Below are 115,343 nucleotides of genomic sequence, written 5' to 3' on the forward strand. Positions count from 1 at the left end.
CGTTGTTGCTGACCGCCACTCAGTTGCAGGACATTTTTCCTTGCATGAGCTTCATCGATCCCGACTTGTTCAAGTAATTCGAGCGCCCGTTTCTTTTTTCCGTTTATCCGTTGCCCACTCAGTTCGAGCGCGACGACCACATTATCTAATCCATTCATATACGTCAACAAATTAAACGATTGAAAAACCGTCGCTGCGTGACGCGAACGATAGGTCGTCAGTCCGATTTTCCGGAGGTCACGCCCTTCATATTGAATGCGTCCTTCCGTCGGTGAATCCAGTCCACTCAGCAAACTCAGTGCCGTTGTTTTCCCGGAACCCGATTCTCCGAGAATCGCATAAAATCGTCCTGCTTCGAACTGCATCGAAACCTCGTTCAAGATTCGTTGTTGTTTCCCTGCCGAAGTATAGGCATAAGAGACGTTTGTCATTTCTAAAGTCGTCATCGGATTAGTCCTCCCGTAATAGAATTTCTTTTGGATTCATGCGCAACAATGCGAGTGAGGGCAGTAAGACGGATAAAAAGACAATCAGACTGCCGATCTCGATGACTTGAATCAAGGCCGCTCCGTCAATCTTGGTCGTCATTTCCGTGATTTGGGGAATGCTGTCGAGCACTTGTTGTCCGCGTCCGCCGGGACCACCAAAACCGGTCGTCGCAACGGAACTTGCGGCTTCTGTCACCTCACGGTTTAGGAGTTGATCCGTCATGAATTGTGAGGTCATCCCGCCGGTTGCATACGTAACGAGAAAAGCAACCGCTGCAATCGCAAACGTTTCAACCAGTAATTGTCCCATCAGTTTCGGGCGTTTTTCCCCCATTGCCAACAGGATCCCCATTTCTTTCCGGCGTTCCCGGACCGATAATAAGATTAACAGCGCTAAAATCAGACCACCTGCGATGCTGACAAGATAGACGACTGATTTCGAGAACGCGGCCACTTGTTCAATCGGTCCGACCATTTTCTGATACGCTGCATCATTCGCATCCAGCGTGAATGTCTCCCAGTCGAGTGACGAGACCGTCGTTGCTTCTTTTTTAAAGGCTTCGATTTCAGATGGATCCTTCAACGAATAGACGACGCTTGACGCGCTTACTGTACCGTCTTCTGTCGCGAAGCTCGCAAGTGTATCATTTGCAATGTACATCTGGTTCATCGGGTCCAGGAAGCCTGCCGCTCGGAAATTCGCATCGGATGTCGCTTCCGTCGATGCCGATAAACCAATGATCGTCAATGTTTTTGACTTCTCGGTCGTCGTCGACTTCAGTTTGAACGTATCGCCCAGTTTGAGATCATTTTCGGTTGCCAGATTTTCATCGATGACAACACTGTTGTTTTTCGAGTCCGCAGTCAATGCTTCTCCGTCTACGATGTTTAATGTCCCATCCGTAAATGAATCAAGTAGTTCCATATTCGTCACACCGTTCAATGAAAAGTCCGGTACTGTCATTCCTTCCGGCATCTCACCGCCTCGCCCGCCGCCCGAGTCTGTTGATTCACTTTCAATCGGTTCGATATCACTCGCCGTCGCCGTCGCTTGCGAAAGATAATTGACGGTTTTCACTTCATCCAACTGTTCGATCGCTTCGGCTTCTTTGATGTCAATGGTGACGTCTTCCGGTCTCCCGCGTTCTCCGGACGCTTGCCGCTCCTGCATCTGTTTTTGCCGGTCGACTTGCAGCGTCACGGTTGCTCCGAGTTCTTTTCTCGCCTCTTCCCCCGCCGCTTTCGCAGCGTTTTGGATGGCGAATCCTGATAGTACGAGGGATCCGATTACTGTCAGAATAATCAACATGATCAGCGTCTTCCCCTTACGCGCGACAATACTTTTACCTGCCCGTTTCAAAAAATTCATTTTCTGTGTTCCTCCCTTAACCTTCTACATTCATCTTAGGAAACGTATCTGTAGCCTGGCTGTAGTTGAACTGTATCTTGAACGAAGAAACCGGCTAAACACAAAAAAACGAGAATGACAGTAACGTCATCCTCGTTTTAGCACTTTCATTCGATTGACCTGTTATGCACGAAGTTCTGCATCGAACGCTTTTGTTAAAGCCGTTACGACATGTTCGTGTGCTGCTGTGACTTCTTCATCGACCAATGTCCGTTCCTTATTTTGATAACGGAGCGAGAAGGCAAATGATTTTTTATCTTCCCCGACATTATCGCCCGTGTAAACATCAAATAACGTGACCTGTTGGAGAAGTGGACCGGCTGCCTCTACGATTACTTGCTCGACTTCGCTTGCTGTGACTGATTGATTGAGGACAATCGCGATATCACGCGTCATCGATGGGAAACGGGACATCTCTTGATAGACGACCCGCTCTTTCGAGTGCAGTTTCATCGCATCAAGTTCAAAGACGTAAACTTCTTTTAAGCCATACTGCTCTTTCGAGAGTGCCGGATGAACTTGGCCGACGAACCCAATCATTTCACCGTCCAGTAAGACACGAGCCGTCCGCCCCGGATGCATCGAATCGATAACAGATGCTTCATACGTTAACGTAACATTGAGTGCCTCTGCTAACGTTTCAACGATTCCTTTGACGACGAAGAAATCCGTTTTGACCATGGTGCCATGCGCACGGTGTTGTTCCGCTAATCCGACAGCGACTCCGGCGACCAGTTCTTGTTCGATCGGTAACGTCTCAAGTGACGCATCACGTTGCAGGTAAACACTTCCGAGTTCATAGAAGGCAAGGTCCGCATGTTGACGCGCGACATTGTGTTGGGCGACTTCGAGTAACCCTGGAATCAATGATGTCCGGAGTGTCGAACGTGCTTCGCTGATCGGCATCGCTAGTTTAACCGGATGAAGATCGGTTTGTTCATTAAATTGCATCGCTCGTTGTTCACTCGTCAGTGAGTACGTGATGGCTTGTGATAAACCGGCCCCTTGAAGGAGACGACGGATTTGGCGGCGATGCTGGTTTCGTTTTGGTAAAAACCCGCGGCTCGCCTCTTGCGGTAAGCTTGATGTCAAGGCATCGTATCCATAGAGTCGCGCGACTTCTTCCGAGATGTCAGCCGGAATCATCAAATCTTGGCGGCGTGTCGGGACGCTGACTGTCAATGCGTCTCCTGATAACTCGACTTCGAGTCCAAGACGTTCCAATAATTCTTTCATGACCGTTCCTTCGATTTCCATTCCGAGACGATGATTGATATACGAGACACTCGCTTCGATTAAATGATCATCGAGTTGAAGTGTACCCGATTGGACTGTTCCGGCAAGTACCGTCCCACCAGCAAGCTCAGCAATCAATGCCGCTGCCCGGTCGAGTGCTAACAAGACACGGCGTGGATCGACCCCTTTTTCAAACCGTGAACTGGAGTCCGACCGTAGTCCGAGAACGCGACTCGTCTTCCGGACAGATGTCGGTGCGAAATAAGCCGATTCGAGGATGATGGACGTCGTTGTTGCGTCAACTTCTGTATTTGCACCACCCATGACACCCGCAAGTGCGACCGGCTTTTCACCATCTGTGATGACGAGCATTGACGGATCGAGTGCCCGTTCGACTTCGTCAAGTGTTTGGAAGGCTTCGCCTGCTTTCGCTTGACGAACGACAATCTGCTGCCCCAGCTTTTCAGCATCAAACGAATGGAGCGGTTGTCCTGTTTCAAGTAAAACGAAGTTCGTCACATCGACGACATTGTTGATTGGACGAATCCCGTTTGCAATCAAGCGGTTTTTGAGCCACAATGGCGACTCACCGATGACGACATGTTTAATCTCACGCGCTGCGTAAAATGGGCATTCTTCCGACTCAAGCGTGACCGCAAGTTTCGTTTTTTCTTCATCTTCCGTCACTTCGATTGCCGGGAAAGTAGCCGTCGTATTTAAAATACCTGCTACTTCATGCGCCACACCGTACATGCTTAGGCAATCAGAACGGTTCGGTGTCAAACCGAGTTCTAAGACTTCGTCATGCAGACCAAGTAGTTCTAAGACATCTTGTCCCGGTATGACCGGCTCACGGAATGTATGAATGCCAGCCTGTTCATCTTCACGAATATACTTTTTCTCGAATCCGAGTTCCTCGAGTGAACAAATCATGCCTTCCGAAACGACTCCACGCAGTTTAGCCCGCTTAATTTTAATCCCTGGAAGACGGGCACCGACACGGGCAACGATGACATCTTGTCCTGCTTCAATATTCGGTGCACCACACACGATTTGTACCGGTTCTTCTTGTCCGATATCAACCGTCGTGACGTTTAATTTATCCGCTTCCGGATGCTTTTCTTTTGTTAACACATGACCGACGACGATATTGTTCAACTCGGCGTCACGGACTTCGACACCTTCGACTTCGATCCCGCTCTTCGTAATTAAGTCCGCCAGTTCTTCACCTGTTTTCTGACTGACGTCAACGAACTGCTGTAACCATTGTTTTGAGACTAACATCTGTTTTCCCCCTTAAAACTGTTCGCTGAAGCGAACGTCATTCGTATAGAAGTGGCGAATATCATCGACCCCATATTTCAACATGGCGATTCGTTCAATCCCCATCCCGAAGGCGAATCCAGACATTTTCGTGCTATCGTATTCTGCCATCTCAAGGACGCGCGGATGAACCATACCGGCACCTAAAATTTCAATCCAGCCTGTTTGTTTACAGATATTGCACCCTTTTCCACCACATTTAAAACACGAGACGTCGACTTCGACGGATGGTTCTGTGAACGGGAAGAAGCTAGGGCGTAACCGGATTTCACGTGCTTCACCAAACATTTGTTTCACGAAGGCCTCCAGTGTCCCCTTTAAATCTGCCATTGAAATCGACTCCCCAACAACGAGTCCCTCGACTTGCATGAATTGGTGTGAGTGCGTCGCATCGTCTTCATCGCGACGATAGACTTTACCCGGGCACAGAATTCGAATCGGTTCACCTTTTGAAGCGAGCATCGTCCGCGCTTGTACAGGTGACGTGTGTGTCCGCATCAGAATTTCATCCGTGATATAAAATGAATCTTGCATATCACGTGCCGGATGATCTTTCGGCAGATTCAACATCTCGAAGTTGAACAAATCCTGTTCGACTTCCGGGCCTTCGGCAATCGTATAACCGAGTCCAACAAAGATGTCCTCGATTTCGTCCGTGACTTGTTGCAATAAATGCGCTTGTCCGACTTTTTTTGGTCGACCCGGAAGTGTCACGTCAATCGCTTCAAGCGCTAGTTTTGCGTCCATCTCTTGTTGCTTGACGTCGACTAAACGTTGCTCGAGTTCTGTTTGGATGACACCACGAACCGCATTTGCAATTTCACCGACGACCGGACGTTCTTCTGCTGATAATTTTCCCATTCCACGTAATACTTCTGTGATCGGACCTTTTTTTCCGAGATATTTGACACGGACATCATTTAATTCCTTTTGTGTACTGGCTTGATTCACGAGTTGTAGCGCTTCGTCGCGAAGTGCCTCTAATTGTTCCCGCATGCTCGTCACTCCTTTTTTTCAAATAAAAAACGCCCCTTCAGCAACTGCCGAAGGGACGATTTAATTCAATCGTGGTACCACCCTTGTTCGACTTGAATCCATCAAGTCCTCAAGTAGCGCGATAACGGGCGCTTCCCGTCACGATCTCTCGTGCGACTCCGGAGTGAATTCAGCTAGCGGATTCGTAAAGAAGCTTGCAGTCTAAGGCTTCCTCTCCCTAATCGAATCGTTCTCTAACCTACTCTGTTCCATCAACGTCTAATTAAATGTTCTACTGTATCTCACTTTAGCATGAACGCTTCAGTGATTCAATCGACCGGAGCAAAATGATACAGTAAAATTCCTGCCGCAACTGCTGCGTTCAATGATTCTGCTTTTCCGCGAATCGGAATGTAAGCACGTCCATCACATTGGTCGAGCAATTCCGGTGCCACGCCTTGCGCTTCATTCCCGATGATGAGTCCGATTGCACCAAGGTTTTCGACTTCTGTATACGGATTGGCATTGCGCAGTGCCGTCCCGAGAACAAATACACCTAGTTCATGCAAATCTTGAATCGCTTCATCAAGCGACATCATGATGACCGGCAAGTGGAAAATCGAACCTTGTGTTGCCCGGAGAACTTTGCTGTTATAGACATCAACTGTTCCGTGACCAATGATGACGCCATCGAATCCGGCCGCGTCGGCTGTCCGAATCATCGTTCCGACATTACCCGGATCCTGCAGGCGATCGAGTAACAGGTAACGTCCACGTTCTAAACGTTCTGTTTGCTCTTTCATCTCACAGACGGCGAAGATCCCTTGTGTCGTTTCCGTTTCTGACAAGACTTTCGCAACAGATTCATCAATCGTGATTAAGTCAGCCGCATTTTTCTTCCAAGAACCAGGAACCTGAACATCCTCACGGACGATTAACTCTTTGATGATTCCAGCACGGACAGCCTCTTCAACGAGATGCTCTCCTTCAATGAGGAAACGTTTTGTCTGAAGACGTCCTTTTTTTGTTAAAAGTTTTTTCCATTGTTTGACGATTTCATTCTTTGTAGAAGAAATATGTTTCATGGTTTACCCCTCGTAAATCGCTTGGACGGCTTGCGCATCAAGTCGTTTCGTAACGGCAACGATCAACTCGACCGCTGCTTCGAAATCTGCTTTATGCATAATGGAAACGTTTGTGTGCAAGTAACGGATTGGGACTGTCAATGCGAGCGAAGGAACTCCCGTGTTCGATAAATGGAATTTCGCAGCATCCGTCCCACCACCCGGTGTTAGGTCCAATTGATATTTAATGTTTTCTTCTTTTGCGACACCCGTGACAAAATCAATTAAGCCGCGGTGCGCAATCATCGTCGCATCAAACATGATGACTTGGACACCTTCTCCAAGTTTCGACAATGCTTCGCGGTCCGTCATGCCTGGTGTATCACCAGGGATTCCCGTATCAACAGCAAACGCAATCGACGGATGAATCAAGTTTGCAGCGGTTTGCGCACCACGAAGACCAACTTCCTCTTGAACCGTTGCTCCTGCGAAAATCGTGTTCGGGTGTCCTTCTGCTTTCAAGCGTTTGATGGCTTCAATCGCAATCGCACAACCGATACGGTTATCCCAAGCTTTCGCCATCAAGAAATTCTCATTTTTCATCACAGTAAATTCGCAATGCGGAACGACCGTATCTCCAGGTCGAATGCCCCACCCTTCGACTTCTTCTTTCGAAGTAGCACCGATATCAATGAACATTTCTTTAATATCGACAGGTTTATTGCGCGCTTCCGGTGGTAAAACATGAGGTGGTTTCGCACCGATTACGCCTGGAATGACTTCTCCAGATGATGTGACAATGTTCATACGCTGTGCAAGAAGTACTTGTCCCCACCAACCACCGAGCGGTTGGAAGCGAAGAAACCCTTTTTCATCGATCTTCGTTACCATGAATCCAACTTCATCCATGTGACCGGCAATCAAAATACGAGGCGCATCGTCCCCTGCCCCTTTGTGTTCCGCGAATAAGCTACCTAATCCATCTTGATGGAACGCTTCAGCGTGAGGTTCTAAATACTCCCGCATGAGCTGGCGTACTTCTTTCTCGTTCCCAGGTACTCCCGTTGCGTCCGTGAGACGCTTCAACATATGTAATTGTTCATTCATCTGATTTCCTCCTCAGTAACCGTTATCTTGGCGAACGTGATTCGCTTCGTTTTTTGCAACATAAGCCTTGAAAATCATTTCCTGTGTAAAACCAAGTGTAGCACCTAATGCTAGGTATGCACCAATTAAAACATCGTAACTTTGTTCGGTTCTTGAAATCGCGAAGACGTTTGTTTTATTGTAGACATCCAAAAATCCGTCCGTTGCCGTCAAATAATAGTCGCCTTCAACAAATCGTTCTTTCTTATAGTCGAGGGAAAGACCAAGCGAGAGGAGGAAATGAACGCCATCGACGTATTCCTCAAGAATCGTGACTTGCGCTGATGGTCCCTTTGTCGACCAGAATTTGAAGCAACGTGTTTCATTCGCAAGTTCACCTAACTCTACTAATAGAGCGAGTAAACGCTCATCAAATTGATTTCCCGTCAAGTTATGTTCCGATTGGATTCGTTTATCCAACTGTTCCTGCATCTCAAAAAGTGTCAACCAGTCCATCGTAATTCTCCTTCTATCTCAAAAAATAAAACATAGGCATGAAAATCGATTTATCAATTTTAGCAGTCCTCGAAAAAAAACGCCGGAGAATTAAATTCCCCGACGAATTGTAGAACTTAAGCGTTCAATTTTGCTTTTGCTGTGTCAGCAAGTGAAGCAAATGCAGTTGCATCTGTAACTGCGAGGTCAGCGAGCATCTTACGGTTAACGTCGATACCTGCAAGTTTGAGACCATGCATCATACGGCTATAAGAAAGACCGTTGATACGTGCAGCCGCATTGATCCGAGTGATCCAGAGGCGACGGAAGTCACGTTTCTTTTGACGACGGTCACGGTAAGCATACATGAGTGATTTCATGACTTGCTGTTTCGCAACCTTGAAGAGTGTATGTTTCGAGCCGTAATAGCCCTTAGCTAATTTGAGTTGTTTTTTACGACGTTGACGAGTCGTATATCCGCCTTTTACGCGTGGCATATAAATTCCCTCCTAAATCTGTGTACGATTGAATAAATTACTTCGCGATCATGTGACGGATACGTTTGAAGTCACCCGTTGATACCATGCTAGCTTTACGCAATTTACGTTTCGCTTTAGTTGATTTGTTACCGAATAAGTGGCTTGTGTAAGCACGACCACGTTTCAATTTGCCAGAAGCAGTACGTTTGAAACGCTTAGAAGCACCGCGGTGCGATTTCATTTTAGGCATGAGAGATTCCCTCCTACTTCGATTCGATTAGTCTTCTTTCTTCGGAGCAAGCACTAAGAACATGCTGCGTCCTTCCATCTTCGGTCTCTGTTCAACTACACCGAACTCGCTTAAATCCGTAGCGAGACGTTCAAGGACACGTCTACCGATTTCTGAGTGAGTGATGGCACGTCCGCGGAAACGAATACTCGCTTTCACTTTGTTACCATTCTCTAAGAATTTCTTCGCATTACGGAATTTCGTTTGGAAGTCATTCTCCTCGATTGTTGGGCTGAGTCGGACTTCTTTCATCTGAATCACTTTTTGATTCTTCCGAGTTTCTTTGTCCTTCTTTTGCAACTCGAAACGGTATTTACCGTAGTCCATGATTTTACATACAGGCGGCGTTGCTTGTGGTGCGACCATGACGAGGTCAAGGTCAGCTTCCTCAGCGAGACGCAATGCCTCAGTGCGCGATTGGACTCCAAGTTGTGCACCATCCGCTCCGATAAGACGAACTTCTCGAGCGCGGATGCCTTCATTGATTAACAGATCTTTGCTAATGGTTAGCACCTCCATCGTGCAGAGCACGAAAAATGAATGATATAAAACGCTATAAAAAAAGCGTCGGCAGTTTTTCCCGCCCACACTCATAAAGAATACAATAGTCAGAGAACACTCTACTATCACATATCATCATGATGGACCAGCACAGATTGTCTGTACATGGTGAGAAGCGGGATGCTTCTGCTTTGTTGTCATTTCACTTTGCTATCATAGCACTTACTTTCCCGTGATGTCAAGCCGCTTTATCAGTTCAGTTAGAACATTGCTCACACACTTGATTATAATAGCAATCCTACGTTCGTTTAGCAAGAAGTTTCTAAGTAGTTTTTAGGGGGTACTTATATCTTGTAGTTAAATAATCATCAAGAACCGACGCTTTTTTCTTTATTTAGAATGATTATTGTTTTATAATTATTTTAATCTTACATAAGGGGGAGTTAAATAATGAATGAAAACGAAAAGAAGCTAACGACGAATCAAGGCGTACCGATTGGTGATAACCAAAACTCACGTACGGCAGGTCGTCGCGGACCTACTTTATTAGAAGATTATCAATTAATCGAAAAAATTGCCCACTTCGACCGTGAACGTGTTCCAGAGCGTGTTGTACATGCACGCGGCTTCGGTGCTCATGGTGTGTTCAAAGTCAAAAAATCGATGAAAAAATATACAAAAGCTGCTTTCCTTCAGGAAGAAGGAACAGAAGTACCTGTCTTCGCTCGTTTCTCAACCGTCATCCATGGTACACACTCTCCTGAAACATTACGTGACCCACGTGGTTTCTCTGTTAAGTTTTATACAGAAGAAGGAAACTGGGATTTCGTCGGGAACAACTTACCGGTCTTCTTCATCCGTGATGCGATGAAGTTCCCGGATATGGTTCATTCATTAAAACCGGATCCACGTACAAACATTCAAGATCCTGACCGCTACTGGGACTTTATGACGCTTCGTCCTGAATCAACAAATATGCTGATGCACCTCTTTACAGATGAAGGCATTCCAGCAAGCTACCGAAAAATGCGTGGTTCTTCCGTCCACTCATTCAAATGGGTCAATGCACACGGCAATACGGTCTACATTAAATTACGTTGGGTGCCGAAAGAAGGCATTCATAACCTGTCTGCTGACGAAGCAACAGAAGTTCAAGGAAAAGATTTTAATCACGCATCAAACGATACATTCCAGGCCATCGAAAATGGAGACTTCCCGGAGTGGGACCTTTTCGTTCAAGTACTCGACCCTGCTGATGTTGAAAACTTCGACTTTGATCCGCTCGATGCAACAAAAGATTGGTTCGAAGACATCATTCCGTTCCAACACGTCGGTACGATGACATTAAATAAAAATGTCGACAATTACTTTGCTGAAACGGAATCAGTTGGATTCAACCCAGGTGTTCTTGTACCAGGGATGTTACCGTCTGAAGATAAATTGCTCCAAGGTCGTTTGTTCTCTTACTCTGATACACAACGTCACCGGATTGGACCGAACTACCAACAGCTTCCAATCAACTGCCCGTTCGCTCAAGTGAATAACTACCAACGTGACGGTGCAATGCCGTTCAAGCAACAAACAAGTTCAGTCAACTATGAACCAAACCGTTACCAAGAGGAACCAAAACAAACACCGGCGTACACGGAAGACACACAACCACTTCATGATGACATTCATGGCCGTCTCGAAATCGAGAAAACGAATAACTTCGGACAAGCTGGTGAAGTCTACCGCCGTATGACGGAAGAAGAACAAATGGCACTTCTCAACAACCTCGTCGATGATCTCAAACAAGTTCGTCACGAAAACACGGTCTTACTCGCAATCTGTAACTTCTACCGTGCCGATGCTTCACTCGGTGAAAAGTTATCGGAAGCGTTAAACGTCGACATCAAACCATTCTTGCAACAAATGCAAAACTGATCAACAATAAACGAACAGCCTATTCCCATATCGGGAGTAGGCTGTTTTAGATGATAGAAATATTACTAACAGAAGACTTTTGCATAGAATGACCCGTTCTTCTTTGCAGTACTCACTTGTCACGCTTCGCTTCAATCCGGAATCATATGCTTCACGGGACAAAGTTGAACCGTTCTGACGTCTCTACGGAAAAATCATTTAATTTCGAATAGAGTACGACTTGCCCGACATTGACTTGTTTCATTTTATTTTTACGGAAATTCAACTTTTCAACATCCGTAAATCGATTGTAGATCGGTTTAAATCCGTTACTTTGGTGCGGTTGCATTTGGATCGCACGATCGGAATATTCAATTCGATTACTTTTAATGACCCCACCAACGACACCTCTCCCGAGAATTGCAATGGCCTTGCCATCCGCCCGGTGGACATTTCGAATCTTATTTAGTTGGACGATTGGTTTTTCCCAATTCATCATCGAAATCGCATGGTCTTTCGTCCCATCAATCGTATTCGATTCAATCCGAATATTTTGATGCGGACGATCTTGCGAATACTGATGTGTACCGACTGCGACATTAATGTTTTTAAACGTATTGTTTCGAATCACGATGTTTTGATTTGGTGTCCGGTCCTGCGCAGACCACTTCCACCGAAATCCTTGTGTCACCGGGTCAGGTGTATCGAGATTAATCGATTCGTTCGGTCCGGTATTTTTAATCATCTTCGCATTGATGAAGGCCATATGTTCAATTACAGCATGATTCGTTGCGTCTAACTCAATTGCATGTGAACCGTTTTGATTCCGAATCGTCAGTCCGCCGATGTAAAGATTTGCGTTATGGGCAATTGCAAACGCCGCGCCTCTTGCGCGATGATCTAAGTCAATTTGTGCATTACCCTGCCCTTCGATCGTCACATGATGTGAACCGTTGTATTTTCCAACAGTTGTTTTCAGGCGCAAAACAGATGGTGGAACGAGGTCGAAGACACTTGTTGTTGCCGCGATTTTCGTCGTCCCGGTGTCGAATGTCTTTTTGATGATGACACCGTCCTCTAAACGGATCGTTGTATTCGACGGAACACCAACACGAATCGGCGACAGATACGTTCCTTTCGCTAAGACAAGCGTCCCGCCGCCTTCTGCCTCGATTTTTTCTAAATAAGACCGCAACGTATAATAGTTTTTTGTTTGTTTATTATATGTCGAGTACTTCCGCAAAACAGGATCAATCGGCTCTGTCCGAGGTGTAATCCGGTATGTTTTCATACTTTCGACTTGTTCGACACCCGGCGCAATGAATGTAAACGACATGGCACAAAGACACACTACAATTAATTTCTTCAATCGTTCCACCCCTCTCTTCCTTTTATCGGCCGCGCTTCAAAAACTATGTAGATACAAAATGGTTCGACTCGAAATTTCTCCAAAACCCATCGGATTAAGCTACGTTTCATCCCGGATGCAAGAAAAAGCCAGCTTTCCCGTGCCCTTAACGGACAGGAAAGCTGGCTTATGTCTTGCCTAAGGAAAGTATGTGAAAAAAGTGTTGAGCTAACCGATTCAGACTATTATTGATTACTTCGAACGGTTGGCGATCTCTACTTCTAAATCAGCAACGAATTGCTCAAGCGAGGCATTGCTCGAATCTTTTGACCCATAACGACGGATATTGACTTCACGTGCTTCTACTTCTTTATCTCCAAGTACGAGCATGACAGGGATTTTATTCATCTGTGCTTCACGGATACGGTAACCGAGCTTCTCATCGCGGAAGTCTGTTTCAATCCGGATTCCTTTTTTCAAGAGCATCGCTTTAATTTCACGTGCGTAATCTTCTTGCGCTCGTGAGACCGGAATCAATTTGACTTGGACCGGTGCGAGCCATGTTGGGAATGCCCCTTTATATTCTTCGATCAAGTACGCGACGAACCGTTCCATCGTCGAAACAACGCCACGGTGCAGGACGACCGGACGATGGTCTTGTCCATCATTTCCTTTATACGTCAATTCGAACCGCTCCGGTAACAAGAAGTCGAGCTGAACTGTCGACAGTGTCTCATCCTTACCGAGTGCTGTCCGGACTTGAACATCGAGTTTCGGACCATAAAACGCGGCTTCACCTTCTGCTTCGAAATATTCCAGTTCAAGTTCATCCATCGTTTCTTTCAACTCACGTTGCGCCATTTCCCAAATCGCATCGTTGTCGAAGTACTTTTCTTTATCAGCCGGGTCACGGTAAGACAGACGGAATTTATAATCGGTAATTCCGAAGTCCGCGTACACCTCTTGAATCAAGTGAACGATGGCTTTGAACTCATCTTTCATTTGATCCGGACGGACGAATGTATGCCCGTCGTTTAGGACCATGTAACGGACGCGTTGTAGCCCCGTCAGTGCACCTGACATTTCGTAACGGTGCATGCCACCAAGTTCTGCGACACGGAGTGGTAAGTCACGGTATGACCGTGGTTCGTTTTTATAAATCATCATGTGGTGCGGACAGTTCATCGGACGGAGAACCAACTCTTCATTGTCCATTTCCATTTTCGGGAACATATCATCTTGATAGTGATCCCAGTGTCCTGACGTCTTATACAACTCAACAGAACCGAGGACTGGTGTGTAGACATGTTCATAACCGAGTTCAAGCTCTTTGTCGACGATGTAACGTTCGACCGTCCGACGAATGGCCGCTCCTTTTGGTAACCACATTGGTAATCCTTGACCGACGTCTTGCGATGTGAAGAACAAATCGAGTTCTTTTCCGAGTTTGCGGTGATCACGCTCTTTTGCTTCAGCTAAGAAGTGTAAGTGTTGTTTCAATTGGTCTTTTGTCGCCCAGGCTGTCCCGTAAATCCGTTGTAACATTTTATTTTTCGAGTCACCGCGCCAATATGCGCCTGCGATGCTCATCAATTTGAAGACTTGCAGTTTTGCTGTCGCCGGCACGTGTGGACCACGGCATAAGTCGAAGAACTCACCTTGACGATACAGTGTTAAATCTTGATCCGCTGGAATCGATTCAATCAATTCGATTTTAAGCGGGTCATTCAACTCTTGATAGATGGCTAAGGCTTCGTCACGCGAAACGACTTCCCGTTCGATTGATAAGTTTTCACCCGCAATTTTATTCATCATCTTTTCGATGACCGGAAGATCTTCTTCTGTTAAACGACGTTCCATGTCGATGTCATAATAAAAGCCGTTTTCAATCGTCGGTCCGATTCCAAGGTGAATCGTTTCATCCGGGAAAAGACGTTTGATTGCTTGCGCCATCAAATGAGCAGACGAGTGACGAATCAAATCGAGTCCTTCTTCTGAATCGGGCATGACGAGTTCGATGACACCGTCTTTTTCAATCGGACGTCGGTAGTCGATGACCTCACCGTCTAGTTTTGCGGCAAACGCCTTTTTCCGGAGTCCCGGACTGATTGAAGCCGCGACTTCTTCAGCAGTTGTACCGGCTGCGAATTCTTTGACCGCGCCGTCTGGAAATGTAAGAGCAATAGTTGACATGACTGTTTCCCCCTTAAGTTAAATAAAAAAAGACCCATCCCTCTAAAAAGGGACGAGTCTTTGTCTCGTGGTACCACCCTCGTTCCCGAACATGTTTCCATGTACCGGCTCGAACACGCGATAACGGGCGTGAGACGCAAACGGATTAGCCCCGCCTGTGCTATGAGGGAGTAAAGCAAACGACTAGCGTCCATGAGAAGCTTCCACCATCCTTCTCTCGCTTGTTTGGTCCAGTTCGTCCTTCGTATCCTCAATCTTTGCAAGTCACTATACTGATTGTGCACTAAGTATAGCGAAAGATGAAGTTCTTTGACAAGGAAAATTAATAACGCCGGCGATTTTCACCTAAAAATTCGACTGGATTCGTCGTTGTTCGGATTCGTTCCATCAACCGCATCGCTTTCAATTTATCCCCTTGATCATTCGTAATTCCGAAATGAAGCTCAAGTTCATCATACGATAAGTTCGAACTGAACAATGTCGGCAAGCGATGCATCATACGGTACTGTAAGATGATCCCGAACAGTTCATCTCGGACCCATGGGCTGATTGACTCCGCTCCGATGTCGTCAATCAACAGAACGGGTACCGTCTGAAAACTCTCGAGGAACGTATCAAAACTATCAGACCGGATTCGTCGTTTCGCTTCCGAAACAAACCCCGGCGCATGGACAAGAATTGTCGCGACGCGTTCTTTTTTTAGCGCATTCCCGATTGCTGCGAGCAAATATGTTTTCCCGACGCCAAAGCTCCCGTGTAGATAAAGTCCCTTGACCTGCTCGTTCGAACGGACGGTATTCAAAAACTGTGACGCTGCCCGTAAGGCAAGTTTTCGGTCGGTTGTCGTCAAATCAAAATCACTGAAGTTTGCGTCGCGTACTTCATCCGGTAAAAATAAGCTTTTGAATTTTTTCTCAAGCGCCCGTTCACTTTCACGGTCTTTGAGTGCTTGTGTTTTTTCATAGGCGACCATGATTTGACCTTTTTCTAAATGTAACACGGGCTGATATCCTTCGATGACGGCCTTTTTTTCAATCACTTGATGTCCGTCCATCTGCTCGGCATATTCGTTGAGCTTTAACATCCCCCGCTCAATCGTCCGTTGATCGATTTCAGGATGTGTCCTTAAAAAGACGATGACACCCGGGTGTGATAAAACACGCTCATGAATGGCCCGCACGGACTCTGCGACGCCTGGACGATTTAAGATTTTTTCAATCGATGATTGGATATGTTCCATCTCACTACTCCTTTACTTCCCCTTTAGTTCACGCAGAATCCGTTCCATCTCTGCATCATCTGGTACTTCTGCCTCAAAACTCGCTTTTTTAGTCGCTTCATACTTTTGTTGTTTCTCTTTTTCTTCTTGCAGCCATTTCGGATTAGGTCCAGCCGAACTCGGCCGTCCTCTTCTGCCGCCGACGGTTTGGCGTGACCGTTCTTGCTTTTGGTCTTGTTTCTTCGCAATCAATTCGTCTTGGTCTTTTGTTTTCGCCAAGGCCTCTGCAGCGGTCGCATATCCTTTTTGTTTCCAATCATCGACGATTGAAAGCAGGAAGTTTTTACTGAATCGGTTATCTTTTTTGACGACAAGCGCATAGTAATAGGCCGCATTGACGATGCCCGACGACATTTCATAATCGATGATCAATTGCTGAATCAATTCTTCATCCCGTTCAGATAAGGCCTTCACTTTACGTAACTTCGCGACATATTGTTTCGGATGGGTCCCTTCCATCGTCTCCGTTTCACTTAACTCACCGACCTCGACTTCTTCAAGCACCGCAACCTTCGCTTTTTTATCCCGGCTGAGTTTTTGTTTCGCCGATAACATCATCTGTTTACAACGCTCTTGCTTCTCACTATCCGTCATCGGTAAATAGGCTTCATGCCGGAAGCGGGCGTTTAAGAGTTCCGCCATCAAGGCTTCATTTGATTGTGTGACGTAAGCCAGTTTCAACAACAACTGATCAATTGATTTCGTATAAAAGTTCCGCGGCAGGAAACGATCGGTCTGTCGCTTCATTTCTTCTAAATCAAACGAGTAATCAAACTCATACGCAGCACGTTCTTGTTTCGCATACGCTTTTGGTTGATGGGCAGAAGCAAGTCCTGCTTTGACATCAAAGACTTGATCGAAACGAACCGTTCGGTCGACGACATTCTTCGGCAACGGCTCCGTCCGAAAACGATTTTGAAGCGCTCGAAATCGAATTTCTCCGACGCGGTAAAATAAGAGACTCGACAGGACACCATCGTTTAGGAATGTATTCGGCGCTAACGGGACACGTATTTGATAGACGTACCGGTACGCTGCTTGTTTCGCTTCGAATGTCCGAATCAATCCAATGCCTTCGAGCTTAAACAACTCTTCTTTGAATTCGTCGACTGTAAAACCAAGGAGTGTACCGAGTTCTGCATGTGAGATAAACTGCGATTTCGTTTTCCCAGGAATCATCTCACTCCAAAAGGTTTGGTACAGTCCAAGCGCTTTGACGCCAATGATTGGCTGATACAAATAATAGAGAGACTGATACGCTTCACGGTCGACGACACCGTTACTCATGATTAAGCATAAGTCTGTTCCCGATACTTCACGTTCCACCATCTGCTTCGTCCCTTCTTTCGTGAGAAAAAGAGAGGTGCGTTCTGATCCTACAGACGACCTCTCCATTACGTTTAATTGTTCTGTTCATTTTCTTGGTGACGTTCCATCAATTCAGATAACTCTTGGAAAAAGACGTTAATGTCTTTGAACTGTTTATAGACACTGGCGAAGCGGACATAGGCCACTTCATCAACGGAAGCAAGTTCATTCAACACGAGCCGACCGACTTGTTCGCTCGGAATTTCATGTTGCGCCGTCGCGCGTAAGGCTTTCTCGACACGGCTGACGACCGTTTCCAGTTGCTCGATCGAAATCGGACGTTTTTCGCATGCCCGGACGAGACCACGTAAAATCTTATCCCGATTGAACTCGTCACGCGTCCCATCCTTTTTCACGATGATAAGTGGTGTTTGTTCAATCATCTCAAATGTCGTAAAACGATACCCACACGATTCACATTCACGTCGGCGTCGAATCGATCCGAAATCTTGAACGGGTCTTGAATCGAGGACTTTCGTTCCATTATAGTTACAGGCTGGACAACGCATGCCGCACCTCCGTTCACGTAATTTCTCTTGTTCCAATCATTTTCAAACGATACGTCGCATCTAACTCTTGATAAATCGTTTCAATCCACTTTTCGAGATCCGGTCCTAGCAGTCCCTCACGGTGTAAAAATAAATCGACCGCCGTCCGGCCCGAACCAATCATGATGACCGTCGCTAAGCCATCTAATCCTGGAGCCGCAAAAGCCAATTCGCCACGTTCAGCGTCGATCCGTTTCACCGTTCCCGCTTGTGTTGTAATCGTCGCTTCTAGACCTTTAAACAACATATCGGGTGTCGCCGCATAATAATGTGTCCGTAATTTTTCATTTTTATGTGCATCAGACGTTTCAAGCTGCTTTTGCAAACGTTCTTTAAATCCCATCCGCCATCACCTTTTCTGTTTTCTTCTACTATTAAGAATAACAGACGTCAGACATATTAAAAAGCCCTCGCCATAAAGACGAGGGCTGGTAGTTCGTGTTTTTGTCAGTTAACGTGCTGAATCGTAGCTGCTGGAACTTTAACAGGTCCCATGCCACGCGGAATTTCGACATTTTCACGGATTTTTGCATCAAGCGCGTCAGCGATATAATTCGCTGCGATGGCTGGATCGATGCGATCCCCACACGTAAAGACATCAACTGATGCGTATCCGTGTTCTGGGAAACTGTGAATCGTTAAATGCGATTCAGAAATGATGACGACACCGCTTACTCCGTGTGGAGCAAACTTGTGGAATGCGACTTCGCGTACTTCTGCACCTGCTTGAAGTGCTGCGTCAACGAAGAGTCGTTCGACAAATTCCATGTCGTTTAATTTTTCAGGATTACAATCCCAAAGTTCTGCAATAATGTGTCTTCCCATAGTATCCATTAGTGGATCCCCCCTACATTCAATGGTCTTCAAAGTATAGTCATGATCACTTACTTTGCGCCTGAGTCGTTCGCACCCACGGGGGAAAGTTAGTCCAGAGAGGTCCTAACCCTTTAAGCTGCGATTGCCAGACCGATTGAAGTTCACGATTTGAATTATAGCGAGTATCAAAAAGATACACAAGGATAAATTTTTAATTTTAGCGTCTAAATCTAAAAAAACCGCTCTACCTGTTGGTATAGAGCGGTTTTAAAAGTCTACTTTATTTTAATTCTAATTCCTTTTCAACGGTTGTTGCCTCGATATGGGCTCCAATCATCTGAACGAGATCGACGACACGGCATGAATATCCCCATTCATTGTCGTACCAAGCGAGCACCTTCACTTGGCGCCCTCCCATGACCATTGTCGATAAACCATCGACGACCGTCGAACGGACTTCCCCGTTGAAATCAATCGAAACGAGTGGTTCCATCGTCAATCCTAGAATCCCCTCCAACGCGCCGTCAGCTGCTTTCACGAACGCTTCGTTTACTTCTGCGACCGTCGTATCCCGACTCACTTCGACGACGAGATCCACGAGCGACACGTTCGGTGTCGGAACACGGAGTGCAAGTCCGTTCAACTTTCCTTCGAGATGTGGTAAAACGAGTGAAATGGCGCGTGCTGCACCGGTTGATGTCGGAATAATCGATGACCCGCAAGCTCGCGCGCGACGTAAATCCTTATGAGGATTATCGATATTATTTTGATCATTCGTAAAGGCATGGATCGTCGTGACGAGTCCCGTCTCGATTCCGAATGCCCGGTCGATGACTTGGACGACGGGCGCAAGGCAATTCGTCGTACAGGATGCATTCGAGACGACGTGATCACTCTCATGATCGTACATCGCATCATTGACCCCCATTACAATGGTACGAATATCACCTTTCGCTGGTGCCGTGATGACGACTTTTTTAGCACCTGCCAACAGATGTTTGCTTGCGCCATCTTTCGAATTAAACTTCCCCGTCGCTTCGACAACGACATCAATCTCAAGTTCCCCCCACGGTAATAACTCAGGATTGCGTTCGCTGACGATTTTCACGAGTTGTTCGTTAATCATCAAACCACCCTCGACAATCTCGACCGGGTACTCAAACTTTCCATGGACCGTATCGTACTTGATTAAGTGTGCTAATGTTTCCGGTGGATAACTTGCATTGATTGCGACGACCTGACTTTTCCCCTCAGCGATTAATCGACGGAACACCATTCGACCAATACGCCCAAACCCGTTAACTGCCACCTTGACTCCCATGTGCGGATCCCCCTTCAATGTGACGGATAATGCTCCGTTTACAGATAGAACTATATCACGAAATGTAAGCGATTTCATTATGTAAACAAAAAAAAGTTGAGAGAAGTCGTGAACTCCTCTCAAAATAAAGATTTCATTCATTTAATTTTAATTTAGACTTCTCCCGTCAACGGATGACAGGCAATTTTTTTAACCATTGATCAATTTGTTGATATAACGCTTCGACCGTTCCTTCGTTGACCAACACATAGTCGGCGAGAAGACGTTTCTGTTCGATATCGAGTTGGGATTGCACACGCGACTCTGCTTCGTCACGTGATAATTGATTGCGTTCCATCAATCGCTCCAATTGTAGAGAAGCGTTACAATAGACCACTACGACTTGATCGACAAGCTGTTTCCAATCGCCTTCCAACAAAAGCGGGATATCAAAAACAACTAAAGATTTTTCTTGCTGTTCCAATTCGTCTGCCCGAGCGAGCATCTGTTGTCGAATCTTCGGATGCATCAACTCGTTCAGTAAATTTCGTTTTTCACTATCGCGAAAAATAATTTCACCAAGCTTGGCTCGGATTAATATCCCATCTTCAAATGCTTCCGGAAAGGCAGCTTTCACATCTTGATAAGCGAGTCCATCCGGTTCCATGACTTCCCGTGCGATCAAATCAGCATCGATGACCGGAATCCCATTCGTTTGTAGATACGTCGCGACGGTACTCTTTCCCGTCGCGATTCCTCCCGTCAAACCGATTCTCATAACGCGACCTGCTGACAGTTCGGACAGAAGTGTGTCCCACGTCCACCGACCTTGATTTTTTCAATCGCCGTCCCGCAGCGCGGACACGGTGCACCCGTCTGTCCATACACAGCGAGCTGCAATTGAAACTCACCTTGTCCGGACGGTGAGACATAACTTCGGATCGTACTGCCGCCGCTGTCGACCGCCTTCCGCAAGACATCGACACCCGCGACGTGAATCCGTGAAATATCGTCAAGCGTCAAGGCCCCAGCTTTCGTTAACGGATGAACCCGTGCCGCGAACAACGTCTCATCGACATAGATGTTCCCAAGTCCTAAAAAGATCGATTGATCGAGCAGTGCCGTTTTGATCGGACTGCGCTTTTTGCGAATTAGATTTTCAGCTAAGACTTCTGCCGTGAACGTCGGATCAAACGGTTCCCGCTCGAGTTGGGCAAGTGGCGGGACCTGCATCACAGTCGCTTTTTCCCGCAACTCCATCGTCCCGAACTTTCGGACGTCATTATAATGCAGCTCTGAGCCGTCTGTGAACCGGAAGACGACATGAGTGTGCTTATCTTTCTCAATCGCTTGCGGATACGGAAAATACTTCCCTTCCATTCGTAAATGACTGACGAGATAAAACTGATCGAATGCAAACAAAAGAAATTTCCCACGCCGTTCGACGCGTTCGATTCGCCCTTGTTTTAAGGCGTCGACAAACGGTGCGACTTCCATTCCTCGAATCATCTTCGGATGGAAGACCTTAACAGAAGAAATCGTTTTTCCAGAGACCGTCCGCTCTAGACTGCGTCTGACGGTCTCGACTTCAGGTAATTCAGGCAAACTAGTTCCTCCTCTAACAGATTATTTCGTTTCGTACCATGAATGCCCCGCATCCCCGTCAACACGTAACGGTACCGACAATTCGACCGTCTGCTCCATTGCTTGTTTGACAAGTGCTTTTAAAGCGTCCAGCTCTTCGTCCGGTGCCTCAAAAATCAATTCATCGTGTACTTGAAGCAATAGGCGCGCCTTGAGTGGTGACGCTTCAAGCGCAGCATGGACATCGAGCATCGCTTTTTTGATGATGTCTGCCGCCGAGCCTTGAATCGGTGTATTGATTGCTGTCCGTTCTGCAAAACCACGTAAGTTAAAGTTCTTCGAATTGATATCGGGGATGTTACGACGCCGGTTCATCAACGTCTCGACGAAACCATTCACCCGTGCTTTTTCGATTGCAGCATCCATGAATAACTTAATTTGCGGGAACAACTCAAAATAACGATCGATGAAGTCTTGTGCTTCTTTCCGACTGATATTCAAGTTTTGCGACAAACCATAATCACTGATGCCGTAGATGATTCCGAAGTTGACGGCCTTCGCTTGGCGACGCATGTTTCCTGTCACGTCGCCCGGATCGACCGAAAAGACACTACTCGCTGTTTGCGTATGAATGTCAGCGTCGTGTAAGAATGCATCGACCAGCGTTTTATCTTCCGACATATGCGCCATGACACGCAACTCGATTTGTGAGTAGTCGGCAGCATACAAGGACCATTCTGCTTGACTCGGAACAAATGCTTTACGAATCTTCCTACCCTCTTCAATCCGGACGGGAATGTTTTGTAAGTTCGGGTTAACGGAGCTGAGTCGTCCCGTTTGTGCGATCGTCTGCGCGAATCGTGTATGAATTTTCCCATCCTCTTTAATGACTTTTTGTAACCCTTCGACATACGTCGATTGGAGTTTTTGTAGTTCACGGTATAACATGATGTGGTCGATGACCGGATGGAGTGGTCTTAACTTCTCTAAGACGTCTGCTGCCGTTGAATAACCCGTCTTCGTTTTCTTAAAGGCAGGAAGTTCGAGTTTTTCGAACAGGATGACACCAAGTTGTTTTGGTGAGTTGATATTGAAGGCCTCACCCGCTTGACCATAAATCAATTCTTCAAGATCTGTTAAGCGTCCTGCAAGATCATGTTGCATCTCTTGTAGCGTTGCGACATCGACACGGATGCCGGTCCACTCCATTTCAGCAAGCACGCCTGACAAGGGACGTTCGAGCGTTTCATACAAGTCGAATTGTTGGTTTGCTTTGAGTTCTTCTTGTACTTTCGGGAACAATCGCTCAATCATCCGTGCTTTTTCTGCTAAATAAGGATGCAACAGTTCGTCTGTTGGCACGCTACGTTTTGCGCCTTTTCCAAGGACTGCTTCTTCACTCGGTGCCATCATCGCATAATGTCCGGCAATCGACGCAAGTGTCGTACCGCCACTCAAGTTCAATAAGTAACCGGCAAGTAACAAATCATCGAAGGCTTGCAGTTTTAAACCGTGTTTCCGCAACGCGAAGGCAGCTTGTTTCGCATCGAGACAGATTTTTTGATAGTCTGATTCAATCCATTCCCGAAAAGCAGGATCCTCGACCAATGCTTGCGAGGCGACATAAATTTGATCGGGTGTCGCGATACTAAAACCGATGATATCTTCTTCCATGTAGTCTTCCCGCAACTGTTCGACGACGAGGACGGCATCTTTCACATCTGAAGGAAGTGTCGTAATCGTCTCGACGTTCAATTGTTCCTTGTCCTCTTCCTTGATGACAGGAGCAAAACGATTCGTTAACGATTTAAACCCGAGTGATTGGAATAACGAATACGGTACTTGTGTATCGACATCACTGATCTGTAAATCAGGTAACGTGACGTCAAGCGGAACATCGAGTTTGATTGTCGCAAGTTCTTTTGACAGTCGGGCAAGATCTTCGTTCGCGATGACTTTCTCTTTTTGTTTTCCTTTTAAGTCTTCGACATGCTCATACAGTCCTTCAACTGAACCGTAGGCAGAGATTAATTTAATCGCTGTTTTTTCACCGATGCCAGGAATTCCCGGAATGTTATCCGATTTATCGCCCATTAGCCCTTTTAAATCAATCATTTGAATCGGCTTCAGTCCACCGTATGTCTCGGCAAACAATTCTTCCGTCATACACTGGACATCGGTAATGCCGCGCTTCGTGATCAATACTTCGACTTGATCGGTGACGAGTTGAAGTAAATCTTTATCTCCCGTGACGATTCGTGTCCGGTCTGCCGGCATCGTCCGTGCTAACGTCCCAATCAAATCATCGGCTTCATAACGATGGAGTTCCATCATTTTGATACCGAGCGCTTCACAGATATCACGTACGATTGGGAACTGTTCGCGTAGTTCAGACGGTGTCTTTTCCCGACTTCCTTTGTATTCTTGATATACATCGTGGCGGAATGTCTCACTCGAGGCGTCAAAAGCAACCAACATATGCGTCGGTTGTTCCTCTTCGAGTAGTTTAAGTAACATCATCGTAAAGCCATAAGCCGCATTCGTGTTACGCCCTTGTGCATCCGTCATCGGGGGCAAGGCAAAAAAGGCACGATACGTCAGTGAATTTCCATCAATCAGTAAAAGTTTGTTTTCCATCGTCTCCGCTCCTTTTAAAGAATTTCTGTCCTCATTGTATCACTCTACACACATTTGTTCGCTAAAAACGCCATAAAAAAATGACGACTGGCTAGAAAGCCAATCGTCATGATGTGTACGACATGGGAGCTGAACCAGTCGTTCCACAGATGATGAAGAAGGTATCTTTAGCATACGACAACTCTGTAAAGAGAATGTGAACTCACGGTGAAGTTCAGCCCTTTTTCGGTAAACGTATCGTAAAGGTCGTCCCTTGTTGTTCTTCCGACTCGACATCAATCGTCCCATGATGTAAGTCGACGATGTGTTTAACAATCGCAAGACCTAAGCCCGTGCCACCTGAATTACGGCTTCTTGCTTTATCAACACGGTAGAAACGTTCAAAAATCCGTTGCATCTCTTTCGGATGAATCCCGATCCCATCATCTTTAATCCGGAGGGTGACGGTTTCTTCCCCATCCTCTAGATTTACCCAGACGTTTCCACCATTCGGTGTATAGTTCAAGGCATTGGCTACTAAATTGACGACGACTTGCTTCAAGCGATTCAGGTCCGCCCGGATGAAGACTTCCTCTTCCGTCTCGATGTGGATCGTCATGTCTTTCTCCTCTGCTTTTCGACGCAGGAGCGTTTCGGTTTCCTTGACCAGACTCGTCACATCGACAATCGTCGTCTCAAGTTGATAGTTATCTTGTTCAAGTCTAGATAACTCAAGCAAGTCTTCCACTAACGTCTGCATCCGCTCAGACTCATCATGAATGATAGTTAAAAATTGTTCGCGGATTTCAGGCACATCCTGTGCACCGTCAAGCAACGTTTCAGCGAACCCTTTGATTGATGTCAACGGTGTTTTCAGCTCGTGGCTGACATTCGCGACGAAGTCTTTACGCATCTGCTCTAACTTTTTGATTTCCGTGATGTCATTGAAGACGACGGTCGTCCCCTGGACACGACCATTCTTTCCGAAAATCGGCGCCGCACTGACCATGAACGTCCGACTGTTAATCCCGAAGCGGACACTCGATTGTTTCCGGTTCGGTTTTTCCGTCAAGTAGACATCTTCGATGACTTGACTCATTTTTTCATTTGGTAAGACACGGTAATAGAGCTGTCCATTCGACTTACCATGGATATTGAACATCTCACGATACGTCCGGTTGACGAGTAACACATACCCTTTCTCATCAATCAACATCAGACCGGCTCCCATGTATTCAATCAATGACTCGAGCCGCGCGCGTTGCATCGCTTCACCGGACGAAGCATTTTCTAGATTTCGTGCGAGTAAATTGATGGATTTCCCAAGGTCTCGTGATTCGTCGGGGGAAGTCAATTCATACACCCGTGATTTATAGTTCCCATGTGATAGCTCACGCAACACTTCCGTTGCTTCTGCCACCGGTCGCAAAAACCGTTTTGTTGAGCTATAGACAGTGAAGAAAATCATAAACAAGGACACGATGAGCGAAATGATGATGACTGTCCAAATCCGGGAGTAAATCAAATCTAAATCCTTTGTATAACGAATCAGACTGAGATAGACTTCACTCCCGCTTGCTGTTTGGACAGGCTTCGTGAACTGGATACTCGTGTCATCTGCTTTCGATTCAAATGTCCCATCGTTCGGAATGGCTGAAAAATTGATGGCACGAACATTTAATTTCGTCACGTCAACAGGCGTCCCGGCAATGATTTCTCCACGCGAGTTGAATAAAATCATATCGAAATGGGATTCTGCATACAACCGATCGACGTAGGCTGCCATGTCCGCTAACGAACGCTCTTGTAAAATCGTTTCGACGAGCGCTGTCTCGTCCATCAATTTTTCTTTTTCATTGTTGACATAAAACTCTTTAAACGACTGTCCTAATAAAAAACCAAGTGCGATGAGCACGAGACTAATGAATGACAGCATCTTTAAAATAAATCGTTTGCGGTATTTACTCATTCCGCTTTCGGCTCCTCCATCTTGTAACCAAGTCCACGAATCGTTTTGATATAAATCGGCTTTTTCGTGTTCGGTTCAATCTTTTCACGGACATGACTGATGTGTACGTCGACGATTCGTGTATCCCCAACAAAATCATAATTCCAAATCGCTGACAACAATTGATCACGTGTTAAGACACGTCCTTTATTTTTAGCCAGATAGACAAGTAGTTCAAATTCTTTTGGTGTCAGTTCCAATCGTTCTTCCGCTTTGAATGCTTCGTAGTTATCAGGAACGATTTTGACATCCCCGATTACAATCGTGCCGTCGGTCGTCTCTTCCGCCGCGACTTGCTGATTCATTCGGCGCAGGATGGCTTTGACACGCGCCACGACTTCACGTGGACTAAATGGTTTCGTCAAATAGTCATCTGCCCCCAATTCAAGTCCTAATACTTTATCAAATTCATCATCTTTTGCTGTCAACATTAAAATCGGTGTGTTGATTTTTTGTTGGCGGAGCCGTTTGCAGACTTCGAGACCATCGAGTTCAGGCAACATCAAATCGAGTACGATCAATGCCGCATCTTGTTTTTCCGCTAACTTCAACCCTGCCATACCATCATGAGCAGTTTCGACGATAAAGCCAGCTTGCTCTAAATTAAATTTCAAAAGCGTAGCGATTGAGAGTTCATCATCAACAACGATTATTTTATCTTTCAAGACAGTCGGCCTCCCCGGCAAATTTCATCTATGAATGAGGAATTCCTTGGAATCCACTTCTTCTGTCTTCATCTTAACGACTTTTCCTACTGAATCACAAATCTTTCTTGCCTTTCTTTACACAATCTTTAAGGTCAAGCTACGTCGAAAGACAGATTTCTGTGTAAAAGCTGATCAATTCGGGAAACAATACTGTATCGTCAATGAATCTGGAGGAATCGACATGGAATGGAATAATCCCTTACTCGCCGCGTTTACCGCTTGGTTTATCGCCCAAGCCGCAAAACTTGTTACGAGTGTCATTAAAAACAAATCGTTTGATCTTGAGGTCATGTTCGCTTCAGGCGGCATGCCGAGTTCACATAGTTCGACGGTCGTTGCACTGGCCGTCGTGATTGGATTTCAAGAAGGCTTCAGTTCGTCACTTTTTGCGCTTGCGACAATCTTCGCCGTCATCATCATGTATGATGCGACGGGTGTTCGCCAAGCGGTCGGTCTGCAGGCAAAATTATTGAATGACTATTTCAAAGGGATTCGCCACGATACCCCGTTGTTAAACGAATTAGTCGGTCATACGGAATTCCAGGTTTTCGTCGGGATGTTGCTCGGACTGACAATCGGATTCTTATGGCCAGTATTGTTCCCTTAACCAGAAACCCCCTAACGGCCATCTTTGAGCACTCAGATGTCGGTTAGGGGTTTTTTGAGACCTTTTGCAAACGATTGACGTATAGAACAAAAAAGAGTGAGTTCCATGGCACGTTGTACGTATTGTCGACATACCTGGACAGCAAAAGAAGTCCGAAACCTAATCTTTTCAACAGATGGAAAAGACTGTTCTTCTTGTGAAAATCGCCAGTATTTTTTAATCAAACATCAAGGATACTTACTGAGCATCGGATATTTAAATGAATTCCTGACCTTCCTGCTCGTGATCACCCTCCCCTGGTACACAAGGCTTTCACAAACGAAAGAACATACCCTTTTTTAACAGAAAAACCACGCCTTCCTGAAACAGTCAATGCTGTTTCGAAAGGCGTGGTTTTGTCACTTCATTTCAGATTCATAAAATTGTCAGGACCGATCGAACGGTCTCCGCCGAACGGTCAAGCGACTGTCGTTCGTCTTCCGTCAATTCCAGCTCGATGATTTGTTCGAGCCCGTTACCTCCGATAATCGTCGGAACTCCAAAGTATAGATCTTGATAACCATACTCCCCTTCAAGATACGCGATGGCTGGTAAAATCCGCCGCTGATCCTTCAGAATCGCTTCCACCATCTCGACGATGGCAGCTGCTGGCGCATAGTAGGCAGAGCCGTTTCCAAGTAACTGGACGATTTCTCCGCCCCCTTTACGTGTCCGTTCAACGATTGCCGCGAGGCGATCGGCAGAAATGAGTTTCTCGACCGGAATACCACCGGCTTGTGAATAGCGAAGTAAAGGCACCATGTCATCTCCGTGTCCGCCGAGGACAAATCCTGAGACGTCCTTAACAGAGACATTCAATTCCATGGCGATGAACGTCCGGAAGCGTGCCGTATCGAGTACACCCGATTGACCGATGACCCGCTCTTTCGGAAATCCTGACTCCTGAAAGACCGTATACGTCATCGCATCAACCGGATTCGTCAACACGATGATGATCGATTCCGGTGCATGACGAACGATTTCTTTTGTCACCGATTTCATGACAGTTGCATTCGTGCTGACTAAATCTTCACGACTCATTCCGGGTTTCCGGGCGATACCTGCCGTAATGACGACGATATCCGAATCACTGATGTCCTTGTAGTCAGACGTTCCTTGAATCCATGAATCAAATCCTTGAATCGGAGCCGTTTCTTGTAAATCAAGTGCTTTGCCTTTCGTCGGATCTTCGAGTTGCGGCATGTCGACGAGTACGATATCCCCTAGCTCTTTTTGAGCCAGATAAAGTGCTGTCGTCGCTCCCGTAAATCCGCTACCGATGACCGAAATCTTTTTCCGCTTGTTCATCTTCCCATACCCCCTCTAGTCCGAGATTACATGTTTTTGATGAGTTCGTCCGCGAATTCAGAACATTTGACTTCTGTCGCGCCATCCATGAGACGTGCGAAGTCATATGTGACGACTTTGCCTTCGATTGATTTTTCCATCGATTGGATGATTAAGTCAGCGACTTCATTCCATCCTAGGTGACGGAACATCATTTCTCCTGAAAGGATGACAGAAGACGGGTTCACTTTATCAAGTCCTGCATACTTCGGTGCTGTACCGTGTGTCGCTTCAAAGATTGCATGACCTGTGATGTAGTTGATGTTTGCGCCTGGAGCGATTCCGATTCCACCGACTTGCGCTGCAAGTGCATCTGAAATGTAATCTCCGTTTAAGTTCATTGTCGCAACGACATCAAACTCTTTTGGACGCGTCAAGATTTGTTGAAGGAAGATATCAGCAATTGAATCCTTAACGATCAATTTGCCAGCAGCTTCAGCTTCAGATTGCGCTTTGTTTGCTGCGTCAACGCCTTCTTCTTCTTTGATGCGGTCATACTGGTTCCATGTGAAGACATGCTCTGCGTATTCACGCTCAGCAAGCTCGTATCCCCAGTTTTTGAAAGCACCTTCTGTGAACTTCATGATGTTCCCTTTGTGGACGAGCGTCAATGAAGCACGTTTGTTTTCAAGTGCATACTCGATTGCCGCACGGACAAGACGTTCTGTCCCTTCTTTTGAAATCGGTTTAATTCCGAGACCTGATGTTTCTGGGAAACGAATTTTATTAACACCCATTTCTGTTTGGAGGAAGTTAAGTAATTTTTGTGCGCCTTCACTGCCTTCTGCATACTCGATTCCTGCGTAGATGTCTTCTGTGTTCTCACGGAAGATGACCATGTCTGTATCTTCAGGACGTTTGACTGGCGACGGAACACCTGTGAAATAACGAACTGGACGGAGACATGTGTAAAGATCGAGTTCTTGACGAAGTGCAACGTTCAATGAACGAATTCCACCACCAACTGGTGTCGTGAGTGGTCCTTTGATTGCGATGATGTGCTCACGGATTAAGTCAAGTGTTTCTTCAGGAAGCCAGTTCCCTGTTTTATTGAATGCTTTTTCGCCTGCGTAGACTTCTTTCCATTCAATTTTCTTTTCTCCGTTGTATGCTTTTTCAACAGCAGCGTCGAATACACGGACTGCAGCATTCCAGATATCAGGTCCAGTGCCATCACCGATGATGAACGGAATGATTGGAGCGTTAGGTACGTTCAGCGTGCCATTTGTTACCGTGATGTTTTCGCCTTGAATTGTAGCCATGTGTAAAATCCCCCTTGAATAATAGTTAACGTCAAAAAGCAGGAGAGGATTGCTCCTCTCCGTTGCTTAACGTTCGTTCATAGACACGTATGTCCGGTGTGTTTCACCAATATAATCTGCGCGTGGACGAATGAGGCGGTTGTCACTATATTGCTCTAAAATGTGCGCTAACCAACCCGACATCCGACTGACAGCAAAGATTGGTGTAAACAATTCTGTTTCAAGCCCAAGTGCATGGTACGTAGAAGCAGAATAGAAATCAACATTCGGTTTCAATCCTTTTTCCGATTGGACGATTTGATCAATTTTCACTGACATTTCATACCATTTCGGTTCTCCGATTTGAGCAGTCAACTGACGGCTCATCTCTTGGAGATGCTTCGCACGCGGGTCGCCGTCCTTGTAGACACGGTGACCGAAGCCCATGATTTTTTCCTTGTTCTTAAACTTATTATGAACATACTCGTCAACCTTTTCAACCGAATCAATTTCAATCAACATTTTCATGACGGCTTCGTTCGCTCCACCGTGCAGTGGTCCTTTAAGTGCACCCATTGCCGCCGTCACACCTGAATAGACATCAGAGAGTGTCGCGACACAGACACGCGCCGTGAACGTCGATGCATTCAACTCGTGGTCTGCATGGAGAACAAGCGCCTGATTGAAGGCTTTTTCAGCAACTTCCGTCGGCTCTTCACCCGTCAACATGTATAAGAAGTTCGCAGCATACGAAAGACCTGTTTTCGGTGCAATCGGATCTTGTCCCTTTTTGATACGTGCATACGCTGTGACGAGTGTCGCGATTTGTGCTTGGAGTTTGATGGCTTTAGCGTAGTTCGCCTCTGTCGACATGTCCTCTGCAGACTCATCGTACAATGCAAGCTGCGATAAGGCAGTCCGAATCGAAGCCATCGCATTCGCTGACTTCGGAGCTACTTTCATCGTCTCAAGTACAGCCGGTGCAACACTTGCTTCAGAAATCAAGGCTTCTGACAGTTGCTTCAATTCCTCTGCTTTCGGCAAGCGGTCGTTCCAAAGCAAGAAGACGACTTCTTCAAATGAGGCGTGCTCCGCCAAATCATCAATTGTATAACCACCATACGTCAACTGACCATCGATAATCGAACTGATCTTCGATGCTGTCGCGACGATTCCTTCTAACCCTTTTGTTTGAGTCATGTAAAAATCCCCCTTTTTTTCCCCCAGAAATTTAAAACGCTTTCATTTCCGTATTGAAAAAAAGACGTCTACTCAAGAGACATTCCCCTTGCTGAAGCGTTTGCTCTCGAATAGACCATCTTGTTTCTGTCCTTAGTATAAACAAAATTAACCAAAAAGTGAACGAACTTGCATACTATTATCAAAAAATTAATTTGCCATCGTTCATTTAAGTCGGTTAGCCACTAAATACGCGTGCGATGACGTCCCACATTCCAATGACGAGAGCAGCGATTCCTGCGCCAATCAGCGGACCGACGGGCACACCTCTGAATAAACCAACGGCGAGAATCGTTCCTGCGAGCAATGCCGTCGTGACGAGTGGATCCTCCTTCATTAAGCCGACTCCATGTGCTGCAATAATCGCGACAAAGATACCGGCAAGAAATGAAATAATTCCGATATGTCCACGAATGCTATTAAGGAGTTCTTTAAATCCAATATCACCTGTTGCAATCGGCACGAGAATTGCAGCTGTAATCAACGTCACACCCCATGTAATCCCTTTTGCTTGAAGGGACGGAAACATCCGTCCCTCCAGACCGATAGCTTTGACGATCAATAAGAATGCAGCTGCAATGATCAACGATTTATTTTGAGCAATGACTCCGATTAACACAAGACCAATTAAAAAGAGATAGGCTTCCATGACGACCCCCATGTTTCGAAAAAACGGACATGGCTTTCGCCACATCCGCTTGATGGATTATGCGTTGTACAATTTACCTGTCAATGGATCGATTGAAATCATTTGACCATCTGTGAAGATTGTCAAAGCATTTTCAACACCGACGATGACTGGTTTGCCGAGTGAAGGTCCTACGATCCCAGCATGGCTTGTTAATCCACCATCGACTGTGATCATTGCAGCAGCTAACTCGATTGCAGGCATCATGTCACGATCTGTTGAGTTCGTCACGAGAATCATGCCTTTTTTTGCTTTTGCGTTCGCTTCGTCAGCTGAGTTTGCGATGACGACTTCGCCGACAACCCCACGTTCGCCGATTCCACGACCGTTTGCGATTTCTTTACCAACGATATGAATTTTCAGCATGTTCGTTGTACCGGCAGTTAGAGCAGGGATACCAGCAGAGATGACGACGAGGTCACCATCTGTGACGAATCCAGCTTCTTTGGCTGTATCAGCCGCAAGTGTCAACATATCATCCGTGTTGTCAGAGAGATGATCAACGACGATTGGGTATACACCCCAGACGATGTTCAACTGACGCGCAACACGTGCGCTTGGTGTGACCGCAACGATGTTCGCTTCTGGACGGTATTTCGAAATACGTGATGCCGTGTAGCCTGATTGCGTTGGCGTCAAGATTGCTTTTGCGTCCAAGTTGATTGATGTATGCGTAACCGCTTGAGCGATAGCATCCGTCACCGTGTGCTCACTACGCGTTTGGCGATCTTTTAATAGTTTTTTGTAATCGAGCATTTTTTCTGTCCGCTTCGCAATCGTATGCATCATTTGGACAGATTCGATTGGGTAATCTCCTGCTGCCGTTTCACCTGAAAGCATGATCGCATCCGTTCCATCAAGAATCGCGTTTGCGACGTCTGATGCTTCTGCGCGTGTCGGACGCGGGAAACGTTGCATCGAGTCAAGCATCTGTGTTGCTGTGATGACTGGTTTACCATAGTCATTACAAATTTTGATGAGGTCTTTTTGAGCTGGTGTTACTTCTTCAGTCGGAATCTCGATTCCAAGGTCACCACGGGCAACCATCAAACCGTCTGAAATCGCGATGATTTCTTCGATGTTATCGAAACCTTCTTGGTTTTCGATTTTCGGGAAGATTTTGATGTGGCTCGCATTGTGTTTTTCGAGCAATTGACGAATCGCAACAACGTCAGACGCACGACGGACGAATGAAGCAGCGATTAAGTCGATGTCACTCTTAATTCCGAATTCGATGTCAGCAATATCTTTATCTGTCAAAGCCGGTAAGTTAACCTTTACGTTCGGTAAGTTAACACCTTTTTTCGTTTTGATGATTCCTTCGTTTTCGATATCACAAAGAAGTTCACGGTTCTCTAGTTTCTCCGCAACACGAAGTCCGATTAATCCATCGTCTAACATGATCATCGAACCAACTTCGACATCATCATACAAACCGTCATATGTCACAGAGAATTTATCTGCTGTTCCGACGATTTCGTTTGCGTCACCACTGACGACGATGACTTGTTTACCACGGACGAGAAGCGCTTTTCCTTCTTCAAACGTATGTGTCCGGATTTCAGGACCTTTTGTATCTAAAAGGATTGTGACTAATTTGTTTGCTTCTTCAGCTGCGCGACGGATATCCGTAATCCGTGCACCGTGTTCTTCGTAGTCACCGTGTGAGAAATTCAAACGAGCGACGTTCATTCCTGCTTCGATCATTTCTGGAAGACGTTTTTCTGACGCCGGTCCAATCGTACATACAATTTTAGTTCTGCGCATATTCCATAAACCTCCTACAATGTTTGGCCGTTTGTTAACAGTGCCAATAACTTTCACCAAAACGAACTCATCGTTCAAAAATAGCTTAGATTGATAATTGTTTCGACAATTCTAAGATATCCAGGTCGAGTACGTGTTTGTTTTCATCTAATGCTTCATCAATATCAAGATCCATCATTTTACCACCACGGACGCCAACGACTCGTCCTTGTTTACCTTCAAGTAAAATGTCGATTGCATAAGCACCCATACGGCTCGCGAGTACACGGTCAGCAGCTGTCGGAGCACCACCACGTTGAACATGTCCTAACACGGTAACACGTGTATCAAGACCCGTTTCTTTTGCGATTTGATCCCCGACATCTTGCGCCCGACCAGCACCTTCTGCGACGATGACGATCGAGTGTTTTTTACCACGGTTGACACCACTCTGAATCCGGTTAAGCACTTCTTTCAAATCTTCCGGACGTTCCGGAACAAGAATTGATTCTGCTCCACCTGCTAATCCAGCATACAGTGCGATATCTCCAGCATCACGACCCATGACTTCGATGACGTATGTCCGTTCATGCGAAGAAGCCGTATCCCGAATTTTATCGATTGCTTCGAGCGCCGTGTTGAGCGCTGTGTCAAATCCAATCGTATAATCCGTTCCTGGAATATCATTATCAATCGTTCCCGGAAGACCGATTGTTGGGAAACCAAGTCCCGTTAATTTTTGGGCACCACGATAAGACCCATCGCCACCGACGACGACGAGTGCGTCAATTTCGAATTTTTTCAAGTTGACGACGGCTTTCGCACGCCCTTCTTCTGTACGGAACTCAGGACAACGGGCAGAACGAAGGAACGTTCCTCCACGCTGAATGATATCCCCTACTGATCCAAGGTTCAATTGGACGAGATCGCCATTGATCAATCCTTGATATCCATTGTATACACCAAATACTTCTAGGCCATGAAAAATCGCTTTACGTGTAACAGCACGCACCGCGGCATTCATTCCGGGTGCATCTCCACCACTTGTTAAGACAGCAATCCGTTTTAAACTCACGTTAATCACCTCTCTATTAATCTGAATCTAAAATAGCACGTTGTTTTCTTGTTTTACAACAGGACAGATTGCATAAACTTTAGTCAACAGTTTGTTCACTCGCTCACGAAGTAAGGAGTGTCAACCATGATAGCGATTACATGCACCTTATGTGCCAATCTGGTGATATTTTTCTGTGCGCTTCTCAATCAGCTGTTCCGGCGTCAATTGGGTGAGGAAAGCAAGTTTCTGTTCTAGTACACTTTTTAATTTATCCGCCTGTAATGAAACATCTAAATGCGCGCCTCCGACGACTTCAGGAATGATGCCGTCCGCAATACCGAGACGTAATAAATCGGGCGCTGTGATCCGCATCGATTCTGCCGCTTGTTCCGCAAGGTTCGCATCTTTCCAAAGTAACGCAGCGGCACCTTCAGGTGAAATAACAGAGTACGTCGAGTTCTCAAGCATCAACAATTGATCACATACACCAATTCCAAGCGCTCCACCAGAACCGCCTTCTCCAATGACGATTGAAATGATCGGAACTTCCATCCCTGCCATCTCAAACAGGTTTTTGGCAATCGCCTCGCTTTGTCCGCGTTCTTCTGCCGCACGACCAGGGTATGCACCTTTCGTGTCGATGAACGTGATGATCGGACGATTAAATTTGACGGCTTGTTGCATGAGGCGTAATGCTTTTCGATATCCTTCCGGGTGAGGCATACCAAAGTTCCGGCGGATGTTTTCTTTCGTGTCCTTGCCTCGCTGATGACCGATGATGGTAACAGGTTGACCATTTAACAGTGCGATTCCACCGACGATTGCAGCGTCATCATATCCGTGACGATCGCCATGAAGTTCGATAAAGTCGTCGCAAATCCGCTCGACATAATCGAGCGTCGTCGGTCGTTCCGGATGACGTGCCAACTGGACACGGTTCCACGCTTTCATATTCCCATAAACATCGACTTCTAATCGACGTAATCGTTCTTCAAGTAAATTCAACTCTTCTTTGAAGTCGAGCCCTTGCGTTTCAGCCATGTCATGAAGTTCTAATATTTTTTCGCGTAATGCGATGACTGGTTGGTCAAATGGTTGCATGATTCGTTCCCCCCGCGTGCATCATCAGAATTCGTGTGTAGTAGGTCTTTAAATCGTGTCGGGTTACGACATCATCCAGTTGACCTGCTTGAAGTAAGAATTCCGCTGTCTGGAAATCTTCCGGCAATTTTTCCCGAATCGTCTGTTCGATGATCCGTCGTCCCGCAAATCCGATTAAAGCACCCGGTTCTGCGATGTTGAAATCACCGAGCATCGCAAAACTAGCTGAGACGCCCCCCGTCGTCGGGTGGGTCATGCATGAAATGTAAAGTAGTCCTGCATCCGAATGTTGTTTGAGGAACAGACTCGATTTTGCCATCTGCATCAAACTGACCATCCCTTCTTGCATCCGTGCACCACCTGAGGCAGAGAAAATCGTCACAGGTAAGCGATGTTTCGTCGCGTAGCGGACTGCTTCCGCAATCGCTGATCCGACTGCCGCTCCCATCGAACCCATCCGAAAGCGCGCGTCCATCACACAGGCGACAAGTTGATGACCATTTACCGTTCCGACACCACAGACGATGGCTTCTTCAAGTCCCGTCCGAACTTGATCACCCTTCAGTTTTTCTGGATAATCCTGAAATTGAAGGGGATCTGCCTTGACTTGCGGAAGCTCGAAATACGTCACACTCCCCTCATCAAATAGTTGTGAAAATCGTTCTTGCGCGGTCAATGGATGATGATAACCACACGTACAGACACGTAAATTTGCTTCAAGTTGCTTCGTATATTGGATTAATTTACATTTCGGACATTTCGTCATCAGCCCGACAGGTACGTCGACCCGTTGTTCTTTCGACGTCAATGTAACGAATTTTTTAGGTTTTCGAAAAAATGCTTGCACGATAGTTCCCCCTTGTAGTTCCTAAGAGCGTTTCAGGAGTGCTTCCCGTTCTGCTCGTGTATAGAGTTCCCCTTGACCAAAGCTTTGATAAAAAGCATTCACCTGTCGCCAAATCCGCTCGAACAAATCATTTTTCACCGTGCTGATGATTGTCTCCCGAAAAGCAGCGTCTGAACCGACGTGTTCTTCAAGAATCGTATGATCCGTCATCTGGTTGAAAGCAGATTGTTCCAGTAAGCGTAAGGTGCCTGCCAAATCTTCAAATTTTGAATCACCGGTCACTAGAAATTGGGCAATGATTTGAATGTAGGTATGATCGTCACGGTTCAGGAGAAAACTTCCTCCCCCGTGTCTCGTCTCTATGATTCCAAGATAAGCAAGTGTCCGCAGTGCTTCCCTGACGGAAGGACGACTGATTGCCAGCCGTTCTGCCAACTCTCGTTCCGATGGGATTCGGTCTCCCGGGACTAATCCATCTTGTTCAATCATTAATTTTATTGCCGCGATGTTCATTTCAAAAGCGTTGCGCTTCTTCTCCATTGTTACGGCACCACCTTTCTGACGTACTCGTCATTTCATAAAATAAGGTGGTAATGGTCAGACCAATTACCCCTTATTATAACAAATCTTATTACCTACTACTAGTTCGATCGTGGGACATTTTTTAGGATGATATTCGCTTCCCCGAATTGAATGCGCAATTGGGCGAACAGCTCTTCTTCATGGCGCACAGCATACAATCCCGGCAACGTCTTCGTTTCGTTCGTGTCAGCGTAACGCACGACGACCGGAATGTCACCCGGTGCAATCTCAAGCAGACGTTCGAGTGGCGCTAATTCGTTTTTCGAAGTCAGTTTGATGAACAATACATCCTGCCCAAGCGGCCGTAGTCGTTCGAGGACAAACTGTCGCTCCCCTGCCCGGTCCTGCACCTTCACTTCGATCAACAAAACGTTTCCGACATACAAGGATCGTTTGTACATGTCATACTGTTTCGGGAAGATGACGACTTCCTCATTCGAGTAACCGTCCACTGCCTGGATCACCCCCATCGCCTGGGCACGTTTCGTCTTGAATTCACGAAGTTGCTCGATGTAGCACACAAGATAGACGGCTTGTTCCGTCTCACTTGCGACATCATGGAACAGCGTCGTCTCCACCTGAGGAGTCAGCGCGGTCATCAACGGAGAATACGTCAACCAAAATCCGAGTGCTTCACGTTCCAGTCGTGCCCAGTCTGTCGCAGTACGTGTGACGGCTTTTGTCGTCACCCGCTTCCCGAGGCTTGCTAATTCGTCCGGCAAAAGTGTATTCGATGCCATCGTGAAATAGTCGAGTACTTCTTGTTCTGCCAGTCCGCGGTCGCCGTGCGTCCCCCGGTCGAACGCTCCGCCGTAGAGTAACAATTCGATTTTAGCGCGCTCTTTTTTCCCCCAGCCGACGGTCGTCAGTAACGTCGTGATTGTCTGTGAGGATTTCGCGGCTTCTTTTAAGGCTTTAAAATCACGTTCTGATATTCCACGCAACACTTGAATCCCAAGTCGGATACCTTTCCCTTCCAACGTCGAACGATAGTCTGAAATCCAAATATCAGGCGGTAAGGCCGGCAAACGCTTGTCCCGCATCGCCCGGACGAGTCGTTCCGGTTGATCGATCGACACAAGAGAAAACACTTGTGGATAGTGCGCTTTCATATAACCTAACGCATAACTAATCTTCGTATAGGCGACGGCATGACTCCGGTTAAAGCCGTAACCCGCGAACCGTTCGATTTGGTCATAAAGCGTTTCCGCCGTCGATTGCTCAAGCCCATTTTGGACGGCACCTTCTAAAAAACGCGCTTTCTCTGATTCGACCGACGCACTATTTTTCTTCGATATCGCCCGCCGTAATAAATCCGCCTGCGCCAGTGTAAATTTGGCGACTCGGCGCGTGATTTCCATGATTTGCTCTTGATAGACGATGACACCGTATGTCGTTTCCAGTACTTCCGCTAAAATCGGATGAACCGTTTGATACGGTTGTCCCGCCTTGCGCTTCGCATATAAATCGATGAATTTCATCGGACCCGGCCGAAAGAGTGACATCGTTGCGACTAAATCTTCAAAACGGGTCGGTTTGACTTCACGTAACGTCTGCTTCATCCCGTTCGATTCAAACTGGAAGATATAATCCGTATCCCCTCGTGCAAATAAACGCAGGGTTGCCGAATCTTCTTCCGGAAGCTCTTCCATCGAAAAATCGGGACGTTCCCGCCGAATCAACTGTTCCATTTGTCGAAGACGCGTCAAATTCCTGAGTCCTAACAAATCAATTTTCAAGAGACCTTGTTGTTCGAGTGCTTTCATCAAATATTGGGTGACGAACCGCTCGCTCGATCCTGTATCGAGCGGCGTCGTCTCAATCAAGTCTTCCGAGCCGATGACGACACCGGCCGCATGAATCGACCGCTGTCTTGGCAGTCCTTCGATTGATTGGGCGAGGTGTAACAATTGGCGACGCTTCTCACTTCCGGAGAACCAGCGGTAAATGGTTTGCTTTTGTTCGATTCCTTGTAAGGTCGTTTCTTTAGCGATTTGCTTCGCCGCAGCATCGGTCTCATCTTTTGAAAACTCGAGGACACGGGCGACATCTCGAAGTGATGCTTTTGCACCGAGAGTAGACAACGTCCCGATTTGACCGACGTGACTTCGACCATACCGTTCGACGATATAATCCAGTAGCTCCTCGCGGCGTTCGTCCTCAATATCAATATCGATATCCGGCATCGTGATGCGTTCTGGGTTTAAGAAACGTTCGAACAGCAACCCATATTTCAACGGATCAACCGTCGTAATGCCTAATGTATAACTGACGAGCGATCCGGCAGCCGACCCACGCCCGGGACCGACACGAATGCCGACCGCTTTCGCATGCCGTACTAAATCCTCGACGATTAAAAAGTAGTCAGCAAATCCAGTTGTTTCGATGACGTCGAGCTCGTAACGGAGTCTCGCCTCCGCAGTCTCACCTACTAGGCCGTGTGCCAGTAATCCGTCGCGTGCAAGCTGACGTAATTTCCCCATTGAGTCATCCGCGACACGTGGCAACGGTCTCGACTGTTTCGGTAATGTAAGTGTTTCTTGCGTCTGCGCCCACTGTTTCAAGAGGCGTTGTTCGTGCTCGGTAAAATGTTCGCGTAATTCTTCATCCGACTTGAGATGTGCTTGTCGATTCACTTTTTGTTCTTGAAACGGTGTCCCTTCATCAATCGCCCGGAGTGCTTGGTAGGCATCTGCGTCGTCACGACGCAAGTAGCGGACAGGGTCGATCGGGATGGTTTCCAGTCCTAACTCTTGGGCAACTACCCGGTAACGCTCCCTGCTGTCCCGTTCGACAGTCGAGCGCGCCATTTTCACCCCTAAATAAACCGTCGCATTTTTGGCATACCCCATCCAATTCACGACTTGACGCCGAAGTCGCGTTTCATCTTCTGTCGCTTGACGTTTCGGCTCAAGGATTGCGATTAATCCGCTGCACTCCTCTGTTTCCTGTCCACTGGCTAATCGGTATAACATCTGTAATCCCCGACCTGTTTTGGCATACCATAAAATATTGAATTCATCGATTTCCTTCATGTCTTGTTCATAACCGACGACCGGAAGCAAATCCCGTTTTTGACATTCAGAAACGAACGCCGGAACCCCCGTTAGCGTCGTCTCGCAAATCGCCGCAGTTGAGGCTCCCCTTCGCTTCAGCTCGTCGAGATACGGTGCTAGACGAATCATACTTTGCAATGGGCTGTAGGCCGTTCGTACGTTCAATTGCATCATGTTTCCTCCCTCCTTTTCTACTTCTTTCATCCATTATAAGTTTTTGCATGGTAAAAGTTTTCAGAACATTCATATCTAGCGACTCCTGACTATCGCCTTCTTACTCAATATTCGATACAATAAGTATAGAAATATCATGACGCGGAAGGAAGGAGTGTTTCTGATGATTTTAAATCGTAGCCAGATTGCCCGTGAAAAAGTCGAGCAACTCAAACTCGGTGTCACTGCCTTTACTGAAACAGAAGAAATCGCCGAACGCATTCGGAAGTCTGTTAAAGAGTTAGAACTCAATGTCATCGAAGACCATACAGAACGCGGAATTTGGTTTATTCCGCAAGAAGAGACAACAACTCACTGAGACCACAAAAGGCTGTCCGCTATGTATCCGAATCTGGATGATAGCGGGCAGCCTCTTTTCATTCGAAGCGGAAGTCTCGTGCGACTGCGTCGAGACGTGCGACGACGTGCTCCACTTCTGACAAGTGGTCGATTGTCGCACCGGACGCCATCGGATGTCCACCGCCCCGGAACTCCTTCGCTACTTCGTTGATGACGGGTCCTTTTGAACGAATGCGAACGCGGACCTCTTTTTCCGTCTCGAGGAATAACGCCCAGCTCTTCATTCCTTTGAGACCGGCAAAACTATTGACGAGCAATGAAGCTTGTTCGACCGTCGCATTAAAACGTTTTAACGTCTCTTGCGTCAAGACGACATAACCGACGCCTGCATCCGTCAACTGGATGTGTTGGAGAACATACCCTTGCAAATGAAGTGCAACGAGTTCCGTTTGATACATGTTGCGATAGAGCCAGTCTGTATCGATATCAAGATCAAGGAGCTGCGCCGCGACGGCAAACGTCTTGCTCGTCGTCCCTCTAAATTGGAAGCGTCCTGTATCACCGACGATTCCTGCATAAAATTGAATCGCCGCTGCCGCCGGGATAGGATATCCCCAGTCATTCAACAGATGAACAAGTAGTTCCGATGTCGAACTGACGGTCGGATCGACGAGTTGGACTTTTGCATAGGCATCCTCGTCCGGGTGATGATCAATCTTAATGACGTTTCGCCCTGTCATCGCAACATGACCGTCGATTCGTGCTTCATTCGCCGTATCTAAAATGACGACGAGTGCTTCTTCATACACTTTAGGTTCCACTTCGTCGAGCGTCCCCATGAACGACAGGGAGTCTGCCATTTCACCGACGGCGTAGATTTTTTTATTAGGAAATTGTTGCTTCAAGACTTCACGTAACCCGAACTGGCTGCCAAGCGCATCCGGATCCGGTCGTTCATGCCGATGAATAATAATCGTTGATGCGTCTTCAATCAATTGTCTGATTTGTTCTTTCACAGTGCACAGCTCCTCTAAATATTGATATGATACAAACAGATACGAAAAAGAAAGGAAGGTCATCCCTATGCAATTCGTTCTAATCTTGTTAATCGTCTTGTCGCTAGGAGGCTATTTGCTCGCTAAGCGTCGTGCATTCCATACGAAGAGTACGAATCGAAAGTATTTATTCAACACCCAGGCAAGTATTTGGCTCAGCCTCTTCGTCATCTTGTTCGCAGCCAATCAGTTTCTGTCCGGCGACGGCTTGACGACGTTGACGGGTAAAATCGTCTGCTCGATTTTAATCGTCGTCGGTCTTGCCTCGTTCATCGCCGGTTTCATTCGTTATCGAAAAATCTATCCTTATGTTGTTCGCGAAATGGAACAATCGTAAAAAAGACGGATCCTCCGTCTTTTTTATTTGGTCATTTATCGATCGATCAGTTGTGAAGTCACCAGTGCCTTCGCAACGATTTGGGTGCCTTGGTACATCTCGACGTCGACTTTCCCGAACTTCCGGCCGACATCAAATACATTCGCCCGAATCGTAATCGTACTCTCAATCTGGACCGGCTTGATGAAGTAGATGCTGACATTTTCGATGACGAGGTCACCCTTCTTCATATGCCGCAACATCCGTGTCGCACCCTCGACAAGTAGCGTCGTCAAGACGCCACTCGACGCCGTCCCCATGAAATTCGTCATTTGCGGAGAGACTTCAAGCGACAAATACTGGCCCCGGTCATCTTCAGCCGTCTTGATTTGTCCGGTGATTAAATCGTCGAACGTTTCCCCGACTTGCGGCTGTCGGTTAGCAAGCTGGAGCGCCTTCAAGACATCCTGGCGACTGATGATGCCGAGCAACCGCCCATACTGGTCGATGACAGGTAACATCTCAATCCCTTCCCAGACCATCTGGTGCGCCGAGTTCGTAACACTCGTCCGGATACCGACCGTGATTGGATGCCGCGTCATGACTTTCTCGACCGGCCAGTCGTGCGGTCGGTCAATGATGTCTTTCGCCGTGACGACACCGACGACCTTCATTTGTTCGTCGATGACAGGGTATCGATTATGTTTCGTCTGTTCGTTCAATTCATGCCATCTTGAGATCGGATCGTTCGTCTGTAAATAAAACGTATCATGCAACGGAATCAAAATATCGGAAACGAGCAAAATCTCCTTTTTAATCAGGCGATCATAAATCGCCCGGTTAATCATCGTCGCAACCGTAAACGTATCGTACGACGTCGAAATGATTGGAAGCTCCATTTCGTCTGCCAAACGTTTCGCATCTTCCGTCGTATCGAAACCACCCGTGATCAAGACAGCCGCTCCCGCCTCGAGGACTAGTTCATGTGCTTTTTCCCGGTTACCGATGATGACGAGACTATCAACGTCGATGTAGCGCATCATCGCCTCTAACTTCATCGCACCGATGACAAATTTCGTTAACGTCTTGTGTAGACCGTTCCGTCCACCGAGAACCTGTCCATCCACGATGTTGACAACTTCCGCGAATGTCAGCTTTTCAATGTTTTCCTTCTGTTTCTTTTTAATCCGGATCGTCCCGACACGTTCAATCGTCGAAACAAACCCTAAATTTTCCGCTTCTTTAATCGCACGGTATGCCGTACCTTCTGATACCGTTAAGTCTTTCGCAATCTGCCGGACGGATATTTTGGCGCCAACATCGAGATCTTCAATGTGCCGGATGATCTGTTCGTGTTTCGTAGGCATGCTGTATCCCTTCTTTTTCCTATATTCTACTCTTCTGTCATTATACTGTACTACTCGAAAGAATGAAAAGTGTACTAGTCCGATTTGCGAGAAATGTTTTCAAAAAGCAACGGTGTTATACTAAAACGTGACTAGATTAGAGAGGTGGTAATCAGATGGTAGAACGTACGAATCAAATTAGCCATGTATTAAAGGAATCAGGGGTCGATGTGGCCTTGATTACTTCAAAAGCCGGCGTCTTTTATTTTTCCGGTGTTTACGCTGAACCACATGAACGTGTCATGGCAGTCATTGTTGACGCAGATGGAAAACGCGCACTCTTTTGCCCTGCACTCGAAGCAAGCATCGTCGCCGCAAGTCCATGGGACGGAGAAGTCGTCACCTACGCAGATCATGAAAATCCATTTGATAAAATCACGGAATTGCTTGCATCGTTCGCCGTATCAAACAACCGCATTGGTATTGAAGGAGAGCACATGACGTTCAGCCGCTTCAAGGAACTCGAGTCTCGTTTAGAGAATGCTGCGATTCTTGATGTCGGAGATAAACTTCAGGCGTTACGCCTCAAAAAAGCACCGGAAGAAATCGCGATTTTGCGTGAAGCCGCTCAACTTGCCGACGAAGCAATCGAAATCGGTAAAAATGCCATTCGTCCCGGTATTACGGAAATCGAAGTCATCGCTGAAATTGAATTCGAGATGAAGAAAAAAGGTGTCCGGGAAATGTCTTTCGACACCCTGGTCTTATTCGGAGCAAACAGTGCCGACCCACACGGTGTGCCGGGTGACCGCGTCATCAATGAAGGCGACTTCGTCTTATTCGATCTCGGTGTCGTCTGGAAAGGCTACTGCTCGGACATTACACGCACATTCATTTATGGCTCAGCCAGTGAAGAACAAGAAAAAATTTATCAAACCGTTTTAACGGCACTTGAAACTGCGACAGACGCAAGCCGCGTCGGTATTACACTCGGTACCCTCGACGAGGCCGCACGAACTGTGATTGAAGAAGCTGGTTACGGTGAATACTTCACGCACCGCGTCGGGCATGGTCTCGGAATCGACGTCCATGAATACCCGTCGCTTGCGTCAAACAACCTCCTTACAGCTGAAGCTGGTATCGTTTATACGCTTGAGCCCGGCATTTACGTTCCTAACGTCGGTGGCGTTCGAATCGAAGATGATATCCATCTCACAACGGATGGTCCTGAAGCCTTGACACGCTATCCGAAACACTTACAATCGATTAAAGTAAATTAAAAGAGAGTTGCTGTGTCCGAAGTGTTCATTCGGATACGGCAACTCTTTTTTGATGATTATTTTCGTGACTGGTGAACGACATTGACGCCACCTGTCACATCGAGAATCGCACCCGTAATCAGGCTAGCATCTTCTGCGAGCAGGAATGAAATGGCGCGGGCAATGTCACCACCAACACCGGTCCGACCGACAGGCGTTTGATCGTCTGCGACTGCTTCATCAATCCATTTTGTTTTGTTGTCGCCGACGATGTTTCCGGGATTGACCATATTTGCGGTAATCCCATGCTCCGCTTCTTCTAACGCAACACTTTTCGTCAAACTGACCATTCCACTTTTCGCAGCAGCAAAGGCAGCCCGGTAGACCCAGCCCGGTGCCGTAGCACTTTCCGGAAAACCGTATGTGATGACTCGTCCATAATGTTGGTCGCGCATGATCGGGATGACTTTTCGCAGCAACCAAAAGCTTGCCGTCAAATTGCCGCCGACCACTTCGTTCCATTCATCATCAGAATAATCGACGAGTGCTTTCCGTTCGAAAACATAAGGTCCCGCATTAAGTATCAACGCATCGATTCGTCCATGCTTCTCCATCGCCCGGTCGACGGCTTCAAGCAATTCCGCTTGTTCCGTCACATCCGCCTGGATCGTGTCTAAACGTTCATGTGTAAACTCTGGTTTTGATCGGTGCAATGCCGTCACATGCCATCCTTCATCTAACAGACGACGTGTCACCATTTCGCCGAGTCCTTTCGTTCCTGCCGTAATTAACGCGTGCCTCATCTTAGCATCGCCTCCTTTCATCTTGTTCTATCTTACGATGTTCACGATTGAAGAACAATTTTTACAACTCCATCAATGTTCAACACTTTCCTTTTATGGGAGTGGTATAATAAGGACGTAGCATTAGTCGAATACGAAGGGATGGATTCATCATGGCAATCGTATATCATAACGTACTAGTAGCAGTAGACGGATCAAAAGAAGCAGAACGTGCATTTGAGACCGCAATCGACGTCTCACTTCGAAATGATGCGAAACTAATCATCGCCCATGTCATCGACACACGGACATTTGCAACCGTCGAAGCGTACGACCGGACAATTACTGAACGGGCCGAATCGTATGCAAAAGAATTGTTAGACGAGTATGTCAAGACAGCGCAAGAGCGTGGAGTCAAAGATGTTGAAGTTGCGATTGAATACGGTTCACCAAAAGTCACGATTGCAAAAAAACTCGCTCCAAATCATGATGTCGACTTAATCATTTGTGGTGCGACCGGCTTGAACGCCGTCGAACGTTTCTTCATCGGTAGTGTCTCTGAAAGTATTACCCGTTATGCCAAATGTGATGTTTTGATTGTTCGCCTGTAATTGAATTCATTATCTTCTTAGCACCTTCTAACGAAGGTGCTTCAGCGTGTAGACAAACTCTTACGAAGCGTGAACAGGCGATCACGAGAGACAATTCGGTCGCGCTTCCCTGTCTCGCCTCGTCTTCAAAGCGGCAATCGGTCGCGCCGCTACAGCAAAGCTGCAGGGTCGCGGTCGATTGCTTTTCGCGGTTCTCAAGCGATGCGAGACGGATTGCGCCCTAAACCGTCTGCATGACTGGCTTTCCGTCATAGTGTTACCTAAAAAGCGTCACGTTTCGTTGACTCCTACGGGAAAAAGTGCGTTTTCAACGCACTTTCAGAGGCAGGCAAGACCCTGCTCGTTGTCCGTTAGGACGAAGGAGCAACGGCTTGCGCCTCGCCCGAGGAAAGTAACGAAAAAAGACGCTTGATCTCCCGATGGCACTTTGTCTACAGCCTGTAGCACCTTCTAACGAAGGTGCTTCTTTTAATACAAAAAATCCATCGAGCCGATGCCCGATGGATTAAAAATCTTATTTAAATTTAACAGTGACGTTACGACGTCCCCAGCTAAATGCTTCGGCACGTGAGTAGTAAAGGATATCCATTCTTTTTCCTTTAATTGCCCCACCTGTATCGGCTGCTGTGTACGTACCTTTTAATTTACCTTTGTAATACACTTTTACTGTCGAACGAAGCGGAATGACGCGTGGGTCGACCGCGACGACTTTTTTCTTAGAACTCTTGATGTTCCAACCAATTGCTGTCAAGTTGCCACTACCTGGATCGTACGGCGTGTAAGCTGTGGCACTCACGTTCGTTAATGTTTTCCAACCACCTGATGATTGTTTTTTAGAAGATGAGCTTTTAACAACTTTTGAATAACGTGCGCTTAAGTATGCTGTTTTCCCTTTGTAGCTTACTTTGTACCAATTACCTGTTTTTGCTTTGTACGGTAATGTTTGATTTTTATAAAGAAGACCTAATTTTTTCGATGACGTGGTTGCTTTTTGACGAACAACTAGGCTATTGACTGACGACTTGACATTTTTTTTAGTAGCGGCTTCCGCTTGAAGACCTGCAAACGAACTGAGTGCTAACAACAATGCTAAAACACTTGCGAGTATTCGTTTCATCATGTAATCTCTCCTCCATAATTGTTCCCGATTTGTTAACTGAGATTAATATACATGACAAAAAGGGGTAGTGCCGTTACATATAGACCACAAAAAAATGTCGTTACTATTACTTTTATGTTACAAAAGACTCATTTTTTTGATTTCAAACCTAATTTATGACTTATTTTTGAAATGAGAACAAATTTTAGAACGTTATATGACAAAGGCTGTAACACTACCGATAAACAGGAACAAATGTTCGTTTTGAAAATCAGGGCTTTAACTTTGAAAATACAAAAAAAAGACCGGACATGACGTCCGGCCTTCTGCATGTAGACAAACTCTTATGAAGCATGAACAGGCGATGTCGAGACGGATTGCGCTTTAAACCGTCTGCATGCCCGGCTTCCCATCACGGTATTATCTAAAAAGCGTCACGTTTCGTTGACTCCTACGGGAAAAAGTGCGTTTTTAACGCGACTTGCCAGAGGCAGGCAAGACCCTGCTCGTTGTCCGTGAGGACCAAGGAGCAACGGCTTGCGCCTCGCCCGAGGAAAGCAACGAATAAAGACGCTTGATCTCCCGATAACACGTTGCCTTCAGTCTGAGACCGGACGTTATGTCTGGCCTTCTGCATGTTATTCCTTACGCATTTTGTTCAATCAATCCACCGATACGAACTGTATCACGTGCGATCATCAATTCTTCATTCGTTGGAATGATGATGACTTTGACTGGTGAATGTGGGTAGTTGATGAAGAGTTCTTCTCCACGCGCCCCGTTGTTAAGCGATGGATCCCAGTAAACGCCCATGAACTCGAGTCCACGGAGAACACGCTCACGAATCGAATCAGAGTTTTCACCGACACCCGCCGTGAAGATGATGGCATCGACGCCGTTCATCTCTGCCGCATATTGTCCGATGTAACCATGAATCCGGTTCGCGAAAATACGAAGTGCCATTTCAGAACGGTGGTTTCCTTCCGTTGCCGCTGACTCAACGTCACGCAAGTCACTTGAGAGACCAGATAATCCGTAGATTCCTGATTCTTTGTTCATGACATTCAAGACATCTTCTGCTGACTTCCCTGTTTTCTCCATCAAGAACGGAATCAAGGCTGGGTCAAGCGAACCAGAACGTGTTCCCATCGTAATCCCCTCAAGTGGTGTGAAGCCCATTGTCGTATCGAGTGACTCCCCGCCAGCAACTGCTGCGATCGACGCCCCACTACCGAGGTGACAAGAAATTAAACGAAGGTCTTTAAGCGGACGTCCGAGCAATTCAGATGCACGTTCCGTAACATATTTGTGGCTCGTGCCGTGGAAGCCATATTTCCGAATGCCGTATTCCGTATAGTATTCGTACGGAAGGCTATAAAGGAAGTTTTCTTCTGGCATCGTTTGGTGGAAGGCCGTATCAAAGACAGCAACTTGCTCTACTTCCGGTAAAATCGCTTGGAATGCACGAATCCCAATCAAGTTCGGTGGGATGTGAAGTGGACCGAGCTCTGTATATGAATCGATATCTTTAATGACATCTTCCGTAATTACGACAGAGTCTGCATACTTTTCTTTACCATGAAGGACACGGTGTCCAACACCTTTGATTTCATCGTAAGACGAGATGATGCCAAACTCCATCAATTTTTCAAGCGAGAGTTCAACTGCTTCTTTATGTGTTGCAAGCGGAAGGACGTCTGTATACTTTTGTCCTTCACCATATTTAATCGTAAAGATTGCATCGTCTTTACCGACACGTTCTACTAAACCAATTGCTACTAACGCTTCACTCGGCATCTCAAGTAGTTGGAACTTAAGCGACGAACTACCAGCATTTACCGCCATAATCTTTGCCATGATTTATTTCCCCTTTTCCATTCGAAATCAGTAGACATTCACATCTGTGTGGGTGTTCTATTTTTTCTGTCTTACACTAGGATAGTCAAATTAACAGTAGAATTCAATTACTTTTCACTTTTCATTTTAATTCTGTATTAATCCATTCATCAATCTGTTTCACCATTCCACCAAAAGCACGTGCATCTGTGAATGATGGTAGTTCTGCCAGCAATGCTTGTTTAGGCATCGTCATTCCTGCCAGGTGATTGCGGACGATTAAATAACTTTTGGCTGCTTGTTCTTGCTTGAACATCGTCAATGGTAACTGTAAAATGCCGACGACATGCGCTTTCGTCTCAAAATACTGTTTCAGCTTGCCTTCCGTATCGTGCTCGAACAATCCGTTCGGAATGACGAACACACCAAACCCACCTGGCTTGACGTAATTCATTGCCTGTTCAATCAACAAGAAATGACTGTAGCTCATTCCTTCTTCGCGCTTCAACAAATAGTCTTTTGATACTTCTTCGTCTGGGTAATAACCGATTGGTAAGTCTGCCATCGCAAGATCGACCGGATCTAACAGTAAAGGACGCAACGCATCTTGATGTGCATAGTTGATTGGATAGTCAAGCAACTCGGTAATCGCAGCCGATAAACGAATGAGTGTTTCATCGACTTCAACCGCTTCTCCTGCCGTACCGGTCGGAAGTTGACTCATGACGGCATGAAGCATTCCACCCGTCCCACTCCCTAAATCAAGTAATCGTACATCGTCCTTCTTGATTAGTTTCCCGATTAAATAACCTGCAAACAATGCAACACTGTCCGGTGTCGGTAAATGGTTCGGTTGCGCTTGCTTCATGCCTTCAAGGACAGCGAGTGAAACCGCTTTTCGCACGACTTCTTTATCCACGTTTTCGGTATGGCGGTCATTTAAACGATCGATGACTTCTACTAATGCTTCTAGGTAAGGCATGTCGAGATCACGTTCTAATTTTCGTGTCTGCTGTGTCAGTTCCTTGTATAACTTCTCTAATGGCTCCATCGTCAGTTCATCCTTTCAAAACGAAACGGCCCCCCATGTTCCTTGGGAGCCGTTTTTCTCATTACGTCTATTGTATCTGTTTTACGCCGTTTGTAAACTATTCTTACTTCGCAGCTTTTGCAGCAGCGATCGCCGAATCAAAGTTCACTTCATCTGTCGATTCAGGCATGTATTCGACGTAGACGACTTGATTCGCTGAATCGATGACGAAGACGGAACGGGCAAGCAAACGAAGTTCTTCGATTGCAACACCGTAGTTATGACCAAACGAGAGGTCACGGTGATCTGATAATGTTACGACATTATCAAGCCCGCTCGCTGCGCACCAGCGGCGTTGGGCGAACGGAAGGTCATTCGAGATTGTCAAGACCGTCACACCGTCGATTTGTGCTGCTTCTTCATTGAACTTACGTGTTTGAGCGTCACAGACACCTGTATCGATTGAAGGTACGACACTGATGATCCGAATCCCTTCGTATGTATCGCGCGAAACCGTTGACAGGTCGTTAGCGAGCACCTCGAAATTTGGTGCCTCTTGCCCGACTTCGACTTGTGTTCCAAGCAATGTGATGTTATTTCCTTTGAACGTTGCCATTGTGTATTCCCCATTTCCCCATATCTTTTCAATTACATTTCCAATCTTACTATAGAAATGTTCCCTCTATAACGCAAGCTTTCTGACTGAATTCCCAGCTATCAGTTCCCGCTTTCTTGAAAAACAGGTATAATGAAACAGTACATGAAACGCTTTCAAGGGGGAATTGACCATGGCTCGAAACAATGTCTACCTGTATTACCGAAATAAACAAAGACACGAGACGCAGGTACGAAAACTGATTGAAGTCGGAAAACGCTACGGACTGAACGTCGTCCAAGATCACAAACAAGCAAATATCATCGTTTCAATTGGTGGCGATGGGGCATTTCTTCAAGCGGCCCGCTTCACGGGATTCCGTGACGACGCTATCTACGTTGGGTTCGCAGAAGGTCCGAATTCATTTTACTGTGACTTTGACATCAATGATTTATCATCAGTCGAAGCCATCTTTAAAGAAACGGGCGAACGCGTCTCAACTGGCGAAATCGAAGTCCGACGTTATCCACTGCTTGAAGCATCGATCAATGGTGGTCCCGGCATGCTCTGCCTAAACGAATGTTCCGTCAAGTCGAGTATCATCAAATCACTTGCAATCGAAGTGTACATCGACGGATTCCTATTTGAAACATTCCGTGGCGACGGCATGGTCATTTCGACACCAACCGGTTCGACGGCTTACAACAAATCCTTGTCTGGTGCAATCGTCGATCCATTGATCCACTGCCTACAAGTCAGTGAAATCGCATCGGTCAACAATAACCGTTACCGGACACTCGGTTCAGCCTTCCTCTTGAATCGTGGTCGTAAATTATCACTTCGCATCATCGAAGACGGAAACGATTATCCAATCATCGGGATGGACAATGAAGCATTAAGCTTAAAACGGACGGACTCTGTCGATATTCAACTGTCCGAAAAAGAATTAAAAACCGTTAAATTAACGAACAATACGTTTTGGCATAAAATCCAGCGATCGTTCTTATAAAACAAACAAAACTTCCCTGTCCACCAAGGACGAGGAAGTTTCAGGCTGTAGACAACGTGCCATTGGGAGATCAAGCGTCTTTTTTCGTTGCTTTCCTCAGGCGAGGCGCAAGCCGTTGCTCCTTGATCCTCACGGACAACGAGCAGGGTCTTGCCTACCTCTAAAAGTGCGTTAAAAACGCACTTTTTCCCGCAGGAGTCAACGAAACGTGACGCTTTTTAGGTAACACTATGACGGAAAGCCAGTCATGCAGACGGTTTAGGGCGCAATCCGTCTCGCATCGCTTTTACAGCGAAAAGCAATCGGGCGCGACTCTGCAGCTTTGCTGTAGCGGCGTGACCGATTGCCGCTTTGAAGACAAGGCGAGACAGGGAAGCGCGACCGGATTGTCTCTCGTTATCGCATGTTCACGCTTCATAAGCGTTTGTCTACACGCTGAAACTTCCCTGTCCACCAAGGACAAGGAAGTTTTTTTATACCTTAAGAAACTAGAAAAATGGAAACACCCTTCCCAAAAGGTGGTGATAGTCCGACTTATGCGTCCTCTTTTCTTGAAGATTCACGGAACGAACAACCGCAACCGCTTAATTCATTACCACAGATGTTTCCTGACGATAGACCGTTTTTCCTTGTTGAACCGTTTCGACTAATCGATTCGTCAGAATCCGTTCATCTTCCAGGCGATAAAAATCTTCTTCGAAGATGACGAAATCGGCATCATACCCAGGTAGTAACATCCCTTTTCGACCGTGCGTCTCCGTTGCGATATGCGGATTTTTCGTAAAGAGCAACAACGCTTCGTACATCGAAAGAACCTCGTTTGATTTATCGATTTTCCCTGCTCTTCCAACGGTCGCCGCATACAGTGCACGCCGGACGTCCGGATTTGAAATCGGGGCGTCCGATCCACCGCATAACAAGGCACCTGTGTCAGCAAGCGACTTCAAGCGATAAGCGGAGTCCAAACGATTTAACCCAAGACGTTCTTCCGCGAAATCCGCATCGTCAAGCAAAAAGACGGGTTGCACATCAATCAAGACCGGTAGTTTTCGAATCCGTGCCAACACTTCCCGTTGGACGACCGTCGCATGAATGATTCGGTCACGTGTCCCTTTCGGAGCAGGATACTTTTCAAGCACCGTGACGAATCGTTCAATCGCTAAGTCACCGATGACGTGTGCCGCGACCGTAAAACCGTAACTCCGCGCGCGCTTGACGAGTTGCTCGAGCTGTTCTTGCGAATGGACTTCAATCCCGCGTGTCGTCGCATCATCCGAATACCCGCGATTCAGTAACGCTGTTCTTCCACCAAGCGCCCCATCGACGAATAGTTTCATCGCGCCGACCGATAATGTCGATGGTAAGACTGGATTCGCTTGAATAAACTCATCAAGGACAAGGTGATGGACGAGGAGATGGGCATGGAACCCCGTTTCTTCCGTCACTTCTTTATACGCTGATAACACTTCATTCAACTCACCATGATAGGATAAGTCTTCGGTATGAGCGGCTACGATTCCGTGGCGGTGTAAATCTTTAATCGCGGCGCGTAACGACGATTTATTTCGCTCAGCCGAGCCCGCTTGTAACGCATAGAGTGGTTCCATTGCTGCATCATAAAGAAAACCATCTGCTTCACCGGAATCCAGTAATCCGATTTTTCCACCGTCGACGACAGTGGATGCTTTGTATCCTAATTGTTCAAACAAAACATCATTGACGAGTACCGTATGTCGGTCCGTTCGTTTCAACAAAGCCGGTTCTGTCGGGAATAGCTGATTCAGCCATGCTTTCGTTGGTGCACGATCGAGTTTCGTTTCATCATATCCTTCAGCCACGTGAATTCCATTAATCGCTTCCGCCTTCAGGAAGGCTTGTCCGAGTTCTTCTAACGTCATGTAGCGTGAAGCATCGACACGTCCGATTGCTTCACCGTATCCGATCAGGTGGATGTGGGCATCTGTAAATGCCGGATACACCGTTTTTCCGTTCAGATTCTCAATCGTCTCGATGCGTTTTCCGAACCGGCGACGCACTTTTCCTTCGTCCCCCATCCCGACAATCCGCCCCCCCTCGACGAACATCGCCGGATGGACGTCATGTTCATGCGCCATCGTCCGAATGATTCCGTTTACATACAGTGTTCCCATCTCAATCGCTCCCTTTTTTTACGAAAATAGGGTGACCGTGGTGGCCACCCTGAATTGTCAGTGATGATTACATGTGGATGGTTTCTTGCTTCACACATGTCTTTTTAATCCGTTCAATCGACTCTGGGTCAAACTGGTCGAGGACACGTTCAGCGAGTAAAATCGCACGTTCGTAATCTCCAGCAAGGAACTTCGTCTCCGCAATCGTCAACGACATATGTATTTCGTTATCGTGGCGACGGAATCGATTCGCATACTGGACGAGTCGCTCTGCATATGTGACTTCGAACACTAATGTATCTAACCGTTCTTGGAGTTGTTTAAACGTCATCTTGACATCTTCGCTTTGCGAAACGATATAACCGACGTTGAATGGGACTTCTTCAAACCGTGCTTCTAGCGTCTGTATCGAACGACTCGCCGTTTGAATCGTCTCTTCGATTTCTTGAGGGATTTTCGGTAATCCAAGACGTTTCAAGCGTAAGCGCGCATTCGATAACGTTTTCCGCCATTCTGTAATCCGTTCCCGGACTTCGATTTCTTCTTTACGCAATGCTTGCAGTTCGACACTGAACCGTTCATATTGAATCGTCAATTGTTCTTCAAGCCGAATCGCGTCGCGCATCTGATCTTCTAGCATGCTAAACGGAATGATTCGACTAGCGATCGATTCGTCTAAATCCTTCGCTGCCCCAAATAACATCTCTTCATCCCGTTGAATCGACTCATAATGTTCTCCTAAGTCCGCCGAAATTTCATATTGCTCACGCAGTGCACTGAATTCTTGCGCCAATTGATGGACTTTTTCACGCATCCGCAGCGCCTTTTGTTTTAAGGTCTGATTTTCCTTCTTCACATGATGACGCGCATCGACTTCACGGCGGAACGTGTCATACATTTGGTCAACATCTGCAGAAAGTTGTTGGACTTGTTCTTCTAAGTCGTCCATCTCTAAAAACTCTAGTTTTTTCGCTAAACTGAGACGTTGCTCCTCAAATCGTTTAATATCAGCTTGCATTCCGAGTGGTTCAAGTGGATACCCATCTAGCGTCATCTCATTATACCCAGCACTCAACTGATCGATGCGTTGACGAAGTTCATGTGCAAGTACTTTCCAATGATTCGGAATCACTTCGACTAACTGGCGTGTCAGCGCGACTTCTTCTTCTAGTCGTAAGCTCGTCTCATATGCTTTCGTCACTTCACCCGCTTCTTCGAAAGCGGACATTTCCGTCCGTAACTGATCGATGTCTTCACTACGTTCTTCTAGTTTCGCTAATGCCGGTCCAAACGACGTCGCTTGCAGGAGCAACGATTTACGGACTTGCCCCGAATCTGTTTCCCCTTGTGCTTTTAACGAGGTCAGTGCCGATTGATTGTTTTTAAAGGTCTCCATCTCACCTAACATACCGTCAATCAATCCTTCAAGCTCTTCAATCAATTGCTCCGTCACTTCTAAATCATTTTTGACAGCAATGAAACGATACTTATCAAGCCCTTCTTCTGCCCGGTACAGCGTCTCATCGATTTGCGCGACGTGGACTGTCAACAATTCCTCCCACGCTTGATGCCAGGAAGTGAATTTCGTCTCCGTCTCACCCGCCATCGGGAGCTGCTTTAATTCTTGTAGCTCCTTCGGAATCGATGCGCTAATGATTCCTTGTTTGCGCATATCTAGCTCGTCGATTTTCGTATAATATTTTTTTCGACTAATCATGCTAAATAGCATGACGAGTAATACGATGACGATGACACCAATCACCCATGCCCACATTTGTCACGACCTCCACCCTATCAAGCGATTCCATTTTTCAACAATTTCGCTTTTTATCTTATCCTTATAATAGTATAGCGCAACCGTTTTGCATAGATTTACTAAGGCTTTTCCTGATTTCTTCCACAGATCAAGGTGTCTCGTCAAGAAATCAATTGTTTGTCAGCACCTTTCACACTCGGGTAAGATAGATTAAATATGATTTTTTAGGAGGAACCAAGATGTTTGAGACAACGACATATGATGGAGACCGGACGAAACAATACGACATGCTGAATAAGCAACTGGATGCATTACTGACGGGAGAAGCGAATCAAATTGCCAATCTTTCAAATGCGAGTGCGTTACTTGGTCAATTTCTCGACCGGACGAACTGGGTCGGATTTTATCTAATGGACCAAGAAAACAACGAATTGGTGCTTGGCCCGTTCCAAGGCTTGCCTGCCTGTGTCCGGATTCCGCTCGGACGAGGAGTTTGCGGAACAGCAGCTCAAGATCAAACGACTCAGCTCGTCATGGATGTTCATGCTTTCCCAGGCCATATCGCCTGTGACGCGGCAACGAATTCAGAAATCGTCATTCCATTAATTAAAGATGGCAAAACGATTGGCGTCCTTGATATCGATAGTCCGGAACTGAATCGTTTTGACGAAACGGATCAAGTCGGCCTTGAAGCCTTCAGCGAAATTCTTCTTCGTCATATTTGATTGACAGCAGGAATAAGCAGACGTATACTTGTAAAAGTGCAGAAATGATAACGATAGCGGTCAAATCGCTTGCGTATCACATTTCATGACTCGGCTTTGCCGGAGGGGCATCGTGTAACTTTGCTATCAAGCGAGGGTGCCACACCATGAAATGGGCGTAACGTGGGTTTGATGGCGTTATTATTTTTATGCAAATAATAACGAACACTAAGGAGGAGTCTTATTATGGCTCGCTATACAGGTCCAGCTTGGAAACTTTCACGTCGTCTCGGTATCTCTCTTACTGAAACAGGAAAAGAAATCGCAAAACGTCCGTACGCTCCAGGACAACACGGTAACAGCCGTCGCAAAATGTCTGAGTACGGTCTTCAACTTCAAGCGAAGCAAACGCTTCGTCACATGTACGGAGTAAACGAACGCCAATTCAACCGTATCTTCAACGATGCTGGCAAAATGCCTGGTATCCACGGTGAGAACTTCATGTTCTTACTTGAAGCACGTCTTGACAACGTCGTTTACCGTATGGGTATGGCTCGTACACGTCGTGCTGCTCGTCAGCTCGTCAACCACGGTCACATCCAAGTTGATGGCGCTCGCGTCGACATCCCGTCGTTCCGCGTGAAACCAGGTCAAACGATCTCAGTTCGCGAAAAATCGAAGAACTTTGTCGTTATCAAAGAAGCACTCGAAGTTGCACCAGCAACTAAAGACTTCGTTATTTTCGATGCTGAGAAGCTCGAAGGAACGTTCGTCCGTCTTCCAGAGCGTTCTGAATTGAACGATCAAATCCAAGAACAACTCGTTGTTGAGTACTACTCACGTTAATCAGTTGTTTCAAGCATCCACTCCGGTGGGTGCTTTTTTTGTGTCCATTATCATGTTTTAAAAATAGTAGTTGCATTACCTCGTTTTTGTGTTAACCTTTTATTTATGTTGGTTAACACAATAGAAAAGAGGCCTTATTCATTATGAAAACAAAAGATCTTACATTTACAGCGCTCGGTGCCGCGATCATCTCGGCGGTCAGTCTACTCCCGCAACTTCAACTTGTCGGACCTGTCCCAATTACACTCCAGATGCTTGCCATCATGACCGTCAGTGCCATCCTCGGTGCGAAGCGTGGCGGTCTAGCCGTCTTGATTTTTTTATTACTTGCCGCTGCCGGTTTACCACTCCTCGGTGGGAAAGGTGGTCTTGCACCATTCGTCGGACCGACCGTAGGCTATTTGATTGCTTTTCCAATCGCCGGCTTTTTCATCGGATATGTCGCTGAACGGACAACTCGCTTCCTCCCGCTGTTTCTTGGGATGATCATTTTCGGGCTTGGACTCGTTTACTTACTCGGAACGTTCGGTTTAATGCTCGTCTTACATTTATCGTTCACGGATTCCCTCGTCATCAATGTTCCGTTCATTATCGGTGATACATTAAAAGCGTTGCTCGCGACGACGATTGCCGTTCGTCTGTTACCACTCCGTCTTTTTAGAACAGCTTAAACAAACAAGAACGCTGACAGGAATCCGTCAGCGTTCTTGTTTGTTATATTACTTACGCATGTTCAAGTACGAAGTATTTCTTTTTCCCACGACGGATGATCGTGAAGTCACCAATCGCATCTTGTTTTGTAATTTCCTTCGTCAATTCCTGTTCACGGTCTCCATTGATGTAGATGGCGCCGTTCGTCACGTCTTCTCGTGCTTGACGCTTCGAAGGACTGATTTTCGCTTCGACGAGCACGTCGACGAGGTTCGTTGCTTCACCAAGCGTAAAGCGTGGCATCCCTTTGAACGCATCCGCGATATCAGCCGCCTGCAATGTTTTGACGTCACCACTGAAGAGTGCTTTCGTAATTCGTTCTGCTTGTTCAAGCGCTTCGCTGCCATGGACAAGTTTCGTCATTTCTTCTGCTAGACGACGCTGGGCAATCCGTTTTTCAGGTGCCGATGCCACTTCCGTTTGCAATCCTTCAAGTTCTTCGTGTGTCAAGAATGTAAAGTATTTCAAGAACTTGATGACATCGAGGTCATCGACGTTGAACCAAAATTGGTAAAACTCGTATGGTGTCGTTTTTTCGGCATCGAGCCACACTGCGCCGCCCGCTGTTTTCCCGAATTTTTGCCCGTCTGATTTCGTAACAAGTGGTACAGTGATGCCGAATGCTTTCTCTTCATGACCAACGCGTCGGATCAATTCCATTCCCGCCGTGATGTTACCCCACTGATCACTTCCGCCGACTTGGAGGCGGCATCCTTCGTTTTCGTATAGCTTCAAGAAATCAAATGATTGTAATAACATGTAGGAAAACTCTGTGAAAGAAATTCCGTTTTGAAGGCGTGAATCAACAGAGTCTTTCGCTAACATGTAGCTGATTGGGAAGTGTTTTCCGATATCGCGTAAGAAATCGATGATCGTTAAATCTTTTGTCCAATCCAGGTTGTTCGCAATCGTCACCGGGTTTTCACCATCCAACGGTAAAAAGCGTGACAATTGTCCTTTGATGCGGTTCGCAAATTCTTCGACGATATCCGACGTGTTGAGTGAACGTTCTGTCGAACGCCCACTCGGATCTCCAATCATCCCGGTTGCGCCACCGACGAGACCGACGACATGGTGTCCTGCTTCTTGGAAGCGACGTAGAACGAGAATTGGTAACAGGTGTCCGATATGCAATGAATCTGCTGTCGGGTCGAATCCTGTGTACAGCGTTGTCGGACTTGCTAGGAGTTCTTTAATTCCTTCTTCATCTGTCATTTGGCTGATTAAGCCACGAAACTCTAAATCTTCAAGTAACGTCATCTGTTTTCCCCCTAAAAAAATTGTATAAAAAAACCGCCCCTTCGACTGAACGAAGGGACGGAATATTCCGTGGTACCACCCTAATTGCATGCAACACATGCCACTTAGATCGTCGATAACGGGACGGTCCGCCTGATTTCTCAAGAAGCTCCTGGAGACGTAATTCATGAACACGCTATGTCCTAGTTCGCAGCACCACTAGGTCTCTGATACAGGGAGCGTCCCATTACTAATTCCAATCACAGCAAAGGTTTTATATATTCTTCATAAGATGTTTCCATGATACGTCGAAGCAGAATCGACTGTCAAGTGTCATCGTATTCTTTCAGTTATGGTATAATACGTCTATCTGTGATTTAATGTTATTTCACACCTAAGTTTAAGATGTAAAGGAGATCATTTATGCGCGAGAACTGGTCCAAGTTTTGGAATCACCCCCGAACGAAAGCCGTTCGGCACTGGTCGAATATCACATATGACGTGTCCTGGAATATCATTTTATTCCTAATCATCGCTGTCCTGCTAGTTGGAAGTTTTTCTGTCGGAGCTGCAGGCGGTTATTTCGCCTCACTCGTTAAAGATACGAAAGCCCCACCGCTTACTGAGATGAAACAGCAAGTCAATAGCTATGCCATCACGAGTGAAATTTACTGGGGAAGCGGCGAAAAGTTGACGAACATTTCAACAGATGAAGAACGTCAACCCGTCAATATTAAAGAAATTTCACCTTATCTGTTAGACGCTGTTCTTTCGACGGAAGATGTCGATTTTTATGAACATGATGGCGTCGTACCGAAAGCAACGCTTCGGGCAGTCCTGCAAGAATTAACGAACTCGTCTTCACGGACGGGTGGTAGTACACTCACACAACAATTGATCAAAAACCAAATTCTAACGAATGAAGTTTCATTTGAACGAAAAGCAAAAGAAATCATTTTAGCACTTCGTCTTGAAAATGCGATGACGAAGGATGAAATTCTACAAGCCTATTTGAATGTCGTCTCATTCGGACGGAACTCACTCGGACGGAACATCGCCGGGATTGAAGCAGCCTCTCGTGGTGTCTTCAATAAATCAGCCAAAAAGCTGACATTGCCGCAAGCTGCCTTCTTAGCAGGGATTCCTAAAAACCCCTACTACTATACGCCGTACCTTCAGGGTGGCGTCGTCAAAAAAGATTTGACTGCAAGCACGAATCGGATGAAAACCGTCCTAAAACGGATGTATGTCGCAAAAAACATTACGAAAAAGCAATATGAGAAAGCAATCAAACACGATATCACAAAAGATTTCGCTAAAAGATCAACTCGGTCACGCGATACGTATCCTTACGTCTATGACCTTGCTGAAAAAGAAGCGTTAAAAATCATGACGAGCTATTTCATGAAAAAAGATGGTGTCAAAGAAGATGAAGTAAAACCGTCTGAACTCGCAGAAGTCAAAGCGAACTACCGCGACCAGGCATTAGTCGCCATGCGCCAAGGCGGATATAAGATTCACCTGACGCTTGATAAGAAAATCCATGAAGCGATGCAAGTACCGGCAAAAAATAATGCCAACTTCCCAGCTTCACCGCAATACAAGCAAGTCGTTAATCCGAAAACGAAAAAAACCGTTTCGAAAAAAGATCCGGAAGAAACGGCTGCTGTCCTGATTCAAAATGAGACAGGTCGTATTTTAGGATTCGTCGGGGGACGTTACACGGATGGAACGGCGGATGATTTCAACCGCGCCTTCCAAGCGAAACGTCAAATCGGGTCAACTGCCAAACCGATTCTTGTCTACTCGAACGGGATTGAAAATGGTTTGATTACACCGGCTTCGACCGTCAATGATGAAAAATATTATTATCAAACGGTTCCGCGTCAACCTGGCGATAACCCGATTAACAACGAAGGTGGTCGTTACCGTGGAAACGTGACAGTCCGTGAAGCGCTTGAGCTTTCATTGAACGTCCCTGCCGTTAAGATTTATGAAAAAATGAACATGTCAAATTCGATTCAAAAGTTAGTCGATATGGGCATTAAAGTTCCGGATAGCATTCGTTATGCACCATCTGCCGCCCTCGGAACGATGGAAATCACACCGGTCGAACTCGCTGGTGCTTACGCGATGCTCGCGAACTACGGTGAATATGTTGAACCGTACATCATCTCGAAGATTACGAAAGATGGAAAAAGCATCTATAAAGCAAAATCGAAGAAAAAGCAGATTTATGAAAAACGAACAGCTTATCTCACACTTGATATGATGCGCGGTGTCTTCGATAACGGGACAGCTCGTTATGCGAACTCATTATTGAAAGTTCCTGGGGACTGGGCTGGTAAAACAGGTACGACAAATGAAATCAAAGACTCGTATCTTGTCGGATCAACGCCAGGAGTCACACTTGCAGTTTGGACCGGTCATGACCAAAACAACTCTTTGATGGGTGCAACGACGTATTACCAGCGCACTCAAAACTTGTGGGCACAAATGGCAAACGCCACATATGCCGCTAACAATAGTTACTTCAAGTCAAGTGCCCGCTTTAGCCAACCTGCTTCAGTAAGCGCAGACGACTTCAAGAACTCAGGTTCATTTAAAGAAGAAGACAAAAAGAAAAAAGAGGCGGAAGCTAAGAAAAAGGCCGCTGAAGAAAAGAAAAAAGAAGCCGAGGCGAAAGCGAAGGAAGCAGAAGCGAAGAAAGCAGATGATGCAAAGGCAAAAGCGGATGCGGATGCTAAAGCTAAGGCTGACGCAAAAGCTAAGGCGGATGCCGATGCTAAAGCCAAGGCTGACGCAAAAGCTAAGGCGGATGCCGATGCCAAAGCAAAAGCTGATGCTAAAGCTAAGGCGGATGCCGATGCTAAAGCCAAGGCTGACGCTAAAGCTAAGGCGGATGCCGATGCTAAAGCAAAAGCGGATGCGGAAAAAAAAGCTAAAGAAGATAAAAAATCAGAATAACGCACTACCTCAAAACGGAGTTCACTTTCTTGTGAACTCCGTTTCAGTGTGTAGACAAACTTTGAACATGCTATACCGAGAGGCAATCCGTTCGCACTTCCCTGTCCCGCCTCGTCTTCAAAGGGACAATCGGTCACGACACTACCTAAAAAGCGTCACGTTTCGTTGACTCCTACGGGAAAAGTGCGTTTTTAACGCACGTTCAGAGGCAGGCAAGACCCTGCTCGTTGTCCGTCAGGATTAAGGAGCAACGGCTTGCGCCTCGCCCGAGGAAAGCAACGAAAACAGACGCTTGATTTCCCAATATCACGTTGTCTATAGGCTGAAGCGGAGTTCACTTTCTTGTGAACTCTGTTTTTTTCAGTTCAATCGGCAACAGGACGAAAAAACAAAAAAAGCCAGCACCGATACACGGTACTGGCTAATGTATTGAAACGATTTGCTTAATCCTCCATCGTCGAAAGATCACCCGTTTCAAGATTTAATTCCCAAGCCTTCAGGACACGGCGCATGATTTTACCACTCCGTGTTTTCGGAAGTTTATCTCGGAAATCAATCTCGCGTGGTGCCGCATGAGCAGCGAGACCTTCTTTGACGAATTTTTGGATTTCTTGCTTCAATTCTTCTGTTGGTTCATATCCGTCACGTAACGAAATGAACGCTTTGATGATTTCACCCCGGACCGGGTCCGGTTTACCGATGACCCCTGCTTCTGCGACTGCCGGATGTTCGACAAGGCGACTTTCGACTTCGAACGGTCCCACGCGCTCGCCTGCCGTCATGATGACATCATCGACACGTCCTTGGAACCAGAAGTACCCTTCATCGTCCATGTATGCAGAGTCGCCCGAGACATACCACCCTTTAAAGAAATACGACTCGTACTTTTGTGGATTGTTCCAAATTTGCCGCATCATTGATGGCCATGGTGTCTTGAGTGCTAAATTCCCCATTCTGAAAGGAGGTAATTCGTTCCCTTGATCGTCGACGATAGCCGCGTGCGTCCCAGGAATCGGTTTCCCCATCGATCCCGGTTTGATATCCATCGATTTGTAATTACAAATCATCATCGCCCCCGTCTCCGTCATCCACCATGTATCGTGGATACGTTGATCGAACGCTTCTTTGCCCCAACGGATGACTTCCGGATTTAACGGTTCCCCAACCGATAACACGTGGCGTAAGCTCGACAAATCATGTTTATCCGCAACTTCCGCACCAGCCCCCATCAACATACGGAACGCAGTCGGCGCGCTGTACCAAACTGTCACTTTATATTTTTCGATGACACTGTACCAAAACTCAGGATTGAATCGACCCCCGACGATGACATTTGTCGCACCATTTAAAAACGGGGCGAAAATACCATAACTCGTCCCCGTCACCCAGCCCGGATCCGCCGTACACCAATAGATATCATCTTCCTGAAGGTCGAGAACCCAGCGTCCTGTCATCATATGCTGAATCATCGCGTTTTGCGCATGTAAGACGCCTTTCGGTTTCCCGGTCGATCCCGACGTATAATGTAAGATGAGTCCATCTTCCCGGTCGAGCCAAACGGGTTCGAACACATCTGACGCTGACTCGAACGCCGCCCGGAAATCAAGTAATTGATTCGTCGTCTCAATCTCTTCATCGACTAAAAAGACCGATTCGAGTGTTGATAACTCTTCAAGCGGAACACGCGGCAATAACGCTTTCGTCGTAATCAACATCTTCGCTTCCGAATCAAGCAACCGGTCGCGGACAGCTTGTTCCATGAAGGCTTCAAATAAAGGACCGACGATTGCCCCAACTTTTAACGCACCGAGCAGAGAAAAATAAAGTTCTGGTGAGCGCGGCATGAAAATGAAGATTCGGTCTCCTGCCTTGATTCCGGCATCTGTCAATACGTTCGCCGCTTTATTCGTCAAGCGTTTCATATCAGCATACGTAAAAACTTGTTCCGTCGTTCCATCAAAATAAATCAATGCTTTTTTATTCGCTCGTTCCCCTTCAGCATGACGGTCAATCGCTTCATAGGCCATGTTGACTTTCCCCGTTGTCGCCCATGAAAAATATTGTTCCGCTTCTTGCCAATCGTACGACTCTGATTCATTATAGTCGGATAACCAATGCTTACCCGGAAGCGCTTTCAAAACTTTCATCTCTCGTTCCTCCCCTTCACTATATTCTCTTCCATTATAAGCTAGTTACAGTGTAGTTCAATCGATTTGCCGCCAATTTGTTAAAAAATGCCTCTCTTTCGACGAGGCGCATCGGCTATAATAATAGGAAAGGTGGTGGCGCTTACATGTTTGAAAAACAATTCAATCATCGTACTCATGAAACATCGCTCGGTCCAGTTGAAATCGAGGGTCCTGTCGCGAGCGACCAGCTTGCTGCGTACACCCTTGATGCTGGTTTGACTGCATTTAGGCAACCGAAAGACCAACATCAGGCACTTCTTGAAATTGCTGATCTAGATGAAGGACGCATCGTCATTGCCAGGCAAGATCAAGAAATCATCGGTTATGTGACATTTCTCTATCCTGACCCTTACGAAACATGGAGCGAAGGAAATAATCCCTATATTTTAGAATTAGGCGCCATCGAGGTATCCGCCCGCTTTCGTGGTCAACAGATTGGAAAAAAGTTACTTGAAGTCTCGATGCTTGATCCTGCCATGGATCATTACTTAATCTTGACGACCGAGTATTACTGGCATTGGGATTTAAAAGGTAGCGGATTATCTGTTTGGGACTATCGAAAAATCATGGAAAAAATGATGAACCACGGAGGGCTTGTCTTTTTCCCGACCGATGATCCTGAAATCGCCTCGCATCCCGCCAATTGTTTGATGGCACGAATCGGTAAACATGTCGCACCAGAAGTCGTCGCTCATTTCGATGCTTTACGGCTCCGTCGTCGCTTCATGTACGATTAAAGGAGGAATAGCATGTTAATCGAACAAATCATGAAGACGAATTGTATCACGATCCAGCCGACCAACTCGATTGCCCACGCCGCTGAATTGATGCAGCGCCATGAAATTCGCCATATTCCAGTAACGAATGCTCGACATGAACTGGTTGGATTGATCGGTTTAAAAGAACTTCAAAGTGCAAGTAGTGTCTTTCACCCGGATACGCTCCAAGTCGACCAACAAAATTCAGTCTCGAGCATCATGCAACGAAATCCGATTACGGCGCATCCACTCGATTTTATTGAAGATGCCGCCATTTTATTTTATGAACACCGCTTGTCTTGCTTACCAATCGTTCGTGGACGACGTCTTGTCGGAGTGATGACAGAAACGGATTTACTCCGGACTTTTGTTCAATTAACGGGAGCGCTCGAACCGAGTTCGCAAATCGAAGTCCGTGTTGAAAACACCGCTGGTACACTCGCAAAAATCGCGAATTTACTCGCTAAAACGAACGTCAATATCTTAAACGTCCTCGTCTATCCAACAGATGACCCATATGTCCGTATCGTCGCCTTTCGTGTCCAGACGATGAATCCGATTCGGATTATCGAAAAATTACGAAAGGAAGGATTCGATGTGCTCGGTCCTGATGTCAGCCGATGAAAGAGTTTGCTTATATCTATAGTCAAGAAGAAGCGAATTATCGTTTTTCGGATTCGCACCCCTTCAATCCAATTCGGCTTGACTTGACCATTTCTTTGCTAGAGGCGATGGGGGCACTTGAGCACGTCGATTGTATCGCACCACGTCTTGCGACAGATGAAGAGTTAGAATTGATTCATGATAAGGACTATATTCAAGCCGTCAAGCTAGCAGGACAAGGAGAGCTCTCACCGATGAAGGCGCAGATGTATGGACTCGGGACAGAGGATACCCCACTATTCAATCAGATGCATACGGGCGCGGCACTGCTCGTCGGCGGGACGATTGAAGCCTGTGAGCTCGTGTTATCCGGACAATACAAGCGGACCTTCCACATCGGTGGCGGACTCCATCATGGTTTCCGTGGCCGGGCATCCGGTTTTTGCATTTATAACGATACCGCTGTCGCGATGGCCGCGATGATTGAAAAATATGATTGCCGTATTCTGTATGTCGATACGGATGCGCACCATGGCGATGGTGTCCAGTGGGCTTTTTACAATCGCTCAGACGTCATGACGTTGTCGCTTCACGAAACGGGACGCTATCTCTTCCCTGGGACCGGTATGGTCACGGAACGCGGTGCTGAAGAAGGCTATGGCTTCAGCTGGAACATTCCGTTCGATGCCTTTACCGAAGATGCCTCGTTTTTACTCGCATATCGAACGGCTCTATTCGAAGCATGCGAACTATTTAAACCCGATTTAATCATTACCCAAAATGGTGCTGATGCGCATGCACTCGATCCACTGACACATCTTTCGCTGACGATGAAAAGTTTTGAAGAAATTCCGCAAATCGCCGTCGAAGCAGCCAATCGTTATACGCAAGGTCGGATCGTCGCCTTAGGCGGGGGCGGTTACGACTGGTACCGTGTCGTCCCTCGTGTTTGGAGTCAAGTATTCGCAGCTTTGACAGACCGCGCACCGTTCAGTGGGGATCTTCCGAAAGAATGGGTGGAACGATGGACAAAACAGAGCACGACCGTCCCGACGACTTGGGCTGATCAATTCCCGTTATACCCGACGATCCCCCGTCGTCCTGAAATCGAAGAAAAGAACTGGGAGACAGTCAAGCGACTCCTTTGGCCGTTTGTTGATGATGCGAAAAAGGAACAGTTATCAGATGTTTCACCCTACTCGATTGATTAAAAAATGTTTTAATCTTTTCACATATACTTCGTTCCGATTTCACAAGTTATTGGTATACTAATTAAGGTTTCGATACTTTATATAGTAAATGAATAATTGGGGGATCCGACATGAAGAAAACAACGTTGGGAATGAGCGTCGCACTGATGGCAACCGGTATTTTTCTAGCAGGCTGTAACAATAGCGATGAAAAAGCGATGGACCATGACGCGATGCAAGGTAGCGGGAAGCCGACCGTCGACGTTAAAGTAGACGTACCTGCGAAGACGATGGACGACGACAAAGTCATCTTCAAGGCAACTGCCGTCGAAGATAAAAAAGCAGTGAACTTAGAAGATGTCACGTTCGAGATTTGGAAAGCCGATGAAAAAGATGCCGCACATAAGAAGATTAAAGCTACATTAAAAAAAACCGGCTCCTATCAAGCAGAAGCAGCACTCACTGAGGGCGAATATGAAGGCCTCTACCATATTAATGATAAAAAAGGTCTGCACCATATGGATAAGATCAACTTTGTCGTCATGAACCATTCGCATGAAGACACATCGCACAGCGATGCGAACCATGAGCATGCGCACGAATCGGCGGAAAATCTCGCCGTTCATTATATGGGTGCAACAAAAGTAACTGCCGGCTCGACGCTTCCCGTCTCCTTTCATATCTTTGAAGATGGAAAAGTCCTAAAGGCAGACGTCCAAGTCGAAGTTATCGAAGAAGGCGTCGAAAAACATGCGTACATCCCGTTGACGCTGAAAGAAGATATGTACGTCGGTCAAGTCAAGTTAGCACATGCGGGTCAAGCAACGGTCCGACTCCATGTCGAGAATGATCAGTTGCACCACCATCAAGATCAACTGATTACCGTCACGAAATAATACACTAAAAACCGCTATTTCTTCCGTAAGAACTCTACTGGAAGGATAGCGGTTTTTTATGCTGATCAAGAAGAACGGGTAGAATCCCGATGCTCAATCCGGTGCGGTAATGTCACATCATTTGTTTCAATTTCTTCTTGGTTTAAGATTTTAGTCAGTAAGCGCATCGAAACTGCCCCGATATCATACATCGGTTGGACGACTGTCGTCAGCTTCGGACGAATCATCGTCGCAAGACGTGTATTATCGTGGCCGATGACTTCGAAGTCTTCAGGAACACGGTGGCCTGCGTCCTGTAAGGCATGGATGACACCGAGGGCCATTTCATCGGTCCCAGCGAAGATCGCACGCGGGCAGTCCTCACCGAGTTCAAGCAGTTGGTTCATTGCCTTCATGCCTGAATCATACGTGTAGTTTCCTAACACGACGTTCTGTTCGTCAAACGGAAGATTCGCTTCTTCGAGCGCATTTCGGTAACCGGCAAATTTCTTTTCACCGTTAATCTGTTGCTCGAGTGGACCCGTAATGAAACCAATCCGTTTATGTCCGTGATCGATCAATGATTTAACGGCATCATATGCCGCACTCTCATAATCGATGTTAACAGCAGGAAGATCATAGTCTTGGTTGAGCGTCGCTGCTAATACGATTGGCACAGGGGATGTCTTGAATTCACGGACTAAATCTTCATGAAGGCGTCCACCCATGAAAATGATGCCATCAACTTGTTTTCCGAGTAACGTATTTAAAAGATGGATTTCTTTTTCACGATTTTGATCGGAGTTACATAAAATGATGTTGTATTTGTACATCGTCGCGACATCTTCAATCCCACGCGCTAAATCGGCAAAGAAAATATTTGAAATATCTGGTACGATGACGCCGACCGTCGTCGTTTTTTTACTTGCGAGTCCACGTGCGACGGCATTCGGGCGATACCCGAGTTGATCGATCGCGTCCTGGACTTTTTTACGTGTCGATGGTTTGACGTTCGGATTTCCGTTGACTACCCGGGAGACAGTCGCCATCGAAACAGCGGCTTCGCGTGCTACGTCATAAATGGTAATATTACTGTTCAAAGCAAATTCCTCCTTATTTTAAACAATCATTTTCGTTTTCATTCTGATTTTCATTTTTAGACAACACGAAAGGAAGACAGGAAAAGATATCTTTCTTTTCCCATTCTTCCTTCATTGTAAAACGTTTTCATTCGCTATAGGTTACCCTTTTTAGAAAATCATTGAACGTTTAGTGCCGGAAAAGTTTCTGTCAGGTTTTCGACGAATGCGTCGAACTCCTTAAAATCAAGTTGTTGGTTCGCATCAGATAGAGCTAATGCTGGGAACGGATGCACTTCGACCATGACGGCGTCAGCCCCTACCGCATAGGCTGCCTTTGCTGTCGGTAACAAAATGTCTTTACGTCCCGTCGAGTGCGTCACATCGACCATGACAGGTAAATGTGTTTCTTGTTTCAAAATCGGTACGGCAGAAATATCAAGCGTGTTCCGTGTCGCACGTTCATATGTGCGAATCCCACGTTCACATAAAATGACTTGGTCGTTCCCGCTCGCCATGATGTACTCTGCTGCATACATGAATTCTTCAAGTGTCGCCGAAAGACCACGTTTGAGAAGGACAGGTTTGTTCGTACGCCCAACTTCTTTTAATAAATCGAAGTTCTGCATATTTCGGGCGCCGACTTGAATGATGTCGACATATGGTAAAGCCGATTCCACAGCACTTGGCGTCATGATTTCAGTGATGACATGTAAGTTATGCGCGTCTGCTGCTTTTTTCAACATCTTCAGTCCTTCTAGACCAAGACCTTGGAAGTCGTATGGAGAAGTCCGTGGTTTGTATGCTCCACCTCGCATGAAACGAACACCATGCTTCGCAAGTTGTGCTGCTACTTCAAAGACTTGTTCTTCACTCTCAACGGCACAAGGACCGGCAATCAATTGTTGTGAGCCATCGCCAATCACATCGTCGCCAACACGAATGATCGTATTCGTTGGTTTTTGTTTGCGTGACACGAGTAATTTCCGTGTCCGGTCTTCCCCTTGTAATTCGAGTGATGCCTTAAAGATTTCTTTAAACATATGCTGTAGGCGTCCTGTTTCGAACGGACCATGGTTATGTTCTGCAATCGATTCAAGCATTTGACGTTCACGGACCGGGTCATACCGATCGAGTCCTTGCGCACGTTTGACCTTACCGATTTCAACTGCTATTTCGCCACGCTTGTTAATCAATTCTAGTAACTCAGCGTTCACTAAATCGAGTTCATCGCGTAAACGTTTTAATTCTGCTTGTTGATCCATCTGTCTACCACTCCCTAATCAGCATATAGCTCGTAATAGCAACTAATTATAGCCGACTTCTTTCTGATTGTACATAATTGAACAGCACGCATCTCAGTTTTTTTAAATTTACATGGTGTATCATAACGAAGATTCAAGTGTAATGTAAAAAAGAAAACGCATTACCTACTCAAAATGTAGGTAATGCGGATCAATCATTATTTTTTCGGTTTTTTCTCATGTGTCATGTTTGCTTGAGGGTCATTTTCTTCTTCATTGCCCTCTTCTTTGCTTTCATCTTCTTCTAAGTCTTCACGAAGCTCTGAAAGCTCTGCGACGGTTTCTGTATCAAGTTGCTCTGCGACAGCTGCACCATCGACCTCGTTACCGATTTCACGTTCGATATCACGAACGAGTTGTTCCGCCTCTGCAAGTGCTGCATCAATGCTCGCTTGGTCTTTTTCAAAACCAGCATATTGTGCCGCTTCTTGAACAGTTGGATTCTTTTTCGCTTTTTCGATGACAGGTGCCGCCTTGTCCTTCGCAAGTTGAATCCATTCGCCGACGAGTGGTTCTGCTTTTTCGCGAACGACTTGCGTCTGTTCATTTAAGCGCTGACGTGCAGGCGCTGTCCGCTCATCGAGCATTCCGCGCATTTCGCGTCCTGACTTCGGACTTGAAAGTAACGCAGCAGCAGCTCCAATCAATCCACCGACGATGATTCCTGCGAGGAAACCGCCCCCCTTAGAACTATCTTGTGCTTGGTACGGGTGTTGTTTTGTCATGATTTACGATCTCCCTTCAATTCATCTGGAATACTTTCAACATCTGGTACAGAAACGACTTCCGGTGTGACCGGTGTTTCTGTATGTTTTCGGAAACGGCGACGTGGTTTTTTCTCGACCGTCGTTGTAGCGGTCGTCGAAGACGAGACAGGTTGACCAGGCTCCGGCTTATTCTTTTTAAAGAGTTCAACTGCGACTGAACCCCAACGGACTGCTTGTGCAATCTGTTCTTTATTCATATCGGCCGCACCGGCAACGGTATCTGATACCGTACGGACAGAATCGGTCACTTTGTTGAGTGACGTTCCTAACTCTTCAATCGAGTTCGCAACGGGTGCAAGCAACTCTGTTTTTTCTTCGATTGTATCGACAAGACGATTCGTTTTATGTAGCAACGCCGTCGTCTCCATCATGATGCCATCTAGTTGACGTTCGAGTCCTGCCGTCGTATCCGCGACATTGTTCAATGTTTTGCTTGCCGCACCCAGTACGCGGGCAAGGAAGATAACAAGCACTACGAATGCAATCGCAGCGACTAATCCGGCGATACCGCCTAATGTGATTTCCATGATTCGTGCCTCCAATTTCTTTTGCTAGTGTCTTGTTGATAGTTCGACGTATGTCGAGTTGTTCCTGCTACTCCAAATGGTTTATTTCCGTTACAATGATAAATGAAACCTACATACGTAAAATAAGGGGGAACTATTTATGCGCGATCCACGTCTTACACAACTTGCAACGAACTTGATTAATTATTCGGTTGCACTCGCTCCTGGTGAAAAAGTGTTAATTGAAAACTTCGGAATCGAACGTGAGCTCGTCGAAGCACTCGTCGACGCTGCCTATGAAGCAGGCGGGCTTCCATTCGTTCTCTTAAAAGATAACCGAATTCTTCGTAAATTATACCGCGGCGCTTCTGAAGAACAACTTCAATTAATGGCTGACGTCGAACGGATGCAAATGCAAGCGATGGATGCGTATATCGGTCTACGCGCAGGCGATAACATTAGTGAGTTATCCGACGTACCGGCTGACAAAATGAAGCTGTACGGTCAAACATTAGGAAAAATGCACACACAAGATCGTGTCAAAGGAACGAAATGGGTTGTTCTCCGTTTCCCGACTGCTTCGATGGCTCAACTCGCGAACCAATCAACGGAAGCCTTTGAAGACTTCTACTTTGACGTGTGTACGTTAGATTACGAGAAAATGGGCAAAGCGATGGAACCGCTTGTTGAATTGATGAACAAGACGGATCGTGTCCGCCTCGTCGGTGAAGGAACAGACTTGACCTTCTCCATCAAAGACATCGCCGCAATCAAGTGTGCCGGTAATGCAAACATTCCTGACGGTGAAGTCTTTACAGCACCAGTCAAAGATTCCGTCAATGGTGTCATTTCTTACAATACACCATCACCTTATCAAGGCTTTACGTTCGAAAACGTCAAACTGACATTCGAAAACGGAAAAATCGTTGAGGCAACTGCAAATGATACAGACCGCATTAATCAAGTTTTTGATACAGATGCCGGTGCACGTTTCGTCGGTGAATTCGCGATCGGCGTCAATCCATTCATCCAACATCCGATGAAAGACATCCTATTTGATGAAAAAATCGATGGCAGTTTCCATTTCACACCCGGTCAAGCTTACGCTGAAGCCTATAACGGAAATGATTCATCTGTCCATTGGGATTTAGTCAATATCCAACGCCCCGATTATGGTGGCGGTGAAATCTGGTTCGATGATGTGTTGATTCGTAAAGATGGACGCTTTGTTCTTCCTGAGCTCGATGTCTTGAATCCAGAAAATCTAAAGTAATGTAGAAAACGGATGGCTGAATCCCGAAAGGATGCAGTCATCCGTTTTTTGATTGCTTATTTTTTTAATGTCGCACGCAACATCCAAATTTGTTTTTCGATTTCTTTTGCTTGAGCGAGCAAATCATCTTCGACCGTCACATCTTGCGCTTCGAGATGTTCAATGGCTTCAAGCATTTCCTTACGCACTTGTTGGAAATCACTGATGACGGATTCAACCATTTGATCGGCAGATAATCCAGATTTAGCTTCTTCAAGCGTCGTCTGTTCGAGATATTCTTTCATCGTCGCTGACGGATTCCCATTGTTCATCAATAGTCGTTCCGCGACCACATCATACTGTTCAGAAACCCATGTATACAATTCTTCTAGTTTGACATGAAGCGTCAGGAATTCCGGTCCTTTAATATACCAATGGTAGTTATGGAGTTTGACGAACAACACACCATAGTTTGCGACCTGTTGGTTTAAAGCTGTCTTCGCGTGATTACTAATCATTTTCAATTTCCCCTCTCACAAAATGTAATCTGTCCTATATCATCTTTATCCTTAAATAACATAGAGTAAACATCTTTTTGTGAGGATTCCCTTGATGTTCTTCACAAGCTTTCATTACTTTTGACGTTTTAACCCCTTCAGCATGTATCCCCCTTTGAAGTCGACCGAATCGAACGCGACGAGGAATGCTTTCGGTTCATATTCTTCGACTAAACCACGCAATACTTTCATCCGCGTCCGTGCAGCAAGTACATCGAGGCGGTACCGGACGCCGTCGCGTCCCTGTCCTTGGTAATGGGTGACACCAAATCCGTTATCGCGGATGACTTGAATCAGTTCAGCCGGAAATTCTTGTGTATGGACTTGAATCATGTTGTAGCCAATCGCAAGTTTTCTTTCGACGAAGCCTCCAATTAAAATACCGAGTCCGAATCCGAGTGCGTAGACGACCATCCCGAGTGTCGTTAAATCACGGAAGACGACGCCTAAAGCAAAGATATAAATTAACGTTTCGACCGTCCCGAAAATCCCGGCGATGACGGTCCGCCCTTTGACGAGCATGATTGTCCGGAGTGTCAGGACAGGCACGTATATAAGTTGCAATAATAAAATCAAGAAAATTTGTCCCATGTGATTGATTCCTTCCTAAATTAACATACCCCCACTATTCCAAAATTCAATTCAAGATGCAACAAAAAAATCGTCCAGAGTACGTCATCTTTTTTTACCTTCACGAAACCGACAAAAAAGGCATGGATGCCTGAATGCATCCATGCCTTTTACTGATGAAACATTTTATCTTTTTCCTTCATACTGCTGTTGGTATGTTTGGATATCCCCCGCACCCATGAACAACAGAACGGCATTGTCATGTTTACTCAAAACCGACACGTTATCTCGCGTCAAGATGTCAGCGTTCGGAATCTTCTCTTGGAGATCCTCAATCCGAACTTGCCCTTCTTGCTCCCGCGCCGATCCAAAAATCTCACAGAGATACGTAGCGTCCGCCTCACGAAGCGATGTCGCAAAATCATCCATGAATGACTTTAGGCGTGTGTACGTATGCGGTTGGAAAATCGCGATGACTTCCCGATCCGGATATTTCTTACGTGCCGATTCGATCGTCGCACTAATTTCTTTCGGATGGTGTGCATAATCATCGACTAAAACTTGTGATCCGAAATTCGATTCACTAAAGCGACGTTTGACTCCTCCGAATGAAGCAAGACGTTCCGCAACATCCTCTTTGTTCAAGCCTTCATACTGACAGATTGCGATGACCGATAACGCATTCAAGACATGATGTTGACCGAATCCCGGAATCAAGAACGTGCCATAAAAATCGTCACGTAGATAGACATCAAATGATGTGCCTTCTGGTGTCGAAGCGACGTTTTCAGCTCGGAAATCATTGTTCTGTCCAAAACCATAGTAGAGGACAGGAACATTGGCTTGAATGTTTTGAAGATGTTCATCGTCCCCACAGGCAACGATGGCTTGTTTCACTTGCATCGCCATCTCTTGGAACGCCGAAACGACGTCATCAATGCCTGTAAAATAATCTGAGTGATCAAAGTCAATGTTCGTCATGATTGCATAATCCGGCTTGTAGTATAAAAAGTGACGCTTATATTCACATGCTTCAAATACAAAAGCTTTCGCCTCTTCGACTCCAGCACCTGTTCCGTCACCAATCAAAAATGCTGTCGGCGTGATCCCACTTAACACATGTGACAACAAACCCGTTGTCGATGTTTTACCGTGTGATCCTGTAATTGCGACTGAACGATATTCGTCTGCTAAGTGCCCTAAAAAATCGTAGTAATGATAAATTGTTAAACCAAGTTCATTTGCCCGCGCGATTTCTGGATGTTCATCACCAAACGCATTTCCTTGAATGATGATTTGATCTTCTTTGATGTTGTCGGCGTTGAACGGGAAAAACGGAATCCCTTTCGCCCGTAAAGCGTCCTCAGTAAAGATGTGTTTTTCGATATCAGAACCTTGTACTTGATGGTTCATCTCATGTAATACTTGGGCAAGTGCACTCATTCCAGTCCCTTTAATCCCAACAAAATGATATTTTGTCATATAAAAGCCCTCCAATTCACGTTCCGGTCCGTACCATCGGGCTTGGGTACAAAACCTGTACCATTATAGCAAACCGACTTATTTTTTACCATGTAAATTATTTTGTTCACGTCGTGCACGATACATCGCCATCAAATCTTTAGTTGTCATCACAACATTGACTGGCGGTCCAGCCGGTTTTTTCACTACGTTTGATGCCTCTTGGACGTTCTCATTAGGTGTGACTTCTGTATCCAGTTGTGGCCGTTGCTCCTCCAGTGTCGGGGGCAACTCATTCTCGAGTGGCGCTACTTCGTCCACTGATGTTGGTAGCGTCTGTTCTGTCAACGGTTCACTTACTGGTTCGATAACAGGGCTGTTCTCTTCTGCGACTGTTGTCTCAAGTAAGCTTTCGCCCGTCTCTTCGACAGCCTCCACAATACCATCTTCTACTAGTTCGAAGTCAACCGTGCTGTTACTTGCCTCTTCTTCATTCGCTCGTTCGATTGATGGGTCAGGGGTGAGTAGTTCTGAATCCGTCACCGGAACAAGACCAGCGTCCGCTTCGGTTAAGTCTGTCTGTTCCATCGTCTCGATCCCCGACGCTTCAATTGTTTCATCCGTCATGTTCTCAAGCGACTCATCCATTTTTCCCTGTTCTGATTCACTTGAAACGTTTACTTCCGATTCAACCGAAGTCACGTCTTCCTGGATCGACCGTTGCTGTTTAGGCCGTTGGAATCCGTAAATAGGCGATGGAACATCCGTCAACACGAAACGATCTTCTCGTTCTTCCTTCTTCGGACGTTCGACCGGACTCGCTTCTTTTTCGCCCGCTAACTCCCGTCGAATTCGCGCTGCTTGTTCCTTCAGTGACTGTTCGTAACGATTGCTCATTCCTTCACCCCTCCATCTTGTTAAAAAATCGGCCGAATCAACGGCCGATTAAGAATGCCTCTCCAGTATGTGCTGAATCTTCTAATACAAGAATCCCTTTTTCTTGTGGTGCATCTGGTAATCCAAGTTCACGGGCAGAACAAAGCATCCCGCTTGACGGGATTCCACGAAGTGCAGAAGGTCGAATGATTAAACCGGAAGGCATGACTGCTCCTGGTTTAGCGACGACGACTTTTTGCCCTTGCGCGACATTTGGTGCTCCACAAACGATTTGGAGTGTTTCCCCATCCACATCGACTTGGCAAACCGATAGTTTGTCGGCATCCGGATGTTTTTCACACGCATTAACGTACCCAACAACGAATTTAGGAGAGTAATCGATTGAATCGACTACGAACTCTACGCCATTGTCCGCTAATACGGTTTGAATGCTTTCGACGAGTTCAGGTGTCAAATCGACAGGTCCGACTGCATCCAAGTCAAATTGTTGTGATGCTTCAAAAATATTGTATCCAATCACGCGATCGTTATGGAACACTGTAGCGACATTCCCTTTACGTTCAGCCGAAACTTCCGCACGCGGTGCATCTGCTAAGATGACCATCAAGACGTCGCCGACTCCTTCTTTGTTATAAAACACATTCATTCAATCCATGACTCCCTTCAGACTTTCTCACAATGCTTATTGTATCAGATTATTCACGGTTTCGGATGCTTGTTTTTCGCAAGTACAAAGACTGGTTCAAGATTTCCATCTTCATATAAGAAAGGCAATGCCGTTACCGGAACGCGTCCATTTGTAAAGAAGTCGAACATCAACTGTTGTAACACATCATATCCGGCATCATTTCGGATATCGGCAAAAATCAAGACGTCCTGATGGGGAATCCCGATCGAAAATTCACCGGTCATCTTGTCCGCATAATCTGCTAATAATTGCTTATTGAGAACACGACTCGCTTCGTAACCGTCACCTGTGCTTAAGAAATAAAAGACATTTCCTGCAACTTCATCCCTCTTGAAGGGTGCATCAAGCGACTTTAAGTTGAAGCGTGCTGCTTCAGACAAATGCTCTGTCGTCCATCCGGCTTGATCGACTAATTCTTGATCGATTAAACGATAGGTCGCCCCTAAATCAAGGGCATACATGATTTTTGTTTCACCTGTATGTGGTGTACTGATGATACGTTTTCCATCTTTTGTTTCATCTGCGAAGGACTTCGCACGGATGACGGGTAATACCTTCTGCTCATTTCCGACTAAAGAGACGGGTTCCGTCTGTTCTAAAACGGCTTTAATGTACTCGATCGTCTCTTCCACAGCGATGACGCCTCTTCGTTTTGCTTTTGCGACAAGCGGGTTCAATCCAAGATCGACACCTGTCCGGTCTAGTTTTCGCTCAATCCGGAGGACTGATTTTTCCCGATCAAAGTACGTCGTATACCGTTCTTCTTCAAATGCTTCCGTCACCATTCGGCGAATTTGTTGCAGTTCCATGAGTCACTTTCATCCTTTCTTAATGAAAAAAAGCGAGACAGCGCTCGCTTTCTTGTCAGACTGTTTCTAAAAATGCTGTCACTTGTTCAGGTGTTTTTCGTTCTTTACCGACATAACGGCCCGTTTCTTCATTTCCACGATAGGCAACGAAACTCGGAATCCCGAAGATGTCCATTTCCTGGGCAATCTCAAGGTGCTCGTCACGGTCGACGTAATAAAATTCAAACTCACTGAATTTACTTTCGATTTCTGGCATGAACGGATCAAGAAAACGGCAATCCGGGCACCAGTTTGCTGAAAAGAGAAAAACAGCATTTCCTTGTTTAGCAGTTTCGAATAGTTGTTTTGATTCAAGTTTTTTCATGGTAGTTCCTCCTTCAATTCTTGCTTGATTTCATTGGGTACATCATAGCATATTCGAATGTTTCTGTGCGTTTTCACGCTCTGTTTGCTATACTTCAACTAGAAAACGACTTGAAAGGAAATCACTATGACGGACCAACCTATTAAACATCCATTCGAACGCTTTGTCGGCTTTGTTGGCATGACGAGTTGCTTGCGTTACGGATATTCTTTTATCGATTCTGAACGGGGATTACCAGAAATTCTTGCCTTCTTAGTCGTCGGTTTCGCAATCATCCTAGTCCTTGAAGCACTCGGAAAACGTGTCGCCCGAAAATTACCGGTCGTCCGAATGCGTTACTTGACACCCCTCTATTTGATTTATCTCTATGTATTTCTGACGAGTTTCTACTCGAGTTCGTTCGGTTTTTCTTTATAATGACAAAAAAGCGGTGCATCTAATGGATGTACCGCCTCAGGCTGTAGACAAACGCTTACGAAGCGTGAAAACACTACATCGAGTTGCTGCCAGTTCGCGCTTCCCGATCTCGCCTCGTCTTCAAAGCGGCAATCTTCCGCGCCCGCTGCAGCTGTGCTACAGGGTCGCGACCGATTGCTTTTCGCGGTTATAAGCGATTCAAGACGGAGCGCGCTTTAAAACGACTGCACGACTTGCCAGAGTCAGGCAAGACCCTCCGCTAGGATCAAGGAGCGACAGTTTACCCCTCACCTAAGGAAAACAATGAAAAAAGACGCCTTTATCTCCCGATATCACTTTATCTACAAGCTGTGAGGCTGACTCCAAAGCGGGAACGACTCTCGATTAAAAGGAAACAGGACTTTTTCATGCGTGTCTCAGGCAGGCACTAAAACTATCTTGAACAATAAGAATTTGCATAGAAATGGCCGAAGATCCCGTAAAAAGTGGGATCATCGGCCATTTGATTGATGGAGGACGGAAACGTTCATCCTCGACTCCTATGGGAAAAGGAAGCGCGATTCGCGTTTCCGTCAGGAATAGGTAAGACCCGGCATGACCGCATCAAAATGCGGGCTGCCGCGGCTTATCTTCCGCCCATGGAAAGCGAGGATGTCGGAAACATCCGTCGCAAGGATTGATTTTATCCTGGCTTATGAGTCAGCCCTTTTTTAGATTCAATACTCGATTTTCAAGTCGCCATCCTTAATGCGTCCAAAACGATGCAACAACCGATACACGATATAGCTGAGAATCGCTGGGGCAATGAAACAGAGAACACCGACGACAAGGTAATACTCTGCCGTGAAGCCCATCGTCTTCAGTACCATCAATGGCCCGACTAATCCGCTTGTCCCCATTCCGGAACCTGCCGGATTACTTTCAAGGCTGAGCAAGACCGTCGCGAATGGAGCCAGTAAGGCTCCAGCAACCGTTGGTGGAACGATCGTCCATGGATTCCGAATGATATTTCCGACTTGCAACATGGAAGTCCCGATCCCTTGGGCGATGAATCCACCAATCCCGTTATCCCGGTAACTGATGACACCAAACCCAATCATTTGGGCAGCACAACCAATCGTTGCCGCCCCTGCTGCTAATCCATCAAGTCCTAACATGATCCCTAACGCCGCGCTCGAGATTGGTGCCGTCAATGCGAGTCCCATGACCGTTGCAACGAAGATCCCCATGACGAGCGGCTCACGCTCCGTTCCCCAGCGAATAACTTCTCCAAGATTGGTCATCAATGATCCAATCCATGAACCGATATACTTCCCGCTGAAAAAACCGATTAACAGTGTAACAAGTGGTGTGACGATGATATCAAGCCGCGTCGTTTTCGAAAAAAGTTTTCCGAACTCTGTCGCAAGCAGTGCCGCGATGTAACTCCCGGCAGGTCCACCTGCTTCATATCCGAATGCCCCGACTGCGACAGCTGCGAATAAAATCAAAGGGGGCGCTTCTAAAGCAAAAGCAACAGCGACACCGATGGCAGGACCGGTCAATGCGATTGCTTGCTCACCGACCGTGACAAGCATCGTTGCCTCGATGCCCCGAGTCAGCAGCCCCTCTCCAATCGTTTTCAAAATTAATCCCATAATCAAAGAGCTAAATAATCCAAGTGCCATATAACTGAGCACAGTAATGAAATAAACCCGTGGGCTTAATGAAATCCCTTTTTCCTTTAACAATACGTCACTTCCCTTTCCTTAAATCAAAATTATTATAACAAATATAATAGAAAAGAAAACACAAATGTTTTTTCACCTGACAAGACAATAAGAAACAAAAAAGACGGATCTGCCCTGTTAGGACAAATCCGTCACTCATCATTTTACTTGTAACGTCGCCAGTGTCGTCGCATCCAGTTGCGTGACGAGTTTTTTCAATAATTCTTTTGCCGCATCGTAGTCATCCGTATGCATGATTGAAGCATGCGTATGGATATAGCGGGCCGGTAAGCCGACGACCGTCGTCGGAATCCCGTTGTTCGAACGATGGATTACGCCGCCATCCGTACCGCCTGCCCCGACATAATACTGATAAGGGATTTGATTCGATTCTGCCGTATCGAGCACATAATCCGTCATTTCTTTCGATAGAATCATGACGCTGTCTTTGATGCGTAACAAAGGACCTTGACCGAGTTGACCAAATTCGGTTTTATCACCGGAAGCATCGTTCGCAGGTGACGCATCGACAACAAACGCAACGTCCGGATCAATCATGTTCGTTGCTGTTTGTGCGCCGCGTAACCCAACTTCTTCTTGGACTGTCGCACCTGAGAATAAGATATTCGGGTGGTCGGCCGCTTTCGTCTCTTCGAGCAACTCAATCGCCATCCCTACCCCGTACCGATTGTCCCATGCTTTCGCCATGATTTTTTTCGGATTCGCCATCGGTGTGAACGGAAAGAATGGAACAGCAGGGATTCCTGGTCGGACGCCAAACGATTCCGCTTCTTCTTTTGAGTCCGCTCCGATGTCGATGAACATGTCTTTGATTGCCATTGGTTTATTCCGAACTTCTTCCGTCAAGAGGTGTGGTGGTGTCGATGCGACGATTCCTGGAATGATTCCATTATCGCCACAAATCGAAAATCGTTGTGCGAGCAACACTTGACTCCACCAACCACCGAGCGGTTGAATCCGAAGCATTCCGTTCTTCGTGATTTGCGTGACCATGAAGGCAACTTCATCCATATGTCCTGCGACCATCACTTTCGGACCATCCGCCTGCCCTGTCCGTTTACCAAAAATCGATCCGATTCCATCCGTGACGACTTCGTCCGTCACTGGTGTAATCCGTTCTCGGACGAACTGTCTGACATCATGCTCAAACCCCGGAGCACCGTTCAATTCCGTTAACGTTTTAAATAGATCTTTTGTCTTTTCATTCACTATGTATCGCCTCCTGTTTCTCTATTATACAAAAAAATGCTTCAATCACTTAAGCTTTTGTTTCTATCTTGACGAATAATTTGGTACAGTAGACATAGAAACCTGTAAGGAGGGGAAATTTTAATGAAAAAACGCTATTGGATTATCGGTTTGGCAGCAGCTGTCGTTGCAACTTTCGCAGTTAAGAAGGCTGTCGACAATAAACAACTATCTGCCGAGGAAGCTCTCGAAATCACGAAACGCACATTTTCAGCAAAAGGACGTGTCCAAGGTGCATGGATCTCTGCAACACCAGAGGCATACGCATATGAGTCACGTGACTACCAAAGCTACAAAGGTGGCATCTCGGTCCTTGAAGGTGACGATGAAAAAACGTATCAATTCACAGTTGATGCAGAAACAGGCGCTTTACTCGAATACGCATAATATCGCGACCATACTTCGTTTACCGAAGTATGGTCTTTTTTAAGGAGTGAACTTTCATGAATTTACTCGGAACGATTCTTGTCCTGCTCGTCGCATTCGAACATTTCTACATCCTAGCCCTCGAAATGTTTTTTCTCTCATCAAAACCAGCGCTTCGTACGTTTGGGCTAACAAAAGAAGTCGCAGCAGATCCACGCATCAAAACATTATTTGCCAATCAAGGGCTATACAATGGCTTTCTTGCTGCAGGATTGATTTTCGGTCTCATTCTTGACTCGTCCGTCATTCAATTATTTTTCTTAAGTTGCGTCATCATCGCCGCCCTGTACGGTGCAGCAACAGCAAATGTTTCGATTCTCTACAAACAAGGGCTCCCAGCCATTCTTGCGTTCATCGTCGTTTTATTCTTTTAATCAAAAAAAATCCCCTTGCACCGAGTCTAACACTCAACGCAAGGGGATTTGATGTCGTCCGACACTCGATTAACGCGGGTTGTCGTTACGTTCGTAAATTGGATTCATGTATTCGCTTGTCGAATAAAGACGCGGTACTACGATATAAAGAACAATCGCCGGTACAGCAATCAACAAGAGCATGAGTAATACTGGTAACCAGTACACGACTTTCTGATGTAAGTTGTTTGAGTTTTTATCGATGTATTCTTTAACGCCGTCTACTTTCGCAGCATCTGCGTTCGTCAACATCTCTTTACTCTCCGTGTTATAGAAGTGGATTTCACGTTTGATTGTGATAAAGATGCCATCACGGACTGTCTCGATGACAGCAATTCCACCGATGATTTCTTCACCTTTTTCACCAGTGAATGTTTTCGGGTCCTCGATTTCTACAGAACCTTTTTTATAATCGTAATGCGAACTCTTTAATTCCTCGTCGAGAGCCTTTTCCATTGCTGACGTATCAATCGCAGCGAATACCGATTGACCGATACTCAGTGCGAGAAAGAGTGCTGTTACGAAGGCTAAGCTTTTTTGCCACATCCCCAAATTCCCCCTTTACCTGTAAGTACAAGTTCTTCAGTCAACAACATTGTACCAATTAATAAGAAAAAAGTGTGAAAGAAATACCAGGAAAATAAGAAAACTTTTTGTCTAAATCATTTTCCGTACGTTGCTTCCATCCGATAAATCGGTTGACCAAGTGCTGAAAAGCGTGCTTCGTACTCCGTTCTGACGTTATCTTCCGGCTCATTGACGTGTAAATCAAGCGACATCCAGTCGAATGTCATACCGTAAGCTGACATCGTCATCAGACTCGATTCGAACAGTTTACGGTTATCCGTCTTAAAGTGAATCTGACCTTGGTCCGGCAAAATGTCTTCGTACGTCGACAGGAACGTCTTATATGTGAGACGTCGTTTCGCATGACGTGACTTCGGCCAAGGATCGGAAAAGTTCAAGTAGACACGATTGACCTCACCCTTTTCGAAGAAATCGCGTAAGTCTTTTGCATCGACCGTCAAGACTCGCACGTTAGGGAGTGGTTCTTCAACCAATTTTTGAACGATTGCGACCGCAACGCTTTCAAATAACTCAATCGCAATGAAATTGACTTCGGGATGCTGTTTTGCCATCCCTGTGATGAAGGCCCCTTTTCCGGAACCTACTTCAATATAAAGCGGATTCTCATTTTTAAATTCTTCTGACCAGTTTCCTTTTAATGTCGCCGGGTCCGCGATATAGATAGATGCCTGTTCTTTCATATAATCTAGCGCCCAAGGCTTGTGGCGTAAACGCATATTGTTCATCCTTTCAATTCTTAAATTATCCGCAGATAAGTTTATCATGATTCGGGTAATTATATAAGATGTTATTCATTTAGAAGAATCGAATGTTCAGCAGATCGTCACTTGAGAATCATTGAGCAATCTACTACACTTACTATACGAAGTACTTTAAAGGAGGTCTTGCAATTGGAAAATTTCTTAATCATGTGGGGATCACCGATCGTCCTCGTCATGGGCGTGACTGCTCTTTTCGTTTGGGCGACATTCGGTAAAGTTGACGCTAAATAATCGTGATTCAGTAGGCATCTTGTGTTCTGTCACAAGATGCCTTTTTTACTTTCTAAAGGATTACGGTTGGTTTCTGACTAAAACAGTTGTATAATTTCGATGAAACAGTTTTTATATTACAGCTATCAATCGACAAAATACGTTGATAAAGAAGGAGAATTGTAATGAACAAAAACGAAAACAGAGGGAAAGAAAATTTAGTACAGAAAAAAACAGGGGCTGACTTGGTTGTTGATACATTGATTGAGCAAGGCGTCGAATACATCTTCGGAATCCCCGGAGCAAAAATTGATTCCGTCTTCAACGTCCTTCAAGATCGTGGTCCTGAATTAATCGTCGCCCGTCACGAACAAAATGCCGCTTTTATGGCACAAGCGATCGGCCGCCTGACGGATAAACCAGGGGTCGTCCTCGTCACGTCCGGACCAGGCGCATCGAATCTCGCGACAGGTCTCGTCACGGCGAACTCGGAAGGTGACCCGGTCGTCGCGATCGCCGGTGCCGTTACACGTGCCGACCGACTCAAACGGACACACCAATCAATGGACAATCAAGCGCTCTTTACACCAATCACGAACTTCAGTGCAGAAGTTCAGGACGCGGATAACATCCCGGAAGTCCTCTCGAATGCTTTCCGGACAGCGGAGACGACATCAGGCGCTGCTTTCGTCAGCATCCCGCAAGACGTCGGTCTAAACGAATCAAACGTCACGTCCTTTAAAGCCGTCCCGACACCAAAACTCGGGATTGCACCAGAAGAATGGGTCGAAGAGACGGCAACACTCATCGAACAAGCAAAACTTCCCGTCCTCTTGCTTGGTATGCGTTCCAGTCAACCGGACGTCGTCAAAGCGATTCGCGCTTTATTGAACCGTGTATCGATTCCCGTCGTCCAAACGTTTCAAGCTGCTGGGACGTTGTCACGTGACTTAGAGTCTAATTTCTATGGTCGTGTCGGTCTGTTCCGTAACCAACCTGGTGATGCATTACTTGCAGAAGCAGATCTCGTCTTATCGATCGGTTATGACCCGATTGGCTACGATCCGAAGTTTTGGAATAAACCAACGAACGAACGGACATTAATCCACCTCGACCAAATGCGCGCTGAAATCGATCACTTCTATCGTCCTGACCGCGAGCTCGTCGGTGATGTCGCAAAAACGATTGATGCGTTATCGGATCGCCTAAAGCCGCTCACCTTGTCACACAGCACGGAGAAGTTCTTGAACGGTTTACAACAACGACTCGTCGAACGAGACATTCCACCTGTCTTAAAGGATTCATCTTTAACGCACCCACTGTATTTCATGAAGACACTCCGTGAACAGATTGCGGACGATGTCACCGTGACGGTGGATGTCGGTTCACATTACATCTGGATGGCGCGTCACTTCCGTTCGTACGAACCCCGCCATCTCTTGTTCAGTAATGGGATGCAGACGCTTGGTGTTGCATTACCTTGGGCAATCGCGGCGACACTCGTCCGCCCCGGTAAAAAAGCCGTCTCGATTTCTGGTGACGGCGGGTTCCTCTTCTCCGCGATGGAGCTTGAGACAGCCGTCCGCCTGAACGCACCAATCGTCCATTTCGTCTGGCGTGATAGCGGCTTCGATATGGTCGCATTCCAACAGGAGATGAAATACAAACGGAAATCAGGAACATCGTTCGGTGATGTTGATCTCGTGAAGTACGCGGAAAGTTTTGGTGCAAAAGGCTTACGCGTCAACCATCCTTCAGAACTCGTCGCTGTCATGGAAGAGGCTTGGAAAACAGAAGGTCCCGTCATCGTTGATGTCCCGATTGATTACAGCGATAACATCGCCCTCGGTGAAGAAGTACACTTGGATCAATTAAACTAATAAGGAGATGAGCAGATGACGAACGATGATACGTTACTTCAAATCTCGACGATGATGGCGTTACTCGACGGTGTCTTCGAAAGCGAGGTCAGTTATGCATCCGTTCTTGACGGACGTGACTTCGGCATCGGAACCTTCGACCATCTCGACGGAGAAATGATTGGTTTTGATAATACCTTTTATCAACTGCGTTCTGATGGGAGTGCGCGACCACTCGATCCTGAAACGACAACCCCGTTTTGTACGTTGACACGGTTCACCCCGACACAATCGCTTCACGTGGACCAAGAAATGACTAAACAAGACTTCGAACACTGGTTAAGTTCGCAACTGACGACAATCAACAGCTTTTATGCCGTGCGAATCGATGGACAGTTCTCGGAAGTCAAAACACGGACGGTCGCGCGACAAGAAAAACCATTCGTCCCGATCACGGAAGCCGTCGCGACGCAAAGTGCCCGGACTTTCGAACAGACAGAAGGGACACTTGCCGGCTACTATACTCCGCGCTTCGGTCACGGAATTGCTGTCGCCGGGTATCATCTGCATTTTATCGATCATGCCCGTGAAGGGGGCGGACACGTCTTCGATTATACGGTCAAGAATGTCACCGTCTCATTCGAAGAAAAACCCCGTCTCGATTTACGTCTGCCGACGACGGTCGCTTACCAACAAGCCGATCTCGAAAGCCATGACATCGAACAAGAAATTAAAATTGCCGAAGGTTGATGCCTTCTTTTCGAAAAAACCGCCAAAGCGATTCAGACGCTTTGGCGGTTTTTTATGAAATCATGTGGCACATCTTATTTAGGTACTTCAAAAAAAAGATGGAGCATCACAGATACCTGTGACCTCCACCTCGGTTTGGGCATTCTTTAACCAACCAACTACACATTAAAGTTCATTTTCAAGTAATTGCGCGAGGAACAGATAACTTTCCGGCGCATCTGGATGACCTGCATTTTCGTACCAATAAATCGATAGGACGGCTTGTGCCACTACATACCAATGCATCCGTTGCTTCAACTCAACTGTCAACGGATGACCGTAACTCGCGAACCACTCCGGCCAATATTCTTCATCGACGTAACTATAGAGCATCATCCCTAAATCATATGCACGGTCGGCAATGATGGCGTCGTCCCAGTCGTTTAGATACAGATGACCATCTGCTCCAGTCAACCAGTTGTTGTGGTTTAAGTCTGAATGACAGACGACTTGTTCATCCGTTCTAACAAGCGACAAATGTGACTCCAAGTAAGCAATCGCTTGCTCAATCAGAGGGGCGTCACGTAATTCAGACGGCTGGAAGTACAGACGACACTGACGTAACATTTCATCTGGTTCAATCGGTCGTTGGTCAAGCTGTTGCAACATGAACAACAACTCTTTTGAATCATGTATTTTACCTAGCAGTCGTGCCACTTCTGGTCGCCCCATCATCTCCGGTTCAAGTTCCTGACCTTCGATGAACTGTTGCGCACTGATGACATCGCCGCTATAAATCCGTTTTGTCCAAAGTAACTTCGGAACGATTCCGTCTGCTGATAAGATTGCTAAAAAAGGAGACGAGTTCCGTTTTAAAAACAATTTTGACTGTCCAGTCGAAGCAATATAGGCTTCTCCTGTAATTCCGCCTGCTGGCGTAAGGGTCCAGCCTTCGCCAAGCGCATCTAAAATATCTAATTCCATCATAATCCGCTCAACTTTTTAATAGATTTGCCCTAAGGCACAATGATTATCTTAACATGTCGCAATCGTCGTTGACAATGGAAGCACTTGAATCTTAACGACACCCTTCTCAATCGGCGTGACGGACGCTTCGTCTCCTCTGACATGGACATTCCACATCGGATGATCAAGCGCAATCTCAATCGTTTCCGTCGTCACATTATGGACGACTAATGTCCGTTGCCACGCATCATAAGAATGGACTGCGTTGACCTCGTATGCAATCACTCCCGGTTGCATCGGCAGGAAGTGAACGAGCTCTTGAATTTGATTGGCACGGTGCAATCGGAATCCTCCGTGCATCCGTCGAATTTGAATCAAACTTTTTATATAGTCGACCATTGCAAACCGCTGATCCCGAAGATGCCAGTCCAGTCGATTAATTTCATCTGGCGCATTGTAGCTGTTTTCGACACCTTGTTTCGTCCGTCCAAATTCTTGTCCGGCATGAAGGAATGGAATGCCTTCCGCCAAAATCACGATCGCTTGTGCAAGACGACTCATCCGTAACCAGCCTTCTTCGTCAAGATCCGGTCGGGCAAGTCTCAACTTATCAAACAACGTGTGGTTATCGTGCGCTTCGACGTAGTTAATCGAATAGGTCGGCTCGGGGAATCGTCCGTACGTTTGATTCTCAAGCGTGACACTTCCCGCAATCCCATTTCGGACCTCACCTTCCTTCCACCCGTCACCGGAGACGAACCCCTGATCCATTTCATGGAAGGTCGATCCTTTGAGGGCATCCCGAAACACATCATTAAAATGTCCAATCCCTGGCATTCTTGCAGCAGATACACTGGTAGCTTTCCGCCGATCCGGTAGCGGTGTCGCGAGGTCCCATCCTTCTCCGTAGACGAGAATCGTCGGGTCGATGATGTCGAGCGACGCACGAAGTGCATTCATCGTCTCGATATCATGGATTCCCATCAAATCGAAGCGGAAGGCATCTAGTCGAAAAACGTCCGCAAAGTACGTCACACAATCAAGAATCAACCGCCGCATCATGAACCGTTCAGATGCTGTATCGTTCCCTACCCCCGTTCCATTCGCAAGCGTGCCGTCTGCTTCATATCGGAAATAATAACCTGGCACTAAGTGTTCGAGCGCTGACTGTTCCCGGATGTAAACATGATTCATCACGACGTCAAACGTGACCCGGATTCCTGAAGCATGCAGCTGTTCAATCATCTCGGCGTACTCAAAAATCCGTGTCCGCGGGTCGATTGCGTCACTGGCATAACTTCCAGCTAACGCAAACCAATTGACAGGGTCATAGCCCCAGTTGTAGGGAGCACGTGTGATTTCATCCGTCGAACCAAAAAAATGTACCGGTAACAGCTGAACGTGTGTCACGCCTAACTCGACCAGATAGTCGAGCCCCGTCGATCTTCCTTGAGGCGAAACCGTCCCCTGCTCCGCTACACTTGCATACTGCCCGGGGTGGGTGGCACCAGACGAAGGATCAATCGTAAAATCACGAATATGCGCTTCATAAATGACAGCATCCGTCGGCTTCACTAGAATCGGACGTTTTTTACGTTTCGGGAATCGCTGTCCGATCTCCCGCGTGACATCGAGAAGGACACCGAACTGACCATTTGCCGTAATCGCTTTTGCATAGGGATCAACGACTTCATCGATCCCGCGGTATGTCGTGACACGGTAACGATATAAGGAATGTTCCCACACACGCGATACTTGAACCGTATGAACCCCCCGCTCACCACGTTCCATTTCTAACACCTCAAGAAGATTTTCGTCCGCATCATACAGGACACATTCCATCCGTTCCGCGATTGGTGACCAGACATGAAGAACGAACCTATTTTCTTCCAGCTGAATTCCGAGCGGTCCTTCATAACTGTATTTATGATCAAATTGTTGCGTTTGAACGATCCGGTTCGGCACAATCCGGATTCGGTCCTGACCGTTCGCCACTAGTTCATATGTGCTTTCTAATTCGACTGCTCCGTTCATCCGCAAAACAAGTTTTGACGTATTTCCGTCTTGGTCATAAGAAACGAGATCAAAGGCACAGGCAAGCTTTCCTTTAACTACTTGCAGCTCAGTCGAATCAAAATCGGTTTCTGCTTCGACTAAAATCGTTTGAAACGTCAAAAACTCCGCTGAAATCAATTGCGGTCGTTTTAGTTCAGGTTCGTCGTTTTTCATTTTCGTCATAGCTACGCGACAATTCTAAAATCCCTGCCGCTCCCTCCCTTATGGTTGGATCCGTTCATTTTCTTGGTCATGGACTGCCATCTGAAAAGTGATTGACGACATCTCTTTGAGTAACTTTTCACAGACGCGCATCTGAAAGGCTTTCGTGTATGGTGCTGACGCATTCATTTTTTGTATCCAATGTAGAAAATCGATTTTACTGACATAGGTCGTCGTCGACTCTTTCGGCAGTTTATCGAAATACCCTTTAGCGGCGATGACAACCCTTTCGATCGGGATGTCAAGTTCCCGTCCCAACACGAGACGCAAGACATCCTCCGTCCGCTTTAAGCTGACTAAAGGATTAACAATATTTTTAGCCGGTGCCTTGAATGGCTGTTCGAGCCAGAGACGTTCTCGTTTGATGTGATAAATGCTTTCTTCACCATCTAACCAGTCGAGTAAATAGATGGCAGACGGTCCGACAATAAAGGAACTCAGCTCCACTTCTCCTTGTTGGTAATGAATGACGGCACGATAAAAGAGGCCAAATTGATCGTTCAATAAATGGACCATTTGATAAAAATCGAGGTGTCTCCGGAGCGGTAAGCGCCAGATATCCTCTTCCGTCGCTCCTCCTGCTACATATAGAAGCTTCTGGATTTCGACACGTTTTTTATACCACTTATCAAATGCCGGTTTCGAAATTTGTTTACCCGGTAGTTCTACGACGTCCGGTTGCTTAAAAAATTGCCACCACTTTTTAGGGCGGACGATCGTCTCACCAGGAAACAACTCCCCTTGTTCCCATTGCTTGAGAACAGTGGCATAATCGCGCTGTTGCTGCTCTTTAAACCGCTTCGAGACGTCAAGCGGGTTTTTTTCATATTTACTTTCTAAATCATACAGTTTCATCAATAGAGCCATGATTTCACCTCACTGTTCTTTCTCGCATGTAACTAAGGTATGGACTCGATATCTCGGACGGGCATACGGGTCAATTTCATATAAAATGAATTCGTTCACATCAAGCGGTAGATTCAATGACAGGTCAGGAACAGGTCCCTTATATGTCGCGTCCCATCGTTTCGCAAGCGTTATGTGCGGAACGAATGATTGATGCCGATCTGGTTCGATTTGATCGACAAGTCGCGATAATACGGCTGAATCTTCGACTCCGACAGTGAAGACGCGGGGACGTTCAGCAACACCGAACGTCAGGACACGATCCATCTTTATCGTAAACGGTTGTGTCACGCGAGCAAGTGCTTTGAGCGCCCGTTGCCACGTGATTACCTCTTCTTCAGTTAACGCCCCTAGGAAACGTAACGTTAAATGGTATTCTGTACGGTCATAGACGTTTTTATAACAACGCTCTAATTTCGCACCTTCCGCTAATCGTTCCAACTCGCTGGACCGTACGGGAATCGCGATAAAGTAATGTCGTTCCAAAATCAATCACTCCTTGATTTTCCCACTGATTACATAGAGCACTGCCCCAATCAGGCTGCTACCTGTATATACCCAAAAGACAGCATAGATCGTCCAATGTTGAAGGACAAATCCACTCATTAAGTTAAAAGCTGCCGTCGCGAGACCAGTTGTCGTCGCCATGTATGTACTGACGGCCGTCGCCACAATGGATGCTGGGACAAGCGAACGAACGTAGTCTAATGCAACGGGGATCAACAAACCGACAATCACCCCTTGAAGTGCTGCTAATAACCAAAGCATAAGGATGGGTGGCTCTAATGCTAACACACCTGTCCGGACGGCAGATAAAATCGATACAAGAACGAGCACGGGAATCGCACCAAACCGCATCAACATCCGCGTCGCAATCCGCATGAACGGGATCTCGCATAGAACGGCGACGAAAAATAAGGTTCCGACGAGGGCTGTCGACTCTCCCCGTATCGTGACGTAACTCCCGAAGTAATAGTTATTTGCAAAAATCGGTCCGAAGATTAAACTTCCACCTGCTAAAAATAATAAGAAACGTTTGTTTGAAAACAGACGAGAAATCGGCACACGGTCCATGACCGTAACGCTTACAGGTGATTCTTCAACACCGATCAAGACGATGAAAGCAAGCACGAGAGCGGCACCACTTGCAAAAAATATCGCCCCGAGTGCTCCACCTTCTGTCACCTGCCCGAGTATGAAAACAGCAAGTGCGAAACCAGCCGAACCAAATAGACGTAACGCACCATAATCGACTGATTTCCGTTTCGAAAATTCGATGGCGAGTGTATCGACTAACGGAATATGTGCACACTGGAACAATGCCCAGAGACACGCAATCAGTAGTAACAATAAATAAACGGACGTCACTAAATAACTGACCGTGAATCCTGCTGCTGCGAGGAGCGCAACGAGTAACAGCCGTTTCGGTCGTCCAATCCGGTCGGCAGCAATTCCCCATAACGGTTGGAGTAAAATCGATAAAATCGGACCAATCGAAACAATCGTTCCAATTTCAGTACCAGATAATTGAAAGCTATCATTTGAAAAATAAAGGGTTAAATACGGAATGAGTGCACCTTGCCCAAAGAAGATAAAAAAGTAGAGCGCCTGAAAATGATATTTTTGACGGTTAATCACGCAAGATACTTCCTTTCAAGAATCAATCCCCCGTCATCACTGTGCCGGGGGATTCATGTCCTTATTATTTGGCTAGCTCATAAATCGCTTCCGCATAAATGGCGACCGCTAACAGTAACTCTTCAAAATCAACATATTCATCGACTTGGTGGGCGACTTCCGGACCACCAGGGAAAACAGGACCAAAGGCAACACCCGCTGTTAATGACCGGGCATACGTTCCTCCGCCGATTGCAATCAAGTCTGCTTTTTGATTCGTGTGGCGTTCATAGACCGCACTGAGGATTTGAATCAATTCATGTTCTGGATCAACATGGTGCGGTGGCATATGTGTCCGCGTTTGAAGTTCAAAACCATAAGCGGCGGCTGCTTCTTTAATCAATTGTAACCGCTCCGTGAAGTCGGCACTATGTGGATAACGAATGTTGAGTGAGGCCGTTCCCTGTTCATCTGCATAACGGAAGACTCCACCATTGATCGTCAAGTCCCCTGTCTCGTCAGATGCTGCGACACCAAGTGCGACTCCCCGCGAGTCACGGAACATATGCATGACAAGTTCGACGTAACGACGTCCATTGTAATCCAGATGAAGTGTGCTTAAGAAACGTGCGAGGTACAATGCCGCATTTTTCCCATTATCCGGCTCCATCGCATGAGCTGCTACTCCGAAGACGTCAAAGACAAGACCTTCTGCCGTTTGCTTCACTTTCCCAGTCAGCCCTTGCTCTTCAAGATAGTGATGGAACGCAGATTCAATCGATCCGTATTCTGCTACACGGACCGTCGCCGTCGCATGTCCCGGTACCATGTTCGGACGCTCTCCCCCTTCAAACGTCACGAGATGATACCCCGTATCTGCCGTTTGAGCTGGTTTCCCTTGAGTCAACAACCCATCATACAATCCTTTTTCAGCATTGATGATCGGGAAATCGGCATCGGGCGCAAAACCAATCGTCGGCATCTCTTCATGTTTAAAGTAGTGATTGACACAACGCCATTCACTTTCCTCATCTCCCCCGGCAATCAAACGAATCCGTTTCGATAAAGGTAGTCCCAGTTCTTTGACGATTTTTAAAGCATAGTAGGCAGCAATCGTCGGTCCCTTGTCGTCAATCGCACCACGCGCATATAATTTCCCATCTGCAAGCGTCGGATTAAACGGACCATATGTCCAGTTATCCCCCCCGGCAGGAACGACGTCGAGGTGACAAAGAATCCCGAGCAGCTCTTCCCCTTGACCATATTCGAGGTGACCGGCATAGCCGTCGACATTTTTTGTTTTGAAACCGTCCCGTTCCCCTGTCGCCAACATCCAATCGAGGGCCCGTTTGACTTCTAAACCAAATGGCGCACCCTCTTGCATCGTCGTTTCATCGAGTACACTCGGAATCCGTAATAGTTCTTTTAAGTCCGTGAGTAGTGCTTCGCGTCTCGCCAAAACTTCCTCTTTCCAATTTACCATGTGACACCTCTCCCTTATCCGTTAATACGTTCACCTGTTTAGTATAGCGAATGTTCGGCAATTACGAACATCCAAAATCTTAATTCTTTGATAATACCTTCTAAAGCGAACGTTCGAAGTCGTTAATTCACTATTCATTCGCATTAACATGTTTATTCTATGTGTTTTTTTCAATAACGTTCGGTTAAATTACTTGCATTCTATACTGAAAGAGTTATACTAAAGACGAAACAACTTGATAGATCACCGTCTATTGTCACCCGAAGTTTTAGAACACCTATTCTATCCATTGGGGGAGTGGTTACAACAATGAAAGATTCTACAGACCGTATGTTGACCCGAATTAAGTCGATTTATCTCTTTATCAACGAGAACGGAGCTACTACGACAGCAGAGTTGGTTGAAGAGTTTGGTATCACATCAAGGACCGTCCAACGGGATTTGAATGTGCTCGAATACAACGATCTCATTGTAAGCCCAAGACGCGGTACTTGGACATCAAGTAAAAAGCAACGACAAGCCGGTTGAGCAAGTAGTTTCAACTCTATGTTTCCTTTACGACGCGAATCTTTCGCGTCTTTTTTGTTTTTATTTTTAACAGACGGGTATACCTACTCTAGAGAAGGAGATGATTGAGATGAATATCATTATTATTGGAGCAAACGGAACGACTGGTCGAAAAATGGTTGAATTGATCGCGAAACAAGGACAACACCAGGCAATTGCTGTTGTGCGGGAAGAAAATCAAATTAACGATTTAATCGCACTCGGTGCATCTGAAGTACGCTTAGGTGATTTAACAGAAGATATGTCAGATGTCGTCAAAGACGCTGATGTTACGATCTTCGCAGCGGGTGCCGGTGGCGCATCGGACGAGTTGACACGTGCCGTCGATAAAGATGGCGCCATCAAAGTCATCGATGCATCAAAAGCAAACGGCATCGAGCGCTTTATCATGCTCAGTTCGGTCGGAACGGAGAATCCGAGTGGCGAATTGAAAGTCTACCTCGAATCCAAAGCCGCTGCTGACAAACACTTAAAAGAGAGTGGTCTCGATTACACGATTGTCCGTCCTGGTCCATTGAGTGATGAGGATGCAAGTGGAACTGTCGAGATAAAAGAACACTTCGATTCTTACGAAGACCGTAAAGTCCCACGTGCCGACGTCGCGACACTGCTCGTGACATTAGTCGATCATAAAACACAAACACGTCAATTCGAAGTACTGAGCGGTCCCTTCCCAATCGCGGAAGCACTCCGGAACGTTTAATCTACTTTTCAATTGATAAAAAAACAACGCTCCTGCCATGTGCAGGAGCGTTTTCAATGCGTATCATGACTTGCTTATTCCGGTGTCCAGTCAAACAATGCTAACTCGCCACGTGTCAGTTCACGATACTCACCGGGCTCGAGTGTTGTGTCGAGTGGTAACTCACCAATCGATAGACGTTTTAAATACGTCACTTCTTTCCCTAACGCAAGCATCATCCGTTTGACTTGATGGAACTTACCTTCTGTAATCGTCAACTCCAGCGTCGATGTCTCATCCGTCGCCTCTAAGATTACGAGTTTGCCCGGTTTCGTTTTATACCCGTCCTCTAACGTGACACCTTCTTGTACTTCAATCACGTCTTCTTCCGTCAACGTCCCGATCACTTCCGCGTAATATGTTTTTGCAACATGCTTCTTCGGTGACATCAAGGCGTGGTTAAACGAACCATCGTTCGTCAACAATAACAAACCTTCCGTATCTTTATCGAGCCGTCCGACCGGGAACGGTTTAAAGTACGTCACGTCCTCAAACAATAGCTCAACCACGGTCTGATCGCGTTTGTCTTCAGTCGCACTGATCACACCGGGTGGTTTGTTCATCATCAAATAGATGTACTTTTGGTAGACGACAGGTTCACCGTACATGAGGATATCCTGTGTCTCGACATCGACATGCTGTTTCGGATCAAGGACGATCTCACCATCAACTTGAATCGCACCGGATTTCAAGAGTTGTTTTACTTCTTTACGGGAGCCTGCTCCCATGTTGGATAACAATTTATCTAGCCGCATTGCCCCGTCCTCGTTTCAATGAAAATTTTCTTCCTAATACTGCTTCGGCCAGTCCCGTCCAAATGGCTAAACCGGCAAAAATTACGATACCGATTCCCGCTCCGACAATCAAAATCGCGAGTGACGCGATTGTCGTTTTCGGGAGGAATGCAAGCATCCCCCACTTTACGAGCGCAACCCCGATACCCATCAGCGCGCTGATGATCATGATTAATGACGTTCGACGCAAGACACTGCTAAATGGAAACTCCACTGTTTGTGTGATGCGGAAGAACATTAATCCTGTTGCGACGACATAACCGAGGATTGTTGCATACCCGGCACCGGTTCCGTCTCCCGTCAAATGAATCAACGGCGCGTTCAACAAATACTTCGTCAGTAGTCCGGCAAGTGTCGCAATGATTGTAAAGTATTGCCGGTTGATTCCTTGTAAGACTGCCGCTGTTACGGAATAGAGTGCCAAGAACAATGCACTCGGAGCATAGCTCAAGAGATAGACCCATGCTTCCTGGTCTTTCGGGAAGAGGACATGGAACGTTTCCTCGCTCAATAAAATCATTCCGACGACAGCTGGAATCGTGACGAAAAATGCCAACTGATAGATTTGCGAAATTTGTTTTTTAACCTTCTTCATATCCCCTTGCGTAAACGATGCCGTCAGTAATGGCGTCGCTGATAACGACAACCCTGTTGCGACGGACACAGGGATCAACACGATTTTATGACTATCGGCAATCAAATAGGCCGTAGCATTTCCTGCTGCTTCGAGTGTATAACCAATGCTTTGTAATGCCGCATTCATCGTGTTTTGGTCGATGACTTGGTACAGCGGTGTCGATAATCCGACCATGACGATTGGAATCGCATACGTCAACAGTTCCTTGTAAAGATCCGTTAACGGACGATTTGGTGAACGAACCGTCTGACTCTCGCGTAACTCTTTTAATCCAGGCGCTCGTTTACGGAAGTAATAGACGAGGACGGCGACACTACCGATCGCTCCGATGAATGCACTGAATGTCGCGATCGTCGCTGCCCAAGCCGCATCGGCATCAAACAGATAAATCGCGATACTGACGCCGGCAAGTAAGAACAGGATCCGAACGAGTTGTTCGAGAATCTGTGAAATCGCCGTTGGTCCCATCGATTGATATCCTTGGAAATAACCACGCGTCATGCTCATCGGTGGGATCAGCAGTAATGCAAAGCTGACTCCACGAATCGTCATCGTGACGGCATCGACATACCCAGCCGAATTGACGTCCCCTCCAGGAATCGCGCGATGCGCAAGATAAGGTGCGAGTAAAAAAAGTGCGATGAATGATAACACCCCGGTCAAGGACATGATTTTCAGTCCAGACCGGTACAAGCGTTCACTCGTATCATATTCGCCGAGCGCATTGTATTTAGCGACGAATTTTGAGACGGCGACTGGAATTCCTGCCGTCGCAATCCCAATCATGATCGCATAATAGTTGTAGGCATATGTATAGAACATGATACCTGTCGCTCCGACCATAAATTGAAAAGGAAACAGATAAATCAAACCAAGGGCTCGTGAAATCAGGGATGCTCCCGACAGAAGCATTGTTCCGCGAACGAATCCCGAGTTGCTGGATGAAGTCGATTGCTTTTTATTGACAGTGGCCATGGTAACTTCCCTCACGCTTTCTTTTTATCGTTTGGCAACCTATGCTAGGTCGTCTCATTTAACAAGTTCTATGATGCACAATTGCAAATCATTATACCGCTCCCCTCTCATAAAAGAAAGAGGCGGTTTGTTTACAGACCGAACTTCTGCTAAAGTGGAACAAGCAGAAAACTATTCAATGAGGTGACAGCATGTACGATGTAATCGTAATCGGAGGCGGACCGAGCGGCTTGATGGCGACGCTCGCCTCTTTACAAGCAGGCGCAAAAACACTCCTGCTCGATAAAGGAAATAAATTAGGAAGAAAACTTGCGATTTCCGGTGGTGGGCGTTGTAATGTCACGAACCGTAAACCGCTCGACGAGCTCGTCCAGTCGATCCCGGGAAACGGCCGCTTTTTATACAGCGCCTTTTCACAATTTAGTAACGAGTCCATCATCGACCTGTTCGAAGGATTCGGTGTGGCCTTAAAAGAAGAAGATAACGGGCGGATGTTCCCCGTCTCGGATAAGGCAGCTGACGTCGTCCGTGTCTTGATTGATCAAATCCGGGCGCATGGTGCCGACATCCAAACGAATGCTGAAGTCGCGACGCTCGAATTTCATCCGGACGGTTCATTCGCAGCCGTTCTCATGCAAGACGGAACACGACTAGAAGCGAACAGTTGCGTCGTCGCCGTAGGTGGACAATCCGTTCCCCATACCGGTTCGACCGGGGATGGGTACCCATGGGCGAAAAAAGCCGGTCATACAATCACTGAACTCTTCCCGACCGAAGTCCCGATTTTGCTGAACGATGCGTTCATCCAAGCGAAATCGCTCCAAGGCTTATCGCTCCGCGACGTCGCATTGACGGTTCACGGAAAAAAAGATAAAGCCATTAAAACACATACTGGCGATTTGCTCTTTACGCATTTTGGACTGAGTGGTCCGATTGCGTTACGTTGCAGTCAATATACAATCAAGGAACGTAAACGCTCCGGTGAACGTATCGTTCATTTATCGATTGATTTATTCCCTGACGAATCAATCGGTGCGTTGACGGAACGTTTCCAGGCCGCTCTTGCTGCCAATCCAAAAAAGACCGTCCGAAATGCCTTAAAAGGATTTGTACCGGAACGCTTGCTTGAATTACTCTTCACACAAATCGGTTTTGGTGACGAAGTGTGTACGCAAGTGAAAAAACAAGATTTCACCCAACTGTTGACAACACTGAAACGTTTCCCGCTCCATGCGACCGGAACACTTGATTTTGATAAAGCCTTCGTCACAGGTGGTGGTGTCTCGATCAAAGAAATTCATCCGAAGACGATGATGTCGAAAAAAGCCGACGGACTGTTCTTTGCCGGAGAAATTTTAGACATCCACGGATATACGGGTGGTTATAACATTACAGCTGCATTTGTGACAGGACACTGTGCCGGTACCAATGCTGCTCTAGTCAATCAAACGACATAATCAAAAAAGGTGTTCATCACGTGATTTTTCACGGATGAACACCTTTTTGCTGCTCTTTTTCATCAATCAATCGGCGTAAAGGAACGGCTTGAGAACTTATCTGTTTCGACCAAGGCGAACAATTCATTGTCCTGAACGAAAATTCCTTCTGCACCATACACTTTCGGACTGGCTGATTCACCTGTAATCGTTTTTTCTTTTACATCAATCGAATACAGATAAAGTGCATTTGAATCTAATGTATAGATTCTTCCTTGTCGTTCTGCGAGACCAATCGGACTAAAGTTGTCAGTGAATGCTTTTTTCGCATCCGTCCGCATCCCATCCGCTGCATCCACTCGACTTCGTTTAACAATCGTCAAACGCGGTTGCTTTTGTTTTTTCTTCAATTTTCGTTTCTGTTTTTCGGTCGCATCCGGGTCAATCTTGACTTCATCTTGCTTCATTTTAAAGTACGTCAGTTCGACACGCTCGAGCGAACGGATATGGTTGATCGTATAAAATTCTTTTTTCTCCGCATCATAACCAAGTCCACGGAAATTGTCACGAATCGTCGCCCCCTCGAGCTTCTCACGCGTTTCTTCCGACCAGACGCCATCTTTTCGTTTAATCGTGACCAGAATCTGATTGGATGTCAGTAACGCCACTGTCTCACCGTCAACGAGAGTCATTCCGTCGAGCCCCGCGAGTAACAGCTTGTCATCTCCCTTCAACTGGAAGGAGGCATTGATTCGTTCACCCGTCCCACTGACCTCAAAGAAGTGATAGTCTTCCGTCACGACGAGATAGGAGCCAATCGAATCATCGTACAACATTTGTTGGACATCTTGAATCAACGGTTCTTCCGGATTCGGAATCGACGACGGCATTTTTGGTGGTACTTGTTTGACAGCAGCCTGGTGCTTCGACTGCGTTTCGATTTTCATGAAGGTCTCTTGAATTTGCGCTAACGTCTCTGGTTTAGAGAAGACGAGTAGAATACAGAGGATCAAGCCGGAGACGACGGCAAAAATCGTTGTATAGACTATATAGGATCGTTTCATTTACACAAATCGCCTTTCTCTCTCGGTTTCTGATTTAGTGTATCAGAAGGAAGACTAAAAAAAAAGCAGGCTTGCGACTGAAATCAACACAACCCCCTCACTCCAATCAAACTAGGAGAAGGGGGTTGTCGTTAGTTCGCCACGATATTGATGAGTTTTTTCGGTACGACGATGACTTTACGAACTGTCTTGTCGCCAATCCACTCTTTTGTTTTTTCATCGGCAAAAGCGAGTGCTTCGATTTCTTCTTTTGTTGCGTCAATACTAATCGTCAATTTCGAACGGACTTTTCCGTTCACTTGAATGACGAACTCCATCGTATCACTGACGAGTTTTGTTTCGTCATACGTCGGCCATGCCGCGTACGTTAATGTATCTTCAAACCCAAGTTGCTCCCATAACTCTTCCCCGAGGTGAGGCGCGACAGGTGTCAACAACTGAATGAATCCGCGAAGGAAGTAACGTGGTAAGACTTGCTGTTTGTTCGCTTCGTTGACGAAGACCATCAACTGGGAAATCCCTGTATTGAATTGAATGTTCGAGAAGTCTTCCGTGACTTTCTTGACGGTCTGGTGATAGACACGTTCGAAGTCAGCGTCAACCGTCTCAATATCTTGAATGTCTGCTGTCCGTTCGAATAAGCGCCAGACGCGGTCAAGGAAACGACGTGCACCGTCGAGCCCGTTTTCTGACCAGGATATGGACGCATCGAGCGGCCCCATGAACATTTCGTACAGGCGAAGCGTATCTGCACCGTGTGACTTGACGATTTCATCCGGATTAATGACGTTCCCGCGTGATTTCGACATTTTCTCATTGTTCTCTCCAAGAATCATCCCTTGGTTATACAGCTTTTGGAATGGCTCTTTTGTCGGAACAACCCCGATATCGTATAACACTTTGTGCCAAAAACGTGCGTACAGTAAGTGAAGGACCGCATGTTCCGCCCCACCGATATAAATATCGACCGGAAGCCAGTATTTTAATTTCTCCGGATCAGCGATTGCCTCTTCATTATGCGGATCAATGAAACGAAGGTAGTACCAGCAGCTACCGCCCCATTGTGGCATCGTGTTCGTTTCGCGGCGTCCTTTCATCCCTGTCACAGGATCCGTATAGTCGAGCCACTCTTCTGCAAGTGCAAGCGGTGACTCCCCTGTTCCAGACGGTTTGATTTCAGGAATCATCGGAAGTTCAAGGGGTAACTCTTGTTTATCAAGCGTCTTCATCGTTCCATCTTCCATATGGACGACCGGAATCGGCTCGCCCCAATAGCGTTGACGGCTAAAGAGCCAGTCACGGAGACGATACGTGATCTTCTTCCGTCCGACCTGGTTCGTTTCGAGTTCAGCAATGATGGTTTCGATGGATTCAGCCTTCGAGAGGCCATCGAGCATTTGTGAATTGACGTGCTCGCCTTCGCCTGTATACGCCGCTTCCTCGACGTTTCCGCCTTTTACGACTTCAATAATTGGAAGGTCGAATTGTTTCGCAAATTCATGGTCCCGTTCGTCATGCGCCGGAACGGCCATGATGGCCCCTGTCCCGTATGTCGCAAGAACATAATCGGCAATCCAGATCGGTAGACGTTCCCCAGAAATCGGGTTGACAGCGAACGCACCCGTGAAGACACCTGTTTTTTCTTTCGCAAGATCCGTTCGTTCAAGATCCGATTTCGTCTGAACAGATGCGATGTAACCTTCGACCGCTGCCTGATGTTCTGCCGTCATGATATCCGCGACAAATGGATGCTCCGGTGCTAAGACGAGGTACGTCGCGCCGAAGACTGTATCCGGACGTGTCGTAAAGACCGTGACTTGTTTTTTGTGTCCGTCAATCGTAAAGTCGATTTCCGCACCTTCCGATTTACCAATCCAGTTCCGTTGCATTTCTTTCACTGACTCTGGCCAATCGAGTTCATCTAAATCGTCGAGGAGACGGTCCGCATATTCCGTAATCTTGAGGACCCATTGACGCATCGGGACACGGACGACAGGGTGATTTCCACGTTCAGACAATCCATCGATGACTTCTTCATTCGCGAGGACCGTTCCAAGTGCCGGGCACCAGTTAACCGCGACTTCGTCTACGAACGCAAGTCCTTTTTCGTACAGTTGTGTGAAGATCCACTGCGTCCATTTATAGTATTTCGGATCCGTCGTATTGATTTCACGGTCCCAATCGTATGAAAAACCTAAGTCTTTCAACTGACGTTTAAACGTTTCGATATTTTGCGCCGTGAACTCACGCGGGTCATTCCCCGTGTCGAGTGCATACTGTTCTGCCGGGAGTCCGAACGCATCCCAACCCATTGGGTGAAGAACGTTATACCCTTGCATCCGTTTCATGCGGGCGAGGATATCCGTTGCCGTGTATCCTTCCGGGTGTCCGACATGCAGTCCTGCTCCCGATGGATATGGAAACATATCGAGGGCATAAAAGCCTTCCTTACTTGGGTCTTCCGTCGTTACGAACGCGTTATCCTGTTCCCAGCGCGCTTGCCATTTTGGTTCAATCTCACGATGATTATACGACATCTCTTCTTCCTCCTCTGATTAAAAAAAACCGGTCTTCCGCCCCTAAGAATAGGGACGAAAGACCGGTTTGGCTTCCGCGGTACCACCCACGTTGTCTGTCAATGACAGACCGCTTGACTCACGGATAACGGTGTGAAGGACCGGATTCGCTACTCGTTGTTCACGAATCATGCTCCCTGACGAGTTCATGGACAGTTCCGACTGGTTTGCACCACCCACCAGTTCTCTAAACGGAATGTCTCCATTACTACTTCAGTTCGTTGCATCTGACTATCTATTAGTTAGTTTAATCTGAATCTTAATCAACCGTCAACGTTTCCGTAAAATTTCCCCAATCGCAGCATGTGTTGACGCCTGATGATCGGCATAACGTAATGTTTGCGCCGGCATGCGGTCGTCGAGTAACGCGATGACTTCCATCCCTGCTTTTTTTGCCCCCATCATACCATTCGCCGCGTCCTCGATGACGATACATGACGCTGGCGCGAGACCCATCCGTTTTGCTGTCAGCTCGAAGATGGCGGGGTCCGGTTTAGAGCGCGGGACTTCAAAGCCACTCGTGTAGGTGTCGACCACCAATCCATAAAACGAGATGACCCGTTCAATTTTTTCGAGTGAGCTCGATGAGGCAATCGCAATCCGGTATCCGTCCTTCCTCGCACCATACATTAACTCTTGAACCCCGTCTTTCAATCCACATGCTTCTGGTTTGGCATGTTGTTGAAATAAGTCATGCTCCTGTGCGAGTAACGCATCCGTTTGATGGGGTAAACGATGTTGTTCAATTAATTCCGCCCACATCTCATCTCCCGTCTTGCCCATGAACGTTGCATATTGTACGGGATCGAGCGGAATCCCGAGTTGTCGAAACATATCCTTATGTACACCAAAGTAGCGGATTTCACTATCTAAAATGACGCCATCCATATCGAAAATCAAGCCCGTTTTTTGCACTCGCCTCACTCCTTTCTTTAACTTTAACAAAAAAAACGACAGACCGTGGGCTGTCATTTCAGACTGTAGACAAATTTTTATTGCCCAATACTTACTTTGTCCATGTTGTATTATTTCGAGATCAGCGCCGGGTGAGACCGGTAACCGGGAAAATAATGTTCACGCTCTCCGTCACCATAGCGTTGGCACAATTGTTCATAGACTTCAGGCAGCAAGATATTTTTCCCTTGATGGTATTCGAACATCCGGTACCCAGTATAGCGACACTTACTTTCGAATAAACTATCCCGTTCTTTGTAGCCGCCACCCAAATGCTGTTCGACCATTCCTGCCGCCTTCGATTGTAAAATTGCCTCAAACTCGAGTCGCTGATTCGGATATAGTTTATGTTCATCCCGCTCACACCCCATCAAATGACCATGAGCATACTGCTGACCGAGCAATACGAAGTATCCACCAATTACTTCCCCTTCGAACTCAGCCATTAGTAACAATGGTGTACATAGAACATTCGGTTCGAATAACTGTTCAAAGTAGTCTCGCGAAAAATAATAATGACTGGACGCATCTTTTCGATCCATCGTTTGGTAATACAATTGAATGAATGACTGCAAATCTTCATGTGTACCTGGTCTGACGACTAGATGAGAAGCAAGTGATTTCCGAATCATGCTCCGTGTCTTTTTATGAAATGTCTGCATGATTTCCTCTACGGACGGTCGCAAATCAATACTAGTCGTATGTCGGATGAATTCTTTTTTTGTCCAATACGCACCAAAACGGTCGTTTTTCGTCAAGGGGTTATAGCGAATCAACTCGGAAACGATCTGTTCCCGCTCAGCCCATTCCTGAAAACAATCCCTTGCCTCTCCCCACTCTTCGATGGTCAAGTCACCAACCACTTCCGGTCCACCGTATCCGTACGGCGTGATTAAATCAAAATACTTCGTCTCAAAGATGGGACGCTTTAAAAAGGGATAAAATAATGCACCTGCCGCTCCTTTAAAGTACATCAATCGAGCGCGTTCTTCCGGTCTTGCATTTAATTTAACGTATTCATAACTGTAGAAAATATCGAGTGGTTGATTGCGAATAAGAGTTGTCCAAGTTGTCTGATCTTCGATGAAAACGCACTTTCCCATCCTTCTCACACTCCCGATTCAAAAAGCACAACAAAAAAATATAAACTTCTTTAATTTGGTTAATTATTTAATTATTCCCTCTTTTTATTGATACCCGCTTTAATTCAGCTTTACTCTAATCTTTTGAAAATACAAAAAAACACTCTATCCCGAAAAGACGGAGCGTTCTTTTGTATCAATTAATTTTAGGAATGGCACGGACAAAGACAATACCGGCAAGTAAAATCAATCCGATCAACGTCAAGAAGACCGCATTCATCCCGGATAAATCGTAAATTAAACCACCGACCGTCGGACTAATCATCCGCCCGGCAGATGCCGCGATGTTGACGTACCCTTGGAATTCGCCTTCTTTCCCAATCGGAGCAAGGCGCGCTGCCATCGCAGGAACGGCCGGCCAGATGAACATCTCACCAATCGTCAAGATGACCATCGCAACAAGAAACATCTCAAAGCCTTCAGCAAACGGTACGATTGCGTACGACACTAAGAATATGCCGGTCCCCGTCAACAACTGCCGTTTCAAATCATCACCGAACCAGCGTAAGATCGGCGCTAACAACGGTTGTGCAAATACGATTAACGCCCCGTTGATTGTCCATAAAATCGAGTACTCGGAAATCGTCACACCCAGCGATTTCGTGTGAACGGCAAACGTCCCTTGCCACTGGACATAGACGAACCAAAGTAACGCATACCCGATTGATACATAAAGCATCGTCCGAACGGATTCTTTCGAAAGCGGCTCCCGGACATCTTCTGTCGTAAATTCTTTTTGCTGTTTCTTCTCCGGTGCTTGAATCCAGTTCAAACCAACAAATAAGACGATTGCGAAAAGGACATATAAAATCAAGTTCGCGATAAAAATGAATTGAATGTCGATTGCTGCAATTTGACCACTGACGGCAGTACCGAGCGCAACACCGACGTTTTGTGCGACATAAATCGCATTAAAAGCACGGCGTCCACCTTTCGGCCAGATGACACCCGTCAAGGCATAGACTGTCGGAAAAACCATTCCTCCGACGAAACCTATCAAGCCGAGCATCGTCACGTACCCAACAAATGTCTGATGAAATAACAATAATCCAACCGATGCGACGACTAGCCCAATCACGCTGATGACGAGTGTACGTTTTCCACCCAGTCGATCGAATGCTTTTCCACCGATATAGTTTCCGACGATTGCTAATGCCGAATTGACGAATAAGGCAATTCCAGCCTTAGTCATCGATTCACCTAAATATTCATGAATATATAATGTATTAAACGGCCATAAAAAAGAGGCTCCTGTCGTATTGATCGTCATCGCCAACACGAGAATCCAGACCGCACGGGGTAATTTCGGCATGATAAACGTCCTCCAATATATTTCTCACCTTTGCCACCTTACGAAATTGTCCCCTGCTCTGTCAAGAAACTTCATTTTGAACGAATTATCGGAATAATGATATAATCAGTGCGACAAAAACGTTAGAAAATTATGTAAGAAATCTATTTATTGAACAGGAGTCTGAGCCATGTCACTTGCCCGTGTACTACCTTATGCAAAAGAGTTATTAGAAGCTGTCCTTCACGAAGGAGATTGTGTCGTCGATATGACTGCAGGAAATGGTCATGACACACTGTTTCTCGCTGAACAAGTGGGGCCGGATGGACGTGTCATTGCTTTTGATGTCCAGCTACAGGCGATCGAAGAGACGAAGCGGCGGGTCGAAGCCGCCCATGTCGCCGATTGGGTCGATCTCTACCACGAAAGTCATATCCACGTCGGTGCCCGCCTCGTGAACGAGACACGTCCGGTTCGAGCGGGCGTCTTTAATCTCGGTTATTTGCCCGGGAGCGATAAATCCGTCACGACGACCGGAGAAGATACATTAGAAGCGTTAGGGGCATTACTCCCGGTACTCGTACCCGGTGGCTTGATCGTCCTCGTCATCTATCATGGTCATGTCGAGGGCAAACGCGAACGTGATGCCGTCCTTGATTATGTTGAAAGTCTGTCCCAACAAGACTATGCCGTCTTACAGTATCGTTTTCTGAATCAACAAAACAATCCCCCCTTCATCGTCGCCATCGAAAAAAAATTAAAAAAGCAAACACTCGATTAATCAAAAAAAAAGACGCTGTCCGCACGACAGCGTCTTTAGCGTGTAGACAAACTCTTATGGAGCGTGAACATGCGATATCGAGAAGCAATCCGTTCGCGCTTCCCTGTCTCGCCTCGTCTTCAAAGCGAAAAGCGATTCGAGACGGATTGCGCTCTAAACCGTCTGCATGACCGGCTTTCCGTCACGGTATTGCCTAAAAAGCGTCGCGTTTCATTGACTCCTACGGGGAAAAGTGCGTTTTTAACGCACTTTCAGAGGCAGGCAAGACCCTGCTCATTGTCCGTGAGGATCAAGGAGCAACGGCTTGCGCCTCGCCCGAGGAAAGCAACGAAAAAAGACGCTTGATTTCCCGATAGCACTTTGTCTACGGTCTGAGACGCTGTCAGCACGACAGCGTCTTTTTTGTTATTCCTCGATCATCTTCAAAAACAATAATAATTTTTCTGCGAACCGTGTATTGAGACGTTCAAAGCTGAAATGTGGGAAGCCGTGAAGGCGTTGGAGGTAAATTTGATCTCCCCCCATCTTCCGACAGATTTCTAGCGTAAACTTGACGTCTGCGAATTGATCGTCCGGTGCATAAAAACACGCAAGGTTGACGCGGGGTAATTTTTTTCGTTCTTCATCGTGTAAGACAATTTCTTCTTCAATCTCCCGGTACTGCGCATACGTCAATTCACCAAGCCGTGCCGTATCTTCACTATTTTGACCAAACGGTAGTGTACCGAGTGGCGCATCAGGACGGAAGCGGTCAAAGGCACTCGCAAAAACTTGTTTGACCCCACCAAGTTGTTTCGAGTTATGCCAATCGAACAGTGGAGAGATATAAGTCAAACTCGCAATTGGTAGTTCATATTCTTGAAGTAACCGGTTAACGACGAGCGCCCCCATGCTGCAGGCGATGATATGGATTGGGAGCTTTCGTTTACCGGCCTCCCGTAAAGCATCTTTTAGTAACTGCTGATGTTCTTCGAGTGATATCCGACGCGGAGAATCTACACGTAACACCTCATAGTCTTGTTCGAGTACGCGAATCAATGCGTCGCTCGGCTTCGCCCGTAACTGGAGCGGATAAACGAGTACGATGACTCCTGTTGCTTGATTTTCCACAAACTCACCTCTTCACCAATGATTCCTCTATCTTACCGTGAAACGCACGACGTAAAACACCATCTTAAGTCGGATTTTCATCATAACGACGCTTTAAGCGTGTGACGGGCTCGACTTGCCCAAAAATTTCTTCCGTCGTTTCACTCACTTCTTTAAATCCGAACGAAACGAGAAACTGACGTGCTTTATAGTTTCGGGATTCAACATAGACTTCAATCGGGGAGGCGCCTTGCCGCTCAAGCTCGCGGATCAACTTTCGTCCGATCCCATTTTGCTGATACTTTGGCAACACATACAAGCGAACGATTTCCCATGTGCCATCGACATCGATGGCATGGATGAATCCTACGATTTCTTCATCAATGATCGCTACATTAAAGTACTCTCCGCGTGCTTCTTCCGCTGTCCGAATCGCCCGTGCGACTTCTTCTTGCGGATACGCTTCTTTCACGAAATGCGTTTTAGAATTTGCAGAATAGATTTCTTCATACGTATCCATCCAAGAGGTGATAGCAATATCATGAATGCGTGCTGCATCGGTCGGAACTGCTTCGCGTATCTCCATGTCGGACTCCCCCTTTTTCCATTTACCGGTTCATGTTCTTTTACCCTTTTCTAGAAAAATCATTCGTTTCCCTGCAAAGTTCGGGACAAACAAAAAAAGTTCAGAAACAAACTCGGGATGAGTCTGTTTCTGAACGGAGTCTTATGCGAATCGTTTCGCTTGTTCTTCAAGAATAGCTGCTTTATCTGTTTGTTCCCATGGCAATTCGATGTCTGTACGACCGAAATGACCATATGCTGCAGTCTGACGATAAATCGGACGGCGGAGATCAAGCATATTGATGATCCCTGCTGGACGAAGATCGAAGTTTTCAGCAACAAGTTCGACGAGTTGTGCTTCAGGAAGCTTACCTGTTCCAAATGTATCAACTGCGATCGAAACAGGATGTGCGACACCAATCGCGTATGCAAGTTGAACTTCTGCTTTATCCGCAAGACCCGCTGCTACGAGGTTTTTCGCGACATAACGCGCTGCGTATGCTGCAGAACGGTCAACTTTGGTTGGATCTTTACCAGAGAATGCACCGCCTCCATGACGTGCATATCCACCATACGTATCGACGATGATTTTACGTCCTGTGAGTCCTGCATCCCCTTGTGGTCCACCGATAACGAAGCGTCCAGTTGGGTTAATGAAGAACTTTGTTTCCGCATCGATGTACTCTGATGGGATGACAGGTGCGATGACATGTTCTTTTAAATCCGCTTGGATTTGCTCGAGTGTCACTTCTTCTGCATGTTGCGTCGAGATGACGATTGTATCGACACGAACCGGTTCGTTGTTCTCGTTGTATTCAACCGTCACTTGCGTTTTACCATCTGGACGAAGGTAATCGAGTTGACCGTTTTTACGGACCTCAGCGAGACGACGGGCAAGTTTGTGTGAAAGCGAGATTGGAAGTGGCATGAGTTCAGGTGTTTCTTTCGTAGCGTATCCGAACATAAGACCCTGGTCTCCTGCACCGATCGCATCGATTTCTTCATCTGACATGTTACCTTCGCGTGCTTCAAGCGCTTGGTCAACACCGAGAGCGATGTCTGCTGATTGCTCATCGATTGAAGTCAATACAGCACACGTGTCTGCATCGAAACCGTATTTAGCGCGTGTATAGCCAATCTCACGAATTGTTTCGCGGACGACTTTCGGAATATCGACATATGTCGATGTCGTGATTTCACCTGCTACGAGGACGAGTCCTGTCGTGACAGATGTTTCAGCAGCTACGCGTGCATTTGGATCAGCTGCGAGAATCGCATCTAAGATTGAATCCGAGATTTGGTCACAGATTTTATCCGGGTGACCTTCAGTTACTGACTCCGACGTAAATAGTCGGCGATTAAGGTTTGTCATGTTTGACCCTCCCAAAAAAGAATTTGACGGTGTACTCATTTCCCCTAGTTGAGTGGGACGGTAAAATGAAAAAAACCTTTCCATGTCCAAAAATGGTCAGGGAAAGGTTGTGCGTTCTTCCTTTACCCTCTTATCGTTCGAAGTGTTTACTTCGCTTCAGGAGAGCACCTTTTCCTTCATTAATAGCATTCTTAATGTAGGACGGTTGCCGGGTTTCTTCGGGCCTTGTTCCCTCCACCTGCTCAGAATAAGAGTATCCGTTACGAATTACATGATATAAAGTTGTGCCGACTCTGTCAAGCAACGTTTTAATTTCTAGTCGAAACTTTTCCGAAGAGATGTTAAACTGTTAATGCTGAAAGCGTTTCCAGAAAAATAGAAATCAGCGCTAAAAAATGATTGCTCTTCTTTTAGTATGTCATATATAATAAATGTGTCATACTAAATGCCAGAGCTAAACCAACGTAGGGGAAAGGTGGGGTCAGGATGCCGATGACGGTCCTGAATATCGAAGAACTAATCAAGAAGGAGCATGTGTTCAAACAACTATCTGTTGCTGAGCTAGTCGAACATGCGATTCGGAACGAAGAAGGAGTCCTTGCCGAAAACGGCGCTCTGTCTGTAGAAACGGGGAAATTTACAGGTCGTTCACCAAAAGACAAGTTCATTGTTCGCGATCAGTCATGCGAATCACACATCGATTGGGGACATGTCAATCAGCCGATGGAAGCAGACAAATTCGAGCAATTGTTACAAAAAGTTCTTCGCTACATGAATGAGGCAGATCAGCTCTACTACACAGAAGCTGCCGCTGGTGCAGATACTCATTTCACCCTTCCAGTTCGTGTCGTGACTCAATATGCTTGGCATAACTTATTCGCAAAACAATTATTTTTACGTGAGTTTCCGACTGAAGCTGCTTTTGAGCCCTTCACGGTCATTTACGCACCCGATTTCAAGGCCGACCCTGAAGTCGACGGGACGAATTCAGAAACGTTCATCGCCATGTCATTCGAACATCGTATCGTTTTAATCGGTGGAACGGAGTATGCGGGCGAAATCAAAAAATCCATCTTCTCTGTCATGAACTACCTCTTACCACAAGAGAACGTCTTATCGATGCACTGCTCGGCTAACGTCGGTCATGAGGGGGACGTCGCCTTATTCTTCGGACTATCAGGGACTGGTAAGACCACACTGTCCGCTGACGAAAGTCGTCAGTTGATCGGTGACGACGAACACGGCTGGTCTCATGATGGTGTCTTCAACATCGAAGGCGGTTGCTACGCGAAAACAGTCAACCTGTCGCGTGAAAAAGAGCCGCAAATCTTTGATGCGATCCGGTTCGGTACAGTCCTTGAAAACGTCGTCCTCGACGAGAAGCGCAGTCCGGACTATGACGATACATCTCTGACAGAAAATACACGGGCTGCTTATCCGATTACAGCAATCGATAACATTGCCGTACCGTCACGTGCCGGACATCCGAAAACGATTGTCTTCTTGACGGCTGATGCATACGGCGTCCTTCCGCCAATCAGTAAGTTGACGAAGGAGCAAGCGATGTACCACTTCTTATCCGGCTATACATCAAAACTTGCTGGAACAGAGCGTGGTGTCACTGAACCGGAAGCGACCTTCTCGACATGTTTCGGTTCACCGTTCTTACCATTGATGCCTGAAAAATATGCGACGATGCTTGGTGAACTCATCGACCGGCATGGTGTCACGGTCTACCTCGTCAATACAGGTTGGACAGGTGGTGCATATGGGACTGGAAGTCGGATGAAGCTTTCCTATACACGGACGATGGTCAATGCTGCCGTCAACGGTACACTCGCTGACATCCCGACGGAAGAACACCCGATTTTCGGACTCCACATGCCGATAGAAGTACCCGGTGTTCCAAGCGACTTACTCAATCCGGTAAAAGTCTGGTCAGATGCAGACGCATACGCAGAACAAGCACAAGCTTTAGCAAATAAATTCACACAAAACTTTACGCGATTCGACAGTGCGACCGATGCAATTAAATCTGCCGGTCCAAAAATCTAAACCAACATACAAAAGAGGCGTCAGACACGTTATCATACGGTGTCTGACGCCTCTTTTTTGTTTGACATGGAATCAGCTGATGGAATCTACTTCATCCGGATGAAGATGACGCTCTTTATTGATCAGCCATTCCTGACTTTCCTTCAATAACGCATAGGCACGCTGGTTCGAGATACCAAATCGGTTACTCAGGTTCTCAAACTGTTCAAATTCTCCTCGGTCAGCACTGATCGCAAGCAACAGGCAGTCACGAAACGGGTGGTCATTTCCTTGTAAAACCGTTTTTAAAGTCGTCTCAATCGGCAACTGATCGATGATTTCATCGATGTTGACAGATAATAAGGCATCGATATGCGACAACAAGCCAATCATGTAGGCACTCTCAGGACGTAGCGTATTGGTTTCGAGTGCAAAGAGCTCACATAACTTGGCACAATGTAGGGAGGAACGCAATAACTCGTCTGACCACTTGTAAGGACTCGCAAGTCGCATTTCTCGCAACACGATCAGAGAAATCCAACTCTTCAATTGAGAGAACCCGAGTAAAGAGATGGCTTGTCGAACCGAGCCGACCGTATTTCGTAATCCAATCCCAGGTGAATTGATGAGTTGAAGTACTTGGACGCTAATGTAGGGATTTCCTTCAATTTCGTCGATGACTTCATCGTAATGTTCATCCGAATCGAGCCATTTCAGCATTTTTAATAAAACGGGAAGCTGGGGTGGAATCGCTTTGCCTTTCATCAACATCGGTTTCGCATAAAAGTACCCTTGAAACCAATCGTATCCCATATCGAGACTCCGAAGATGATCTTCATGCGTTTCGACACGCTCTGCCAATAATTGAATATGCGGATAGTTTCTTTTTACGATATGTAAAATCGCACTTTGTTCTCTCGGATTGATCGCCTCGATATCAATTTTAATTAAATCAATTAAATCAAATAACTCCGGACCATGATTCCGTAATAAATCTGCAACGAAATCATCTAACGCTAATTGAAATCCTGCTTTTTTCCAGTTCTTTAATACAGCTAATATATGCGCATCGATTTCGACGGTCTCAAGGATCTCGATGACGAACCTTTCAGGATCCAAGTGATCAATCAGCTCACCTTGTAATAAATCGCCTGTGAAATTAATGAATAGTCGTTTTCCTTCTGATACATGGTCGACCCCTAAGTGAACCAATGTATTCGTCAAAACATCCATCGTCGCCAGTTCGCCATCAAAAATAGCAGGCATCTCGACGGAACGATATAATAATTCAAACGCATCAATGGCACCCAATCGATTCACAATTGGTTGCCGTGCCAACAAGATTTCCATCCCGTTCTCCCCTTCTGTCTTTATCCCTAATCATTCCATTTATATCTTCTAGTATATCAAATATCAATTTTGGATTAAAAAGCGCTTTTTTAAAATGTATCAATGTTAAGTATCTCAAAAAAATTGCCCCGATTATTTTTCGGGGCAATTTAAACATTACTCATTAATCATCCAATCGATGATTTCCTGTGTCACGACAAACTTTTCCTGTATGGGAAACTGGTGCGCCTGTTCATAAATGCGCAGCTCCGTTTGTGCCGGATAACGCGCTGCGTAATTCGTCGCATGCCGTAAACGAACATTTTGATCGTACCTGCCATGAATTAACAAGACTTGTCCCTGTGGCGATACAAACAACGGTGACCGGACTCGGTAGGCATCCGGATTTTTCTCCGGCACGCCTCCCGTGAAACGACGTAACATCTTTTGCATCGTCCGTTGTTCTTCATACGTCCAGACAAGATTCGTCACCCCGGCCCATGACACGGTACGGGCGACTGGGCGTTGATGTGCTAACAGTAAGGCCATCTGCCCTCCGCGAGAGAAGCCGAACACGGAGACGCGGTCTACGTAGTTTGCTAACCAGTCAAACGCCGCCGTTGCATCACGTACATCCTCGTGACCAAAATCTTCTTTCCCCGTTCCCCCTAAGTTTCCGCGATAAAAAGGCGCCATCACGAAAAAACCGGCTTGTGCGAATTGCATCAATCGTGTCGGTCGAACCATTCCGATATTCCGTGTCCCGCCACGTAAATAGAGGAGTCCTTGACCATTCGGACACGTCGGTAAAACAACGTATGCACCGACACGCTCCCGATCAGACGTTTCATAATAGACACGAAACGTCCGAAAAGGACCTTGTCTCGGCAGCTCATACCAATCGGCGTTCGGCGAGTACACGAAGTGTCTCCGGAAGGACACGGTCCTTCATCATAAAACTATATTTTCGGTTCATTTCAAGACGTTGCGGGAGGTCTTCTAATAAAAAGGCCCCATCCGTCTCATCGACGGCAAGATGTGGGACGAGTGATTCGATTTCCGCGAAGTAAATGTTTTTGATGATCGTATCCCCTCGTCCTTCGACGCGGTATTGACCAATGTACGCGAGACTGGCGATACGCCCGCCTGTCTCTTCCATCACTTCGCGACGTGCTGCTTCTTCCGCCGTTTCACCCGGTTCGACCTTCCCCCCCGGAAACTCATATCCCCGTTGCTTATGATGTGTCAGAAGCCATTTCCCTTCATACACGGCAATGACCCAGACATGGAGAGGTTTTGTCGAGAAAGGATGATCGTCAAAACTCAACTCGACTTGATTTTGATAATAATCTAAAAATCTAATCACGTACGTGCACCTCATTTCTTCTTCTATCTTCACTTTACCTGTTTCGAAAGCATTCTAAAAGTGAAAGTGCGTGGGAATCGATGAGAATGACAAAAAAAGACATCTCCCGAACGCTCAGGAGATGTCTTTTTATTTATTTCAAGCGTGCTTCAAGTTCTGCTTTTTCTGCTTCAAAGCCAGGTTTACCGAGAAGGGCAAACATGTTTTTCTTGTACGCTTCAACACCCGGTTGGTCGAATGGGTTAACACCAAGAAGATAACCGCTCATCGCGCAGGCTTTTTCGAAGAAGTAGAACAGGAATCCAAGATGATACGGTGTCATCTCTGGCAATTCGACCGTCAAGTTCGGGACTTGACCATCTGTATGGGCAAGCAACGTCCCTTCTGCTGCTTTATCGTTGACGAATTGGATTGATTTCCCCTCGAGGAAGTTCAGACCGTCAAGATCTTGCGCATCTTTTTCAATCGTCAATGCATGGCGGGCTTGACCGACTTTGATGACTGTCTCAAATAAATCACGACGTCCCTCTTGTACGTATTGACCCATTGAATGCAAATCTGTCGAGAAGTCGACCGCTGCCGGGAAGATCCCTTTGAAGTCTTTACCTTCTGATTCTCCGTACAACTGTTTCCACCATTCTGATACATAATGTAACGCTGGTTCGTAGTTGACAAGAAGCTCAATCGTTTTTCCTTTTGCATACAATGCATTTCGGACGACCGCATATTGATATGCTTCGT

The 115,343-nt window shown here is 46.4% G+C and carries 106 protein-coding genes, 1 riboswitch and 2 other annotated features (2 of these 109 cut by a window edge); of the genes, 27 read left to right on the forward strand and 79 right to left on the reverse strand.

All coding sequences use genetic code 11. The features are described 5' to 3' along the window. From KNQ04_RS01405 to infC, 10 genes are all read right to left on the reverse strand, one after another. A protein-coding gene (locus tag KNQ04_RS01405; protein ID WP_214846814.1) for an ABC transporter ATP-binding protein crosses the window boundary here: on the reverse strand, positions 1-446 show its 5' portion. Its footprint begins 259 nt before the window's first position; 446 of the gene's 705 nt are visible here — the first part of the coding sequence; the start codon lies at positions 444-446; its stop codon lies off the left edge, out of view. Positions 447-450: 4 nt separating this feature from the next. Then, positions 451-1,857 carry an ABC transporter permease gene (locus KNQ04_RS01410; RefSeq protein ID WP_214846815.1) on the reverse strand — a complete coding sequence of 469 codons (1,407 nt, stop codon included), beginning with the start codon at positions 1,855-1,857 and terminating at the stop codon, positions 451-453. A 162-nt stretch (positions 1,858-2,019) separates the two neighbouring features. Then, positions 2,020-4,416, reverse strand: coding sequence for a phenylalanine--tRNA ligase subunit beta (pheT, locus tag KNQ04_RS01415; RefSeq protein ID WP_214846816.1), 2,397 nt, complete (start codon positions 4,414-4,416; stop codon positions 2,020-2,022). 12 nt (positions 4,417-4,428) lie between these two features. Continuing rightward, positions 4,429-5,451 carry a phenylalanine--tRNA ligase subunit alpha gene (gene pheS / locus KNQ04_RS01420; RefSeq protein ID WP_214846818.1) on the reverse strand — a complete coding sequence of 341 codons (1,023 nt, stop codon included), beginning with the start codon at positions 5,449-5,451 and terminating at the stop codon, positions 4,429-4,431. A gap of 308 nt (positions 5,452-5,759) precedes the next feature. After that, positions 5,760-6,515 carry a TrmH family RNA methyltransferase gene (locus KNQ04_RS01425; protein WP_029331122.1) on the reverse strand — a complete coding sequence of 252 codons (756 nt, stop codon included), beginning with the start codon at positions 6,513-6,515 and terminating at the stop codon, positions 5,760-5,762. A gap of 3 nt (positions 6,516-6,518) precedes the next feature. Next, positions 6,519-7,601, reverse strand: a complete 1,083-nt coding sequence (locus KNQ04_RS01430; protein WP_214846820.1) for a M42 family metallopeptidase — start codon at positions 7,599-7,601, stop codon at positions 6,519-6,521. A gap of 12 nt (positions 7,602-7,613) precedes the next feature. Further along, positions 7,614-8,096: a dUTP diphosphatase gene (locus KNQ04_RS01435; protein ID WP_214846822.1), complete on the reverse strand. Its 483-nt coding sequence runs from the start codon at positions 8,094-8,096 to the stop codon at positions 7,614-7,616. A gap of 116 nt (positions 8,097-8,212) precedes the next feature. Then, on the reverse strand, positions 8,213-8,572 hold the full coding sequence (rplT, locus tag KNQ04_RS01440; RefSeq protein ID WP_012371057.1) for a 50S ribosomal protein L20: 360 nt from the start codon (positions 8,570-8,572) through the stop codon (positions 8,213-8,215). Between the two features lie 37 nt (positions 8,573-8,609). Further along, entirely contained in the window at positions 8,610-8,804 is a 195-nt protein-coding gene (rpmI, locus tag KNQ04_RS01445; protein WP_023469015.1) for a 50S ribosomal protein L35, read from the reverse strand. Positions 8,805-8,831: 27 nt separating this feature from the next. Then, complete coding sequence (gene infC, locus KNQ04_RS01450; RefSeq protein WP_029331126.1) at positions 8,832-9,362, reverse strand: translation initiation factor IF-3; 531 nt, start codon at positions 9,360-9,362, stop codon at positions 8,832-8,834. Positions 9,363-9,794: 432 nt separating this feature from the next. Between infC and KNQ04_RS01455 the strand changes: the two genes are divergently transcribed. Continuing rightward, positions 9,795-11,270 (forward strand): catalase, encoded by a 1,476-nt coding sequence (locus KNQ04_RS01455; RefSeq protein WP_214846824.1) that lies wholly within the window; start codon positions 9,795-9,797, stop codon positions 11,268-11,270. Positions 11,271-11,421: 151 nt separating this feature from the next. On the opposite strand, the gene KNQ04_RS01460 is transcribed toward KNQ04_RS01455, so the two are convergent. The 13 genes from KNQ04_RS01460 to KNQ04_RS01520 all read right to left on the reverse strand — a co-directional run bounded on the left by KNQ04_RS01460 (position 11,422) and on the right by KNQ04_RS01520 (position 26,974). Further along, positions 11,422-12,618 carry a glycoside hydrolase family protein gene (locus KNQ04_RS01460; protein ID WP_251136811.1) on the reverse strand — a complete coding sequence of 399 codons (1,197 nt, stop codon included), beginning with the start codon at positions 12,616-12,618 and terminating at the stop codon, positions 11,422-11,424. Positions 12,619-12,849: 231 nt separating this feature from the next. Continuing rightward, positions 12,850-14,790 (reverse strand): threonine--tRNA ligase, encoded by a 1,941-nt coding sequence (gene thrS, locus KNQ04_RS01465; protein WP_214846826.1) that lies wholly within the window; start codon positions 14,788-14,790, stop codon positions 12,850-12,852. 322 nt (positions 14,791-15,112) lie between these two features. Next, positions 15,113-16,030: a primosomal protein DnaI gene (gene dnaI / locus KNQ04_RS01470; protein WP_214846828.1), complete on the reverse strand. Its 918-nt coding sequence runs from the start codon at positions 16,028-16,030 to the stop codon at positions 15,113-15,115. A 12-nt stretch (positions 16,031-16,042) separates the two neighbouring features. Then, complete coding sequence (locus tag KNQ04_RS01475; RefSeq protein ID WP_214846830.1) at positions 16,043-17,398, reverse strand: replication initiation and membrane attachment family protein; 1,356 nt, start codon at positions 17,396-17,398, stop codon at positions 16,043-16,045. Positions 17,399-17,469: 71 nt separating this feature from the next. Next, positions 17,470-17,946, reverse strand: coding sequence for a transcriptional regulator NrdR (nrdR, locus tag KNQ04_RS01480; protein ID WP_214846832.1), 477 nt, complete (start codon positions 17,944-17,946; stop codon positions 17,470-17,472). A 13-nt stretch (positions 17,947-17,959) separates the two neighbouring features. Continuing rightward, positions 17,960-18,328: a hypothetical protein gene (locus tag KNQ04_RS01485; protein ID WP_214846834.1), complete on the reverse strand. Its 369-nt coding sequence runs from the start codon at positions 18,326-18,328 to the stop codon at positions 17,960-17,962. 104 nt (positions 18,329-18,432) lie between these two features. Continuing rightward, positions 18,433-18,819: an adenosylmethionine decarboxylase gene (gene speD, locus KNQ04_RS01490; protein ID WP_029331133.1), complete on the reverse strand. Its 387-nt coding sequence runs from the start codon at positions 18,817-18,819 to the stop codon at positions 18,433-18,435. A gap of 262 nt (positions 18,820-19,081) precedes the next feature. Continuing rightward, on the reverse strand, positions 19,082-20,122 hold the full coding sequence (locus KNQ04_RS01495; protein ID WP_214846835.1) for a glyceraldehyde-3-phosphate dehydrogenase: 1,041 nt from the start codon (positions 20,120-20,122) through the stop codon (positions 19,082-19,084). 166 nt (positions 20,123-20,288) lie between these two features. Further along, on the reverse strand, positions 20,289-20,879 hold the full coding sequence (gene coaE, locus KNQ04_RS01500) for a dephospho-CoA kinase (protein WP_214846836.1): 591 nt from the start codon (positions 20,877-20,879) through the stop codon (positions 20,289-20,291). After that, the gene (gene mutM / locus KNQ04_RS01505) at positions 20,876-21,706 is read right to left on the reverse strand and encodes a DNA-formamidopyrimidine glycosylase (RefSeq protein WP_214846837.1); all 831 of its coding nucleotides are present in this window, start codon (positions 21,704-21,706) and stop codon (positions 20,876-20,878) included. Before mutM ends, coaE begins: the two co-directional genes overlap by 4 nt. Positions 21,707-21,727: 21 nt before the next feature. Next, positions 21,728-24,322 carry a DNA polymerase I gene (gene polA / locus KNQ04_RS01510; RefSeq protein WP_214846838.1) on the reverse strand — a complete coding sequence of 865 codons (2,595 nt, stop codon included), beginning with the start codon at positions 24,320-24,322 and terminating at the stop codon, positions 21,728-21,730. 214 nt (positions 24,323-24,536) lie between these two features. Further along, positions 24,537-26,270 (reverse strand): two-component system histidine kinase PnpS, encoded by a 1,734-nt coding sequence (pnpS, locus tag KNQ04_RS01515; protein ID WP_214846839.1) that lies wholly within the window; start codon positions 26,268-26,270, stop codon positions 24,537-24,539. Beyond that, positions 26,267-26,974, reverse strand: a complete 708-nt coding sequence (locus KNQ04_RS01520) for a response regulator transcription factor (RefSeq protein ID WP_214846841.1) — start codon at positions 26,972-26,974, stop codon at positions 26,267-26,269. The genes pnpS and KNQ04_RS01520 overlap by 4 nt, the downstream gene beginning before the upstream one ends. Before the next feature lie 223 nt (positions 26,975-27,197). Here KNQ04_RS01520 and KNQ04_RS01525 point away from each other — a divergent pair, with 223 nt between their 5' ends. Beyond that, complete coding sequence (locus tag KNQ04_RS01525) at positions 27,198-27,623, forward strand: divergent PAP2 family protein (protein ID WP_214846842.1); 426 nt, start codon at positions 27,198-27,200, stop codon at positions 27,621-27,623. A 414-nt stretch (positions 27,624-28,037) separates the two neighbouring features. On the opposite strand, the gene mdh is transcribed toward KNQ04_RS01525, so the two are convergent. The 10 genes from mdh to dnaE all read right to left on the reverse strand — a co-directional run bounded on the left by mdh (position 28,038) and on the right by dnaE (position 40,740). Next, positions 28,038-28,970: a malate dehydrogenase gene (gene mdh, locus KNQ04_RS01530; RefSeq protein ID WP_214846843.1), complete on the reverse strand. Its 933-nt coding sequence runs from the start codon at positions 28,968-28,970 to the stop codon at positions 28,038-28,040. A 26-nt stretch (positions 28,971-28,996) separates the two neighbouring features. Beyond that, the gene (gene icd / locus KNQ04_RS01535) at positions 28,997-30,271 is read right to left on the reverse strand and encodes an NADP-dependent isocitrate dehydrogenase (RefSeq protein WP_214846844.1); all 1,275 of its coding nucleotides are present in this window, start codon (positions 30,269-30,271) and stop codon (positions 28,997-28,999) included. 66 nt (positions 30,272-30,337) lie between these two features. Beyond that, positions 30,338-31,450, reverse strand: coding sequence for a citrate synthase (gene citZ / locus KNQ04_RS01540; RefSeq protein ID WP_214846845.1), 1,113 nt, complete (start codon positions 31,448-31,450; stop codon positions 30,338-30,340). Between the two features lie 217 nt (positions 31,451-31,667). After that, positions 31,668-32,138 (reverse strand): DUF441 domain-containing protein, encoded by a 471-nt coding sequence (locus tag KNQ04_RS01545; protein WP_214846846.1) that lies wholly within the window; start codon positions 32,136-32,138, stop codon positions 31,668-31,670. Between the two features lie 57 nt (positions 32,139-32,195). Next, positions 32,196-33,944: a pyruvate kinase gene (gene pyk / locus KNQ04_RS01550; RefSeq protein WP_214846847.1), complete on the reverse strand. Its 1,749-nt coding sequence runs from the start codon at positions 33,942-33,944 to the stop codon at positions 32,196-32,198. 85 nt (positions 33,945-34,029) lie between these two features. Next, complete coding sequence (gene pfkA / locus KNQ04_RS01555; protein WP_214846849.1) at positions 34,030-34,998, reverse strand: 6-phosphofructokinase; 969 nt, start codon at positions 34,996-34,998, stop codon at positions 34,030-34,032. 147 nt (positions 34,999-35,145) lie between these two features. Beyond that, entirely contained in the window at positions 35,146-36,081 is a 936-nt protein-coding gene (locus KNQ04_RS01560; RefSeq protein ID WP_214846851.1) for an acetyl-CoA carboxylase carboxyltransferase subunit alpha, read from the reverse strand. Further along, complete coding sequence (accD, locus tag KNQ04_RS01565) at positions 36,068-36,931, reverse strand: acetyl-CoA carboxylase, carboxyltransferase subunit beta (RefSeq protein ID WP_214847383.1); 864 nt, start codon at positions 36,929-36,931, stop codon at positions 36,068-36,070. The genes KNQ04_RS01560 and accD overlap by 14 nt, the downstream gene beginning before the upstream one ends. An 18-nt stretch (positions 36,932-36,949) precedes the next feature. Then, positions 36,950-37,468 (reverse strand): FadR/GntR family transcriptional regulator, encoded by a 519-nt coding sequence (locus tag KNQ04_RS01570; protein WP_214846853.1) that lies wholly within the window; start codon positions 37,466-37,468, stop codon positions 36,950-36,952. A 101-nt stretch (positions 37,469-37,569) separates the two neighbouring features. Beyond that, the gene (dnaE, locus tag KNQ04_RS01575) at positions 37,570-40,740 is read right to left on the reverse strand and encodes a DNA polymerase III subunit alpha (RefSeq protein WP_214846855.1); all 3,171 of its coding nucleotides are present in this window, start codon (positions 40,738-40,740) and stop codon (positions 37,570-37,572) included. A 163-nt stretch (positions 40,741-40,903) separates the two neighbouring features. On the opposite strand from dnaE, the gene KNQ04_RS01580 reads away from it, so the two are divergent. Further along, complete coding sequence (locus KNQ04_RS01580) at positions 40,904-41,098, forward strand: YtzJ family protein (RefSeq protein ID WP_088837612.1); 195 nt, start codon at positions 40,904-40,906, stop codon at positions 41,096-41,098. A gap of 58 nt (positions 41,099-41,156) precedes the next feature. Here the strand turns inward: KNQ04_RS01580 and KNQ04_RS01585 are convergent, their stop codons facing one another. Then, on the reverse strand, positions 41,157-42,095 hold the full coding sequence (locus KNQ04_RS01585; RefSeq protein ID WP_214846857.1) for a DHH family phosphoesterase: 939 nt from the start codon (positions 42,093-42,095) through the stop codon (positions 41,157-41,159). 67 nt (positions 42,096-42,162) lie between these two features. Here KNQ04_RS01585 and KNQ04_RS01590 point away from each other — a divergent pair, with 67 nt between their 5' ends. Then, the gene (locus tag KNQ04_RS01590) at positions 42,163-42,471 is read left to right on the forward strand and encodes a YtpI family protein (RefSeq protein WP_214846859.1); all 309 of its coding nucleotides are present in this window, start codon (positions 42,163-42,165) and stop codon (positions 42,469-42,471) included. A gap of 35 nt (positions 42,472-42,506) precedes the next feature. Here KNQ04_RS01590 and KNQ04_RS01595 read toward each other — a convergent pair whose 3' ends face one another. After that, a complete protein-coding gene (locus KNQ04_RS01595; RefSeq protein WP_029331154.1) occupies positions 42,507-43,817 on the reverse strand; it encodes a DRTGG domain-containing protein in 1,311 nt (436 codons plus the stop codon). Positions 43,818-43,972: 155 nt separating this feature from the next. Between KNQ04_RS01595 and KNQ04_RS01600 the strand changes: the two genes are divergently transcribed. After that, positions 43,973-45,076 carry a M24 family metallopeptidase gene (locus tag KNQ04_RS01600; protein ID WP_214846861.1) on the forward strand — a complete coding sequence of 368 codons (1,104 nt, stop codon included), beginning with the start codon at positions 43,973-43,975 and terminating at the stop codon, positions 45,074-45,076. Positions 45,077-45,132: 56 nt separating this feature from the next. Here the strand turns inward: KNQ04_RS01600 and KNQ04_RS01605 are convergent, their stop codons facing one another. Continuing rightward, complete coding sequence (locus KNQ04_RS01605) at positions 45,133-45,858, reverse strand: SDR family oxidoreductase (protein WP_214846863.1); 726 nt, start codon at positions 45,856-45,858, stop codon at positions 45,133-45,135. 152 nt (positions 45,859-46,010) lie between these two features. Between KNQ04_RS01605 and KNQ04_RS01610 the strand changes: the two genes are divergently transcribed. After that, a complete protein-coding gene (locus tag KNQ04_RS01610) occupies positions 46,011-46,448 on the forward strand; it encodes a universal stress protein (RefSeq protein ID WP_029331157.1) in 438 nt (145 codons plus the stop codon). Between the two features lie 514 nt (positions 46,449-46,962). Here the strand turns inward: KNQ04_RS01610 and KNQ04_RS01615 are convergent. The 4 genes from KNQ04_RS01615 to tpx all read right to left on the reverse strand — a co-directional run bounded on the left by KNQ04_RS01615 (position 46,963) and on the right by tpx (position 51,029). Further along, the gene (locus KNQ04_RS01615; RefSeq protein ID WP_214846864.1) at positions 46,963-47,568 is read right to left on the reverse strand and encodes a 3D domain-containing protein; all 606 of its coding nucleotides are present in this window, start codon (positions 47,566-47,568) and stop codon (positions 46,963-46,965) included. A gap of 624 nt (positions 47,569-48,192) precedes the next feature. Further along, positions 48,193-49,404 carry an acetate kinase gene (locus tag KNQ04_RS01620; protein ID WP_214846866.1) on the reverse strand — a complete coding sequence of 404 codons (1,212 nt, stop codon included), beginning with the start codon at positions 49,402-49,404 and terminating at the stop codon, positions 48,193-48,195. Positions 49,405-49,525: 121 nt separating this feature from the next. Further along, positions 49,526-50,434 carry a class I SAM-dependent methyltransferase gene (locus KNQ04_RS01625; RefSeq protein ID WP_214846868.1) on the reverse strand — a complete coding sequence of 303 codons (909 nt, stop codon included), beginning with the start codon at positions 50,432-50,434 and terminating at the stop codon, positions 49,526-49,528. Between the two features lie 103 nt (positions 50,435-50,537). Beyond that, positions 50,538-51,029, reverse strand: coding sequence for a thiol peroxidase (gene tpx / locus KNQ04_RS01630; protein WP_214846870.1), 492 nt, complete (start codon positions 51,027-51,029; stop codon positions 50,538-50,540). 172 nt (positions 51,030-51,201) lie between these two features. Here tpx and KNQ04_RS01635 point away from each other — a divergent pair, with 172 nt between their 5' ends. Continuing rightward, positions 51,202-52,017, forward strand: coding sequence for an NAD kinase (locus KNQ04_RS01635; RefSeq protein ID WP_214846872.1), 816 nt, complete (start codon positions 51,202-51,204; stop codon positions 52,015-52,017). Positions 52,018-52,601: 584 nt separating this feature from the next. Here KNQ04_RS01635 and KNQ04_RS01640 read toward each other — a convergent pair. Beyond that, positions 52,602-54,167, reverse strand: coding sequence for an amidohydrolase (locus KNQ04_RS01640; protein WP_214846874.1), 1,566 nt, complete (start codon positions 54,165-54,167; stop codon positions 52,602-52,604). 67 nt (positions 54,168-54,234) lie between these two features. Continuing rightward, complete coding sequence (gene ezrA, locus KNQ04_RS01645; protein ID WP_214846876.1) at positions 54,235-55,941, reverse strand: septation ring formation regulator EzrA; 1,707 nt, start codon at positions 55,939-55,941, stop codon at positions 54,235-54,237. 221 nt (positions 55,942-56,162) lie between these two features. Here ezrA and KNQ04_RS01650 point away from each other — a divergent pair, with 221 nt between their 5' ends. The 3 genes from KNQ04_RS01650 (at position 56,163) to KNQ04_RS01660 (ending at position 58,144) form a co-directional block, all read left to right on the forward strand. After that, positions 56,163-56,648, forward strand: a complete 486-nt coding sequence (locus KNQ04_RS01650; protein WP_214846877.1) for a GAF domain-containing protein — start codon at positions 56,163-56,165, stop codon at positions 56,646-56,648. A 225-nt stretch (positions 56,649-56,873) separates the two neighbouring features. Continuing rightward, positions 56,874-57,473 (forward strand): 30S ribosomal protein S4, encoded by a 600-nt coding sequence (gene rpsD, locus KNQ04_RS01655; RefSeq protein ID WP_214846878.1) that lies wholly within the window; start codon positions 56,874-56,876, stop codon positions 57,471-57,473. 143 nt (positions 57,474-57,616) lie between these two features. Next, positions 57,617-58,144, forward strand: coding sequence for a biotin transporter BioY (locus tag KNQ04_RS01660; RefSeq protein ID WP_214846879.1), 528 nt, complete (start codon positions 57,617-57,619; stop codon positions 58,142-58,144). A gap of 52 nt (positions 58,145-58,196) precedes the next feature. On the opposite strand, the gene tyrS is transcribed toward KNQ04_RS01660, so the two are convergent. Then, positions 58,197-59,444, reverse strand: a complete 1,248-nt coding sequence (tyrS, locus tag KNQ04_RS01665; protein ID WP_214846880.1) for a tyrosine--tRNA ligase — start codon at positions 59,442-59,444, stop codon at positions 58,197-58,199. A gap of 50 nt (positions 59,445-59,494) precedes the next feature. Continuing rightward, positions 59,495-59,696: a binding site (T-box leader), on the reverse strand. Positions 59,697-59,846: 150 nt separating this feature from the next. Here tyrS and KNQ04_RS01670 point away from each other — a divergent pair. Further along, complete coding sequence (locus KNQ04_RS01670) at positions 59,847-62,390, forward strand: transglycosylase domain-containing protein (RefSeq protein ID WP_214846881.1); 2,544 nt, start codon at positions 59,847-59,849, stop codon at positions 62,388-62,390. A 443-nt stretch (positions 62,391-62,833) separates the two neighbouring features. On the opposite strand, the gene acsA is transcribed toward KNQ04_RS01670, so the two are convergent. After that, positions 62,834-64,537, reverse strand: coding sequence for an acetate--CoA ligase (gene acsA, locus KNQ04_RS01675; RefSeq protein WP_214846882.1), 1,704 nt, complete (start codon positions 64,535-64,537; stop codon positions 62,834-62,836). Between the two features lie 146 nt (positions 64,538-64,683). Here acsA and KNQ04_RS01680 point away from each other — a divergent pair, with 146 nt between their 5' ends. The 4 genes from KNQ04_RS01680 (at position 64,684) to KNQ04_RS01695 (ending at position 68,026) form a co-directional block, all read left to right on the forward strand. Beyond that, positions 64,684-65,316, forward strand: coding sequence for a GNAT family N-acetyltransferase (locus KNQ04_RS01680; protein WP_214846884.1), 633 nt, complete (start codon positions 64,684-64,686; stop codon positions 65,314-65,316). Positions 65,317-65,328: 12 nt separating this feature from the next. Continuing rightward, positions 65,329-65,961 carry an acetoin utilization AcuB family protein gene (locus KNQ04_RS01685; RefSeq protein WP_214846886.1) on the forward strand — a complete coding sequence of 211 codons (633 nt, stop codon included), beginning with the start codon at positions 65,329-65,331 and terminating at the stop codon, positions 65,959-65,961. Further along, positions 65,958-67,151 (forward strand): acetoin utilization protein AcuC, encoded by a 1,194-nt coding sequence (locus KNQ04_RS01690; RefSeq protein WP_214846888.1) that lies wholly within the window; start codon positions 65,958-65,960, stop codon positions 67,149-67,151. Before KNQ04_RS01685 ends, KNQ04_RS01690 begins: the two co-directional genes overlap by 4 nt. Before the next feature lie 110 nt (positions 67,152-67,261). Beyond that, positions 67,262-68,026, forward strand: a complete 765-nt coding sequence (locus KNQ04_RS01695; RefSeq protein WP_214846889.1) for a FixH family protein — start codon at positions 67,262-67,264, stop codon at positions 68,024-68,026. Positions 68,027-68,091: 65 nt separating this feature from the next. On the opposite strand, the gene ccpA is transcribed toward KNQ04_RS01695, so the two are convergent. The 4 genes from ccpA to KNQ04_RS01715 all read right to left on the reverse strand — a co-directional run bounded on the left by ccpA (position 68,092) and on the right by KNQ04_RS01715 (position 71,682). Next, positions 68,092-69,105 carry a catabolite control protein A gene (gene ccpA / locus KNQ04_RS01700; protein WP_214846891.1) on the reverse strand — a complete coding sequence of 338 codons (1,014 nt, stop codon included), beginning with the start codon at positions 69,103-69,105 and terminating at the stop codon, positions 68,092-68,094. Positions 69,106-69,263: 158 nt separating this feature from the next. Then, positions 69,264-70,349 carry a bifunctional 3-deoxy-7-phosphoheptulonate synthase/chorismate mutase gene (locus KNQ04_RS01705; RefSeq protein WP_214846893.1) on the reverse strand — a complete coding sequence of 362 codons (1,086 nt, stop codon included), beginning with the start codon at positions 70,347-70,349 and terminating at the stop codon, positions 69,264-69,266. A 197-nt stretch (positions 70,350-70,546) separates the two neighbouring features. Then, a complete protein-coding gene (locus KNQ04_RS01710) occupies positions 70,547-71,113 on the reverse strand; it encodes a YtxH domain-containing protein (RefSeq protein WP_214846894.1) in 567 nt (188 codons plus the stop codon). Next, a complete protein-coding gene (locus KNQ04_RS01715) occupies positions 71,110-71,682 on the reverse strand; it encodes a DUF948 domain-containing protein (RefSeq protein ID WP_214846895.1) in 573 nt (190 codons plus the stop codon). Before KNQ04_RS01715 ends, KNQ04_RS01710 begins: the two co-directional genes overlap by 4 nt. A 139-nt stretch (positions 71,683-71,821) precedes the next feature. Here KNQ04_RS01715 and KNQ04_RS01720 point away from each other — a divergent pair, with 139 nt between their 5' ends. Next, positions 71,822-72,934, forward strand: coding sequence for an aminopeptidase (locus KNQ04_RS01720; RefSeq protein WP_214846896.1), 1,113 nt, complete (start codon positions 71,822-71,824; stop codon positions 72,932-72,934). A 56-nt stretch (positions 72,935-72,990) separates the two neighbouring features. Here the strand turns inward: KNQ04_RS01720 and KNQ04_RS01725 are convergent, their stop codons facing one another. From KNQ04_RS01725 to KNQ04_RS01755, 7 genes are all read right to left on the reverse strand, one after another. Further along, positions 72,991-73,431 (reverse strand): Dps family protein, encoded by a 441-nt coding sequence (locus KNQ04_RS01725; RefSeq protein WP_029331180.1) that lies wholly within the window; start codon positions 73,429-73,431, stop codon positions 72,991-72,993. A gap of 114 nt (positions 73,432-73,545) precedes the next feature. Beyond that, positions 73,546-74,061 (reverse strand): DUF5698 domain-containing protein, encoded by a 516-nt coding sequence (locus KNQ04_RS01730; RefSeq protein WP_029331181.1) that lies wholly within the window; start codon positions 74,059-74,061, stop codon positions 73,546-73,548. 165 nt (positions 74,062-74,226) lie between these two features. Continuing rightward, positions 74,227-75,522, reverse strand: a complete 1,296-nt coding sequence (gene murC, locus KNQ04_RS01735; protein ID WP_214846897.1) for a UDP-N-acetylmuramate--L-alanine ligase — start codon at positions 75,520-75,522, stop codon at positions 74,227-74,229. 78 nt (positions 75,523-75,600) lie between these two features. Next, positions 75,601-76,398, reverse strand: a complete 798-nt coding sequence (locus KNQ04_RS01740) for a hypothetical protein (protein ID WP_214846898.1) — start codon at positions 76,396-76,398, stop codon at positions 75,601-75,603. Between the two features lie 37 nt (positions 76,399-76,435). Further along, positions 76,436-77,044: a YtpR family tRNA-binding protein gene (gene ytpR / locus KNQ04_RS01745; protein ID WP_214846899.1), complete on the reverse strand. Its 609-nt coding sequence runs from the start codon at positions 77,042-77,044 to the stop codon at positions 76,436-76,438. 53 nt (positions 77,045-77,097) lie between these two features. Beyond that, positions 77,098-77,895 (reverse strand): DUF1444 domain-containing protein, encoded by a 798-nt coding sequence (locus KNQ04_RS01750; RefSeq protein WP_214846901.1) that lies wholly within the window; start codon positions 77,893-77,895, stop codon positions 77,098-77,100. 55 nt (positions 77,896-77,950) lie between these two features. Next, positions 77,951-78,259: a thioredoxin family protein gene (locus KNQ04_RS01755; protein ID WP_214846902.1), complete on the reverse strand. Its 309-nt coding sequence runs from the start codon at positions 78,257-78,259 to the stop codon at positions 77,951-77,953. Positions 78,260-78,385: 126 nt separating this feature from the next. Between KNQ04_RS01755 and KNQ04_RS01760 the strand changes: the two genes are divergently transcribed. Next, on the forward strand, positions 78,386-78,676 hold the full coding sequence (locus KNQ04_RS01760) for a hypothetical protein (RefSeq protein WP_214846903.1): 291 nt from the start codon (positions 78,386-78,388) through the stop codon (positions 78,674-78,676). Between the two features lie 716 nt (positions 78,677-79,392). On the opposite strand, the gene KNQ04_RS01765 is transcribed toward KNQ04_RS01760, so the two are convergent. Next, on the reverse strand, positions 79,393-80,406 hold the full coding sequence (locus KNQ04_RS01765) for a PTS sugar transporter subunit IIC (protein ID WP_214846904.1): 1,014 nt from the start codon (positions 80,404-80,406) through the stop codon (positions 79,393-79,395). 138 nt (positions 80,407-80,544) lie between these two features. Then, complete coding sequence (locus KNQ04_RS01770; protein ID WP_214846905.1) at positions 80,545-81,615, reverse strand: M42 family metallopeptidase; 1,071 nt, start codon at positions 81,613-81,615, stop codon at positions 80,545-80,547. 123 nt (positions 81,616-81,738) lie between these two features. On the opposite strand from KNQ04_RS01770, the gene KNQ04_RS01775 reads away from it, so the two are divergent. Then, complete coding sequence (locus tag KNQ04_RS01775; RefSeq protein ID WP_029331190.1) at positions 81,739-82,041, forward strand: PepSY domain-containing protein; 303 nt, start codon at positions 81,739-81,741, stop codon at positions 82,039-82,041. Between the two features lie 56 nt (positions 82,042-82,097). Beyond that, positions 82,098-82,454, forward strand: coding sequence for a DUF1304 domain-containing protein (locus KNQ04_RS01780; RefSeq protein WP_214846906.1), 357 nt, complete (start codon positions 82,098-82,100; stop codon positions 82,452-82,454). 69 nt (positions 82,455-82,523) lie between these two features. On the opposite strand, the gene KNQ04_RS01785 is transcribed toward KNQ04_RS01780, so the two are convergent. Both KNQ04_RS01785 and trmB read right to left on the reverse strand, forming a co-directional pair. After that, the gene (locus KNQ04_RS01785) at positions 82,524-83,039 is read right to left on the reverse strand and encodes a hypothetical protein (protein WP_214846907.1); all 516 of its coding nucleotides are present in this window, start codon (positions 83,037-83,039) and stop codon (positions 82,524-82,526) included. Between the two features lie 116 nt (positions 83,040-83,155). Beyond that, entirely contained in the window at positions 83,156-83,797 is a 642-nt protein-coding gene (gene trmB, locus KNQ04_RS01790; RefSeq protein ID WP_214846908.1) for a tRNA (guanosine(46)-N7)-methyltransferase TrmB, read from the reverse strand. Positions 83,798-83,971: 174 nt separating this feature from the next. Here trmB and cydS point away from each other — a divergent pair, with 174 nt between their 5' ends. The 3 genes from cydS to budA all read left to right on the forward strand — a co-directional run bounded on the left by cydS (position 83,972) and on the right by budA (position 86,661). Next, the gene (gene cydS / locus KNQ04_RS15855) at positions 83,972-84,073 is read left to right on the forward strand and encodes a cytochrome bd oxidase small subunit CydS family protein (RefSeq protein WP_483299238.1); all 102 of its coding nucleotides are present in this window, start codon (positions 83,972-83,974) and stop codon (positions 84,071-84,073) included. 164 nt (positions 84,074-84,237) lie between these two features. Continuing rightward, on the forward strand, positions 84,238-85,932 hold the full coding sequence (alsS, locus tag KNQ04_RS01795) for an acetolactate synthase AlsS (RefSeq protein WP_214846909.1): 1,695 nt from the start codon (positions 84,238-84,240) through the stop codon (positions 85,930-85,932). Positions 85,933-85,947: 15 nt separating this feature from the next. Next, positions 85,948-86,661, forward strand: a complete 714-nt coding sequence (gene budA, locus KNQ04_RS01800; RefSeq protein WP_214846910.1) for an acetolactate decarboxylase — start codon at positions 85,948-85,950, stop codon at positions 86,659-86,661. Positions 86,662-86,826: 165 nt separating this feature from the next. Here the strand turns inward: budA and KNQ04_RS01805 are convergent, their stop codons facing one another. The 6 genes from KNQ04_RS01805 to pepV form a co-directional block, all read right to left on the reverse strand. Then, positions 86,827-87,624, reverse strand: a complete 798-nt coding sequence (locus KNQ04_RS01805) for a phosphotransferase family protein (protein WP_214847385.1) — start codon at positions 87,622-87,624, stop codon at positions 86,827-86,829. A gap of 51 nt (positions 87,625-87,675) precedes the next feature. Further along, positions 87,676-89,844 carry a type I pullulanase gene (gene pulA / locus KNQ04_RS01810; protein ID WP_251136813.1) on the reverse strand — a complete coding sequence of 723 codons (2,169 nt, stop codon included), beginning with the start codon at positions 89,842-89,844 and terminating at the stop codon, positions 87,676-87,678. A 39-nt stretch (positions 89,845-89,883) separates the two neighbouring features. Then, positions 89,884-90,750, reverse strand: a complete 867-nt coding sequence (locus KNQ04_RS01815; protein ID WP_214846911.1) for a hypothetical protein — start codon at positions 90,748-90,750, stop codon at positions 89,884-89,886. 9 nt (positions 90,751-90,759) lie between these two features. Next, positions 90,760-91,275, reverse strand: coding sequence for an RNA 2',3'-cyclic phosphodiesterase (gene thpR / locus KNQ04_RS01820; protein WP_214846912.1), 516 nt, complete (start codon positions 91,273-91,275; stop codon positions 90,760-90,762). Positions 91,276-91,281: 6 nt separating this feature from the next. Continuing rightward, positions 91,282-92,427: an MFS transporter gene (locus KNQ04_RS01825; RefSeq protein ID WP_214846913.1), complete on the reverse strand. Its 1,146-nt coding sequence runs from the start codon at positions 92,425-92,427 to the stop codon at positions 91,282-91,284. A 64-nt stretch (positions 92,428-92,491) separates the two neighbouring features. Then, a complete protein-coding gene (gene pepV / locus KNQ04_RS01830; protein ID WP_214846915.1) occupies positions 92,492-93,889 on the reverse strand; it encodes a dipeptidase PepV in 1,398 nt (465 codons plus the stop codon). A 309-nt stretch (positions 93,890-94,198) separates the two neighbouring features. Between pepV and KNQ04_RS01835 the strand changes: the two genes are divergently transcribed. Continuing rightward, the gene (locus tag KNQ04_RS01835) at positions 94,199-94,417 is read left to right on the forward strand and encodes a DeoR family transcriptional regulator (protein WP_214846917.1); all 219 of its coding nucleotides are present in this window, start codon (positions 94,199-94,201) and stop codon (positions 94,415-94,417) included. A 109-nt stretch (positions 94,418-94,526) separates the two neighbouring features. Further along, complete coding sequence (locus KNQ04_RS01840; protein ID WP_214846919.1) at positions 94,527-95,159, forward strand: SDR family oxidoreductase; 633 nt, start codon at positions 94,527-94,529, stop codon at positions 95,157-95,159. Positions 95,160-95,233: 74 nt separating this feature from the next. On the opposite strand, the gene KNQ04_RS01845 is transcribed toward KNQ04_RS01840, so the two are convergent. Together KNQ04_RS01845 and KNQ04_RS01850 are read right to left on the reverse strand one after the other, a co-directional pair. Continuing rightward, entirely contained in the window at positions 95,234-95,953 is a 720-nt protein-coding gene (locus KNQ04_RS01845; RefSeq protein ID WP_214846920.1) for a pseudouridine synthase, read from the reverse strand. Further along, positions 95,940-97,604, reverse strand: a complete 1,665-nt coding sequence (locus tag KNQ04_RS01850) for a putative polysaccharide biosynthesis protein (RefSeq protein ID WP_214846921.1) — start codon at positions 97,602-97,604, stop codon at positions 95,940-95,942. Before KNQ04_RS01850 ends, KNQ04_RS01845 begins: the two co-directional genes overlap by 14 nt. A gap of 191 nt (positions 97,605-97,795) precedes the next feature. On the opposite strand from KNQ04_RS01850, the gene KNQ04_RS01855 reads away from it, so the two are divergent. Continuing rightward, the gene (locus tag KNQ04_RS01855; protein WP_214846922.1) at positions 97,796-99,061 is read left to right on the forward strand and encodes a BaiN/RdsA family NAD(P)/FAD-dependent oxidoreductase; all 1,266 of its coding nucleotides are present in this window, start codon (positions 97,796-97,798) and stop codon (positions 99,059-99,061) included. Positions 99,062-99,123: 62 nt separating this feature from the next. On the opposite strand, the gene KNQ04_RS01860 is transcribed toward KNQ04_RS01855, so the two are convergent. From KNQ04_RS01860 to KNQ04_RS01880, 5 genes are all read right to left on the reverse strand, one after another. After that, positions 99,124-100,104, reverse strand: a complete 981-nt coding sequence (locus KNQ04_RS01860) for a hypothetical protein (RefSeq protein WP_214846923.1) — start codon at positions 100,102-100,104, stop codon at positions 99,124-99,126. 131 nt (positions 100,105-100,235) lie between these two features. Beyond that, entirely contained in the window at positions 100,236-102,641 is a 2,406-nt protein-coding gene (gene leuS / locus KNQ04_RS01865; protein WP_214846924.1) for a leucine--tRNA ligase, read from the reverse strand. Between the two features lie 47 nt (positions 102,642-102,688). After that, positions 102,689-102,911, reverse strand: a binding site (T-box leader). Between the two features lie 39 nt (positions 102,912-102,950). Beyond that, complete coding sequence (locus KNQ04_RS01870) at positions 102,951-103,595, reverse strand: HAD family hydrolase (RefSeq protein WP_214846925.1); 645 nt, start codon at positions 103,593-103,595, stop codon at positions 102,951-102,953. 110 nt (positions 103,596-103,705) lie between these two features. Further along, on the reverse strand, positions 103,706-104,737 hold the full coding sequence (locus KNQ04_RS01875) for a peptidoglycan bridge formation glycyltransferase FemA/FemB family protein (RefSeq protein WP_214846926.1): 1,032 nt from the start codon (positions 104,735-104,737) through the stop codon (positions 103,706-103,708). 175 nt (positions 104,738-104,912) lie between these two features. Then, positions 104,913-106,088 (reverse strand): MDR family MFS transporter, encoded by a 1,176-nt coding sequence (locus KNQ04_RS01880; RefSeq protein WP_214846927.1) that lies wholly within the window; start codon positions 106,086-106,088, stop codon positions 104,913-104,915. 169 nt (positions 106,089-106,257) lie between these two features. Here KNQ04_RS01880 and mnmM point away from each other — a divergent pair, with 169 nt between their 5' ends. Continuing rightward, the gene (gene mnmM / locus KNQ04_RS01885; protein WP_214846929.1) at positions 106,258-106,848 is read left to right on the forward strand and encodes a tRNA 5-(aminomethyl)-2-thiouridylate-methyltransferase MnmM; all 591 of its coding nucleotides are present in this window, start codon (positions 106,258-106,260) and stop codon (positions 106,846-106,848) included. Between the two features lie 405 nt (positions 106,849-107,253). On the opposite strand, the gene KNQ04_RS01890 is transcribed toward mnmM, so the two are convergent. From KNQ04_RS01890 to metK, 3 genes are all read right to left on the reverse strand, one after another. After that, entirely contained in the window at positions 107,254-107,958 is a 705-nt protein-coding gene (locus tag KNQ04_RS01890) for an alpha/beta fold hydrolase (protein WP_214846931.1), read from the reverse strand. A 64-nt stretch (positions 107,959-108,022) separates the two neighbouring features. Beyond that, a complete protein-coding gene (locus KNQ04_RS01895) occupies positions 108,023-108,523 on the reverse strand; it encodes a GNAT family N-acetyltransferase (RefSeq protein WP_214846932.1) in 501 nt (166 codons plus the stop codon). 141 nt (positions 108,524-108,664) lie between these two features. Next, complete coding sequence (metK, locus tag KNQ04_RS01900; protein WP_214846933.1) at positions 108,665-109,873, reverse strand: methionine adenosyltransferase; 1,209 nt, start codon at positions 109,871-109,873, stop codon at positions 108,665-108,667. 127 nt (positions 109,874-110,000) lie between these two features. Further along, a riboswitch (SAM riboswitch) is annotated at positions 110,001-110,127 on the reverse strand. 232 nt (positions 110,128-110,359) lie between these two features. On the opposite strand from metK, the gene pckA reads away from it, so the two are divergent. Beyond that, positions 110,360-111,928 (forward strand): phosphoenolpyruvate carboxykinase (ATP), encoded by a 1,569-nt coding sequence (gene pckA / locus KNQ04_RS01905; protein ID WP_214846934.1) that lies wholly within the window; start codon positions 110,360-110,362, stop codon positions 111,926-111,928. A 72-nt stretch (positions 111,929-112,000) separates the two neighbouring features. Here pckA and KNQ04_RS01910 read toward each other — a convergent pair whose 3' ends face one another. The 4 genes from KNQ04_RS01910 to KNQ04_RS01925 all read right to left on the reverse strand — a co-directional run. After that, entirely contained in the window at positions 112,001-113,257 is a 1,257-nt protein-coding gene (locus KNQ04_RS01910) for an EAL and HDOD domain-containing protein (RefSeq protein WP_214846935.1), read from the reverse strand. 156 nt (positions 113,258-113,413) lie between these two features. Beyond that, positions 113,414-114,157 (reverse strand): alpha/beta hydrolase family protein, encoded by a 744-nt coding sequence (locus tag KNQ04_RS01915; protein WP_214846936.1) that lies wholly within the window; start codon positions 114,155-114,157, stop codon positions 113,414-113,416. Continuing rightward, complete coding sequence (gene ytkD, locus KNQ04_RS01920) at positions 114,129-114,602, reverse strand: RNA deprotection pyrophosphohydrolase (protein WP_214846937.1); 474 nt, start codon at positions 114,600-114,602, stop codon at positions 114,129-114,131. Before ytkD ends, KNQ04_RS01915 begins: the two co-directional genes overlap by 29 nt. Positions 114,603-114,735: 133 nt before the next feature. Next, positions 114,736-115,343, reverse strand: partial view of a glucose-6-phosphate isomerase gene (locus tag KNQ04_RS01925; protein WP_214846938.1) — the 3' portion only. Its footprint extends 742 nt past the window's final position; the window shows 608 of its 1,350 coding nt (coding positions 743-1,350); the start codon falls outside the window, past its right edge — the gene reads right to left on this strand; the stop codon is at positions 114,736-114,738.

The organism is Exiguobacterium sp. s193 (genome assembly GCF_018618755.1).
GTDB lineage: Bacteria > Bacillota > Bacilli > Exiguobacteriales > Exiguobacteriaceae > Exiguobacterium_A.

Coding starts and splice junctions, on each gene's coding strand:
- KNQ04_RS01410 (WP_214846815.1), bottom strand. CDS start 1,857: ATGAATTTTTTGAAACGGGCAGGTAAAAGTATTGTCGCGCGTAAGGGG.
- pheT (WP_214846816.1), bottom strand. CDS start 4,416: ATGTTAGTCTCAAAACAATGGTTACAGCAGTTCGTTGACGTCAGTCAG.
- pheS (WP_214846818.1), bottom strand. CDS start 5,451: ATGCGGGAACAATTAGAGGCACTTCGCGACGAAGCGCTACAACTCGTG.
- KNQ04_RS01425 (WP_029331122.1), bottom strand. CDS start 6,515: ATGAAACATATTTCTTCTACAAAGAATGAAATCGTCAAACAATGGAAA.
- KNQ04_RS01430 (WP_214846820.1), bottom strand. CDS start 7,601: ATGAATGAACAATTACATATGTTGAAGCGTCTCACGGACGCAACGGGA.
- KNQ04_RS01435 (WP_214846822.1), bottom strand. CDS start 8,096: ATGGACTGGTTGACACTTTTTGAGATGCAGGAACAGTTGGATAAACGA.
- rplT (WP_012371057.1), bottom strand. CDS start 8,572: ATGCCACGCGTAAAAGGCGGATATACGACTCGTCAACGTCGTAAAAAA.
- rpmI (WP_023469015.1), bottom strand. CDS start 8,804: ATGCCTAAAATGAAATCGCACCGCGGTGCTTCTAAGCGTTTCAAACGT.
- infC (WP_029331126.1), bottom strand. CDS start 9,362: ATGGAGGTGCTAACCATTAGCAAAGATCTGTTAATCAATGAAGGCATC.
- KNQ04_RS01455 (WP_214846824.1), top strand. CDS start 9,795: ATGAATGAAAACGAAAAGAAGCTAACGACGAATCAAGGCGTACCGATT.
- thrS (WP_214846826.1), bottom strand. CDS start 14,790: ATGTCAACTATTGCTCTTACATTTCCAGACGGCGCGGTCAAAGAATTC.
- dnaI (WP_214846828.1), bottom strand. CDS start 16,030: ATGGAACATATCCAATCATCGATTGAAAAAATCTTAAATCGTCCAGGC.
- KNQ04_RS01475 (WP_214846830.1), bottom strand. CDS start 17,398: ATGGTGGAACGTGAAGTATCGGGAACAGACTTATGCTTAATCATGAGT.
- nrdR (WP_214846832.1), bottom strand. CDS start 17,946: ATGCGTTGTCCAGCCTGTAACTATAATGGAACGAAAGTCCTCGATTCA.
- KNQ04_RS01485 (WP_214846834.1), bottom strand. CDS start 18,328: ATGGGATTTAAAGAACGTTTGCAAAAGCAGCTTGAAACGTCTGATGCA.
- speD (WP_029331133.1), bottom strand. CDS start 18,819: ATGGATACTATGGGAAGACACATTATTGCAGAACTTTGGGATTGTAAT.
- KNQ04_RS01495 (WP_214846835.1), bottom strand. CDS start 20,122: ATGGGAGTCAAGGTGGCAGTTAACGGGTTTGGGCGTATTGGTCGAATG.
- coaE (WP_214846836.1), bottom strand. CDS start 20,879: ATGAGAATCGGTTTGACGGGAGGAATCGCGACGGGAAAGAGTACCGTC.
- polA (WP_214846838.1), bottom strand. CDS start 24,322: ATGGAAAACAAACTTTTACTGATTGATGGAAATTCACTGACGTATCGT.
- pnpS (WP_214846839.1), bottom strand. CDS start 26,270: ATGAGTAAATACCGCAAACGATTTATTTTAAAGATGCTGTCATTCATT.
- KNQ04_RS01525 (WP_214846842.1), top strand. CDS start 27,198: ATGGAATGGAATAATCCCTTACTCGCCGCGTTTACCGCTTGGTTTATC.
- mdh (WP_214846843.1), bottom strand. CDS start 28,970: ATGAACAAGCGGAAAAAGATTTCGGTCATCGGTAGCGGATTTACGGGA.
- icd (WP_214846844.1), bottom strand. CDS start 30,271: ATGGCTACAATTCAAGGCGAAAACATCACGGTAACAAATGGCACGCTG.
- citZ (WP_214846845.1), bottom strand. CDS start 31,450: ATGACTCAAACAAAAGGGTTAGAAGGAATCGTCGCGACAGCATCGAAG.
- KNQ04_RS01545 (WP_214846846.1), bottom strand. CDS start 32,138: ATGGAAGCCTATCTCTTTTTAATTGGTCTTGTGTTAATCGGAGTCATT.
- pyk (WP_214846847.1), bottom strand. CDS start 33,944: ATGCGCAGAACTAAAATTGTATGTACGATTGGACCGGCGTCAGAAAAA.
- KNQ04_RS01560 (WP_214846851.1), bottom strand. CDS start 36,081: ATGCAACCATTTGACCAACCAGTCATCGCATTACGCGAAAAAATATTA.
- KNQ04_RS01570 (WP_214846853.1), bottom strand. CDS start 37,468: ATGGAGAAGAAGCGCAACGCTTTTGAAATGAACATCGCGGCAATAAAA.
- dnaE (WP_214846855.1), bottom strand. CDS start 40,740: ATGATGCAATTGAACGTACGAACGGCCTACAGCCCATTGCAAAGTATG.
- KNQ04_RS01580 (WP_088837612.1), top strand. CDS start 40,904: ATGATTTTAAATCGTAGCCAGATTGCCCGTGAAAAAGTCGAGCAACTC.
- KNQ04_RS01590 (WP_214846859.1), top strand. CDS start 42,163: ATGCAATTCGTTCTAATCTTGTTAATCGTCTTGTCGCTAGGAGGCTAT.
- KNQ04_RS01595 (WP_029331154.1), bottom strand. CDS start 43,817: ATGCCTACGAAACACGAACAGATCATCCGGCACATTGAAGATCTCGAT.
- KNQ04_RS01600 (WP_214846861.1), top strand. CDS start 43,973: ATGGTAGAACGTACGAATCAAATTAGCCATGTATTAAAGGAATCAGGG.
- KNQ04_RS01605 (WP_214846863.1), bottom strand. CDS start 45,858: ATGAGGCACGCGTTAATTACGGCAGGAACGAAAGGACTCGGCGAAATG.
- KNQ04_RS01610 (WP_029331157.1), top strand. CDS start 46,011: ATGGCAATCGTATATCATAACGTACTAGTAGCAGTAGACGGATCAAAA.
- KNQ04_RS01615 (WP_214846864.1), bottom strand. CDS start 47,568: ATGATGAAACGAATACTCGCAAGTGTTTTAGCATTGTTGTTAGCACTC.
- KNQ04_RS01620 (WP_214846866.1), bottom strand. CDS start 49,404: ATGGCAAAGATTATGGCGGTAAATGCTGGTAGTTCGTCGCTTAAGTTC.
- KNQ04_RS01625 (WP_214846868.1), bottom strand. CDS start 50,434: ATGGAGCCATTAGAGAAGTTATACAAGGAACTGACACAGCAGACACGA.
- tpx (WP_214846870.1), bottom strand. CDS start 51,029: ATGGCAACGTTCAAAGGAAATAACATCACATTGCTTGGAACACAAGTC.
- KNQ04_RS01635 (WP_214846872.1), top strand. CDS start 51,202: ATGGCTCGAAACAATGTCTACCTGTATTACCGAAATAAACAAAGACAC.
- KNQ04_RS01640 (WP_214846874.1), bottom strand. CDS start 54,167: ATGGGAACACTGTATGTAAACGGAATCATTCGGACGATGGCGCATGAA.
- ezrA (WP_214846876.1), bottom strand. CDS start 55,941: ATGTGGGCATGGGTGATTGGTGTCATCGTCATCGTATTACTCGTCATG.
- KNQ04_RS01650 (WP_214846877.1), top strand. CDS start 56,163: ATGTTTGAGACAACGACATATGATGGAGACCGGACGAAACAATACGAC.
- rpsD (WP_214846878.1), top strand. CDS start 56,874: ATGGCTCGCTATACAGGTCCAGCTTGGAAACTTTCACGTCGTCTCGGT.
- KNQ04_RS01660 (WP_214846879.1), top strand. CDS start 57,617: ATGAAAACAAAAGATCTTACATTTACAGCGCTCGGTGCCGCGATCATC.
- tyrS (WP_214846880.1), bottom strand. CDS start 59,444: ATGACGTTACTTGAAGATTTAGAGTTTCGTGGCTTAATCAGCCAAATG.
- KNQ04_RS01670 (WP_214846881.1), top strand. CDS start 59,847: ATGCGCGAGAACTGGTCCAAGTTTTGGAATCACCCCCGAACGAAAGCC.
- acsA (WP_214846882.1), bottom strand. CDS start 64,537: ATGAAAGTTTTGAAAGCGCTTCCGGGTAAGCATTGGTTATCCGACTAT.
- KNQ04_RS01680 (WP_214846884.1), top strand. CDS start 64,684: ATGTTTGAAAAACAATTCAATCATCGTACTCATGAAACATCGCTCGGT.
- KNQ04_RS01685 (WP_214846886.1), top strand. CDS start 65,329: ATGTTAATCGAACAAATCATGAAGACGAATTGTATCACGATCCAGCCG.
- KNQ04_RS01690 (WP_214846888.1), top strand. CDS start 65,958: ATGAAAGAGTTTGCTTATATCTATAGTCAAGAAGAAGCGAATTATCGT.
- KNQ04_RS01695 (WP_214846889.1), top strand. CDS start 67,262: ATGAAGAAAACAACGTTGGGAATGAGCGTCGCACTGATGGCAACCGGT.
- KNQ04_RS01705 (WP_214846893.1), bottom strand. CDS start 70,349: ATGGATCAACAAGCAGAATTAAAACGTTTACGCGATGAACTCGATTTA.
- KNQ04_RS01710 (WP_214846894.1), bottom strand. CDS start 71,113: ATGACAAAACAACACCCGTACCAAGCACAAGATAGTTCTAAGGGGGGC.
- KNQ04_RS01715 (WP_214846895.1), bottom strand. CDS start 71,682: ATGGAAATCACATTAGGCGGTATCGCCGGATTAGTCGCTGCGATTGCA.
- KNQ04_RS01720 (WP_214846896.1), top strand. CDS start 71,822: ATGCGCGATCCACGTCTTACACAACTTGCAACGAACTTGATTAATTAT.
- KNQ04_RS01725 (WP_029331180.1), bottom strand. CDS start 73,431: ATGATTAGTAATCACGCGAAGACAGCTTTAAACCAACAGGTCGCAAAC.
- KNQ04_RS01730 (WP_029331181.1), bottom strand. CDS start 74,061: ATGGGACAAATTTTCTTGATTTTATTATTGCAACTTATATACGTGCCT.
- murC (WP_214846897.1), bottom strand. CDS start 75,522: ATGACAAAATATCATTTTGTTGGGATTAAAGGGACTGGAATGAGTGCA.
- KNQ04_RS01740 (WP_214846898.1), bottom strand. CDS start 76,398: ATGAGCAATCGTTACGAACAGTCACTGAAGGAACAAGCAGCGCGAATT.
- ytpR (WP_214846899.1), bottom strand. CDS start 77,044: ATGAATGTGTTTTATAACAAAGAAGGAGTCGGCGACGTCTTGATGGTC.
- KNQ04_RS01750 (WP_214846901.1), bottom strand. CDS start 77,895: ATGGAACTGCAACAAATTCGCCGAATGGTGACGGAAGCATTTGAAGAA.
- KNQ04_RS01755 (WP_214846902.1), bottom strand. CDS start 78,259: ATGAAAAAACTTGAATCAAAACAACTATTCGAAACTGCTAAACAAGGA.
- KNQ04_RS01760 (WP_214846903.1), top strand. CDS start 78,386: ATGACGGACCAACCTATTAAACATCCATTCGAACGCTTTGTCGGCTTT.
- KNQ04_RS01775 (WP_029331190.1), top strand. CDS start 81,739: ATGAAAAAACGCTATTGGATTATCGGTTTGGCAGCAGCTGTCGTTGCA.
- KNQ04_RS01780 (WP_214846906.1), top strand. CDS start 82,098: ATGAATTTACTCGGAACGATTCTTGTCCTGCTCGTCGCATTCGAACAT.
- KNQ04_RS01785 (WP_214846907.1), bottom strand. CDS start 83,039: ATGTGGCAAAAAAGCTTAGCCTTCGTAACAGCACTCTTTCTCGCACTG.
- trmB (WP_214846908.1), bottom strand. CDS start 83,797: ATGCGTTTACGCCACAAGCCTTGGGCGCTAGATTATATGAAAGAACAG.
- alsS (WP_214846909.1), top strand. CDS start 84,238: ATGAACAAAAACGAAAACAGAGGGAAAGAAAATTTAGTACAGAAAAAA.
- budA (WP_214846910.1), top strand. CDS start 85,948: ATGACGAACGATGATACGTTACTTCAAATCTCGACGATGATGGCGTTA.
- KNQ04_RS01805 (WP_214847385.1), bottom strand. CDS start 87,624: ATGGAATTAGATATTTTAGATGCGCTTGGCGAAGGCTGGACCCTTACG.
- pulA (WP_251136813.1), bottom strand. CDS start 89,844: ATGACGAAAATGAAAAACGACGAACCTGAACTAAAACGACCGCAATTG.
- KNQ04_RS01815 (WP_214846911.1), bottom strand. CDS start 90,750: ATGGCTCTATTGATGAAACTGTATGATTTAGAAAGTAAATATGAAAAA.
- pepV (WP_214846915.1), bottom strand. CDS start 93,889: ATGGTAAATTGGAAAGAGGAAGTTTTGGCGAGACGCGAAGCACTACTC.
- KNQ04_RS01835 (WP_214846917.1), top strand. CDS start 94,199: ATGAAAGATTCTACAGACCGTATGTTGACCCGAATTAAGTCGATTTAT.
- KNQ04_RS01840 (WP_214846919.1), top strand. CDS start 94,527: ATGAATATCATTATTATTGGAGCAAACGGAACGACTGGTCGAAAAATG.
- KNQ04_RS01845 (WP_214846920.1), bottom strand. CDS start 95,953: ATGCGGCTAGATAAATTGTTATCCAACATGGGAGCAGGCTCCCGTAAA.
- KNQ04_RS01850 (WP_214846921.1), bottom strand. CDS start 97,604: ATGGCCACTGTCAATAAAAAGCAATCGACTTCATCCAGCAACTCGGGA.
- KNQ04_RS01855 (WP_214846922.1), top strand. CDS start 97,796: ATGTACGATGTAATCGTAATCGGAGGCGGACCGAGCGGCTTGATGGCG.
- KNQ04_RS01860 (WP_214846923.1), bottom strand. CDS start 100,104: ATGAAACGATCCTATATAGTCTATACAACGATTTTTGCCGTCGTCTCC.
- leuS (WP_214846924.1), bottom strand. CDS start 102,641: ATGTCGTATAATCATCGTGAGATTGAACCAAAATGGCAAGCGCGCTGG.
- KNQ04_RS01875 (WP_214846926.1), bottom strand. CDS start 104,737: ATGGGAAAGTGCGTTTTCATCGAAGATCAGACAACTTGGACAACTCTT.
- KNQ04_RS01880 (WP_214846927.1), bottom strand. CDS start 106,088: ATGCCGAAATTACCCCGTGCGGTCTGGATTCTCGTGTTGGCGATGACG.
- mnmM (WP_214846929.1), top strand. CDS start 106,258: ATGTCACTTGCCCGTGTACTACCTTATGCAAAAGAGTTATTAGAAGCT.
- KNQ04_RS01895 (WP_214846932.1), bottom strand. CDS start 108,523: ATGGAGATACGCGAAGCAGTTCCGACCGATGCAGCACGCATTCATGAT.
- metK (WP_214846933.1), bottom strand. CDS start 109,873: ATGACAAACCTTAATCGCCGACTATTTACGTCGGAGTCAGTAACTGAA.
- pckA (WP_214846934.1), top strand. CDS start 110,360: ATGCCGATGACGGTCCTGAATATCGAAGAACTAATCAAGAAGGAGCAT.
- KNQ04_RS01910 (WP_214846935.1), bottom strand. CDS start 113,257: ATGGAAATCTTGTTGGCACGGCAACCAATTGTGAATCGATTGGGTGCC.